The 96,420-nt window shown below is 66.0% G+C and carries 94 protein-coding genes and 3 tRNA genes (1 of these 97 only partly in view); 53 read left to right on the top strand and 44 right to left on the bottom strand.

The window, feature by feature from the left end; genetic code table 11:
* From V3596_RS09015 to V3596_RS08955, 13 genes are all read left to right on the top strand, one after another.
* Window positions 1-123 (top strand): FlhC family transcriptional regulator (locus tag V3596_RS09015; protein WP_334277377.1); only part of this gene is annotated, 123 nt, incomplete at its 5' end.
* Between the two features lie 18 nt (window positions 124-141).
* Complete coding sequence (locus V3596_RS09010; protein ID WP_334277345.1) at window positions 142-858, top strand: class I SAM-dependent methyltransferase; 717 nt, start codon at window positions 142-144, stop codon at window positions 856-858.
* 153 nt (window positions 859-1,011) lie between these two features.
* The gene (gene motA, locus V3596_RS09005) at window positions 1,012-1,869 is read left to right on the top strand and encodes a flagellar motor stator protein MotA (protein ID WP_334277344.1); all 858 of its coding nucleotides are present in this window, start codon (window positions 1,012-1,014) and stop codon (window positions 1,867-1,869) included.
* Between the two features lie 137 nt (window positions 1,870-2,006).
* Entirely contained in the window at window positions 2,007-2,960 is a 954-nt protein-coding gene (gene motB / locus V3596_RS09000) for a flagellar motor protein MotB (RefSeq protein ID WP_334277343.1), read from the top strand.
* Between the two features lie 26 nt (window positions 2,961-2,986).
* Window positions 2,987-3,379, top strand: a complete 393-nt coding sequence (gene cheY / locus V3596_RS08995) for a chemotaxis response regulator CheY (protein WP_334277342.1) — start codon at window positions 2,987-2,989, stop codon at window positions 3,377-3,379.
* 16 nt (window positions 3,380-3,395) lie between these two features.
* On the top strand, window positions 3,396-4,034 hold the full coding sequence (locus V3596_RS08990; RefSeq protein ID WP_334277341.1) for a protein phosphatase CheZ: 639 nt from the start codon (window positions 3,396-3,398) through the stop codon (window positions 4,032-4,034).
* 165 nt (window positions 4,035-4,199) lie between these two features.
* Complete coding sequence (gene flhB, locus V3596_RS08985) at window positions 4,200-5,366, top strand: flagellar biosynthesis protein FlhB (protein ID WP_334277340.1); 1,167 nt, start codon at window positions 4,200-4,202, stop codon at window positions 5,364-5,366.
* Window positions 5,363-7,468 (top strand): flagellar biosynthesis protein FlhA, encoded by a 2,106-nt coding sequence (flhA, locus tag V3596_RS08980; protein ID WP_334277339.1) that lies wholly within the window; start codon window positions 5,363-5,365, stop codon window positions 7,466-7,468. Before flhB ends, flhA begins: the two co-directional genes overlap by 4 nt.
* Window positions 7,465-9,084, top strand: coding sequence for a flagellar biosynthesis protein FlhF (gene flhF, locus V3596_RS08975; RefSeq protein WP_334277338.1), 1,620 nt, complete (start codon window positions 7,465-7,467; stop codon window positions 9,082-9,084). The genes flhA and flhF overlap by 4 nt, the downstream gene beginning before the upstream one ends.
* 11 nt (window positions 9,085-9,095) lie before the next feature.
* Complete coding sequence (locus tag V3596_RS08970) at window positions 9,096-9,908, top strand: flagellar biosynthesis protein (protein WP_334277337.1); 813 nt, start codon at window positions 9,096-9,098, stop codon at window positions 9,906-9,908.
* Between the two features lie 17 nt (window positions 9,909-9,925).
* Entirely contained in the window at window positions 9,926-10,639 is a 714-nt protein-coding gene (locus tag V3596_RS08965) for an RNA polymerase sigma factor FliA (protein WP_334277336.1), read from the top strand.
* Window positions 10,640-10,683: 44 nt separating this feature from the next.
* Window positions 10,684-12,033, top strand: coding sequence for a methyl-accepting chemotaxis protein (locus tag V3596_RS08960; protein WP_334277335.1), 1,350 nt, complete (start codon window positions 10,684-10,686; stop codon window positions 12,031-12,033).
* Between the two features lie 118 nt (window positions 12,034-12,151).
* Complete coding sequence (locus V3596_RS08955) at window positions 12,152-13,990, top strand: methyl-accepting chemotaxis protein (RefSeq protein ID WP_334277334.1); 1,839 nt, start codon at window positions 12,152-12,154, stop codon at window positions 13,988-13,990.
* Between the two features lie 20 nt (window positions 13,991-14,010).
* On the opposite strand, the gene V3596_RS08950 is transcribed toward V3596_RS08955, so the two are convergent.
* From V3596_RS08950 to V3596_RS08940, 3 genes are read right to left on the bottom strand one after another with little or no spacing between them, the layout of a single operon-like run.
* The gene (locus V3596_RS08950) at window positions 14,011-15,825 is read right to left on the bottom strand and encodes a GGDEF domain-containing protein (RefSeq protein ID WP_334277333.1); all 1,815 of its coding nucleotides are present in this window, start codon (window positions 15,823-15,825) and stop codon (window positions 14,011-14,013) included.
* 9 nt (window positions 15,826-15,834) lie between these two features.
* Entirely contained in the window at window positions 15,835-18,081 is a 2,247-nt protein-coding gene (locus V3596_RS08945) for a putative bifunctional diguanylate cyclase/phosphodiesterase (protein ID WP_334277332.1), read from the bottom strand.
* Window positions 18,078-20,510, bottom strand: coding sequence for a hybrid sensor histidine kinase/response regulator (locus V3596_RS08940; protein WP_334277331.1), 2,433 nt, complete (start codon window positions 20,508-20,510; stop codon window positions 18,078-18,080). The genes V3596_RS08945 and V3596_RS08940 overlap by 4 nt, the downstream gene beginning before the upstream one ends.
* Window positions 20,511-20,635: 125 nt before the next feature.
* Here V3596_RS08940 and V3596_RS08935 point away from each other — a divergent pair, with 125 nt between their 5' ends.
* Window positions 20,636-22,255: a sensor histidine kinase gene (locus V3596_RS08935; RefSeq protein WP_334277330.1), complete on the top strand. Its 1,620-nt coding sequence runs from the start codon at window positions 20,636-20,638 to the stop codon at window positions 22,253-22,255.
* Here the strand turns inward: V3596_RS08935 and V3596_RS08930 are convergent.
* The 14 genes from V3596_RS08930 to flgB all read right to left on the bottom strand — a co-directional run bounded on the left by V3596_RS08930 (window position 22,239) and on the right by flgB (window position 37,597).
* Window positions 22,239-22,826, bottom strand: coding sequence for an ANTAR domain-containing response regulator (locus tag V3596_RS08930; protein WP_334277329.1), 588 nt, complete (start codon window positions 22,824-22,826; stop codon window positions 22,239-22,241). The two genes, V3596_RS08935 and V3596_RS08930, sit on opposite strands and share 17 nt — an antisense overlap.
* Before the next feature lie 25 nt (window positions 22,827-22,851).
* Window positions 22,852-25,827 carry a PAS domain-containing sensor histidine kinase gene (locus V3596_RS08925; protein WP_334277328.1) on the bottom strand — a complete coding sequence of 992 codons (2,976 nt, stop codon included), beginning with the start codon at window positions 25,825-25,827 and terminating at the stop codon, window positions 22,852-22,854.
* 13 nt (window positions 25,828-25,840) lie between these two features.
* Window positions 25,841-27,040, bottom strand: coding sequence for an EAL and HDOD domain-containing protein (locus V3596_RS08920; RefSeq protein ID WP_334277327.1), 1,200 nt, complete (start codon window positions 27,038-27,040; stop codon window positions 25,841-25,843).
* A 99-nt stretch (window positions 27,041-27,139) separates the two neighbouring features.
* Window positions 27,140-28,348 carry a flagellar hook-associated protein FlgL gene (gene flgL / locus V3596_RS08915; protein WP_334277326.1) on the bottom strand — a complete coding sequence of 403 codons (1,209 nt, stop codon included), beginning with the start codon at window positions 28,346-28,348 and terminating at the stop codon, window positions 27,140-27,142.
* Window positions 28,349-28,362: 14 nt separating this feature from the next.
* Entirely contained in the window at window positions 28,363-30,360 is a 1,998-nt protein-coding gene (gene flgK, locus V3596_RS08910; RefSeq protein WP_334277325.1) for a flagellar hook-associated protein FlgK, read from the bottom strand.
* Between the two features lie 17 nt (window positions 30,361-30,377).
* Entirely contained in the window at window positions 30,378-31,268 is an 891-nt protein-coding gene (locus tag V3596_RS08905; RefSeq protein ID WP_334277324.1) for a glucosaminidase domain-containing protein, read from the bottom strand.
* 2 nt (window positions 31,269-31,270) lie between these two features.
* Entirely contained in the window at window positions 31,271-32,407 is a 1,137-nt protein-coding gene (locus V3596_RS08900) for a flagellar basal body P-ring protein FlgI (RefSeq protein ID WP_334277323.1), read from the bottom strand.
* Window positions 32,408-32,450: 43 nt separating this feature from the next.
* Window positions 32,451-33,125 carry a flagellar basal body L-ring protein FlgH gene (locus V3596_RS08895; protein WP_334277322.1) on the bottom strand — a complete coding sequence of 225 codons (675 nt, stop codon included), beginning with the start codon at window positions 33,123-33,125 and terminating at the stop codon, window positions 32,451-32,453.
* Between the two features lie 12 nt (window positions 33,126-33,137).
* Window positions 33,138-33,920 (bottom strand): flagellar basal-body rod protein FlgG, encoded by a 783-nt coding sequence (gene flgG / locus V3596_RS08890; protein ID WP_334277321.1) that lies wholly within the window; start codon window positions 33,918-33,920, stop codon window positions 33,138-33,140.
* An 11-nt stretch (window positions 33,921-33,931) separates the two neighbouring features.
* Window positions 33,932-34,657 (bottom strand): flagellar basal-body rod protein FlgF, encoded by a 726-nt coding sequence (flgF, locus tag V3596_RS08885; RefSeq protein WP_334277320.1) that lies wholly within the window; start codon window positions 34,655-34,657, stop codon window positions 33,932-33,934.
* Window positions 34,658-34,679: 22 nt separating this feature from the next.
* Window positions 34,680-36,074 (bottom strand): flagellar hook protein FlgE, encoded by a 1,395-nt coding sequence (gene flgE / locus V3596_RS08880; RefSeq protein WP_334277319.1) that lies wholly within the window; start codon window positions 36,072-36,074, stop codon window positions 34,680-34,682.
* Between the two features lie 48 nt (window positions 36,075-36,122).
* Entirely contained in the window at window positions 36,123-36,761 is a 639-nt protein-coding gene (locus V3596_RS08875) for a flagellar hook assembly protein FlgD (RefSeq protein ID WP_334277318.1), read from the bottom strand.
* A 10-nt stretch (window positions 36,762-36,771) separates the two neighbouring features.
* The gene (gene flgC / locus V3596_RS08870; RefSeq protein WP_334277317.1) at window positions 36,772-37,182 is read right to left on the bottom strand and encodes a flagellar basal body rod protein FlgC; all 411 of its coding nucleotides are present in this window, start codon (window positions 37,180-37,182) and stop codon (window positions 36,772-36,774) included.
* A gap of 13 nt (window positions 37,183-37,195) precedes the next feature.
* Window positions 37,196-37,597, bottom strand: a complete 402-nt coding sequence (gene flgB / locus V3596_RS08865; RefSeq protein WP_334277316.1) for a flagellar basal body rod protein FlgB — start codon at window positions 37,595-37,597, stop codon at window positions 37,196-37,198.
* Between the two features lie 161 nt (window positions 37,598-37,758).
* Here flgB and flgA point away from each other — a divergent pair, with 161 nt between their 5' ends.
* The 3 genes from flgA (at window position 37,759) to V3596_RS08850 (ending at window position 39,392) form a co-directional block, all read left to right on the top strand.
* Window positions 37,759-38,466 carry a flagellar basal body P-ring formation chaperone FlgA gene (flgA, locus tag V3596_RS08860; protein WP_334277315.1) on the top strand — a complete coding sequence of 236 codons (708 nt, stop codon included), beginning with the start codon at window positions 37,759-37,761 and terminating at the stop codon, window positions 38,464-38,466.
* A gap of 151 nt (window positions 38,467-38,617) precedes the next feature.
* Window positions 38,618-38,929 (top strand): flagellar biosynthesis anti-sigma factor FlgM, encoded by a 312-nt coding sequence (gene flgM / locus V3596_RS08855; protein ID WP_334277314.1) that lies wholly within the window; start codon window positions 38,618-38,620, stop codon window positions 38,927-38,929.
* Between the two features lie 52 nt (window positions 38,930-38,981).
* Window positions 38,982-39,392 carry a hypothetical protein gene (locus V3596_RS08850; RefSeq protein WP_334277313.1) on the top strand — a complete coding sequence of 137 codons (411 nt, stop codon included), beginning with the start codon at window positions 38,982-38,984 and terminating at the stop codon, window positions 39,390-39,392.
* A gap of 51 nt (window positions 39,393-39,443) precedes the next feature.
* Here V3596_RS08850 and V3596_RS08845 read toward each other — a convergent pair whose 3' ends face one another.
* Genes V3596_RS08845 through kefF form a run of 3 tightly spaced genes read right to left on the bottom strand, consistent with a single transcriptional unit; the run spans window position 39,444 to window position 42,364 of the window.
* Window positions 39,444-39,875: a DUF1841 family protein gene (locus V3596_RS08845; protein ID WP_334277312.1), complete on the bottom strand. Its 432-nt coding sequence runs from the start codon at window positions 39,873-39,875 to the stop codon at window positions 39,444-39,446.
* A gap of 34 nt (window positions 39,876-39,909) precedes the next feature.
* A complete protein-coding gene (gene kefC, locus V3596_RS08840; protein ID WP_334277311.1) occupies window positions 39,910-41,736 on the bottom strand; it encodes a glutathione-regulated potassium-efflux system protein KefC in 1,827 nt (608 codons plus the stop codon).
* Entirely contained in the window at window positions 41,726-42,364 is a 639-nt protein-coding gene (kefF, locus tag V3596_RS08835) for a glutathione-regulated potassium-efflux system oxidoreductase KefF (protein WP_334277310.1), read from the bottom strand. Before kefF ends, kefC begins: the two co-directional genes overlap by 11 nt.
* An 88-nt stretch (window positions 42,365-42,452) precedes the next feature.
* On the opposite strand from kefF, the gene V3596_RS08830 reads away from it, so the two are divergent.
* From V3596_RS08830 to V3596_RS08820, 3 genes are read left to right on the top strand one after another with little or no spacing between them, the layout of a single operon-like run.
* On the top strand, window positions 42,453-43,079 hold the full coding sequence (locus tag V3596_RS08830; protein WP_334277309.1) for a ParA family protein: 627 nt from the start codon (window positions 42,453-42,455) through the stop codon (window positions 43,077-43,079).
* A gap of 7 nt (window positions 43,080-43,086) precedes the next feature.
* Window positions 43,087-43,539 carry a MaoC family dehydratase gene (locus V3596_RS08825; protein WP_334277308.1) on the top strand — a complete coding sequence of 151 codons (453 nt, stop codon included), beginning with the start codon at window positions 43,087-43,089 and terminating at the stop codon, window positions 43,537-43,539.
* A 50-nt stretch (window positions 43,540-43,589) separates the two neighbouring features.
* Window positions 43,590-44,306: a response regulator transcription factor gene (locus tag V3596_RS08820; protein WP_334277307.1), complete on the top strand. Its 717-nt coding sequence runs from the start codon at window positions 43,590-43,592 to the stop codon at window positions 44,304-44,306.
* 15 nt (window positions 44,307-44,321) lie between these two features.
* On the opposite strand, the gene V3596_RS08815 is transcribed toward V3596_RS08820, so the two are convergent.
* The 5 genes from V3596_RS08815 to V3596_RS08795 all read right to left on the bottom strand — a co-directional run bounded on the left by V3596_RS08815 (window position 44,322) and on the right by V3596_RS08795 (window position 49,490).
* Entirely contained in the window at window positions 44,322-45,158 is an 837-nt protein-coding gene (locus V3596_RS08815) for a segregation and condensation protein A (RefSeq protein ID WP_334277376.1), read from the bottom strand.
* Between the two features lie 29 nt (window positions 45,159-45,187).
* Window positions 45,188-45,391 carry a DUF3460 family protein gene (locus V3596_RS08810; RefSeq protein WP_334277306.1) on the bottom strand — a complete coding sequence of 68 codons (204 nt, stop codon included), beginning with the start codon at window positions 45,389-45,391 and terminating at the stop codon, window positions 45,188-45,190.
* A 38-nt stretch (window positions 45,392-45,429) separates the two neighbouring features.
* Window positions 45,430-47,085, bottom strand: coding sequence for a SulP family inorganic anion transporter (locus V3596_RS08805; protein ID WP_334277305.1), 1,656 nt, complete (start codon window positions 47,083-47,085; stop codon window positions 45,430-45,432).
* A 51-nt stretch (window positions 47,086-47,136) separates the two neighbouring features.
* Complete coding sequence (gene metG, locus V3596_RS08800) at window positions 47,137-49,182, bottom strand: methionine--tRNA ligase (protein ID WP_334277304.1); 2,046 nt, start codon at window positions 49,180-49,182, stop codon at window positions 47,137-47,139.
* A 116-nt stretch (window positions 49,183-49,298) separates the two neighbouring features.
* A complete protein-coding gene (locus tag V3596_RS08795) occupies window positions 49,299-49,490 on the bottom strand; it encodes a hypothetical protein (RefSeq protein ID WP_334277303.1) in 192 nt (63 codons plus the stop codon).
* Between the two features lie 660 nt (window positions 49,491-50,150).
* Here V3596_RS08795 and minC point away from each other — a divergent pair.
* The 3 genes from minC (at window position 50,151) to minE (ending at window position 52,175) form a co-directional block, all read left to right on the top strand.
* Window positions 50,151-51,026, top strand: a complete 876-nt coding sequence (gene minC / locus V3596_RS08790; protein ID WP_334277302.1) for a septum site-determining protein MinC — start codon at window positions 50,151-50,153, stop codon at window positions 51,024-51,026.
* 61 nt (window positions 51,027-51,087) lie between these two features.
* A complete protein-coding gene (gene minD, locus V3596_RS08785; RefSeq protein ID WP_334277301.1) occupies window positions 51,088-51,900 on the top strand; it encodes a septum site-determining protein MinD in 813 nt (270 codons plus the stop codon).
* A 14-nt stretch (window positions 51,901-51,914) separates the two neighbouring features.
* Window positions 51,915-52,175 (top strand): cell division topological specificity factor MinE, encoded by a 261-nt coding sequence (gene minE / locus V3596_RS08780; RefSeq protein WP_334277300.1) that lies wholly within the window; start codon window positions 51,915-51,917, stop codon window positions 52,173-52,175.
* 27 nt (window positions 52,176-52,202) lie between these two features.
* Here minE and V3596_RS08775 read toward each other — a convergent pair whose 3' ends face one another.
* On the bottom strand, window positions 52,203-52,454 hold the full coding sequence (locus V3596_RS08775) for a VF530 family protein (RefSeq protein ID WP_334277299.1): 252 nt from the start codon (window positions 52,452-52,454) through the stop codon (window positions 52,203-52,205).
* Between the two features lie 244 nt (window positions 52,455-52,698).
* Here V3596_RS08775 and V3596_RS08770 point away from each other — a divergent pair, with 244 nt between their 5' ends.
* The gene (locus V3596_RS08770; RefSeq protein WP_334277298.1) at window positions 52,699-54,363 is read left to right on the top strand and encodes a serine hydrolase domain-containing protein; all 1,665 of its coding nucleotides are present in this window, start codon (window positions 52,699-52,701) and stop codon (window positions 54,361-54,363) included.
* 4 nt (window positions 54,364-54,367) lie between these two features.
* On the opposite strand, the gene V3596_RS08765 is transcribed toward V3596_RS08770, so the two are convergent.
* On the bottom strand, window positions 54,368-54,673 hold the full coding sequence (locus V3596_RS08765; protein ID WP_334277297.1) for a 2Fe-2S iron-sulfur cluster-binding protein: 306 nt from the start codon (window positions 54,671-54,673) through the stop codon (window positions 54,368-54,370).
* Between the two features lie 27 nt (window positions 54,674-54,700).
* Between V3596_RS08765 and V3596_RS08760 the strand changes: the two genes are divergently transcribed.
* Window positions 54,701-55,219, top strand: coding sequence for a YgjP-like metallopeptidase domain-containing protein (locus tag V3596_RS08760; protein WP_334277296.1), 519 nt, complete (start codon window positions 54,701-54,703; stop codon window positions 55,217-55,219).
* Window positions 55,216-56,166: a tRNA dihydrouridine synthase gene (locus V3596_RS08755; RefSeq protein ID WP_334277295.1), complete on the top strand. Its 951-nt coding sequence runs from the start codon at window positions 55,216-55,218 to the stop codon at window positions 56,164-56,166. Before V3596_RS08760 ends, V3596_RS08755 begins: the two co-directional genes overlap by 4 nt.
* 4 nt (window positions 56,167-56,170) lie before the next feature.
* On the opposite strand, the gene V3596_RS08750 is transcribed toward V3596_RS08755, so the two are convergent.
* The 3 genes from V3596_RS08750 to argH form a co-directional block, all read right to left on the bottom strand.
* Window positions 56,171-57,421 (bottom strand): DNA polymerase Y family protein, encoded by a 1,251-nt coding sequence (locus tag V3596_RS08750; protein ID WP_334277294.1) that lies wholly within the window; start codon window positions 57,419-57,421, stop codon window positions 56,171-56,173.
* Window positions 57,422-57,510: 89 nt separating this feature from the next.
* A complete protein-coding gene (locus V3596_RS08745) occupies window positions 57,511-57,981 on the bottom strand; it encodes a hemerythrin domain-containing protein (protein ID WP_334277293.1) in 471 nt (156 codons plus the stop codon).
* Window positions 57,978-59,381: an argininosuccinate lyase gene (argH, locus tag V3596_RS08740; RefSeq protein WP_334277292.1), complete on the bottom strand. Its 1,404-nt coding sequence runs from the start codon at window positions 59,379-59,381 to the stop codon at window positions 57,978-57,980. The genes V3596_RS08745 and argH overlap by 4 nt, the downstream gene beginning before the upstream one ends.
* Window positions 59,382-59,468: 87 nt before the next feature.
* On the opposite strand from argH, the gene V3596_RS08735 reads away from it, so the two are divergent.
* The 4 genes from V3596_RS08735 to V3596_RS08720 all read left to right on the top strand — a co-directional run bounded on the left by V3596_RS08735 (window position 59,469) and on the right by V3596_RS08720 (window position 63,894).
* Entirely contained in the window at window positions 59,469-60,551 is a 1,083-nt protein-coding gene (locus V3596_RS08735; RefSeq protein ID WP_334277291.1) for a sensor histidine kinase, read from the top strand.
* 10 nt (window positions 60,552-60,561) lie between these two features.
* The gene (locus V3596_RS08730) at window positions 60,562-61,365 is read left to right on the top strand and encodes a LytR/AlgR family response regulator transcription factor (protein ID WP_334277290.1); all 804 of its coding nucleotides are present in this window, start codon (window positions 60,562-60,564) and stop codon (window positions 61,363-61,365) included.
* Window positions 61,366-61,628: 263 nt separating this feature from the next.
* On the top strand, window positions 61,629-62,549 hold the full coding sequence (locus V3596_RS08725) for a hypothetical protein (protein ID WP_334277289.1): 921 nt from the start codon (window positions 61,629-61,631) through the stop codon (window positions 62,547-62,549).
* A gap of 37 nt (window positions 62,550-62,586) precedes the next feature.
* Window positions 62,587-63,894 (top strand): hypothetical protein, encoded by a 1,308-nt coding sequence (locus tag V3596_RS08720; RefSeq protein WP_334277288.1) that lies wholly within the window; start codon window positions 62,587-62,589, stop codon window positions 63,892-63,894.
* Between the two features lie 36 nt (window positions 63,895-63,930).
* Here V3596_RS08720 and ppc read toward each other — a convergent pair whose 3' ends face one another.
* The gene (gene ppc / locus V3596_RS08715; protein ID WP_395386423.1) at window positions 63,931-66,756 is read right to left on the bottom strand and encodes a phosphoenolpyruvate carboxylase; all 2,826 of its coding nucleotides are present in this window, start codon (window positions 66,754-66,756) and stop codon (window positions 63,931-63,933) included.
* Between the two features lie 217 nt (window positions 66,757-66,973).
* On the opposite strand from ppc, the gene hemC reads away from it, so the two are divergent.
* From hemC to V3596_RS08685, 6 genes are all read left to right on the top strand, one after another.
* Window positions 66,974-67,912, top strand: coding sequence for a hydroxymethylbilane synthase (gene hemC / locus V3596_RS08710; RefSeq protein ID WP_334277287.1), 939 nt, complete (start codon window positions 66,974-66,976; stop codon window positions 67,910-67,912).
* A 17-nt stretch (window positions 67,913-67,929) separates the two neighbouring features.
* Window positions 67,930-68,703 carry a uroporphyrinogen-III synthase gene (locus tag V3596_RS08705; protein WP_334277286.1) on the top strand — a complete coding sequence of 258 codons (774 nt, stop codon included), beginning with the start codon at window positions 67,930-67,932 and terminating at the stop codon, window positions 68,701-68,703.
* Window positions 68,704-68,706: 3 nt separating this feature from the next.
* Window positions 68,707-69,810, top strand: coding sequence for a uroporphyrinogen-III C-methyltransferase (locus tag V3596_RS08700; protein WP_334277285.1), 1,104 nt, complete (start codon window positions 68,707-68,709; stop codon window positions 69,808-69,810).
* 17 nt (window positions 69,811-69,827) lie between these two features.
* Entirely contained in the window at window positions 69,828-71,075 is a 1,248-nt protein-coding gene (locus tag V3596_RS08695) for a heme biosynthesis HemY N-terminal domain-containing protein (protein WP_334277284.1), read from the top strand.
* Between the two features lie 63 nt (window positions 71,076-71,138).
* A tRNA-Arg gene (locus V3596_RS08690) sits at window positions 71,139-71,215 on the top strand.
* A 111-nt stretch (window positions 71,216-71,326) separates the two neighbouring features.
* Window positions 71,327-71,403: transfer RNA gene (locus V3596_RS08685), tRNA-Arg, on the top strand.
* A gap of 92 nt (window positions 71,404-71,495) precedes the next feature.
* Here V3596_RS08685 and V3596_RS08680 read toward each other — a convergent pair.
* A complete protein-coding gene (locus V3596_RS08680; RefSeq protein WP_334277283.1) occupies window positions 71,496-72,614 on the bottom strand; it encodes a CaiB/BaiF CoA transferase family protein in 1,119 nt (372 codons plus the stop codon).
* 37 nt (window positions 72,615-72,651) lie between these two features.
* On the opposite strand from V3596_RS08680, the gene greB reads away from it, so the two are divergent.
* Window positions 72,652-73,209 carry a transcription elongation factor GreB gene (gene greB, locus V3596_RS08675; protein WP_334277282.1) on the top strand — a complete coding sequence of 186 codons (558 nt, stop codon included), beginning with the start codon at window positions 72,652-72,654 and terminating at the stop codon, window positions 73,207-73,209.
* Here greB and V3596_RS08670 read toward each other — a convergent pair whose 3' ends face one another.
* The 4 genes from V3596_RS08670 to V3596_RS08655 all read right to left on the bottom strand — a co-directional run bounded on the left by V3596_RS08670 (window position 73,210) and on the right by V3596_RS08655 (window position 77,381).
* On the bottom strand, window positions 73,210-75,474 hold the full coding sequence (locus V3596_RS08670) for a RelA/SpoT family protein (protein WP_334277281.1): 2,265 nt from the start codon (window positions 75,472-75,474) through the stop codon (window positions 73,210-73,212). It lies immediately after the preceding gene.
* Window positions 75,475-75,589: 115 nt separating this feature from the next.
* Complete coding sequence (gene rpoZ / locus V3596_RS08665) at window positions 75,590-75,793, bottom strand: DNA-directed RNA polymerase subunit omega (RefSeq protein WP_124452325.1); 204 nt, start codon at window positions 75,791-75,793, stop codon at window positions 75,590-75,592.
* Window positions 75,794-75,813: 20 nt separating this feature from the next.
* On the bottom strand, window positions 75,814-76,434 hold the full coding sequence (gene gmk / locus V3596_RS08660) for a guanylate kinase (protein WP_334277280.1): 621 nt from the start codon (window positions 76,432-76,434) through the stop codon (window positions 75,814-75,816).
* A gap of 35 nt (window positions 76,435-76,469) precedes the next feature.
* Complete coding sequence (locus tag V3596_RS08655; RefSeq protein ID WP_334277279.1) at window positions 76,470-77,381, bottom strand: YicC/YloC family endoribonuclease; 912 nt, start codon at window positions 77,379-77,381, stop codon at window positions 76,470-76,472.
* Between the two features lie 31 nt (window positions 77,382-77,412).
* Here V3596_RS08655 and V3596_RS08650 point away from each other — a divergent pair, with 31 nt between their 5' ends.
* Genes V3596_RS08650 through hemW form a run of 5 tightly spaced genes read left to right on the top strand, consistent with a single transcriptional unit; the run spans window position 77,413 to window position 81,904 of the window.
* Window positions 77,413-78,381, top strand: coding sequence for a serine/threonine protein kinase (locus V3596_RS08650; protein WP_282825949.1), 969 nt, complete (start codon window positions 77,413-77,415; stop codon window positions 78,379-78,381).
* The gene (locus V3596_RS08645) at window positions 78,378-79,307 is read left to right on the top strand and encodes a PP2C family protein-serine/threonine phosphatase (RefSeq protein ID WP_334277278.1); all 930 of its coding nucleotides are present in this window, start codon (window positions 78,378-78,380) and stop codon (window positions 79,305-79,307) included. Before V3596_RS08650 ends, V3596_RS08645 begins: the two co-directional genes overlap by 4 nt.
* 29 nt (window positions 79,308-79,336) lie before the next feature.
* Window positions 79,337-80,074: a ribonuclease PH gene (gene rph / locus V3596_RS08640; RefSeq protein WP_334277277.1), complete on the top strand. Its 738-nt coding sequence runs from the start codon at window positions 79,337-79,339 to the stop codon at window positions 80,072-80,074.
* A gap of 4 nt (window positions 80,075-80,078) precedes the next feature.
* A complete protein-coding gene (rdgB, locus tag V3596_RS08635) occupies window positions 80,079-80,684 on the top strand; it encodes an RdgB/HAM1 family non-canonical purine NTP pyrophosphatase (protein WP_334277276.1) in 606 nt (201 codons plus the stop codon).
* Between the two features lie 14 nt (window positions 80,685-80,698).
* Window positions 80,699-81,904, top strand: a complete 1,206-nt coding sequence (hemW, locus tag V3596_RS08630; RefSeq protein ID WP_334277275.1) for a radical SAM family heme chaperone HemW — start codon at window positions 80,699-80,701, stop codon at window positions 81,902-81,904.
* Here hemW and V3596_RS08625 read toward each other — a convergent pair.
* The gene (locus V3596_RS08625) at window positions 81,867-82,796 is read right to left on the bottom strand and encodes a LysR substrate-binding domain-containing protein (RefSeq protein WP_334277274.1); all 930 of its coding nucleotides are present in this window, start codon (window positions 82,794-82,796) and stop codon (window positions 81,867-81,869) included. The genes hemW and V3596_RS08625 overlap by 38 nt on opposite strands.
* Before the next feature lie 301 nt (window positions 82,797-83,097).
* On the opposite strand from V3596_RS08625, the gene V3596_RS08620 reads away from it, so the two are divergent.
* On the top strand, window positions 83,098-83,490 hold the full coding sequence (locus V3596_RS08620; protein ID WP_334277273.1) for a nuclear transport factor 2 family protein: 393 nt from the start codon (window positions 83,098-83,100) through the stop codon (window positions 83,488-83,490).
* 10 nt (window positions 83,491-83,500) lie between these two features.
* Here the strand turns inward: V3596_RS08620 and V3596_RS08615 are convergent, their stop codons facing one another.
* The 3 genes from V3596_RS08615 to V3596_RS08605 are packed head-to-tail and all read right to left on the bottom strand — an operon-like array spanning window position 83,501 to window position 86,203.
* Window positions 83,501-84,601: a protein-glutamate methylesterase/protein-glutamine glutaminase gene (locus V3596_RS08615; RefSeq protein WP_334277272.1), complete on the bottom strand. Its 1,101-nt coding sequence runs from the start codon at window positions 84,599-84,601 to the stop codon at window positions 83,501-83,503.
* A 29-nt stretch (window positions 84,602-84,630) separates the two neighbouring features.
* Entirely contained in the window at window positions 84,631-85,302 is a 672-nt protein-coding gene (gene cheD, locus V3596_RS08610) for a chemoreceptor glutamine deamidase CheD (RefSeq protein WP_395386410.1), read from the bottom strand.
* A gap of 46 nt (window positions 85,303-85,348) precedes the next feature.
* Window positions 85,349-86,203: a CheR family methyltransferase gene (locus V3596_RS08605; RefSeq protein WP_334277271.1), complete on the bottom strand. Its 855-nt coding sequence runs from the start codon at window positions 86,201-86,203 to the stop codon at window positions 85,349-85,351.
* Window positions 86,204-86,405: 202 nt separating this feature from the next.
* On the opposite strand from V3596_RS08605, the gene V3596_RS08600 reads away from it, so the two are divergent.
* Genes V3596_RS08600 through V3596_RS08590 form a run of 3 tightly spaced genes read left to right on the top strand, consistent with a single transcriptional unit; the run spans window position 86,406 to window position 88,340 of the window.
* Window positions 86,406-87,131, top strand: coding sequence for a GGDEF domain-containing protein (locus tag V3596_RS08600; protein WP_334277270.1), 726 nt, complete (start codon window positions 86,406-86,408; stop codon window positions 87,129-87,131).
* 2 nt (window positions 87,132-87,133) lie between these two features.
* Entirely contained in the window at window positions 87,134-87,931 is a 798-nt protein-coding gene (locus tag V3596_RS08595) for a MinD/ParA family protein (protein WP_334277269.1), read from the top strand.
* A gap of 10 nt (window positions 87,932-87,941) precedes the next feature.
* Window positions 87,942-88,340, top strand: a complete 399-nt coding sequence (locus tag V3596_RS08590) for a group II truncated hemoglobin (protein WP_334277268.1) — start codon at window positions 87,942-87,944, stop codon at window positions 88,338-88,340.
* Between the two features lie 44 nt (window positions 88,341-88,384).
* On the opposite strand, the gene V3596_RS08585 is transcribed toward V3596_RS08590, so the two are convergent.
* The 3 genes from V3596_RS08585 to radC all read right to left on the bottom strand — a co-directional run bounded on the left by V3596_RS08585 (window position 88,385) and on the right by radC (window position 90,525).
* On the bottom strand, window positions 88,385-89,032 hold the full coding sequence (locus V3596_RS08585) for a hypothetical protein (RefSeq protein WP_334277267.1): 648 nt from the start codon (window positions 89,030-89,032) through the stop codon (window positions 88,385-88,387).
* A gap of 186 nt (window positions 89,033-89,218) precedes the next feature.
* Window positions 89,219-89,854: a Smr/MutS family protein gene (locus V3596_RS08580; protein ID WP_334277266.1), complete on the bottom strand. Its 636-nt coding sequence runs from the start codon at window positions 89,852-89,854 to the stop codon at window positions 89,219-89,221.
* Window positions 89,851-90,525, bottom strand: coding sequence for a RadC family protein (gene radC / locus V3596_RS08575; RefSeq protein WP_334277265.1), 675 nt, complete (start codon window positions 90,523-90,525; stop codon window positions 89,851-89,853). The genes V3596_RS08580 and radC overlap by 4 nt, the downstream gene beginning before the upstream one ends.
* Window positions 90,526-90,608: 83 nt before the next feature.
* On the opposite strand from radC, the gene V3596_RS08570 reads away from it, so the two are divergent.
* From V3596_RS08570 to V3596_RS08550, 5 genes are all read left to right on the top strand, one after another.
* A complete protein-coding gene (locus V3596_RS08570; RefSeq protein WP_334277264.1) occupies window positions 90,609-91,052 on the top strand; it encodes an FKBP-type peptidyl-prolyl cis-trans isomerase in 444 nt (147 codons plus the stop codon).
* Window positions 91,052-92,029, top strand: coding sequence for a 4-hydroxy-3-methylbut-2-enyl diphosphate reductase (gene ispH / locus V3596_RS08565; protein WP_334277263.1), 978 nt, complete (start codon window positions 91,052-91,054; stop codon window positions 92,027-92,029). Before V3596_RS08570 ends, ispH begins: the two co-directional genes overlap by 1 nt.
* Before the next feature lie 91 nt (window positions 92,030-92,120).
* The gene (gene serS, locus V3596_RS08560; RefSeq protein ID WP_334277262.1) at window positions 92,121-93,416 is read left to right on the top strand and encodes a serine--tRNA ligase; all 1,296 of its coding nucleotides are present in this window, start codon (window positions 92,121-92,123) and stop codon (window positions 93,414-93,416) included.
* A 71-nt stretch (window positions 93,417-93,487) separates the two neighbouring features.
* Window positions 93,488-93,575 (top strand) — tRNA-Ser (locus V3596_RS08555).
* Between the two features lie 371 nt (window positions 93,576-93,946).
* The gene (locus tag V3596_RS08550) at window positions 93,947-94,189 is read left to right on the top strand and encodes a hypothetical protein (protein ID WP_334277261.1); all 243 of its coding nucleotides are present in this window, start codon (window positions 93,947-93,949) and stop codon (window positions 94,187-94,189) included.
* Here V3596_RS08550 and V3596_RS08545 read toward each other — a convergent pair whose 3' ends face one another.
* Window positions 94,190-94,639, bottom strand: a complete 450-nt coding sequence (locus V3596_RS08545; protein WP_334277260.1) for a DsrE family protein — start codon at window positions 94,637-94,639, stop codon at window positions 94,190-94,192. It lies immediately after the preceding gene.
* Between the two features lie 122 nt (window positions 94,640-94,761).
* Between V3596_RS08545 and V3596_RS08540 the strand changes: the two genes are divergently transcribed.
* The gene (locus V3596_RS08540; protein WP_334277259.1) at window positions 94,762-95,853 is read left to right on the top strand and encodes a sensor histidine kinase; all 1,092 of its coding nucleotides are present in this window, start codon (window positions 94,762-94,764) and stop codon (window positions 95,851-95,853) included.
* Window positions 95,850-96,420, top strand: partial view of a LytR/AlgR family response regulator transcription factor gene (locus V3596_RS08535; RefSeq protein WP_334277258.1) — the 5' portion only. Its footprint extends 245 nt past the window's final position; only the first 571 of its 816 coding nucleotides appear in the window; the start codon lies at window positions 95,850-95,852; the stop codon falls past the right edge of the window. Before V3596_RS08540 ends, V3596_RS08535 begins: the two co-directional genes overlap by 4 nt.

Below are 96,420 nucleotides of genomic sequence, written 5' to 3'. Positions count from 1 at the left end.
AAGTGCGCAGGGCAGTTCGTGACGCATCCGCACGAGGTGGCACGCCACTATGTGTGCGGTCTGTGCAACCCGCCGGCACGCGCGGGCAAGGGTCGCGCCAGTGGCGCCATCCAGATGCACTGACAGCGACGATTCGAAGCCTTGGCTTCCACCCTGATCTGGCCGCTGGCCGCCCTTGCAAGCTGGGCGGCCTGCTGGTTCTTGTACCGGCTGCTTCTGTCGCAGGGGCTGCTGCTGGCACTCGCTGCCGCCAGCCTGCTTGGCCTGGCACTGGCCTGGCCACATGCACGGCGCTGGCGGCGCGTGATCATCGCGGCGGGCTTTCCGCTTTCGCTGCTGGTGTCTGCCCAGGGCCTGTTGCCGGCCTGGGCCTGGCTGCTGCCGCTGGGCTTGCTGCTGTTGGCCTATCCGCAACGCAGCTGGCGCGACGCGCCGCTGTTCCCGACGCCTGTGGGTGCACTGGATGAGTTGAGCCAGCAAATCACGCTCCAAGCGGATGACAAGGTCCTGGACGCCGGCTGCGGCCTCGGCGCAGGCCTGCGGGCGTTACGCCGCGCCTACCCGCAGGCCCGGGTCGAGGGCATCGAGTGGAGCCATCTCCTGGCCTTCCTCAGTCGTCTGCGCTGCCCTTGGGCTCAGGTGCACCAGGGCGATATGTGGGCGCTGGACTGGCGTCCCTATCGGCTTGTCTATCTGTTCCAGCGGCCCGAGTCCATGGCGCAGGCCTGGGACAAGGCCCATGCCGAACTGGCACCCGGCAGCTGGCTGGCCAGCCTGGACTTTGAAGTGGCCGAGCGCCAGCCCGATGCAAGGATTGACCTTGATCACGGGCGGCGACTGTGGGTCTATCGCATCTAGTTGGACCCAAAATCAGGCAATGATGAGAGGATGGGGGCGCAGCGCGACCCTCGACACTCAAGTCATGAAGCATTGCGCCGAAATGAACGCTAAGCCGGCGCCGCATCTTCAAGGGAGCGGCGCGTCTGAAGCTCAACACAGCCTGAATCACAAATGTTCGTAATCATCGGTTGGCTGGTCGCGATGGCCTGCATCTTCGGGGTGTACATCGCCCACGGAGGCAACATCGCCGTGATCCTGCATGCACTGCCCTTCGAGATGACCACCATCTTCGGCGCAGCCATTGGCGGCATGCTGGCCACCAATCCGCCCAAGGTGATGAAGGCCACCATGAAAGGCCTCGGTACCTGCTTCAAGGGCGGCAAGTACACCAAGGCTCGCTACATGGAGCTGCTGGCGCTGCTCTACGACATCCTGCAGAAGGCCCGCAAGGAAGGCCTGATGTCGATTGAAAAGGACGTCGAAGACCCGCACAGCTCGCCGCTGTTCCAGAAGTACCCGGTGGTGGGCCATGACCATCATGTCACCGAGTTCATCACCGACTACCTGCGCATGATGGTCTCCGGCAATCTGAACGCCCATGAGATCGAATCCTTGATGGACAACGAGATTGACACCCACCACCACGAGGCCTTCATGGCGGTGCAGGCCATCCAGCGCCTGGCCGGCGGCCTGCCGGCCTTCGGCATCGTGGCCGCCGTGCTGGGTGTGGTGAACACCATGGGCTCGGTGGGTCAGCCGCCGGCCGTGCTGGGCGGCATGATCGGCTCGGCCCTGGTCGGTACCTTCCTCGGCATTCTCCTGGCCTATGCCTTTGCCGAGCCGCTGGCCGGCCTGCTGGAGTCCAAGGTCGACGAAGATGGCAAGGAGCTGCAGTGCATCAAGACCACGCTGCTGGCCTCGATGCAGGGCTATGCCCCGCAGGTTGCGATCGAGTTCGGCCGCAAGGTGCTCTATTCCACAGAGCGCCCGACCTTTGCTGAGCTCGAAGCTCACGTGAAGAAGAAATAGTGAGCCCCTCGCCTGCGGGTACGCAGTTGGCCCCCCGAGGGGGCGCGAAGCCTCGCGGGCAGTGACCCGCAATGCTTCGCAGTCGTCGTCCTTGGGGCGGCCCAGCGGACGACGGAATACGGAAGGACAGTTGAAACATGGCTGGTGACGCCAAGAAGCTCCAACCCATCATCATCAAGCGGGTGAAGAAGGGCGGCCATGCCGCCCATGGCGGCGCCTGGAAGATCGCCTATGCCGACTTCGTGACCGCCATGATGGCTTTCTTCCTGCTGATGTGGCTGCTTGGCTCCACCACCGAAGGCGACAAGAAGGGGATTGCCGACTACTTCCAGTCGCCGCTGAAGGTGGCCATGGCCGGCGGCTCGGGGTCAGGTGATGCCTCGCACGTGATCAAGGGCGGCGGCAAGGACCTGACCCGGCAGTCCGGCCAGGTCAAGGAAGGCGACGTCGAATCCAAGCGCTCTTCCTTCAATCTGCGCGCATTGAAGGAAGAGCAGCGCCGTGCCGAGCGCACGCGGCTGCAGGAGCTCAAGAGCAAGGTCGAGGAGGTGCTAAAGGATAACCCTCGGTTTTCGGCGCTGGGCGGGCAGATTCGGCTGGACATGACCAAGGAAGGTCTGCGCATCCAGATCGTCGACGAGAACAACCGGCCCATGTTCGACAGCGGCAGCGCCGTGGTGAAACCCTATATGCGTGAGCTGCTGCGAGAACTGGGCAATGTGCTGACCGAGGTGCCCAACCGGCTGACCATCGAGGGGCACACCGACGCCACGCCATTCCCGGCGGGCGACAAGGGCTACAGCAATTGGGAGCTCTCGGCCGACCGGGCCAATGCTTCGCGCCGCGAGATGGTGGCGGGCGGCCTGAGCGAAGAGCGCATGCTGCGGGTGCAGGGGCTCGCTTCCAGCAAGCTGCTGGACACCAAGGACCCCAAGGGCCCGGCCAACCGGCGGATCAGTATCATCGTGATGAACCGTGATGCAGAAGACGCGGTTTTGAAAAATCTTCCCGATATCGACGACGAAACTGCCCCGGCGCCTGGACAAGCGAGTGAAAATGATTCCTCCAGTTCGGCGCCCACGCCCAGATAGGGCACCGATGCAATGCGAGGAATGCCATGAGCACTGAAATGAGATTCTTGGTCGTTGACGACTTCTCCACCATGCGCCGCATCGTGCGTGGCCTCCTGAAGGAGATCGGCTACAACAACTGCGAAGAAGCCGAAGACGGCGTCGAAGCGCTGAACATGCTCAAGCAGTCGAAGTACGACTTCGTGGTCAGCGACATCAACATGCCGAACATGACCGGCTTCGAGCTGCTCAAGGCGATCAAGGAAGATCCGAACCTGAAGCACCTGCCGGTGTTGATGGTGACCGCCGAAGCCCGCAAGGAAGACATCGTGCTGGCCGCCCAGAGCGGCGCCGCCGGCTACATCGTCAAGCCTTTCACCAAGGCGACGCTCGAGGAAAAGGTTCAGAAGATCATGCAGAAGCTGGCCGCCGCGGCTTGAGAAAGACGAGGCCACCATGCAACAAGCCGATCAATTCGAAAAACTCGGCAGCAGTGCCGAAGCGCTGATGGTGTCTCCGGAGGTGTTCCAGCAGCTGGGCACCATCACCCGGGTGCTGCACGACACCATGCAACAGCTGGGCGTGATGCCCAAGCTGCAAACTGCGACGGATGGCCTGCCCGACGCCCGCAGCCGCCTCACCTATATCGCCACCAAGACCGCCGAAGCCGCCAACAAGGTGCTGAACTCGGTCGACCAGGCGAAGGCCGAGCATGCCCGCATCTCGGCCGCCACCACCGAGATGGCGCAAGCCATCATGGCCGACCCGGTCAAGGCCGTGGCCACGGGCGCCGTGTTCAATTTCGTCAAGCAGGTCGAGGCTTCCACCAGTCATATCGATCAGCACCTGACGGACATTATGATGGCCCAGGATTTCCATGACCTGACTGGCCAGGTGGTGGCCAAGGTCGTGACCCTGGCCAACGACCTGGAAGACAGCCTCGTGAAGCTGCTGGTGCAGGTGGTGCCGCCGGATCAGCGTGAAAAGGTCGATCCGACCATCCTGCAGGGCCCGGTCGTCAATGCCGAAGGCCGCACCGATGTGGTGACCAACCAGGGCGAGGTCGACGACCTGCTCGCCAGCCTGGGCTTCTAAGCAAGCCGCCAGGCACCAGGAAGGGCTGCAGCCGTGAGGCCGCAGCCCTTTGTCACGAATACAGGCCGGAATGACAGCCCAATTTCCCGGCCTTATCCGGCTTAAGTTCTGACCGCTCGCGTCCAACAATGACGGGACGGCGCTTCCCCAGCGCCCCATCCCCTCATGGCCGACCAAGACGCACAGGACCGCAACTTACCCGCCTCAGCCAAGAAGATCGAGAGATCTCGGGCCGAAGGCCAGCTGCCGCGTTCCCGCGACTTGCCGCATTTCGCCATGCTGCTGGCTGCGGGCGCCATGCTCTCCGCGGCCGGGCCGATGCTGAGCGACTGGACGCAGCAACTGCTGCGCGACGGCCTGCGTTTTGATGCCCAATTGCTTGCCAGCCCGACCAGCATGGGCGAGCGGCTCTCCGAGATGACCGGCCGGCTGATGATGTTCGTGCTGCCCATGGGCCTGCTGATGACCCTGGTGGCCGTGGCCAGCAACATCGCCTCCGGCGGCTGGAACATGACGTTCAAGCCGCTGACGCCGAAGTTTTCCAATCTCGATCCGCTCACCGGGTTTGGCCGGCTGTTCCAGTGGCAGGGCATGGGCCAGGCCATGAAGGCGGTGCTCCTGGCCCTGGTGCTCGCCACGATTGGCGCGCTGGTCCTGAAGAACCGCATGGCGGCCTTCGTGGGCATCATGTCGGTGCCGCTCCCGGCGGCGCTGGCCTATGCCGGCCAGCAATTGATGTCGGGCCTGGCGATGCTGGGCCTGGCGCTCGCGCTGTTCGCCATCATCGACGTGCCGCTGCAGCGCCACCTCTACCTCAAGCGCCTGAAGATGTCTCGCGAAGAGGCCAAGCAGGAAATGAAGGAGGTCGAGGGCAACGTCGAGATCAAGTCCAAGATCCGCGCCCGCATGCGCGAGATGGCCAAGCGCCGCATGCTGGCGGCCGTGCCCACGGCCGACCTGGTCGTGATGAACCCGACCCACTATGCGGTCGCCCTGAAGTACGACGAAAGCAAGATGGGTGCGCCCTTTGTCGTGGCCAAGGGCGCCGACCTCCTGGCGATGAAGATCCGCGACCTGGCCAAGGACGCAAAGGTGCCGGTGCTGCAGTCGCCGGTGCTGGCCCGCGCGCTCTATGCCCACGCCGAGGTGGACCGCGAAATCCCGGCCGCGCTGTTCGCCGCCGTGGCTCAGGTGCTGGCCTATGTCTATCAGCTGCGTGCCGCCCTGGCTGGCCGCGCAAACATGCCGGTGCAGCCGCAGCCGCCGGTGCCCGCCGAGCTCGACCCGCACAACAAGCCCGCGCGCGCACAGTCCGAGGAGGATGAGCAATGAACCCGCTGATGCAGCGACTGCAAGAAATGCTGGGCCCGCGCGCTGGCATCCTCCAGGCCCTGGGTGCGCCGATCGCCGTGCTGCTGGTGCTGTCGATGATGGTGCTGCCGCTGCCGCCCTTCGCGCTGGACCTGCTGTTCACCTTCAATATCGCGATGGCCATCATGGTGATGATGGTGGCCTCGCACATGATCCGGCCGCTGGACTTCGCCGCCTTCCCGACCGTGCTGCTCCTGACCACCTTGATGCGCCTGTCGCTCAACGTGGCTTCCACCCGTGTGGTGCTGCTGGAAGGACACACCGGCACCGGCGCCGCGGGCAAGGTGATCGAGTCCTTTGGGCACTTCCTGATCGGCGGGAACTTCGCCGTCGGCCTGATCGTCTTTGCCATCCTGGTGGTGATCAACTTCATCGTGGTCACCAAGGGTGCCGAGCGGATCGCCGAAGTCGGTGCGCGCTTCACTCTCGATGCGATGCCTGGCAAGCAGATGGCTGTGGACGCCGACCTGAACGCCGGCCTGATCGACGAGAAGGAAGCCAAACGTCGCCGTGCCGAACTGGGCGATGAAGCAGACTTCTTCGGCTCCATGGACGGTGCCAGCAAGTTCGTGCGTGGTGACGCGGTGGCCGGCATCCTGATCCTGGTGATCAATATCGTCGGCGGCTTCATCATCGGCGTGGCCCAGCATGGCCTCTCCGCCGGCCAGGCGGCCGACAGCTACATCCTGCTGGCCGTGGGTGACGCGCTGGTCGCGCAGGTGCCGGCGCTCCTGATCTCGGTCTCGGCCGCCATGGTGGTGTCGCGCGTCGGCAAGGACAAGGACATCGGCAGCCAGATCGGCAAGCAGGTCTTCGGCTCGGCCAAGGCCATGGCGATCACGTCGGGCGTGATCGGCGCGCTGGGCCTGATCCCGGGCATGCCGCATGTGGTCTTCCTGATGATCGCCTCGGGCATCGGCTACCTGGCCTGGTGGCTGCGTCGCAAGCAGCAGGATCTCGAAGCCACTGCGGCCGAGGCCGCGCGCTCGGGCGCCACGGCGGCAGCCGTTGCCGACCCCGCCAATGAAGCGAGCTGGGACGACCTGGTGCCGGTCGACGTGCTGGGCCTGGAAGTGGGCTATCGCCTGATCCAGCTGGTCGACAAGACTCGCGAAGGCGACCTGCTTTCGCGCATCAAGGGCGTGCGCCGCAAGTTTGCCCAGGAGGTCGGCTTCCTGCCGCCCTCGGTCCACATTCGTGACAACCTGGAGCTGCGCCCCAGCCAGTACCGTTTGTCCCTGCGCGGCGCCGTGGTCGGCGAGGCCGAGGCATTCCCGGGCATGTTCCTGGCGATCAACCCGGGCCATGCGACGCAGAAGCTGATCGGCACCCAGACTACCGACCCGGCCTTCGGACTGCCGGCCGTGTGGATCGAGGAGCGCCAGCGGGAAATGGCCCAAATGGCCGGATTTACGGTCGTTGATTGTTCGACCGTGATTGCCACCCATCTTTCACACTTGATGCAAGTGCATGCCGCCAAGCTGCTGGGTCGCACCGAGACCCAGGCCCTGGTGGAGCACCTGACCAAGCAAGCCCCCCAGTTGATCGAAGACGTGATTCCCAAGATGGTCGGCATCGCCACACTGCAAAGAATTCTCCAGTTGCTGCTGGAAGAGGGCGTGCACATCCGCGACATGCGTTCCATCGTCGAGGCCATCGCCGAGAACGCGCCGATGACCAACGACCCGATCGAACTGGCACGCCGCATCCGCGTCCATATCTCGCCCGCCATCGTCCAGCAGATCTACGGCCCCGTGAAGGAGCTCGACGTGATCGCGCTGGAACCCGAACTGGAACGCCTGGTCACCCAAGCCTTGAATTCCCCGCATGGCGCAGCGCTCGATCCTGGCGTGGCCGACACGCTGGCGCGCAGCGCCGCCGACACCATGTCCAGTCAGGAAGAGCGCGGCGTGCCCGCCTGCCTGTTGGTGCCCGACCTGATTCGCGCGCCAATGGCCCGGCTGCTGCGCCGTGCCGCGCCGCGCCTGAAGGTGCTGGGTCACAGCGAAATTCCTGAAACGCACACGATCCGCATCGGCTCCATCATCGGAGGCACAACATGAATGTGAAGCGCTTTACCGCCCGCACCTCGCGCGAGGCACTCTCCCTGGTCCGCCAGGCCTTTGGCGACGATGCGGTGGTCCTGTCCAACAAGCCTTGCGCCGCTGGCGTCGAGGTGCTGGCCATGGCGCCCGAAGGCATGGCGCAGATCGAGAAGGCGGCTGCCTCCGCGCCGCGCGCCGAGCCGCGCGCGCCGAGCCGCGTGCAGGCCCGCCCTGCCGATATGAGCTCCGGCCGCTCTTCGCTGCGTGCCCGTACCGAGCCGGGCTTCGCCAACAGCGCCACAGATGTCGGCGAAGACGTGCAGACCCTGGCGATGAGTACTCTGTCTTTCCAGGACTATGTGCGCGAGCGCATGCTCAAGCGCCGCCAGGCCGAACTGACCGGTCAGCCCGACCCGATCCTGCAAGCACCGCCGGCCGCCCGAGCCGCGCCCGAGCTGCCGGACGACGTCACTTCCCTGCAAGCCGCCCGCCGCCAGCGTGCCGAGGCCGCCTTGAAGGCGATGCAGCCGCGCCAGGCGCCTGCACCCGCGCCCGAACCCGCACCGCGCCGCATCACGCCGCCGGTGCTGCGCGACGAGATCCGCATCGACGCGCCGGCCGTCCCGACGCTGGCCGAGCGCGATGCCGGCCGCGGTCGTCGCGACCAGCAGGACATGATGAATGAGCTGCGCTCGATGAAGGGCCTGATCGAGGAGCGCTTCGGCGCCCTGGCTTTCATGGAGAAACTGCAGCGCCAGCCGGCCCAGGCTCAGCTGACGCAAAAGCTGCTGGAAGTCGGCTTTTCGCCGGCCCTGGTGCGCAAGCTGGTCGAAGGCATGCCTTCCGACCATCACAGCCCGGATGAAACCGCCTGGGCGGCCAATGTGCTGTCTCGCAATCTGCATACCGACGAGCATTCGCCGGCGCTGGAAGAGCAGGGCGGGGTGTTCGCCCTGATCGGCTCCACCGGCGTGGGCAAGACCACGACCACGGCCAAGATCGCCGCTGCCTTCGCTACCCGCTTCGGCGCAGCGAACCTGGGCCTGATCACGCTCGACGCCTACCGGGTTGGCGCCCACGAGCAGTTGCGCGCCTATGGCCGCATCCTCGGCGTGCCGGTGCACACGGCGCATGACCGCGCTTCGCTGGAAGACCTGCTGGAACTGCTGTCCAGCAAGAAGATGGTCCTGATCGACACGGCTGGCATGGCGCAGCGCGACACCCGCACCGCCGAGCTGCTGGACATGCTGGCGCACCGCAGCATCCGCAAGCTGCTGGTCGTCAATGCCGCCCAGCAGGGCGAAACCATCGACGACGTGGTCAGCGCCTGGCGTGCCACGCAGGCCCACGGCATCGTGCTGTCCAAGATCGACGAGGCGGTGCGCCTGGCACCGGCCCTGGACATCATGATCCGCCACAAGCTCAAGGTGATTGGCGTGACCAACGGCCAGCGCGTGCCCGAAGACTGGCATCGCCTCTCCAGCCCGGCCTTGGTGCAGCGTGCGCTGCGTGCCGTGTCGGCGCCGGCCTGGCGCATGGACGCGTCTGACGTCAACCTGATCTTCGCCGGCGGCCCCGCGCTGCCCGCCGCTGCGAATCCGAACGTCCACGCCCAACCGATGGGCAGCTTTTGAGGTCTTCGACCATGACGCGCGACCGCCAGGCTTTCAACTCCGCGCCGCTGGACCAGGCTGATGGCCTGCGCAAGCTCTTCTCCAGTTCGCGGGTGCGTTTCGTGCCGGTGCTGTCCAACCCGCATGTGGTCGGTTCCGGCGCGCTGCTGGAAGGCCTGTGCGCGGCTTTTGCCGAGCTTGGCCTGCACACACTGGTGGTCGATGCCGGCGAACTCTCGCCGCCGGCCAACGAGCTGGCCGCCATCGACTTGCCGGCCTGCGTCGAGCGCCTGTCGGATCACGTCTCCTACCTGTCAGCGCGCGGCTTGCCGATGCGCTACATCAACGCCCAGGGCTCTGCGGCGCAGTTCCTCGAGGCGGTGGCCGCCGCTTGCCCGCATGCCGACGTGGTCCTGCTGCATGCCAGCGCCGCTGAGCTGGCCCGCGTTGTGGCCACACGCGAGCTGCGCCCAGTGCTGCTGGCCGATACCGACCCGCGCTCGGTCACCCATGCCTACAGCGGCATGAAATGGCTGGCCCAGCGTGCCGGCCTGATGGTTTACAGCCTGCTGCTGGCCAGCCCGCCTCAATTGCGCCTGACCGGCCGGATCGCCCAGCAGATCAGTTCCTGCGCCGACGGCTTTCTCGGCGCGGTGCTCAGGGACTGGGCCTGCCTGGACCCGCGCCAGCCCGCCAGCGTGCCAATGTCCTCGGAAATGCGATTTCTCGCACGCGAGCTCTTGATTGCGGCGCCGCCTGGAGCGATGCTTGAGGTGTCGGCAGACGCCGCGCCATTGCGCCCCGTTGTCCGACACGCGCAGGGCGCCTCCGTGGCGACCCTCTGAAATCGCAGGAGACAACGATGTACACCGCCAAAGGTCGGCTTGAGACCTCTGCGATGCTCAAGCAGTACAGCCCCCTGGTGCGCCGCCTGGCCCATCAGATGATTGCCAAGCTGCCGGCCAATGTGGAACTCGATGACTTGATCCAGGTCGGCCTGATCGGCCTGACCGACGCGCTGTCGCGCTTTGACACCGCGCAAGGAGTGCAGTTCGAAACCTTTGCCACCCAGCGCATCCGCGGCGCCATGCTCGACGAGCTGCGCGGCGGCGACTGGATGAGCCGTGGCACCCGCCGCCAGCAGCGCGAAATCGAATCCGCAGTCCACAAGCTGGAGCAGCGTCTCGGCCGAGCGCCGCAGGAAAGCGAAATCGCCAAGGAAATGGGCCTGAGCCTGGGGGACTACCAGGAGTTGCTTGGCAAGGTGCGGGGCACCCAGCTCGTCTACCTGGAAGACATGTCGGGCGACGATGGCGACAACGACTACCTCGACCGCCATGTCGCCGACCCGGCCGCCAACCCGATGGCCATGCTGCAGGACCATCGCATGCGCGAGGCCCTGGTGCTGGCGATCACGAACCTGCCCGAGCGCGAGGGCTATGTCATGTCCATGTACTACGAACATGACATGAACCTGAAAGAGATCGCTGCGGTGCTCAAGGTCACCGAGTCGCGTGTCTGCCAGCTGCACAGCCAGGCCATTGCCCGCTTGCGGGTCAAGTTGCGCGACTGGTAACCTGCCCTGGTTGCGGCCGTCAGAGCCGCAGGGGAGACAGACGCATGTTCAGCAAGCGCAGCAGCGCGTTCACGGGCCCGTCGAGTCATTCGCCGGCCGAGCCAGCCGGCGTGAGCCCGCTGGAAACCATCAAGACGCTTTCGCGCACGGTCTCTACCGTGGGTCGGGACGCTGCCGAGGTGCGCGGCGTGATCGAAGACACCAAGAAGCATGTGCAGGCGCAGGGTGAAACCATGAGTGCGCTGGCCGGCGAGCTGGGCCAGGTCCAGCGCTCGCAGGCTGCCATCACCCAATGCACCCAACAGACCCGCGCGGCCGTCGAGCGTTCGCGCCAGGCACTGACCCGTCTGGACAGCGAGGTCGGCGGCATCGTGCAGAACCTCAAGCAAGTGGAAGACGCGGCCAGCCAGATCACCAAGATCGCCCTGCAGACGCGGCTCGTGGCCTTCAATGCCTCGGTCGAGGCCAAGCGTGCAGGTGAGGCCGGGCGCGGTTTCGGCGTGGTGGCTGACGCGGTGAAGGACCTGGCGGCGCAGGTCGAATCCTCGGCCAAGGCCATCATGAGCACGGTGACAACGCTGGACACCCGCATCGAGGCCTTCAGCCGCGAACTGCGCAGCGAAGGCAATGCCGGCCAGCAGCGTGGTGGCATTCATGCCTCGTTCGCTGAAATGGAAGGGGACGTTGCCGCCATCGATCAATCGGCCCAGGCCAGCCAGTCCACGATGCAGGCCCTGGCCGCTCGCGTCGAAAGCGCTGGCCTTGCAGTCCGCCGCGTGATGTCGGACCTGGACGTGGCCTTCGCCTGCAGCGACCGCTTCCTGAGCGTCTCGGAAACGCTGATCGAGCAGATTGCGCACAGCGGTGTCGAGGTCGAAGACTCGGCCTACATCCGCGCCGCGCAGGAGGCTGCGGGCGAGATTGCATCCTTGCTGGAGCTGGCGCTGAGCGAGGGCCGCATCCGCAGCGAGCAGCTCTTCGACACCAACTACCGGCCGATTGCGGGCAGCAATCCGGCCCAGGTACTGACCGGCTTCGTCGATCTGGCCGACCAGTTGTTTCCTGCGGTGCAGGAGCGCATGCTGCAACTCAGCGACAAGGTGGTGTTCTGCATCGCCGTGGACCGCAACGGCTACGTCGCGACCCACAACCGGGCCTACTGCCAACCCCAGCGCGCCGGCGATGTGGTCTGGAATACCGCCAACAGCCGCTACCGCCGCGTGTTCAACGACCGCACCGGCCTTGCATCGGCGCGCAACGAGAAGCCGTTCCTCCTGCAGACCTACCGGCGCGACATGGGCGGCGGCAAGTTCGTGATCATGAAAGAGGCCAGCGCACCAATCACGGTGAACGGCCGCCACTGGGGTGGCCTGCGTCTGGCCTTCAAGTTCTGAGCTGACACGCACGAACCGGGCGTGATCAATGTCCTGCCAGACGCGTCAAAGCGCTTGCCGGCACGGTGCTGCGTACCTACATTGAGCGCTGGAGACAACAGCAAAAGAAAGGTCCGACATGGACACCATCAAGAACCTCCGCGTTGGGACGCGCCTGGCACTGGCTTTCGGGCTGGTCCTGGTGCTGCTGCTGGCGATGGCCGGCGTCGGCGCAAGGCAGACCAGCGCGATCAATGCGTTTGCCGAGTACTACCCCGAGAACATCCTGCCTTCCCTGAAGGTCATCTATCGCATCGAGCAGACCGTCTCGGATGCGCGCCGCCTCGAAGGCCAGTACCTGTTGACCGACGATGTCGCCGAGCGCAAGTCGCTTGCCGAGCGGATCGAGAAGGCGCGCGCCGAGCTGGGCAAGCAGCTGAAGGTCTATGAGCCCCTGGCCGCGGATGCCGAGGACACGGGATTCATGCAAAAGGTCGGGGAGCAGGGCGCAGCCTACTTCGCGGTGCAGGCCAAGGTGCTGCAGGCCGCCGACCAGGGGGCTGCCGACCCAAGTCAAGCCACGCAGGCCAAGACACTGACCTTTGGTCCCGGGCGCGCGGCCTTCAATCCGTTGCGCGAAACGATTACCAAATGGTGGCAGTACAACGAGAAGCTGTCGGCCAACACGACCGCAGCTGCCGAAATGGCCTATCGCAAGGTGGTCTGGACCTTTGCGCTGATGGCCGGCGGTGCACTGCTGGTCGGCATTTTTGCGGCCTGGCTGATCACGCGCTCGATCACGGTGCCGGTGTCGCGGGCCATCAAGGCAGTGAAGCTGGTGGCCGGCGGCGACCTGAGCCAGCGCGTTCAGGCCGACTCTCGCGACGAGCTTGGCGAGCTGCTCAGCACGCTGGACGAAATGACGCTCAGCCTGGCGCGCATGGTGTCGGATGTGCGCATTGGCTGTGGCCAGATCAATGTGGCCGCGGCCGAGATCGCGCAAGGCAATGGCGACCTGTCGGCACGCACCGAAAACCAGGCGTCAAATCTGGAGGAGACGGCCGCCTCGGTCGAGCAGATGACGGCCCAGATCAAGGGCAATGCCGACAACGCCCGCCAGGCCGACCAGCTGGCCAACCATGCCTCCGAAGTCGCCCAGTCCAGCGGCCAGGCCGTGGGCAAGGTGGTGACCACGATGGACGAGATCTCGGCCGCCAGCCGCAAGATCAGCGACATCATCGGCGTGATCGACGGCATTGCCTTCCAGACCAACATCCTCGCGCTGAACGCGGCGGTGGAGGCGGCACGTGCCGGCGAGCAGGGCCGTGGCTTCGCCGTCGTGGCCAGCGAGGTGCGCTCACTGGCCCAGCGTTCGGCCGAAGCGGCCAAGGAGATCAAGACCCTGATCGGCGACAGCGTGGCCAAGGTCGAAAGCGGCAGCACCCTGGTCCATGGTGCGCGCGAGACCATCGAGCAACTGGTCAACGAGGTGCGCAAGGTCACCGACCTGGTGGGTGAGATCACGGTGTCCAGCCGCGAACAGTCCGATGGCGTGGCCCAGATCAACGTGGCCGTCAGCCAGCTGGACCAGGCAACGCAGCAGAACGCGGCCCTGGTGGAGCAGACTGCCGCGGCGGCAGAAAGCATGCGCCAGCAGACCGACAAGCTCGCGCAGACCGTATCAGCATTCAAGCTCAATGAGCAGGGCCTATCGGCGGCTCGCAGCCCGGCGGCGCGGCCGGCTCATTCGCCCAAGCCCATGCCCGCAGCGGCTCCCAGGCCCGCGGCCAAGGCCACGCCCGCAACCTACAAGCCATCGCCAGTGGCAAAGCCTGCTGCAGCCAAACCGGCAGCGGCATTGAAACCTGCCGTCAAGCCGGCCGCCGCAATGCCTTCGCCCGCCAAGGCGGCAGCACCGAGGCCCGCGCCAGCGCCGGTATCAGCCCCGGCAGCCGACGGCGATTGGGAAACCTTCTGAGTGGCTGAACGCAGGGAGCGCTACTCGGCCACGCATGCCCGGTTCTTGCCGGTGTGCTTGGCTTGGTAGAGGGCCTCGTCGGCGCGGTCGAGTGCGACCTCCAGGGTCTCGCCCTGGCGATAGAGCGTGACGCCGGCCGAGAAGGTCACGAAGACCTGCTGGCCTTCATGCATGAAGAGGCTGGCCGAGAGTGAACGCTGCAGGCGCGTCAGCACCTGCACGGCTTCATCGATCGGCGTGCGCGGCAGGAGCAGCACGAACTCCTCGCCGCCATAGCGGGCCACCAGGTCGCCCGGGCGCAGCAGCTCGGTGCAACGGGCCGCCAGAGCCACCAGGGCCTGGTCGCCCGCGGCATGTCCCAGCGTGTCGTTGAGCTTCTTGAAATTGTCGATGTCGAGCAAGGCCAGCGACAGGTGCGTGCCTTCGCGTTCGAACTTGGCCTGCTCGGTGCTGAAGCTGGCGATCAGGCCGCGGCGGTTTGCAATCTTGGTCAACTGGTCGGTCTGCACCTCGGCGGAAAGCCGGCGCAGCTCGTCTTCCAGCGCATCGACCTTCTTGCTCAGCTCGCTGGCGCGCGAATGCTCGTCGCTCAAGCGGCCCTGGGTCTGCTTGACCAGGGCCTGGACGGTGCGCGACTCCTCGACCATCTCGCGCACCACACCGGCCAGGCTCTCCAGCGAATCGGCCTTCTCGATCACCTCGGCATAGCGGCCGACGCTGTCCTGGAAGCGGTCGGTGTGCTGGCCCAGCTCGCCGAGTTCCTCTAGCATCTTGTGGATCAGCGTCTTGAGCGAATCGCGGGCCTTGCTGCGCTCCTCGCGTATCACCTTCTGGCGCTCACGCGTGCCGCTCAGCAGTTCGCCCACCGAGCGCACGCCGCGCGCCGACAGCCCCTGCGAGAGCTGGTTGTTCATGGCTTCGCATTGCCCCTGGGCCCAGGAGTCGTCTTCGGCCAGTTCGGCCAGGCTGGCCGTGAGCTCGCGCACCAGGCCGCCCAGTTCGCCGAACAGATGGGCGCGGTGGTCCAGCATCAGGCGGGCACGCTGGCACAGCGATTCCATCTCTCTCGCTTCGGCTTCGTTGACGCTGCCGCCTTGCAGGCGGCCATGGGCCTGGTCCAGCTCGAGCATCAGGAGCTTGGCACGCTCATCTTCGATCTTCAAGGCATGCTGAACGGTGCTGTGCAGGCTGCCGGCCACATCGGGCCAGCGGCCATCGCCGCTCGCGGGCAGCAAGGTCTCGAGGCTGCCACTGGCGCTTGTCGGCGCCGGCTCCTGCTGCATCTCGTCTTCAGTGAAGAACTGACTGGGCGTGCCGCCTTCGCTGTCATCCACTGCGGTGTCGACCGAGCCACCGCTGGCATCGCTGTCCCAGCTCGCGACCAGTTGGCGCAAGCGCGCGAGCAGGCGCTGGAAGTCGCTGCGATTGGTTTCCAGCACGCGCTGCAGCCCGTCCTTCTTGCGCGCCACGGTCCAGGATTTGCCACCGCGCTCCAGGCCTCGCACCAGGCGCTCCAGGAGGATGGCGAGCGACTCCGCCTGCGCGCCCGAACTTTCACTCTGAGCCAGCTTCTCCAGGCGGCGCAGAGCGTCGTCCCAGCGGCCTTCGCGTGTGGCGGTGCCAATCTCGAGCCGGGCCTGCGCTTCATGCACGCCCTGGGTCAGCAAGCGCGACAGCAGCCGCTCGACCTTTTCGGGCAATGCATCGCTGGCGCCCTGCGATTCGCCGGATTCAGCCGCATAGGCGCGGGCATAGTTCTCCGGCGTGGGTTCCAGCTTGTCGAGGGCCAGTTGGCGGAAGGCGGCCTTGGCTATCTGGGCCGGAGCTTGTTTCATGCGCGGGTCCTAGCGCTGGCCCGCCGGGCGAGCCAGGTCGTTGACGGGGTCGGGGGTCGGCCCCTCCAGGCTGGCCTGGCCAATCCAGGGTGCCTTGCGGGGCAGCACCGTGTTGGCCAGCCACTGCTCCAGTTCATCTGGCGGCAAGGGCTTGCTGAACAGGAAGCCCTGCATCAGCGAGCAGCCCAGCCGGTGCAGCACTTCCATCTGGCGCAGCGTTTCCACGCCTTCGGCAATCACTCGCAAGCCCAGCGAACGGGCCAGCGCAATGATGGCCGTGACCACGGCCGAGCTCTGCGGCGTGATGCCCAGGTCGCGCACGAAGCTGCGGTCGATCTTGACTTCGGAGATCGGCAGCGTCGTCAGGTAGGCGAGCGAGGAATATCCGGTGCCGAAGTCGTCGATGGAGATTTCCACGCCGACTTCGTTCAGGCGGTGCAGGGCGGGAATCACGTTCTGCAGGTCCTTCATCAGGCCTGTTTCTGTGATCTCGAGCTGGATCGCGCGGTGCGGCACGCCATAGCTGCTGACGCATTGGTGGATGTGCTCCACCAGGTCAGAGCGCTCGAACAGGCGGTTCGGCAAATTGACGGCGATGGAATCGGCAAAGCCGAAGTTCAGTTGCCAGACCTTGGCCTGTCGGGCCGCCTCGCGCAAGGCCCATTCGGACAGCGGCACGATCAGGCCGCTTTCCTCGGCCAGCGGAATGAACTCGCCCGGCGGCACCAGCTTGTCGCCGCGCTTCCAGCGCATCAGCGCTTCGGCGCCGACCATTCGGGCCGAGCGCACATCGACCTTGGGCTGGTAGTGCAGGACGATTTCGTCCCGCTCGATGGCCTTGTGCAGTGCGGACTCCAGCTCCAGCTTCTCGCGGCCGCGGCCGGCCAGCTGCGGCGTGTAGAGCGCCGAGGCATTGCGGCCCTGGTTCTTGACCGCGTACATGGCCACGTCGGAATTGCGCAGCAGGTCGGCCATGCTCATGCCGTCGCGCGGATAGATGGCAATGCCCACGCTGGCGGTGACGAAACATTCCTGGCCGGCGATGAAGAAGGGCTCGCGCATGGCCTCCAGCACGCGGTCTGCCACGCGCTCGGCATCGCGCTCGTCGACGATCTCGGGCAGCAGGGCCACGAACTCGTCCCCGCCCAGGCGACCCACGGCCTCCAGGGAGCGGTGCGAACGCGAGCCCACGGCTTCCAGCATGCCTTCCATCACCTGGTCGGAATGGCGCACGCAGCGGCGCAGGCGGCGGCCCACTTCCATCAGCAGCTCGTCGCCCGCGGCATGGCCCAGCGTGTCGTTGATGATCTTGAAACGGTCCAGGTCGATCAGCAGCAAGCCCACTTCATGGCCGCTGCGGCGAGCCTGGTCGATGGCTCGTTCGGCGCGCCAGATCAGCTGGTGGCGATTGGGCAGGCCGGTGAGGGCATCGAAGTTGGCCAGCTGGCGGATCTTGTCTTCGGCCAGGCGGCGGTCGGTCACGTCCTGCAGCACGCCGGTATAGCCGCTGGAATTGCCATGTTCGTTGAACTCGGGCTCGGCTTCGATGTGGATGACGCGCTGGCGGCCGTCCAGCAGCGTCACCGGCAGGTCTGTGACGAGCACCGAGTTGTGGGCCAGCACGTCGCGCAGCAGGCGCAGGAACTGGGTCCGCTCGTCGGTGGGCACCATGCGCATCGCGCCGATGAAATCGAGGGTCTCGGTCGGGCTCTTGCCGAACACGCGCAAGGCCTCGGCCGCGGGCATGAAGCCGCCGGAATCACGGTGCCATTCGAAGCTGCCCATGCGCGCCAGGTCTTGTGCGCGGGCCAATCTGGCCTTGCTGCGCTCCAGCTCGATGCGGGTGCGTGAGCTGCGCAGGAGATAGCGCAAGCGGCCGGCCAGAAGGCTCCACTGGTTGGACTTGACGAAGAAGTCGGTCGCGCCCACCTGGTAGGCGCGGTTGATCGAGGCCTCGTCGTCCAGGCCGGTCAGCATCAGCACCGGAATCGATTCGAAGCCGGGCAGCTCGCGCAGGCGCACGCAGGTTTCGAAGCCGTCGAGCTCGGGCATCAAGGCGTCGAGCACGATCACGTCGGGGCTCCACTCCGCCATCATGCGCAGGGCCTGTTCACCGCCGCTGGCTTCCGTGATGTCAAAGCCACGCTCGCGCAAGGCAATCGCCGTCAGGAGGAGATTGACCTCGTCATCGTCGACCAGCAGCACGCGCGGCTGCTCGGGCAGGTCGTCGTCGAGCTGGGAGCCCAGTGCAGTCATGAAGCAGTTGTCAGCAGTTGATCCAAGGCCGAACGCACCGCCTCGATTTCGGCAAGCATCGCGTCCAGCAGGCCTTCCAGGCCCTCGGTCTGGCCCGTGCGGGCCAGCGCCTCTATTTCAGCACAGCGTTGGGCCAGTGCCAGCGCGCCGAGGCTGGCAGACGAACTTTTCAGCGTATGGGCCACATGGCGGATGCCTCCCAGGTCCAGGCCGGCGGCGCGGGCCTGGGCCAGTTCGGGCAGCAATCGCTCCAGCGACTTCATGTAGGCCTGGATCACCCGCTTGAGCAACTGGTTGTTGCCGCTGGGGTCCAGCTCGCGCAGACGTGCCAGGGCCTGCGCGTCCAGCTGCGCGCTCGCGCCGGTTTCATTCGGTGGGTTGGGTGCTGTCGCCATGGCTGGATGTTCTGGTGAATCTCCCGGGACCGCCGGCAGGCGGCGCTTCAGCATGTCCAGCAGCTGGTTGCGACGCAGCGGCTTGGACAGATAGTCATCGAATCCGTGTTGCAGCAGCCGGCGTTCATCCCCATCCAGCGCATTGGCTGTCACCGCCACCACCGGCGTGCCCGGCGGCGTGCGGAACGGGAAGCGCTCGCTCGGGCCCTTGCGGAACCAGCTCAAGGCTTCCATGCCATCCATGCCAGGCATGTGGATGTCCATCAGCACCAGGTCGTAGCGCTCCTCGCACAGGGCCTGCAGGCCGAGCAGTGCATCAGCACGCACATCGACCCGGTAGCCCAGCTGAAGCAGCATCTCGCGCAAAACCTCCTGGTTGACCGCATTGTCTTCGACCACCAGGATGGCATGTGCAGGCGAATCGCCCAGCGCGCCAGGCTGGGTTGCCGTGCTTTCCGTCACGCCTGTGGCGCTCTCGGCGACATGCAGCGGCAGGCTGAAGAAGAAGCGCGAGCCATGGCCGGGCTGGCTCTCGGCGCCGATCTCGCCGCCCATCAGCTCCACCAGCTGCCGCGCCGTGGCCAGGCCCATGCCGGCGCCGCCATGCGGTCTGGACAGGCTGGAGTCGCCAGGCGTGAAGGCCTTGAAGAGCTTGGGCAGGGCATCGCCCGGGATGCCTTCGCCGCTGTCGACCACCTCGAACAGCAAGCGCTGCACGGTGCCGCCCTGCAGCCCGATATTGAGCGCCACGCGACCCTGGTGGGTGAACTTGATTGCGTTGTCCAGCAGCGCCTGCAAGACCTGCTGCAGGCGCTCGGCATCGCCATGGGCGCGCTCGGGCAACAGGGCGCTGAGCCGCAAGTCCAGCTGCAGGCCCTTGGCCTCGGCACGCGGGCGCAACTGCGCATGCAGGCGCTCCGCCAGCGCGGTGAGCTCGAATTCCTCGGCCTGCAATGCCAGCTGGCCGGCCGAGGCGCGGGCAAAGTCCAGCACGTTGTCGAGCAGCTTGTTGAGGCCTTCGGCGCTGCGGTAGGCCGTCTCCGCGTAGTGGCGCTGCAGGCCATCGAGCCGCGTGCCCAGCAGCAGCTCGGTCATGCCCAGCATGCCGTTCATCGGGGTGCGCAGCTCGTGGCTCATCGTGGTCATGAAGGCGCTCTTGGCGCGGCTGGCGGTCTCGGCGGCATCGCGGGCGCGCTGCAGCTCGCGATGGCGCTCATGCTCTTCGGTCACGTCGGCCAGGATGGCGTAGACCAGGGATTCGCTCTGGCCATGCGCCTGCAAGCGCGTGCGCAGGCGCACCCAGCGCAGGCCCCGGCTGGGATGCTGGACGCGCAGCACCAGGTCGCTCGGCTCTCCTTGGGCTTGCGCCAGCAGGCGGCGGTCGTAGAGCGCGCGGTCGTCCGGATGGATGCGTTCGCGTATCAGCTGGGGTCCCTGGCGCAGGTCCAGGCTGTTCAGGCCAAGCGTATCCAGCAACAGCGGCGAAGCGAAATGCAGGCGATCCCATTCAGGTGTGGTGACGAACAGGCATTCGCGCACTGCATCGGTGACTTCACGGAAGCGCGTGTCGCTCTCGCGCAGCGCTCGCTCCAGCTGGCGCTTGGGGCCGAGGTCGGAGAGCGTGAGCATGCCCACGGGTTTGCGCAGGCCGCTCCAGGCCAGCACGCTGCGCTGCAGAAGCAGATTGCGATTGCCCGCTGGCGTGGCCAGCGTCAATTCCTCGCGGGCACTGCGGCGGCCATGGGCGAGGGCCAGCCAGCGTGCAGGCTGGCAAAGCGCGGCCAGGGCGGGCTCCAGCGCTTGCGCGACGGTGCGGCCCAGGACCTGCGGCCGGCGCAGCCCCAGCAGGCGCTCGGCTTCGCGGTTCAGGTGCAGCACCCTGGCCTGGGCGGTGTCGATCAGCAGCTGGCCCAGAGGCAATTGATCCGCCAGCAATTGCAGGTCCGCCAGGCTCAGGCTGGCGGGCAATTGGGGCAGGGCCTCGGGGCCTTCGGATGTGTCAGACGCCGGCGGCTGCTGGTCTGGCGCGGTCATGGATGGGGGAGGAATCAAGCGATTGATGAGCCAGGATGGCCCAGTCTAGCCGGGGCGAGCCTCCTCGGGTTATCGGCAGGTGCCCGAGGGGCTTGAGAAGTGCGCGCGCTCCTACAATGCCCGCGATGAACAGCCTCAGCGATGCCAGTGCCGCGTTGCGCCGCCCACCGTGGTGGGCCTTCGGCTTGGCGCTGTCGATAGCCGTAGTCGCGGCGCTGCTCTGGCTGGTGCTCGCCGAGCCGCAGCGCTCGCAACAGGGCCAGGTCTTGCTGACCTTGCTGCTCAGCAGTGTGCTGGTGGTGCTGATGACGGCGGTGGGCTGGCATGTCGGCGTGCGCCTGACACGCCAGCGCTATGCCGAAGCCTTGCGTGAGGCACGCATCCATGCGCAGGCACTCGTTCATCTGCAACCCGATTGGCAATGGCAGACCGATGCCCAGCACCATCTCGTTCGCTGGCAGGCGCCGCTGGGCGCGCCGGCCTCTTCATGGGTGGGTGCCACGGCCACGCAGTCGCTGTGGGAACGCTTCGAGTTGCCCGAACTCGGCAGTGGCAGCTCCGGCGCCAGCCTGCGCCAGCGCCTCGACGAGCAGGCGCCGTTTGGCGAGCTGGAAGTCGCCGGCCAGATCGACGGTGGCGCGGCCGCGCAGTTCTCGGGCCGCTGGCTCTTGCGCGCCCAGGTCTGCCTCGATGCCAGTGGCCGCTTCTGCGGCTACCTCGGCACGGCACGCCAGGTGCCGGCCCAGCAACCCAGCCGGCTCGACTGGCTGCGTGCCATGCCCGGCCCGGCCTTGCTCGTTGAAGCGAATGATGCCCCGAGGCTGGTCGACCTGAATTCGGCCGCGACCGAGTGGCTGGGCCAGCGTGAGTCTGCAGTGCGCGGTGGCGCCTGGATCGACGCGCAACGCGGTCTGGACGCCCAGGCCAAGGAAGCCCTGCGCAAGGGCGAGGGCCAGGTCGGCGACTGGGTCTTCGGCTGGCGGGTGCTGAGCCCGGGCCTGCGGCTGCTCACGCTGTGGCCTCTGCCGGCGGGTTCGCTGGCCGGCCAGGCCGCGATGGAGGCAGCCGAGGCCGCGCGGGCCGATCACGAGGCCTTCAGCTACACGGTCTCGCACGACCTGCGAGCGCCGCTGCGTGTGGTCGAAGGTTTCAGCCGCATCCTGAAAGAGGACTACGGCCGCGCGCTGGACCGCATCGGCACCGACCACCTCGACCGCGTGATGGGCGCTGCCGCCCGCATGAACAGCATGATCGATTCGCTGCTGTCCCTGAGCGCCTTGTCCAGCCAGCCCCTGTCGCGCCAGCCGGTCAACCTGTCTCAGGTGGCGAGCTTCGTCTGCGAGGACCTGCGCCGCAGCGCGCCTGAGCGCGAGGTTGCGCTGACCATTGCGCCCGAAATGAGCGTGCACGGCGACCCGACTCTCTTGCGCATGGTGCTCGAGAACCTGCTGGGCAATGCCTGGAAGTACAGCGGCAAATGTGAGAAGGCCGAAGTGCGTTTCGAGACCGTGATCGACCAGGGCCAGCGCGTCTTCGTCGTGGCCGACAACGGCGCTGGCTTCGACATGCGTTTTGCGGACCGCCTGTTCGGCGTGTTCCAGCGCCTGCACAGCGCCAGCGATTTCCAGGGCACCGGCGTGGGCCTGGCCTCGGTGCGGCGCATCGTGCGCCGCCATGGGGGCGAGATCTGGGCCGAGTCCGAAGTGGGGCGCGGCGCGCGCTTCTACTTCACGCTGGCCGACTAGCCGCCAGCAGCTCCACCGCCTCGACGAGGCGCTGGGCCTGATCGTCCAGTGAACGCTGCTCGCTCTCTGCCAGGGCCTGAAGTTGCGTGCGCGCTTCCTGGCGCGAGAGCGAATAGCGGTGCATCAGGACGCCGAGGGCCGTCGCGATGATTTCCCTGCTGTCTGTCGGCGCTGCAGCCGGACGCGGCGTGTTGCTGCCGGCCTTGATGTTGGCAAACGCGGACTCGACGGCCGGCACGATCTGGTGGATGTCCAGCGGCTTGACCAGATAGGCCACGGCGCCGAGTTCCTTGACCTGGGTGAGCGTCGCTTCGTCGGCAAAGGCCGACAGGAACATGAAGGGTGTCTGCAAGGACTGGCGCAGGTACTCGGCCACGTCGAAGCCCGACATGCCTTCCATGCGGATGTCCAGCAGCGCCAGCTCGGGGCGGTGCTCGCGCGCCAGCAGGATGGCATCGTCGCCGTTGTCGGCGTCGATCACCTCGTAGCCGGCTTGCGACAGGCCATGGACCACCGTCGCCAGCACCAGCCGGTCGTCGTCCACCACCAGAATCTTGCCCTTGCTTGTCACCGTTGCGGTCCTTTTCTCTCTGGAATCATAGGGGAAGCAGGAAGCTCAGGCCCGGCGGGCGCAGCTCGACCTGGCAGACCACTTCCTCACCCTGCTGTTCCAGGCTCAGCCGGGCGCTGCGCCGCGGCAGCAAGGCGCGCACCAGGCCCAGGCCCGAGACGCCGCCGCGCAGCTGTGCGAGATCGAATCCGGGCGGCAGCGAGCCCCGGTTGCGAATCTCGATCAACACATGGTCGGCCTCGCAAACCACCGTGCAATGCAGGCCATCGGCCGGGCCATGCTTGACCGCATTGGTCAGCAGTTCATTGAGCGACAGAGCAATCGGAATCGACTCGGCCTCGGGCAGCGACCATTGATGCACCTGCTCGGCCTGCGGGCCGGTCACGGCCAGGTGGATGACCCTGCCAAACGTTCGTTGCACCGAACCGGTGATCGACTCCACCACGCGGCGCAGCCGCAAAGGCCCGGTGCTGCCGACCTGCAGCCCATAGACCTGGGCGATGGCCTGGACCTGGCCCACCGCTTCGTTGATGACGCCCGCCACCTCGGGGCGCCGCGCCGCGATCTGTTGCAGGAGCCCGGCCACGCCTTGCAGATTGTTCTTGATGCGATGGTGTACCTCGCGCACCAGCAGTTCGCGCTGCGCGATGGCTGCTTCCAGGCGCGCGGCCTCGGCGGCGCGCTGCGAGGTCACGTCGCTGGCAACCAGCAGCAACTGCTCCGGGCTGCCGTCGCTCAGATCCACGAGATGCGTGTAGCGGGCGTCCCAGATGCGCATCTCGCCGTGCAGCGAGAGCTCGTAGTCGCGCTGGGTCACCTCGCCCGAGCTGCGCGCTGCCAGCATGTCGGCGCGAATGTGGCCGCCGCGCTCGGGCCCGAACAGCTCCTCTGGCGAGCAGCCCAGCAGCTCGGCTTCGGGCCGGCCGGCCAGCGCGGCCGCGGCCTGGTTGATCTGTTCGATGCGCAGCGTGCCGGCATCGAAGAGGCCGATCGCCAGCGGCGCCGTCTCGATGATGCGGCGCAGCGAGGCCTGGGCCTGCAGCGTTTGCGCCTCGGCCTGGCGGCGCCGCTCGACATCCAGCAGCGCATAGGTGAGCTGCCGACCCTGCGTGCCTTGGCCGGTGCTCACCACATTGCCGAATACCCAGAACACCCGGCCGTCGCGCGCCTGCAATTGGCATTCGAAGTTCTCGGCCTCGCCTTCCGCCAGTTGCTCAAGCCAGCTGCTGCGGCGGAAGGGATGCATCGGGTCGCTGGTGGCCACCACGCTGATCGGTGCGCCGGCGAAATTGACCAGGTCGCCACCGAACATGCGGCGGGCCGAGCGGTTCATCCATTCGATGCCCGTGCTGCCCACGGTGACGATGCCGGCCTGCACCGAATCGAGCACCGCGCGCTCGCGCTCCAGTGCCAGTTCGCGCTCCTGCAGGAGCGCCTGCAGCTGCGTCTGCTGGGTTTTCAGGCGGCTGATGTCGCTGATCACCACAATCGTCTCGGGCTCGCTCGGTTCATGGCCGAGGGCCGGCCGCACGCGGCGCAGGCTCAGCGCCAGCCAGCGCTGCGATTCGCCCGTGGGCTGGAACTCGGCCTCGAAGGCCTCCTGCGGGTCGAGCGAGGGCAGGGCGGCCGTCAGCTCGCGGCCCAGCGTCGGCAGGCCGGCGAACAACTCGGCCACCGGCGTGCCGGCGCTGGCAGCGCGCGGCTGCAGGTCCAGCATCTGGGCAAAGCCGGGATTGCAGCGCACCAGGCGCTCGCCGCGCAGATAGGCCATGCCCAGGCCCGAGCTGTCCATGATGGTGGTCAGCTCGCGCAGCAGTTGCTCGTTGCGTGTCTGCGCCTGGTGGCGCGCCGTCACGTCCAGCGTCACCACCGACAGCGTCTGCTGACCCGAGGCCAGGGCGCCAGGCTCGACGCGGGTCAGCAGCCAGCGCTGCCCGAGCTCCGGGTGGCGAACGGCATACTCGACCTCCAGCCGCTCGCCCTTCTTCAAGGCCTGTTGCAGCTTCTCGAATTCGGGCAGCGATTCGGGCTCGACGATGTCGCGGCCCACGCCCTGCAGGCCGGCCAGCGGATGGCTGCTACCGCCGCTGCTGTCCTTGGCGGACGTGCGCGGCCGCAGCCAGCCGGCATCCTGCTGGAAGGTAGCCAGGCCGACGCCGGCGGTGTCCATCAGGGCATCGAGCTGCTGATGGGCCAGGTCGCGCTCCTGTTCGGCCGTGCGGTCCAGCAGCACGGCCATGTAGCGCTGTGCGGTGCCGGCCTGGCGCTGCACCTGCGCCTGCAGCCAGCGCGTGCGGCCGCTGGTGTCGACCAGGCTGGCCTGCGTCTGCAAGGCCTGCGTTCCCTGCAGGGCCGGCAGCATGCGGCCGCGTTGCCAGCCCAGGAGATTCTGGATGGCGGCGGGTGTTTCGTGCAGGGTGCTGGGCGAGCCCGGCATCAGCGCTGCGAAGCTGGCGTTGCAGCGCAAGAGCAGGCCGCCGGCTTCGAACAGCACCATCGGCTGCGGGCTCAGCGCCAGCCATTGATCGATTTCGTCGTAGGCGCGCTCGGCCTGCTCGCGGCTGGACTCCAGCGCAGGTTCGGCATGCTGAGGCGCCATCGGCTTGACTGCTGGCTTGCGCGCCTTGCGGGGCCGGGCCACTTCCGGCTGGGCTTGCAAGAGCCATCTCGCCGGGTCGCCGGGCTGCGGCTCCTGGCTCGCCAGGCTGACATGGGCGCAGCTGCCGTTGCGCAGCTGTACCGAGGGTGCCGCCGGCATCCGCCGGCCTTCAGCATGGGCCTGGACCGCCAGTCGCAGCCAGTCCAGCAGCTTGGTTCCGGTGGCGGTGAGCAGGCCGTGCAGTTCGTCGCCGACCTGCAGCTCCAATTGCAGGACCGCTGCCTCGTTGGCCTCCAGCACCTGCAGCGAGGCGTCCAGCAGCAGCATGGGCTCGACGGCCGCGGCCATGAGGCTGCGCAGGGCGGTCGGATCTTGAGGCAGCAGGGTCAGTTGCGAGGGCATTGGCGCCCGGTGCTCATTCGAGTTGGGAGGCCTTGGCCAGTGCGCGCATCACGCCGTCATTGATTTCCTGGGCACCGAGCATCAGCTGGTCGGCGGCACTGCGAAAGTCGAAGGCCGACTCATGCTCAATGGCCTTCACCAGCTCCAGATAGGGCTGGTACGGGCCGCTTTCATCGACCAGCGCCTGGCGCACGCGTTCAGGCATGGGGATGGCTTCGAGCAGCTTGGCGAAGGGCTGCTTGAGCATGTGGTCGAGGAAGGAGAACAGGCCGCAGATGAACATCTCGTCGCGCATGTCGGACTCGTCCATGCCCCGGGCCAGCTCTTCCATGATCAGGCCTCGGCGCAAGGCGCCGAACATGATGGGACGCATGCTGTGGTCCTTGCTCGCTGTCGCCAGCAGAAGGGCCAGCCAGCGCTTCAGGCGTGCGTAGCCGAGCAGCATGATCGCGTGCTTGAAGGAGCTGACCTCGACCGGCAGGCCGAAGGCGGCGGAGTTCATGTAGCGCAGCAGCTTGAAGGCCAGCGTCGGGTCGCGCTGCAGCGTGCGCTCGAGCTTGTCGCTGTCTTCGCCCTGGTCGAGCTGGGCCATCAGTTGCACGATGATCTGCAGGTCGCTGTGCATCTCCACCTTGGCCGGCGCGCCGGCCGGCGGCTCGTACGGGCCTTGCATCGGCCAGCCGAGCACGGCGGCGGCATTGCGCTTGAAGACCTCCAGGATGTCGGCATCGCTGCGCACGCCGGACACCAGCTTGGGAATGCCAGGCCAGGGCGGGGTGCCATCGCCGCCGCGTTCATCGTCGAGATCGAGCAGCGAATGGTTGAAGCAGGCCTGCAGCTCCGCGGTGATGGGCTGCAGGGGCCGGCCCTTCAAGACCAGCTTGCCACCGCGGGCACGCACCCCGGCCAGTGCCGCAGCATGGGCCGGGTCGCTGGCCATGAAGGCGGGCAGCTCGATCAGGAGATTCTTGGGCGCCGGTGTCTGCAGGAGCTCGGTCAGCAGGCTTTCGCTGACCGCGTTGAGCACCACGGTCTTGCCGCCTTCGGGCCAGGCTTGGGCCAGGGCCGTGATCAGTTCGGCGGCGTCCAGGCGCAAGTCCGGACGCAGGGGGAATACCGTCAGCCGGGTTGCGACAACCTGATGCTGGCGATCAATCATCGGGGCATAGCCCAGGGCCACCGAACCCCAGATTGCGAAACTGCTGCTGCTCATCGAATTTCTCAGGTAAACATTGGGCCGCAGCCGAGTTTACCTAAGGCCTCAGCGGGCGCAGCACAAGAGTGGCAGCCAAATGCAACGCCGGGTGGAACTTCAGCGGATGTAGTCGAACAGCGTCATGCGCTGTACGGTCGCATAGGTCTTCAGCGCTGCGTCGTAGCCGCTTTGCTGGTTCTGGAAATCCGAGATGCCCTGGATCATGTCCAGGTCCTCGGCCGAGGAGCGTTCGGACTGGTTGTACTGCTTGAGCGCGGCCATGCGGCCTTCCGTGCCGTCCAGGTTGTTCAGCTGTTCGCCGACCTGGCTGCGCACGTTCTGCATGTTGCTGATCAGCGAGTCGAGGTCGCGCAGCCGCCCCGAGTTGCTCTGGGTGATCTCGATATTGCTGCGCGAGCCGGTGAACAGTTCGCTGATCGCCCGATCGAGCACGTCGAAGAGCTTCAGGTCGCTGGTCGAGGGCCGGATCTCGAACTGGTCGCCGTCCACCACGCTGCCCGAGAGCGACACGGCGATGCCGTCGAAGGTGAGGCTCTGGCCAGGCAGATAGGGACCGCTGGCGACGCTGGCACCCAGCGTCACGTCCACGACGTTGTAGGTGGCGGCCGGGTGGTCGCCGGTGATCTGGACCTGGTAGCCGTGGCCGGTCAGCAGGGTGGCGTCGGTCACGCGGCCGGAATCGATCCAGCCCTTGGGTGCGGCACCGGTCGTCAGGTTGGGCATCGGCTCGGTCTCGAAGGTGCCGTTGCCGGTGCGGGCCTGCTCCCAGGTGCGGCGGCCGTCCACCGTGAGCGGGAAGTTGTCGAAGTTGCCGGTCTGCACCGAACCGGGGGTGCCGTTGAAGCGCACGCCACCGGCCTGGTCGACAAACGGCGGGCTGGCCGAGCCCTGGCCCGAAAACAGAAAGCCGCCCGCGCCATCGGGCCGGTTGGCAATGCCCAGGAGCTGCGAGCGCAGGCCCTTGAGCTTGTTCGCGAGGCCTTGGCGCTCGGCATCGGTGTAGCTGAAGTTGCCGGCGGCGAGCATGGTCTCCCGGGCCTGTTGCAAGAGCTCGGTGGCGTCCCCCAGGGCTGCTTCACTGAGCGTCATGCCGTTGCGGCTGGCTTCCAGGGCGCGCTGGTTGGCGTCCACACGGCCGATCGCCGCCATGGCGCGCTCTGCACGCGCGGCGCCGGTTGGGTCGTCGCTGGCCAGCAGCACGCGCTTGCCCGAGGTCAGCCTCTGCTGCGCGATCGACATGCTTTCCTGGCGTTGCTGCAGGTTGGCAATGCTCGCGTCAAACATGTTGGCGGTGCTGATTCTCATGATGTCTTCCTTCCTCAGCCGCCGAGCTTGAGCAGTTCGTCAAAGATGGTCTGGGCCGTCTGCAGCACCTTGGCCGCGGCCTGGTAGCCCTGCTGGTACTGCATCAGTCGCGCGGCTTCCTCGTCGATATTGACGCCGGCCTGGCCGGCGCGCGTGGCTTCAGCGCTGCTGGCCACGCTGGTCGAGACATTGCTGAGGTATTGCGCACCCTGCACCCGGGAGGCGATGTCGGTCATCGCCGTGGCGTAGGCGTCCGAGGGTGTGCTGCCGGCGCGCACGCTGCCATCGGGCTGGGGCGTGCGTCCGATGAAGGTCTCGGTCTGGATGTTCAGGAAGGCCTTGGCATTGGCGTTGTTGCTGCCCGGGAACTGCGTGATGCCCGTGGTGATCACGTCGTTCTCGCGAGGCACGCCGTTCAGGCGCAGCTCGAAGCCGAGGTCGATGCCCGATGCGGGCTCGTTGCCGATCTTGGAGCCGGGTCGCCACTTGCCGGGCAGCACCGAACCATCGGCCATGGTGATCGTGTAGTTGACGCTGGCGTCCGCAGGATCGACCGCGCCGAACAGCACCGTCATCGGCTGCTTGGTGGCGTCGTACTTGCTGTTGACGACATAGAGCGACTCGACCGTGGCCGTGCCGGTGTTGTCGACATTGGTCACCGCGGTGATCGGCGCGGCAGCCGCGATGCCATTGGTGCTGTCGAGGGCCCGCTTCATCGTCACCGCAGCCTGGGCCAGCGGTTCGACCAGGAAGCTGTCGTCGGCCGTCATCGGCAAGCCGCTGGCAGTGACCCTGAAACCGTACTGAGCTTCGATCTGCGTGGCACTGAGCGCGACGGTGACGCCGCCCGGGCGGGTCGTCATCAGATACTGGTCAGGCACGCCGCTCGGGTCGGCCTTGAACACATAGCTTTCGGGACGCAGGCGAGTGGCGTCGACAACGCTGACGGTCAGCATCGACTGGTAGGTGCCGTCCGGGTTGCGCGCATTGGTCGATGCGGGCAAGGTCACCGGGTCGGCATAGCTGAAGATCGGCGAGCCCGAGCCCGGTGGCGTCGACTGGTCCAGGCCCAGCGCCTGCTGATCGTTGACGCGCTTGGCAAAGCCCACGGCCAGCTGGCCCACGAGGTTGCGGGCGTCCTGCAAGTCCTGGTTCTGGTAGCGCAGCAGCGAGGTGATCGAACCACCGGTCAGCACGCTCTCGTCGAGCTTGCGGCTGCCGTTGGACTCGGTGATGCTCAATTGCACTCGCGTGCCGTCATAGGTGTCGGGCTGCAGGCCCAGCTCCTGGGAAATCGAACCGAGCACCAGGCGCTGGCCACCGCCGATGAAGACGCCCATGGTGCCGTCTTCTGAGGGCAGGGTGGTGACAGCGACGTACTCGCTCAGTCGCGAGATCAATTGATCGCGTTGGTCCAGCAGGTCGTTCGAGGTGTGGCCGGAGCCGGTGGTGCGGGCGATCTGGTCGTTGGCCGCACCAATCTGCTTGGCCAGCTGGTTGACCACATTGATATTGGCGCGCAGGTCGCTGACGATGCCCGACTGCAGATCGGCCAGTTGCTGGCCGGTGCTGCTGTAGCGCGAGGCCAGTTCCTGGGCGCGGCCCAGCACCACCTGGCGGGCCGAGGGGTCGCTCGGGCGGCTGGCCACGTCGACCATGGCATTGAGGAACTGGTTGGCGGCGGCGCCCAGGCCCTGGTCGCCCGGGGGAAAGAGCTTCTCCAGCTGCTGCAGATTGGTCAGCCGGGTCGAGTCCATGAAGGCCTGCGACTTGGCGGCGGCGGCGTCCTTGGTCAGGAAGGCGTTGTACGAGCGCGTGACCGTCTCGACGTTGACGCCCTTGCCGAAGAAGCCCGAGCCGGTGAACTGGCCTTCCGGCGTGGTCAGCGTGACCTGCTGGCGCGAATAGCCGGGCGTGTTCGCATTGGCGATGTTCTGGCCGATGGTGGTGAGCGCCGCCTGGTTGGCGAACATCGCCCGCATGCCCAGGGACAAGAGCGCGGAGGTTCCCATCGCCTAGCCCCTTTCCTTCAGGCCAGGGCGCGCTGCACGCGCACCGTGGTATTGATCACCCGGGCCAGCTTGCTGGCGTATTCGGGATCGGTGGCGTAGCCGGCCTTCTGCAGGCCCTGGGCAAAGCGCTCGGCACCGCCAGGACTGCTGATGCCGGTGCTGGCGCTTGCCTGCTGAGTCTGCTGGGCCTGGGCCACGACCTGAGCATAGCGCTGGTTGCTGCCGAGCAGCTGGCCGTAGTCCTTGAAGGCGGCCTCGTAGCTGTCGTAGGCGCGGAACTTTGCCACGACTTTCTGTGCCCGTCCGTCCACGAACTCTGTGGTCTTCACCTCGACCGTCTTGCCGGTCCAGTTGGCGCCGGCCTTGATGCCGAAGACGTTGAAGGAATTCGTGCCGTCCTTGGCCACGATCTCGCGCTTGCCCCAGCCCGACTCATGCGCGGCCTGCGCGATCATGAAGCTGGCCGGAATGCCGGTGGCCGCGGAGGCCGCCTTGGCGGCGCTGTCGTGCTTCTGGATGAACTCCTGCACATGGGGCGCGATGTTCTTCCTGGTCAGCGTGGGCAAGGCGGCCGGCTTGGCTGTGTCGGCCTTGTCGGTCTTGTCTGGCGTGATTCCCATCTGGCGCTGCAGCTGCCTGGTGATCGCATCGGACAGGCCGCCGGGCAGGCCGGTCATCTTGCTGGCGAACTGGGTGTCCAGCATCTCGGTACCGAGCTGCGTGGCCGAGTTCTCCATGAGGCCCGAGGACATCGTGGCGGCGCGCATGCTCTTCATCACTTCCTGCATGAAGAGCGCTTCGAACTGCTTGGCAGCCTCGCGCACCGACGACTTGGGGTCGCGCGCGGCCGCAGCGCGCAGCGCCTCGATCGAGCGGTTGTCGGTATTGGCGATGGGGCTGCTGGACATGATCAGATCACTTCAAGTTCGGCGTTCAAGGCGCCGGCACTCTTGATCGCCTGCAGGATGGCCAGCAGGTCCTGCGGGGTTGCGCCAAGCGCGTTCAAGGCATTGACCACGTCGCTCAGCTTGGTGCCGGCCGGCAGGCGCACCAGCGCGCCGGGCTCCTGCTTGATCGCGATATCGGTCTTCTCTGCCACCGTGGTCTGGCCGCTGGACAGCGGGCCCGGCTGGCTGATGATGGGCGTGGAGCTGATGGTCACCGACAAGCTGCCGTGCGCGACGGCGCAGGCGGACAGCTGTACGGCCTGGTTCATCACGACCGAGCCGGTGCGGGCATTGATGACCACGCGGGCGGCCGGTTCGGCCAGCTCCAGCGGCAGGTTTTCCACATCGGCCAGGAAGTTGACGCGGTCATCGGCGCCCATGGGTACCTTGACGCGCACCACGCGGCCGTCGAGCGCTTGCGCGACGCCGTCGCCCTTGGCCCGGTTGATCGCTCGAGCCACGGCGCGCGCGGTGGCGTAGTCGGAGGCATTCAGGTCGAGCTGGATGGTTTCGCCGCTTTGCAGCGCGCTCTGCACCGCACGTTCAACCAGCGCGCCGCTCGGGATGCGGCCAGCGCTCAAGTGATTGATCTGCACCTTGGAGCCGCCCGCCGAAGCACCGGCGCCAGCGACGATCAGGTTGCCCTGGGCAATCGCATAGACCTGGCCGTCGGCACCGCGCAGGGGCGTGGTCACCAGCGTGCCGCCGCGCAGGCTCTTGGCATTGCCGATGGAAGAGACATTGATGTCCAGCTGCTGGCCGGGCTGCGCGAACGGCGGCAGGTTGGCCGTGACCATCACTGCGGCGATATTGCGCGGCTGCATCTGCACGCCTTGCGGCAGGATGACGCCGAACTGCTGCAGCATGGCGCTGAGGCTCTGTCCGGTGAAGGGGGCCTGGGTGGTCTGGTCGCCGGTGCCGTCCAGACCCACGATCAGGCCGTAGCCGACCAGCGGGTTGCTGCGCACGCCCTGCACGGCGGCCACTTCCTTGATGCGCGCGGCATCGGCTTGCAGCGGCAAACTCAGCAGGCCAGCGAGCAAGCCCAGGCCGAGGCAGGTGTGCAGCAGATTTTGAAGGGCTTGGGCGGGGGCTTGCATGACGGCAGCAGGGAGGGGTCCTGTCTGCCGATTCTGAAGAAACTTAAGTGGGCCAAAGATTCAAGAAGAACCTGGATAGCCAGCCTATTCCGTGAGCATCGGCGGTGGCACCGCGGCCGCGCTGCTCGATCCGCACATTGGCGATCGAGGCGGACGGCACGGTATTGCCCTGGGCGATGGCGCGCGGGTCGACCTGGCCGGAGAAGCGCAGGACGTCGACGTTGTGATTCACGCCGATCTGCTTCTCGCCGGTGATCATCAGGTGCCCATTGGGCAGCACCGCCGTGACCACGGCCGTGATCGTGCCCGAGAACTCGTTGTTGTTCTGGTTGGCGCCCTTGCCGGTGGACTTGTTCGCCGACGTGGCGCCGGCCGTGGCGCGGCCGAAGGAGTTGGGTGCGATGCCGGGCAGGGCGGTGATGCCGGCCGACAGCGCGCCGTCCTTGCTCAGCTCGCTGGTCGAGCTCTGGCTGGCCGAGACGCGCTCGACGATCTGCACCGTCAGGGTGTCGCCGACCAGGCGGGCCCGGTGGTCTTCGAACAGCGGGCGGTAGCTGTTTGCCTGGTAGATCGAGCCATTGGCCGGGCCGGCTGGCGGCAGGGCCGGCATGTTCACGACCGGGGTCGACTGCAGCTCCACATGCGGCTGAGTGTAGAGGGCGCCACAGGCGCTCAGCAGGGGTGCGGTGGCAGCGAGCAGCAGCAGGCGGGTTTTCATGGCAACACTCCTTCAGATCTGCGCGAGCTTCTGCAGCATCTGGTCCGAGGTCTGCACGGCCTTGGAGTTGAGCTCGTAGGCGCGCTGTGTCTGGATCATCTGCACCAGCTCTTCGACCACGTTGACGTTCGATGTCTCGACGAATCCCTGCTGCAGCGCGCCGATGCCGTTGGCGTTTGGTGCGCCGGCATTGGGTGTGCCGGAAGAGGCGGTTTCCGAGAACAGGTTCTGGCCGCGTGGCTCCAGGCCGGCCGGATTGACGAAGGTCGCCAGCTGGATCTGCCCCACCGTCTGCGGCGTGGCCTGGCCGGGCACTGTCACGCTGACCGTGCCGTCCTGGCCGATGGACAGGCTCAGGGCATTGGCCGGCACGGTGATGCCGGGCAGCACCGTGTTGCCATTGCTGGTGACGATCTGGCCATTGGCGTCGAGCTGGAAGGCGCCGTCGCGGGTGTAGGCCGTGGTGCCGTCGGGCATCTGGATCTGGAAGAAGCCGTTGCCCTTCACGGCCAGGTCCAGGTTGTTGCCGGTCTGTTGCAGGTTGCCCTGGCTGAAATTGCGCGAGGTGGCGACCGGGCGCACGCCCAGGCCGACCTGCAGGCCGGTGGGCAACTGCGTCTGCTCGGTGCTGTTGGCACCGCTCTGGCGCAGGTTTTGATAGATCAGGTCCTCGAACACGGCATGCGAACGCTTGAAGCCGTTCGTCGCGACGTTGGCGAGGTTGTGCGAGATGGTGTCCAGCTGGGTCTGCTGGGCCTCCATGCCGGTCTTGGCAATCCAGAGTGATCGAATCATGGCGGGCTTTCTTAAGTGGTTCCGAGCAGCTTGGCCGATTGCTGGCCTTGCGTCTGGGCAATCTGCAAGAGCTTCATCTGCTGTTCGAACTGACGCGAGGCCGCGATCATGGCGACCATGGTTTCAACCGGGCTGACATTGGAGCCTTCCAGCGCACCGTCCTGCAGCCGTGCATTCGGGTCGGCCGGCAGGTCGCCGTCGGCGGCGCGAAACAGGCCGTCGGTACCCCGCGTCAGCGGGCCTTCCGAGGTGACCAGCTTCAGCCGCCCGATGGCCGTGGGCCGGCCGGTCGGGCCTTGGGCAGAGATGGTGCCGTCGCTGCCGATGATCAGCTCGCTGTTGGGTGGCACGGTGATCGGGCCGCCATCGCCCATCACCTGCAGGCCGTTGCGCTGCACCAGCAGGCCTTCTGCGTTCACGTCCAGCGCGCCAGCGCGGGTGTAGGCCTCGGTGCCGTCCGCTGCCTGCACGGCCAGCCAGGCCTTGTCCTTCATCGCCACATCCAGGTTGCGGCCGGTGGGCGTGATCGCGCCGGGGTCGGCGTTGTAGCCGATGGTGGTTTCCAGTGCATAGGCGCGGGTGCTGGCGCCGTCGCCGCGCACCGGCACCGCCCGAAACGCGGCGAGTTCGGCGCGGAAACCGTTGGTCGAGACATTGGCCAGGTTGTTGGCGAGCACGTCCTGGCGCTGCATCGAGGCCTTGGCCCCGGCCATCGACAGATAGATCATGCGGTCCATGACGTGCTCCTAGGTCTCAGGATCAGCGCAGGTTCACCAGCGTCTGCAGCACCGAGTCCAGCGTCTTGATCGACTGGGCATTGGCCTGGTAGACGCGCTGGGCGGTGACCATGTTCACCAGCTCGGCGGTCAGGTCGATGTTGGACTCTTCCAGTGCGCCGGGCTGCAAGACGCCCAGGTTGCCATCGCCAGGCACGCCGACGACAGGTTCACCCGAGGTATTGGTGCGGCCCCAGACGTTGCCGCCCTGGGGCTGCAGACCCTGGTTGTTGCGGAACGAGGCCAGCTCGACCTGGCCGGCCGGCTTGGACTCGCCGTTGGAATAGCGGGCGGTGACGATGCCGTTCTTCTCGACCACGATGCCGGTCAATTGACCCGGTGCGTAGCCGTTCTGCGTCAGGTCGGTCACGCCGAAGCTGGCACCGTTCTCGGTCGCGCCGGTGATGTCGAACTCGATGCCAACCAGGGTCGGACTCGGCGCCAGCGGGTCGTCGTAAGGGATGGGCAGCGTGGCCGCGCCAGCGGCATTGGTGCCGGCCGGGATGCGCAGGTCCAGCTTGATGCCCGGGCCTGGCACGACAGGCACGCCGCCCGTCGGTGCGAACTTGATCTGCGTGTAGGGCGTGGTCGGGTTGTTGTTGGCGTCCAGCGTGATCGCGGCGCCCGCAGAGTCGAGCTGCACCGGCGTGCCATTGGCCGTGACGTAGAGGTTCCAGACGTCGTAGCCGGTGCCCGCTTCGGGGTTGTTGGCCTTCTGGAAATACATGGTCACCGCCACCGGCTGACCCTTGGCGTCATAGGCCGTCATCGAGGTGGCGTTGTTGTAGCTACTCGGGTCGTTCAAGGTGATGCCCAGCGTGTCGACCTTGGAGGTCGGGTCGGCCGGGTCGGACAGCACATAGGGCGCGGTGGACTTGGCGCGCGAATCCAGGTTGAACTCCATGCCGATGGTGGTTGTCGGCTTGGGCTCGATGCCCTTGGTCGGCAGCGACAGCGGCTGGGCCAGGCCCGGCTGGATCTTGCCGTTGCCGTCCGCCGGATAGCCCAGCAGCTTCAGGCTGCCGTTGTTGACGATATTGCCGTCCCGGTCGACCTTGAACTGGCCGTTTCGGCTGTAGACGGTCGGGCTCTTGCCGTCGCTCAGCTGGAAGAAGCCGCCACCGTTGATGGCCAGGTCCATCGAGCTTTCGGTGATGGTGATGTTGCCCTGCGTGAACTGCTGGGCCACGGCCGCCAGCTGCGTACCGATACCGATGTTGCTGGCGCCGCCACCGCTCAGGCTGGCCGCGTACAGGTCGGCAAATTCGACGCGCGAGGACTTGGAGCCATAGGTGTTGGCATTGGCAATGTTGTTGCCGATCACCTCGAGGTTCTTGCTCGAGGCGTTCAATCCGGAGAGACCTTGCTGGAAGCCCATGGTGTGTCGTCCTTGCTGGAGAAGTGGGGGTGGCCGTGTTCCGATCGATCAGTCGATCGTCACGACCTTGCTGTAGTCAACGCTGCCAAGCGTGGCCAGTTCCAGCGTCGCCTTGGAGCCGCTGATGTTGATGGCCTCGACCTTGTCACGCGAGTAGGTGGTGGTGCTGACCACGGCGCTGCCGCTGGTGGCCGTGATGCGGAAGTTCAGGCTGGCGTTGCCTCCGGCCTTGGACATCGGCCATTCGAAGCTCTGCAGGCCCTTGCTCTGTGCGCCGAGCTCCACCGTGTCGACGACGGCGCCGGCAGGGCTCAGCACTTCGAGCTTGACGCGGTCGGCCGGGCCGGCGAGCTCGTAGGCACCGCTGGCGTTCTCGGTGCCGAACTGAAGACGGTTGCCTTCGATGGTCACGTCGCGGCCGATCAGAGAGGCGCTTTGCAGCGCCTGCGTCTGCGCGAACTGGCTGGACAGGTTCTTGATGCTGGTGTCCAGCGTGCTGATGCCCGACACGGTCTGGATCTGCGCCATCTGGCTGGTCACCTGGGCGTTGTCCATCGGGTTCATCGGATCCTGGTTCTGCATCTGCGCAACCAGCAGCTTCAGGAAGCGGTCCTGCGTGTCCTGCGCGTTCTTGCTGGCCGCGGCGGTGCCGTTGCCGGTGGTGTTGACGATTGAGCCGACGTCCATGCGCTACTCCTCAGCTCTGGCCGAGCTGCAAGGTCTTGAGCAGCAGGTTCTTGGCCGTGCTCATGACTTCGATGTTGTTCTGGTAGGAACGCGAGGCCGAGATCATGTTGACCATCTCTTCCACCGTGTTCACATTGCTGTAGGTCACATAGCCTTCGGCATCGGCCTGCGGATGCTTGGGATCGTGCACGCGGCGGCCGGGCGTCTGGTCCTCGCTGATGTTGGCGACCTTGACGCCGGCGGCGCCCGGGTCGTTGTTCAGGAGCATGGTCTGGAACACCGTCTGGCGCGCCTTGTAGGCCTGGCCATCGGGGCCGGCCACGGTGTCGGCATTGGCCAGGTTGCTGGCCACGGTGTTGAGCCGCTGGCTTTGCGCGCTGACCGCGCTGCCGGAGACGCTGAAGATCTGGAACATCGACATGGCCGTCTCCTAATCAGGAAGCGTTGTGCGACTTCATCGCGTCCAGCGCGGTACGCACGCTGCCGTTGATGAAGCGCAGGGTGGCTTCGTACTTCACAGAGTTGTCGGCGAAATTGGCGCGCTCGCGGTCCATGTCCACCGTGTTGCTGTCCAGATTGGTCTGGGCCGGCAGTGAGTACTTCTGCTGCAGCTCGTGACGGGCGCTGAACAGCGGCTTGAACGGCGCCGCAGTGCCTCCCGTCGTCTGCTGCGCGGCCGTCGCTTCGCGCAGCGCGCGGGCGAAATCGAAGTCCTTCGCCTGGTAGCCCGGGGTGTCGGCGTTGGCGATATTGCTGGCGAGCAGACGCTGGCGCTCCGACCGCAAGGTCAGCGCCTCGGTCTGGAAATTCAGCATGTCGGTCAGTCGGTTCAGCATGGCAGGCCTCCACTGGAGTCCGTTCGGGTTCTTGGGCGTCTTACAGCTGCGCTTGGACAGGATTGTGTTGGCCGGCCCCGAAAACTTGAGGCGGAAAAGAGCTTGGATTGCTGCGCATTTCCCGCCCTGTCGGCCCTGCGTCGCGCTCTAAAGTCACGGCCATGATTCAAAACGCCTTGCTCCGTCTTGCCTGCGCGCTGCTGCTTTTGCCAGCAGCGGCAGCCCTGGCCGAGCCGGGCCTGGACGCCGCCGTGCTCAAGCGCGTGCAAGAGCTGGCCGAGACGGCCGCGCGCGCTGCCGCGCCGCCGCAAGCCCGGGTGGAGGTGCTGCTGGGCCAGCTCAATCCGCGCCTGAAGCTGGCGCCCTGCGAGCAGGTGGAACCCTATATGCCCGCCGGCCACTCGGCCTGGGGCAGCAGCCGCATCGGCTTGCGCTGCCTGAAGGGCGCGACGCGCTGGAACGTCAGCCTGCCGATGCAGGTGCAGGTATTTGCCAAGGTGCTGGTGGCTGCCACGCCTCTGCCGGGCGGCACGGTCATCGCTCAAGATCAGCTGCAAATGGCCGAAGTTGATATCGCGACTCAGGGCGGCTCGGTGTTCACCGATGCCGCGCTGCTGGCTGGCCGCACCCTGGTCCGCCCCCTGGCGGCCGGCGAAGCGCCGCGCAGCAGCCATCTCAAGTCGCGCCAGTGGTTCGCTGCTGGCGAGACGGTCAAGGTCGTGGCCATGGGCGGTGGCTATGCCATCAGCGGCGAAGGTCAGGCGCTGCAGGCCGGGTTGGAAGGACAGGAGGTGCGCGTTCGCTTTGAGAACGGTCGCATCATCACGGGCCGTCCGGTCGGCGAGCGTCGGGTCGAGGTGCTGTTATGACACAAATGCATGCTGGGCAGGCCGGGCAGGTGAAATCCTGCGCGTTTGCCGTAGTTGCCCTGCACCGAAATTCCTCAAGTCCTGTCAGAGTCTGTCGATACAGCGGTGAACCGACGTGCTCGAGCCGCGGCCCGAGCTCCTGGAGATGATCATGAAAATCGCTAACAGCCCTGACAGCAAGCTGCCCCAGACCGGCGCGGAGAAGGCCATCGAGGCCCCGCGTCCGGCCAAGTCCGAGACGGTCAAGAAGGCCCCCGAAGCCAGTGCCAAGGTGGAACTGTCCAATGCGGCAGCCGCGCTCGGCACCCAGGAAATCGACGATGGCAGCTTCGACGCAGCCAAGGTGCAACGCATCTCGCAGGCGATTTCCGAAGGCAAGTTCACCATCAATGCCCAGGCAATTGCCGACAAGCTGATCTCGAACGCCCAGGAACTGGTGGGCCGCAGCCAGCCCTCGCACTGAAGTTCAGCCCCTGACTCTGGAATCGAAAGACATGGAACAGGCCGGATCAGCAATGCAACAGGCGACGCCCATCGCGGCTGCTGGCTTGGTGCCGGTCATGCCGGAAATCGAGCTGGAAGGCCCGCTGGTCGAGGTGGAAGCCTGCCTGAGCGCGCTGGGCGAGGCTCTGCTTCGCCGCGACAGCGCTGCGGTCGAGCAGCACGCCAGCCGCCTTCAGCAGGTGCTGCAGCAAGCCATTGCCAGCTTCGGTGAAGCCGCCCGCGCGGGTGGCGTGCCGCCTCAACTGCGTCACCGCCTGGTGGCCGCCGGTGGCCGCGTGGCCGCTCAGCGCGAAACGCTGGCTCGCGCCACCGCGGCGCTGGACCGGGCGATGGACGTGCTGATGCCCGCTGAGCCGGCTGGCCTGTATGGCGCCAGCGGCAAGGCCGAACGCAAGTCTTACGGCGGGTTCTTCCAGGCCTGAGATTTCCGGGCCGGAGTCAACAGAAGCCACCTTGCGGTGGCTTTTTGCTTTCTAGCTCGTGGCCTTGCGTCTCACGCAATCCAGGTACTGATGCCCGTCCGGCGGCAGGCCGCTGCGCTGCGAGGCCCAGATCATCTCGCCCAGGCAGTCCATCGCTGCGTGCTGGGCTTCGTGCATGGAGTTGCGCCTGGCGGCCAGCAGCTCGACGGCCTGGCGGATGCCGGTGGGTTGGTCGATGGACAGCTGCTCGGTGATGGTCAGATGCATGGACAGATGCAGGAAGGGGTTGGTCTTGCCTTCCTCGACCGTGTAGACGGTGTTGACCGCCAGCTCCTCGTCGGCCAGCAGGTCGAAGTACTCGGGATGCTGCTCGATCCAGCTGGCGGCCAGCGCTTCCATCGGGATCAGGGGCTGCTTGTCGCGGATCTTGCGGTAGGTGGCGCAGAAAAAGCGACGCACCTCGATTTGGGAGGGGGCAAACATGGGCTGGATTGTCGCAGGGAGGCCAGAGTCGCGTTCAGTCCTGCCCGGTCCAGCCGGGGGGCTGCTTTCTTTGCTGCTGCCGCTGTTCGCGCTCCTGCGCAAACAACTCTTCCAGCTGCTGGCGGCCTTGCTTGGCGACAGCGATCAGCGCGGCTTCGTCCTTGTGAAGGGGCCAGGTCTGCTCGATCTGAGCCAGGTTGCGCTGGCGGAAGCGCCAGGCCTGCTTGCGTGCGGCATGCGGCTCCAGGCCCATCAGCTCCAGCACCGAACGGCCGCTCATCAGGGCCGAGTCGAAGGTCTCGCGCTCGATCAGGGTCACGCCCAGGGCGCGCAGCTTGTAGAAGTGCTGGACGTTGCGAGCCCGGGCCACCACTTGCAGATGCGGCCAGTGTTCCTTGGCCAGCGTTGCGATGGCCAGGCTTTGCTCCACGTCGTCCACAGCCAGCACCAGCACGCGGGCCTGCGCGGCGCCAGCGGTGCGCAGCAGGTCCAGCCGCGAGGCATCGCCGAAGTACACCCGCCAGCCGAAGCGGCGCAGGCTCTCCACGGCTTCGGCATCATGGTCCAGCACGGTCGCCTCGAAGCCATTGGCATAGAGCAGGCGGCCGATGATCTGGCCCCAGCGGCCGAAGCCGGCAATGATGATGGGCGCCTGCTGCTGTTCGTCCATCGAAGCGCCTTGCGGCACATGCTTGCGCGCCAGGCGAGGCGCCAGCAGCCGCTCGGCCCCTTGCAGAAGCGCCGGCGTGCAGGCGAGCGACAGGGCGACCGCTGCAATCAATGCCGAAGCCTGCGTGCCGGTCAGCAAGCCAGTCTGCTGGCCGAGCTGGAACACCACGAAGCCGAACTCGCCGCCCTGGGCCAGCAGCAGGATGAAGAGCGGGCGCTCCATCACCGGGATCTTCATCGCCCTGGACATCAGCGTCAGCACGGTGGCCTTGGCGACCAGCAGGATGACGAGCAGGCCCAGCACCTCCAGCGGCTTGTCGCGCAGGACCTGCAAGTCCAGCCCCATGCCCACGGCCATGAAGAACAGGCCCAGCAAGAGGCCCTTGAAGGGCTCCAGATCGGTTTCGAGCTCGCGTCGGTAGGCACTCTCGGCCAGCAGCACGCCGGCCAGGAAGGCGCCCAGCGCCATCGACAAGCCGACCGCCTGCATCAGCGCAGCCGTGCCCAGCACGAGCAGCAGGGCGGCGGCGGTGAAGATCTCGGGAATGTCGCTGCGGGCGATCCAGCGCAGCGCCGGGCGCAGGGCCAGGCGGCCGCCCAGGATGATGGTCAACACGGCCGCGACGGCCTTCAGCGCCTGCCAGGAGCCTTCCTCCTCGGCATTGGCGCCGCTCAGCGCCAGGATGGGAATCAGGGCCAGCACCGGGATGGCTGCGATGTCCTGCAACAGTGCCACGCTCAGGACGCTCTGGCCGGCCGTCGTATTGCCGACGTTGCGCTCGGCGAGCACGGCCAGCGCCACTGCGGTTGACGACATCGCCAGGCCCAGGCTGGCCCCCAGCGCCAGACGCCAGGGCGCGCCCAGCAGCAGGGCAATGCCCATCAGCGCCGCGGTGCAGCCCAGGAGCTGCAGGGAGCCCCAGCCAAAGATGGGCCGGCGCATCGCCCACAGGCGCTTGGGTTCGAGTTCCAGGCCGACCAGGAACATCATCAGCACGACGCCGAATTCTGCGAACTCCAGCACCGTGGCCGGCTTGCTGACCAGGCTCAGGGCCGAAGGGCCCAGGAGCACGCCGGCGATCAGGTAGCCGAGGATGCTGCCGAGCTTGAGCCAGCGCGCCAGGGGCACGATGAGCACCGCCGCCGCCAGGAAGACCAGCGGCAGTCGCAGCCATTGGGCGTCATGCTCCATCGCCGCCTCCTGTCAGATCCTTCATGTCTGGCGTCGGGACGCTCCAGCAGGCGAGGTTGTCCTCGCCGCCCTCAGGTGCGCCGCACCAGGCCGGATAGTCAAGCAACTGCTGCACAAAGCCGAGTGCCTGCTGATGCAGTGCTTCGTCGCTGATCTCATGGGCGGCGTAGATCAAGGTGGGCGGCAGCGTCTGCATGCCGCAGAGCCGCGCGATCTGGGCATAGGGCAGGAGGAAATCGAGCAGTTCGTGGCCGTTGTATCCGCCGCTCGCGAAAGACTCCGGCGAGCCACCGGCCGAGAGCGTCAGCCACAAGCGCTTGCCACGCAAGGCCCGCTGGCCCACGCCGTAGGCCCAGCCGTGGCCGAAGACTTCATCGACCCAGAGCTTCATCAGCGCCGGCATGCCGTACCAGTGCAGCGGATGCAGCCAGATGATCAGCGACGCCCTGGCCAGCGCCTCCTGCTCGGCGGCGATGTCGATCGCGTAGTCCGGATAGAGGCGGTAGAGATCGCGCACTTGCAGCCGCGAGGGTTCGATGGCGGCCCGGTCAACGGCCGTCAGCAAGGCGCGGCTCACGCGCGAATGCTGCAGGTCGGGATGGGCTGCGATGAGGAGGATCTCGGCCATGGGCTGCGAGTATCTCCGCAAGTCCAGATGTGCCCGCGCGCAGCCGCTTGCTAATATGCCGCGGCCTTGATTCCTCGAAGGAGCGAGCATGCCCGTGATCCTGATCGCCAACCCCAAGGGTGGCGTTGGCAAGAGCACCATCGCCAGCAATGTGGCTGGCTACCTGGCCCGGCAGGGCCATGCGGTGATGCTCGGAGATGTGGACCGCCAGCAGAGCAGCCGCCGCTGGCTCGCGCTGCGCCCCGCCCAATTGCCGCCCATCCAGGGCTGGGGCATGGTGGATGAGCACCTGGCCAAGCCGCCCAAGGGCGTCAGCCATGTGGTGCTCGACACGCCCGCCGGTCTGCATGGCAAGCCGCTGGAGGACCTGGTCCGAATCGCCGACAAGCTCCTGATACCGCTGCAGCCCAGCCTCTTTGACATCCAGGCGACATACGACTTCGTCGCCGAGCTGCATGATCTGCGCAGGCGGCGACACGGCGCGGGCCCCAAGCTTGCCGTTGTCGGCATGCGGGCCAAGGAGGGCACGCTGTCGGTGGAGCAGTTGCAGCAGTTCTTGCAGACCCAGGAAGTCCCGGTGCTGGGCTACCTGCGTGACACGCAGAACTATGTGCAGCTGGCCGCCCGCGGCGCCAGCCTCTGGGACGTGGCGCCTAGCCGGGTCGAGCGCGACCTGGCGCAGTGGCAGCCGCTGTGTGCCTGGCTGGACTCCTGATGATGTGATGCAACGTTTCGAGACGCTGGCCGAGCTGGCCGGCCATGTGGGCCAGGAGATCGGCCTGAGCCCTTGGGTGGAGATTGACCAGGCGCGCATCCAGCGCTTTGCCGACGCGACCGATGACCAGCAGTGGATACACACCGACCCGGCCCGAGCCTCTGAAGGGCCGTTCGGTACCACCATCGCCCATGGCTTCCTGACGCTGTCGATGCTTTCGTACTTCTTCGACCAGGGCTTCGAGATCGGTGATGGCCGCATGGGCCTGAACTACGGTCTCAACAAGGTGCGCTTTCCGGCGCCGGTGCCGGTGGGCAGCCGGCTGCGCGCGCGTTTCAAGCTGCTGAGCTATGAACCGCTGGCCGGTGGTGCGCAACTGGCCGTGGAAGTGACGGTGGAACGCGAGGGCGGTGACAAACCCGTTTGTGTCGCGGAGTCGCTGACGAGGCGTTACACCTGAGTATGATCCCGGCTTCTGGCAAAAGAACATAGAAGCAAGGGAACCCAGGCATGCGCGTGCTGCTGATCGATGACCATCCGCTGATACTTTCAGCGCTGCAGCTCGTGATCGAAGGCCTGAGCGACAACGTCAGCGTCGTGGGCCTGGACAGTGCCGGCGCCGCCCGCGAGGCTCTGCGCGCTGACGACAACTTCGACCTGGTGATGCTGGACCTGCAGCTGGCGGATGCCGACGGCTTCGAAGTGCTCGAGGAGTTCCGCGCCGGTTACCCGGCCTTGCCCGTGGTCGTGATCTCGGCCTCCGACCGCGCCAGCGACGTGATCCGCGCCATCGACCTGGGTGCGATGGGCTTTGTGCCCAAGCGCATCAGCACCGACATGCTCTCGAGCGCCTTGAAGCTGGTGATGTCGGGCGGCATCTATGTGCCGCCGATGGCCATGAGCGGCAGCGAAAGCCTGCCAGCCAAGGCCGAGCAGGTGCCGGCTCGCCAGGAGCCGATGGCCACCTTCCAGACGCCCGCCAGCCTCGATGGCCTGGGCCTCACCCCGCGCCAGACCGATGTGCTGGCCCTGCTCCTGCAAGGCCTGCCGAACAAGCTGATCGCCCGCGAGCTGGGCGTCTCGGTCGACACGGTCAAGGACCATGTCGCTGCGGTGCTGAAGGCCCTGGGCGTCAACTCGCGCACCCAGGCCGTGCTGGCGGTCAGCCAGATGGCCCAGCGCCAGCCCTCCAGCAGCTTCTCGGCCTGGCGTCACAGCGAGGCCTGAGCGGCCGCACCTGCTTCAGTTCGGCGTGTAGGCCAGGCGCACGTAGATCGGCGCAAAGGCCTCGGCCTGCGTCACTTCGAGCAGGCGCTCGCGCGACAGTTCCAGCATCGCGATGAAGGTGACGACCAGCACCTGCGAGCCGCGGCTCGCGTCGAACAGGGCTTCGAACTCGACGAAACGTTCGCCCTGCAGGCGGCGCAGCAGCATGCTCATGTGCTCTCGTACCGAGAGCTGCTCGCGGCTGATCTTGTGATGCTGGTTCAGCTTGGCGCGCTTGAGCAGCTCGGCCCAGGCCTGGCGCAGGTCGTCGACATCCACGTCCGGAAAACGCGGCTGCAGCGATTGCTCGATATGCACCTGCGCCCGCAGAAAGTCGCGGCCCAGCACCGGCAATGCATCGAGCCGCGCGGCGGCCAGCTTGATGCGCTCGTACTCCAGCAGGCGGCGCACCAGCTCGGCGCGCGGGTCCTCGGGCTCGGCACCGTCGTCGGTCTTGCGCGGCGGCAGCAGCATGCGCGACTTGATCTCGATCAGCATCGCCGCCATCAGGAGGTATTCGCTCGCGAGCTCGAGATTGGTCTTGCGCAGCTGGTCGACATAGCTCAGGTACTGGCGCGTGACGTCGGCCAGTGGAATGTCGAGGATGTTGAAGTTCTGCTTGCGAATGAGGTAGAGCAGCAGGTCCAGCGGGCCTTCGAAGGCCTCGAGGAACACCTCCAGTGCATCCGGCGGGATGTAGAGGTCCTGCGGCATGGCGAACAGCGGTTCGCCATAAAGCCGCGCCACGGCAATGTTGTCGACCGGCAGCGCATCGACCGTGGCTTCAGGCGCCGCGGCCAGGGCCGTGGCGATGTCGGGCGCCTCGCTGCTCACGGCAGTGTTCAGTGCTCTTTGGTCTGGTAGACGTAGGCCTGCTGCGCCACCTTGGCCGCACGGAAGTCGGCCTGCTCGTTGCGGTCAATGGCCTTGTCCCAAAGCAGGGCGCGGCCCGCGCGTTGCTCGGCTTCCAGCGTGGGCTTCTTGGCCTTCAGTTCGTCAATGAACTGCGTGACTTCGGACTTGTAGGGCTTCCAGAACAGCGGCATGGTGGCTTGTCGGTGAACGATGCGGGAAAGTGCGGATTTTAGCTGCCCCTCGCGGCCCGCCAGTCATCCAGCGTGGTGAATAGTCCCGCTGGGCCCAGTGCCTCGGCCAGGCCGCCTCGCCGCACCAGGCTGGCAGGCTGCTCCAGCAGGCCGCAGATGACCAGGCTGCGCCCCTGGCGGGTCAGCTCCCGGCGCAATTGCTCCAGTGCGTCGAGGCCGGAGGTGTCCAGGGCAAACAGGTGCCGGGCATCAAGCACCAGTTCGCGGCAGTCGGGCGGGAGGCCCTCCGCCAGGCGTTCGAGCTTGCCCACGGCGCCAAAGAACAGGGCACCGCGCAGCGTCAGGACCCTGCTGCCAAGTGTCGCCTCGGCCTGCGGCTCGGCGCGGAAAAGGCTGCTCATCCGGTAGATGAAGAACACGCAGGCCAGTACCAGACCGACCTCGACCGCCACGGTCAGGTCAAAGACCACGGTCAACACAAAGGTTCCCAGCAGGATGGTGCGGTATTGCGGGCTGAAGCGTCGCAGCCGGGCGAACTCATGCCAGTCGCCCATGTTCCACGCGACGACGAGCAGGATGCCCGCCAGTGCGGCCAGCGGGATGTGAGTCGCCAGCGGCGCGGCCACCAGCACGATCAGGGCCAAGGTGCCGGCATGCACCATGCCGGCGACCGGGCTTGTGCCACCGGCCCGGATGTTGGTGACGGTGCGGGCGATGGTGCCGGTGGCTGGAATGCCGCCGAACAGCGGTGTAACCAGGTTGGCGATGCCTTGGGCCATCAGTTCCTGGTTGGGGTCGTGGCGGGGCTGGTCGCTCATGCCGTCGGCCACGCGCGCGCAGAGCAGCGACTCGATGGCGCCGAGCAGGGCAATGGTCAGCGTGGGCAGCACCAGGCCGCGCGCCCCGGCCCAGCTCAGCTCGGGCCAGGCCAGCGGCGGCAGGCTGCGGGGAATCTCGCCAAACCGGCTGCCGATGGTCTCGACTGGCAGTGCCAGCGCGTAGGCCGCGATGCTGGCCAGCAGCAACGCGACCAGGGTGCCGGGCAGGTGAGCGAGCAGGCGCCGGCTCCTGTCGCGCCAGCCCTGGGGGCCGACGGGCATGCTGTAGCTCTTGGGCCAGAGCGCCACCAGTGCCGCTGAGCCCAGGCCTAGCGTCAGGGCCGCGCCGTTGAATGCGCCCGCGTGGCTGGCAAGGGCCTGCAATTGCCCCGTGAAATCGGCCGGCAGATCCGGAATCCGCAGGCCCAGAATGTCCTTCAGCTGAGCAAAGCCGATCAGTACCGCAATACCGTTGGTAAAGCCGATGACGATGCTCACCGGGATGTAGCGCACCAGCGCGCCCAGCCTGAGCGCACCCAGGGCAATCAGGAGCACGCCGGCCAGCATGGTGGCGACGAGAAGATTGGCCAGCCCGTAGCGCTGCAGGATGCCGTAGACGATGACGATGAAGGCGCCGGCCGGCCCGCCGATCTGCACGCTGGAGCCGCCCAGCAGCGAGACCAGGAAACCGGCGACGATGGCCGTCACCAGGCCTTGTTCGGGTTTGACGCCAGAGCCGATGGCAAAGGCCAGGGCCAAGGGCAGGGCGACGATACCCACCGTCAGGCCGGCGCCGATATCCTTGACGAAGCGCTCGCGCGAGTAGTCGCGCAGCAGATCCAGCGAGCGCGGTCTGAAGCGGTGCAGGGTGGGCATCAGCGGTTGATTGTGGGGAGTGATCCCGGCAACAGCTTGATGCCGATCAACTTAGCGGATGCGCATGCCCGGCTGGGCGCCCGGGAAGGGCTCGAGCACGAAGATGCCTGGGTTGGCCTTCTCGTCTGCGTGGCTGGCGGCCAGCACCATGCCTTCGCTGATGCCAAACTTCATCTTGCGCGGCGCCAGGTTGGCCACCAGCACGGTCAGCTTGCCTTCCAGGTCTTCGGGCTTGTAGGCACTCTTGATGCCGGAGAAAACATTGCGCATGCGGCCTTCACCGGCATCGAGTGTCAGGCGCAGCAGCTTGTCCGAACCTTCGACATGCTCGGCCTTGACGATCCTGGCCACGCGCAGGTCGACCTTGGTGAAGTCGTCGATCTTGATCTCGGGTGCGAGGTCTTCGCCACCTGGAATGACCTTGGGTGCCGGCGGCGGCTCGAACAGCGCTTCCACGACCTTGGGGTCGACGCGCTGCATCAGGTGCTCGTACGCGCCGATCTGGTGGGCGCCCAGCGAGCGTTGCGCATCCGCAAACTGCATGGCCTCGACCCTCAGGAAGGCCTCGACCCTGGCGGCCAGCGCCGGCAGCACCGGCTTCAGGTAGATGGTGAGCAGGCGGAAGGCCTCGATGCAGACGCTGCAGACGTCGTGCAGCACCGCGTCCTTGCCTTCGAGCTTGGCCAGCTCCCAGGGCTTGTTCTGGTCCACGTATTCGTTCACGCGGTCGGCCAGCAGCATGGTTTCGCGCAACGCCTTGCCGAACTCGCGCTCCTCATACAGCTCGGCAATCACCGGCGCGTGGGCGCGCAGGCCGTCCAGCAGCGCGCGGCCTTCAACGCCCAGGTCGCCGCTCAGGTGGCCGCCGAAGCGCTTGGTCAGGAAGCCCGCGGCGCGCGAGGCGATGTTGATGTACTTGCCGACCAGGTCGGAGTTGACGCGGGCGACGAAGTCCTCCGGGTTGAAGTCGAGGTCTTCGACCCGCGCATTCAGCTTGGCAGCGATGTAGTAGCGCAGTGCTTCGGCATTCAGGCCGAGCTTGAGGTACTTGAGCGGGTCGAGGCCGGTGCCGCGGCTCTTGCTCATCTTCTCGCCGCCGTTGACGGTCATGAAGCCGTGCACGAACACGTGGTTCGGGGTCTTGCGGCCGCTGAAATGCAGCATGGCCGGCCAGAACAGCGTGTGGAAGTAGGTGATGTCCTTGCCGATGAAATGGATCTGCTCCACCGTCGGGTCGGCCATGAAGGCATCGAAGTCCGCACCGACTTTGCCGAAGTAGTTCTTCAGCGAGGCCAGGTAGCCGATGGGCGCGTCCAGCCAGACGTAGAAGTACTTGCCCGGCGCGTCCGGGATCTCGATGCCGAAGTAGGGTGCGTCGCGGCTGATGTCCCAGTCGCCCAGGCCGCCATTTCCCTCGGCGTCCTTGGTGAACCATTCCTTGATCTTGTTGAGCACTTCGCTCTGCAGGCGGTTCGGCGTCTGCGTCCATTCCTCGAGGAAGGCCACGCAGCGCGGGTCGGAGAGCTTGAAGAAGTAGTGCTCCGAGCTCTTCATGACCGGCGTCGCGCCGGTCAGCACCGAGAACGGGTGCTTCAGCTCGGTGGGTGTGTAGACCGCGCCGCAGACCTCGCAGGAATCGCCGTACTGGTCTTTCGCGCCGCACTTGGGGCACTCGCCCTTGATGAAGCGGTCGGGCAGGAACATCTGCTTTTGCGGGTCGAAGAACTGCTCGATGGTCTTCACCTCGATCAGCTCGTTCTTGCGCAGCGAGCGGTAGACCTCCTGCGACAGCTCGTGGTTCTCCGGGCCGTCGGTCGAATGCCAGTTGTCGAAGCTGATGTGAAAGCCGTCGAGATAGGCCTTGCGGCCGGCAGCGATATTGGCCACGAAGGCTTGCGGCGTGATGCCGGCCTTCTCGGCCGCGATCATGATCGGCGCGCCATGGGCATCGTCAGCACAAACGAAGTGCACCTGCTGCCCCTGCATGCGCTGGAAGCGCACCCAGATGTCGGCCTGGGTGTACTCCATGATGTGGCCAATGTGGAAATTGGCGTTCGCGTAGGGCAGGGCGGTCGTGACGAAGAGCTTGCGGGTCATGGCTGGGGAAATGCGTGCAGTGCATGGCGGAGCGCCATGGGGAGCGAGATTTTAGGCGAGCGCGACACTCGGCACGCCCTGCACGCCGCAGCGCTGCGGCAAGCGTCTCGAGGCGTTCAGCCTTGGGGCGGCTCGGCGGGGGCGCCGGCTGCGGTACCGGCCTCCTCGGCCTGGCCGGCGTCGTCGCCCGATCCGTCTTCCGGACCATCGGGCTTGCCGCTCAGCTTGCGCATGCGCTTTTCTTCGGCCTTGCGCTTCTTGGCCAACTCACGCTGGCGTTTTTCATAGGAATAGTTCGGTGTTGCCAAGCCTTGCTCCTCGCTGCGGCTGACGGAATGCCAACGCAATGCAGGCAATATAGCCTGCGCCGCGCCTCGCGCGCGTAGCGCGGGCGTGAACCAGCCGGGTGTCACAGAAACAAAACAATTGGGGATAAATCAAACATGCCGGCCCAATTTTTTTGTCTTTGGCCAATTCGAATCTGAATCACGCGAAGCCCTGCGTCGAATGGCAATCAGTTAGCGGCGAATGCTGTGCGCCAGACTCAGCTTCAAGCGCTAAGTCAATGATTCGTATGGCGCTACCCAGCTATCCACTTTTCGTGTGGATAACTTTGTGGAGAACTTGCCCCCGCCCTCGCTAAACCCTTGTGGCTGCGCGGCAGGGCTTTCACTGCCTCATTTCTGAGCACTTGCAAGCTCATCATATGAATCAACGACTTAGCTGAGCTTGCACAGCGCCTGGCCAGGATTTCGGGAAAACGAGCAGTTGCAACGCAGCATGTTCGCGTACACGCCTCGGTGGCCCTCGAATGGGGATAAGTCAAGCCCCCCGGACATTCTTTTTAGGGACTTCTGCAGGTCTCGGAGGCCTGCCGCCAGCGCGCGGCGGCGGCCCTGGGGCCAACGCCTAGAAGTGCGTCTCGGGGCGGCCTCTAAAATGCCCAGCTTTGCACACACAAGCGTTTCATGGCCGAACAGATGGCAGGTAAGGTGAGGGGCCGGTCTTCCGGTGCGGTGACGGGCTCCCAGGCTGCGGGCGGCGGCCGAGCCGCCGATTTGTTCGAGCTCAAGAGCGCCTCGGTGAGCCTGTTGGCCCTGGTGCTGCGCAGTGCCGACCTGGACGCGCTGGCGGCAGAAATGCAGCAGCGCCTGGGTGAGCAGCAGTTCGAGGACGAGGGCGTGCTGGTCGACCTGTCGCAGCTGCCCACCGACCCCTTGCAAGCGCAATCCGGCCAGCTGAGCCTGACGGAAGGTACCCAGCGCCTGGACATGGCGGGCCTGCTGGCGCTTCTGCGTCGCTACGGGATGCGGCCGGTGGCTGTGGCGGGTGCCAACGATGTTCAGCGCGAGCAGGCGCTGGCCTTGGGCCTGGTCGAGGCGCCGCTGGGTGCTACCCGCGCTGAACCGCGAGCCGCCGAGCCGCGGGTGCAGACCGTGATCAAGGAAGTGGTGAAGGAAGTGGTTCGCGAGGTCGAGGTGGTGCGTGAAGTGCCCGCCGAGACGAGCGGCCGCACCGTCATCGTCGACAAGCCCCTGCGCTCCGGCCAGCAGGTCTATGCCAAGGGCGCCGACCTCGTTGTGCTGGCCCTGGTGAACCACGGTGCCGAAGTGATTGCCGACGGCAGCATCCACGTCTACGCACCGCTGCGCGGCAAGGCGATTGCAGGTGCACGTGGCAATACCGAGGCGCGCATCTTTGCGGCCAGCCTGGAAGCCGAATTGATCGCCATCGCCGGCATCTATCGCACCACCGAGAACCCGCTGCCGCCCGAGGTGCTGGCCAAGCCGGCACAGGTGCGGCTGGAGGGCGAGAAGCTGGTGATGGAAGCATTGAAGCTCTGAGCGCCGTGTTGTTGATTCAACAGGGCGCGTTGTTTTTGTTTTTGAAGAAGGACCTGATTCGATGACCAAGATCGTCGTGGTGACCTCGGGCAAGGGCGGGGTCGGCAAGACCACCACCAGCGCCAGCTTTGCGACCGGCCTTGCACTGCGCGGCTACAAGACCGCAGTGATCGACTTCGACGTCGGCCTGCGCAACCTCGACCTGATCATGGGCGTGGAGCGCCGCGTGGTCTATGACCTGATCAACGTCATCAACGACGAGATCAAGCTGAGCCAGGCGCTGATCAAGGACAAGCAGCTCGAGAAGCTCTACATCCTCGCTGCCTCGCAAACGCGCGACAAGGACGCGCTGAAGCAGGAAGGCGTCGAGCGCGTGCTCAACGAGCTCAAGGAGATGGAGTTCGACTTCATCGTCTGCGACTCGCCGGCCGGTATCGAGACCGGCGCGCTGATGGCCATGCACTTTGCTGACGAAGCGCTGGTGGTGACCAATCCCGAGGTCTCCTCGGTGCGCGACTCCGACCGCATCCTGGGCATGCTCAATAGCAAGACCAAGCGCGCGATCGACGGCAAGGAGCCGATCAAGGAACACCTCCTGATCACGCGCTACAACCCGAACCGCGTCGAAGGTGGCCAGATGCTGTCGCTGGAGGACATCCACGAGATCCTGCGTTGCCCGCTGATCGGCGTGATCCCGGAGAGCGAGATCGTGCTGCAGGCGTCCAATCAGGGCACGCCGGCGATCCACATGAAGGGCAGCGAAGTGGCCGAGGCCTATGCCGACGTCGTCTCGCGCTTCCTGGGCGAGGAAAAGCCGATGCGCTTCATCGAAGCCGACAAGCCCGGCTTCTTCAAGCGCCTGTTCGGCCGCTGATCGGGAGTCGCGACATGGGATTCCTGACCTTTTTCCTCGGCGAGAAAAAGAACACCGCCAGCGTGGCCAAGGAGCGGCTGCAGCTGATCCTCGCGCATGAGCGCAACGGCCGCAGCGCGAGCCCCGACTATCTGCCGCAACTTCAGCGCGAGCTGGTGGCGGTGATCTCCAAGTACGTGTCGATCAATCCGTCCGACATCAAGGTGCACATGGAGCGCCAGGATGACCTCGATGTGCTCGAGGTCAAGATCGAGCTGCCTGAAGCTGCCAGATAAGGCGGCTCGCCAAGCCTCAGGCAATCGTCAAGGCGAGGAGCGGGGCGCGTTGCGTGCCCGCTCCCTCAGCATGAAGAGATAGAGGCTTTCCACCTTGGCGCGCGCCCACGGCGTCTTGCGCAGGAACTTGAGGCTCGAGGCCACGCTCGGGTCGCTCTGGAAGCAGCGGATCGCGATTCTCTGCCCGAGCTCCTCCCAACCGAAGTGCTCGACCAGCTCGGTCACGATGGCCTCCAGCGTGAGGCCGTGCAGCGGGTCTTTGTTGGGCTTGGGGTTCATTGCGGGCGATTATCGGCTGCCCCGAACCAGGCTCACCGGCGCTGCTTCATTCTGTGGCAGAGCAAGAAACTCCCCGGCGCATCAAGCACTTGGCGCCGCCGCCCGCAGGCTGTGCACGGACTTGTCCACAGATGCTGTGGAGCATCTGTAGCTCATGCCGCGTTTCGTGCAGCCTGTCGCTCGCCGGCTTGTCCTGATTGGGCAGCGCTGCGATGCTTCGCGGCTTCACATCATGGAGTACCGCATGCGCAATCCGACGCTACCTGCCGCCCTGCTGCTGGGCCTCATGCTGGGCGCCGCCCAGGCCGGCACGCCCGCCACGCCCGCTGCGATGGTGGCCTATGCCGAGAAGCTGCTGAACGAGCAGAAGCTCGGCGACGGTCCCGGCCTGACGGTGCTGGTGGCCCGCGGTGAGCAGTTGCTCTACCAAGGCGCCCGTGGCATGGCCAGCATCGAGCTGGGCGTGCCGATGAAGCCGGAGTACCTGCTGCGCATCGGCTCGGTGACCAAGCAGTTCGCTGCTGCCACGCTCTTGAAGCTGATCGACGAAGGCAAGGTCAAGCTCGACGACCCGCTGTCCAAGTTCCTGCCCGACTATCCCAATGGCGCGCAGATCACGGTGCTGCAACTGCTCAATCACACCTCTGGCGTGAAGAGCTACACCGGCATCCCCGGCTACATGAACGGGCCGATCCGGCGCGACCTGGATACCACCGCGCTGATCAAGGAATTCAAGGACCTGCCGGTCGACTTCGCACCGGGCCAGGCATGGGCCTACAACAACTCCGGCTATGTGCTGGTCGGCGCCGTGATCGAGGCTGTCTCGGGCAAGACCTGGCACCAGCAGCTGAACGACTCGCTGCTGGCGCCCAACAAGCTGGGCATGGTGCGCTACCAGGCGCCCGACCAGCTCTTCAAGGGCATGGTCGAGGGCTACACCACGAATGCACGCGGTGATGTCACGCCGGCGGGCCTGATCAGCATGACCCAGCCGCATGCGGCGGGCGCGCTGATTGCCAACGTCGAATCGCTGTGGCGCTGGAACCAGGCGCTGCATGGCGGCAAGCTGATTTCCTCTGCCAGCTATCAAAGGATGATCACCCCCGAGGGCGCAGCCAAGCCGCGCAACTACGGCTTTGGCATCACGACTGCCAAGCTGCGTGGCCAGCCGGTGCTGATGCATGGCGGCGGCATCCACGGCTTTGTTTCCACCTTGAACTATCTGCCGCAAAGCCAGGTGACCATCGCCATGGTGCGCAACACCAATGGCGCAGGCCCGAACCTCGACCTCCTGTGGCGCAAGTTGGCTGCCTTTGCCATTGGCGAGCCGTTTGCTGAACGCAAGGCCGTGGCTGTAGCCACTGAACAGCTGCAGGCCGCCGAAGGGCTCTATGCCCTGGACGACAAGCAGACCCGTACTTTGCGAGTCAAGGACGGCGTGCTGCAGAGCCAGCGCAGCGGCAGTGGCGTCGTGGTCATGGTGCCGATGGGTGAGGACCGTTTCGGCTTTCCCGATTCGGTCAGTGACATGAAGCTGGAACGTGACGCATCGGGCAAGGTCGTCGCGATGCGGGTGTTCAACGACGGCGAAGGCGAGGGCGACCGCTGGGTCCGTCGCGGCGACCTGCCTGCCGATCGTGCTGCCATCGCCTTGAGTCCGGCGCAGGTCCAGGCGCTGGTGGGTGACTACAGCTCACCGCAGTTCTCGATGAGGATCTATGTCGACGATAAGGGCGTGCTGTGGACGCAGGCTCAGAGCCAGGCACCGGCCCAACTGAAGGCTGCCTCGCCGCGACTGTTGTACCTGACCGTGGTCGATGCAACGCTGGAGTTCAGTGCGGAAGAGGGCGCGGCCCAATCGGTGACGCTGAACCAGGGCGCGACCAAGCTGGTGATGAAGCGCAAGTAAGCCCTCAGAGCGGCCGGGCCGCTGGCGCCTCGATCACCACATCGCTGCGCGGGCAGGCCACGCAGGGCAGGATCTGCCCTGCGGCCTTCTCCTCGGCCGAGAGGCCCGGCCATTCGATCCGGTACTCGATCTGCCCTTCGAGCAACTGCGCCATGCAGGCCCGGCAGGTGCCGTTGCGGCAGGAGTGCGGCAGCCGCCAGCCTGCGGCCAGGGCGCTCAAGAGCAGGGTTTGATCAGCTGCGCAGCGCCATTGCTGCTGCTGCGGGACAATCCGTACCTCGTAGTCCTTTGGCTTTGTCTCTATCGGCATGCCGCCATCATGCCCGCTCCTCGACCCATGTCTCCCGCTCTCCCCAGCAGCCCTGCGCTGAAATACCTGGCCGGCTATCCGCCCGCGCTGATCCAGCAGGTGCAAGGCCTGATCGCTGAAGGCCGCCTGGCCGAGTCTCTGGCAAGGCGCCACGGTGAGCCGCATGAAGTGCGCAGCGACAAGGCCTTGTTCGACTATTGCCAGTCGCTCAAGGAGCGGCATCTGCGCAATGCGCCGCCGCTGGACAAGGTGCATTACGACGCCAAGTTGCGCGTGCTCCAGCATGCGTTGGGCACGCATACCCGCGCGCCCAAGGTGCAGGGAAGCAAGCTCAAGATGCGCCGCGAGATCCGCATTGCCAGCCTGTTCCGCGAGGCGCCGGCCAACTTCCTCAAGATGATCGTCGTGCATGAGCTGGCGCATCTGCGCGAGCTGGAGCACAGCAGGGCCTTCTACCAGCTGTGCCAGCACATGGAGCCGGACTACGCGCAGCTGGAATTTGACCTGCGCCTTTACCTGATCACGCTGGAGCTTGCGAAGACATGATCTTGCTGGCGCCCATGGAAGGCTTGCTGGACCACACCTTGCGAGACACCTTGACGCGCGTTGGCGGCATCGACCGCTGCGTGTCGGAGTTCATCCGCATCACCGACATGCTGATGCCCAAGAAGGTCTTCACCCGCATCGTGCCCGAGCTGCTGAATGGCGGCCTCACGCCGGCTGGTGTGCCGGTGCGAGCGCAACTGCTGGGTTCCGACCCGGTCTGCATGGCGGAAAACGCTGCGCGCCTGGCCGAGCTCAAGCCCGCCGGCATCGACCTCAATTTCGGCTGCCCGGCCAAGTGCGTGAACCGTCATCGCGGCGGCGCGGTGCTGCTGGACGAGCCCGAGCTGATCTTCGAGATCGTCAGTGCCGTGCGCCGTGCGATGCCTGAGGCCATGCCGCTGTCTGTGAAGATGCGCCTGGGCTATATGGACCAGTCGCGCACGCTCGATTGCGCGCAGGCCATGGTCGAAGCGGGCGCCGAAGAGCTGGTCGTCCACGGCCGTACCAAGGCCGATGGCTACAAGCCGCCAGCCTATTGGGACCGCATCGCCGCCGTTCGCGAGGCCGTGCCCGTGAATGTGGTCGCCAACGGCGAAATCTGGAATGTCGAAGATGCGCTGAGATGCCAGGCCGAGTCGGGCTGTGCCGACCTGATGCTGGGCAGAGGCATCGTGGCTGACCCCGGCTTGGCGCTGGCCATCATGAACCCAGGGCACGCTCCGCTCAGCTGGGCGCAGCTCATGCCCCTGATCGAACAGTTCTGGGGCCTGGTGCGCCAGCATGTGGGCCACAAACACCAAGGTGGCCGGCTCAAGCAGTGGCTGCACTATCTGCGACGCCGCTATCCGGAAGCGCAGGAGGCCTACCTGCGCCTGCGGACCATCAACGACCCCGAGGTCTTGCAGGCACAGTTCTTCCGTGCAACAGCCGGCCGGGCGGTCGGGTGATGCCTCAGAGCGGCAGGTCCTCGAACAACGACAGTGATTCGGCTTCCGGCGTTTCGCTGGCCGCAGCCGGCTTGGCCTTGCGGGCAGGCCTGCCCCGCAGCGCATCTCCGGGGTGAGAGAGATTGCCGGCGCGCACGCCCAGCAGGCGCAGCCGCTTGCTGAGATCCACGCGCTTCAGGCACAGGCCGGCAGCGTGGCGAATCGCGGCGGCATCGGCAATCGGCAGATCCAGTGTCAGGTCGCGTGTCACGGTGACAAAGCCTTCGAAGCGCAGCTTGATGCCGATGGTGCGGCTCAAATAGCCCTTGCGAGACAGGTCGCCTGCCAGTTGCTCGCACAGCTGCGTGAAGATGCGGCCGAGCAGCGCGCGATCCTGCTTGGCATGCAGGTCGCGCTCGAAGGTGGTTTCGCGGCTGATCGATACGGGCTCGCTGTACGTGACGACCGGCCGCCGGTCTCGCCCATGCGAGGCTTCATGCAGCCAGGCGCCATAGCTCTTGCCGAAGTTCTCCACCAGCCAGGGCAGCGTCTTGCCCGCAATGTCTCCCACCGTCTCCACGCCCAAAGCCGCCAGCTTGGCTGCAGCCTTCGGGCCGATGCCGTTGACCTTGCGAACCGCGAGCGGCCAGATGCGCGTCTCCAGATCTTCCATGGTCAGCACGGTGACGCCGTCCGGCTTTTCGAGCTCGGAGGCGATCTTGGAGAGCAGCTTGTTGGGCGTGATGCCGATGGAGCAGGTCAGCCCCGTGGCCTTGAGGACCGAATTCTTGATCTCGCGTGCCACCGCCTTGGCGCCGCCCAGCGGGTCGTGGCCCACGGGCTCGCGGATGCCGGGCACGTCCGTGAGGTCGATATAGATTTCATCGATGCCGCGGTCCTCGATCACTGGCGCGATCTCGGCCACGGCGGCCTTGAACAGGCGCGAATAGTGCCGGTAGGAATCGAAATCGGTGGGCAGGAGGATGGCGTCCGGCGCGCGCAAGGCTGCCTTCATCAGGCCCATGGCCGAAAACACGCCGAGGTCGCGCGCTGCGTAGGTCGATGTCGTCACCACGCCGCGGCCGGTGTAGTCGCGCAGCAGGGAATATTCGCGAGTACCGTCAGCAAGCGTCCTGGGCGCATGCTCGCGCCGCCCGCCAATCACCACCGCCCGGCCCTTCAGCTCGGGGTAGCGCAAGAGCTCCACCGAGGCATAGAAGGCGTCCATGTCCAAGTGCGCAATCAGGCGCTCGGGCAGGGAAGGTGCAGCTTGCATGGCGGCATTGTGGCGCCGCTCTGCTGACGAGGTTTGTCAGCAGTTGCGGTCGCGGATCAGGCGATGCTCAGGCGATGGTCAGGCGATATTCAGGCGCAAGTGCCACCACTGCACGCGTGGCTGGCTTCGGCCTGCGGCACAGCGAGTTTGCCCGTCGTCGGGTCAAAGCCGACCTGGCTCATGTGGAAGACCAGGGCCGCGTCCATCATCTCGGCGTGGGCGGGCAGCCACTGCGCCAGTTCGCCGCCGATGATCTTCATCGGCTCCAGGTCGTTCAGCTCCAGCGCATAGCGGCGCACCTCGTGCAAGACGTTCAAGACCATCTTGTGCTGGCTGCTGTGGCAGTTCTCGGGCTCGAAGCCGGTGGCGGCCATCCAGCCTTCCTCGAGCGCGAAATGCGCCTCGGTGTGCTCGAGCAGGGCCAGGAAGGCCGGCATAGGATCAGCGCCCGAGGCCAGTGCGGCATCGAGGCCGTTGATCAGGTCGACCATCTCGTGATGGGTCTGATCGAGCTGCGGCTGATTGAGGACGAGCGATTCGCTCCAGGTCAGGAGGCTCATGCCGACAGCCTCTCGCGATGGCGTGCCACCTGCGCGCGCACTTGCACCGGCGCCGTGCCCCCAAGGATGTTGCGCGCGTTCAAGGAGCCGCGCAGCGACAGCACCTCGAACACATCGGCCTCGATGCGCGCATCGAACTTCTGCAGCTCGGCCAGCGGCAGCTGTGACAGATCCACACCAGTGCCAATGGCCGTCTTCACCGCGTGCGCCACGATCTCGTGCGCATCGCGGAAGGCCAGGCCCTTCTTGACGAGGTAGTCGGCCAGGTCGGTGGCGGTGGCATAGCCGCGCAGCGCGGCGCGCTCCATCGCTTCCGGCTTGACGGTCAGACCGCCCATCATTTCGGCAAAGATGCGCAGCGTGTCGCGCAGCGTGTCCACCGTGTCGAACAGCGGTTCCTTGTCTTCCTGGTTGTCCTTGTTGTAGGCCAGGGGCTGGCCCTTCATCAAGGTGATCAGGCCCATCAGGTGGCCGACCACCCGGCCGGTCTTGCCGCGCGCCAGTTCGGGCACGTCGGGGTTCTTCTTCTGCGGCATGATCGACGAGCCAGTGCAGAAGCGGTCTGCCAGGTCGATGAAGCCGAAGCTCTGGCTCATCCACAGGATCAGCTCTTCGCTCATGCGCGAGATGTGCACCATCACGAGCGTTGCGGCCGAGGTGAACTCGATCGCGAAGTCGCGGTCGCTCACGGCGTCCAGGCTGTTCTGGCAAACACCTTCCATGCCCAGCGTCCTTGCCACGCGCTCGCGCTCCAGCGGATAGCTGGTGCCAGCCAGCGCGGCGGCGCCCAGGGGCAGGCGGTTCACGCGGCGGCGCAGGTCGGTCATGCGCTCGGCATCGCGGGCGAACATCTCCACATAGGCCAGCAGGTGGTGGCCGAAAGCCACCGGCTGCGCCACCTGCAGATGGGTGAAGCCGGGCAGGATGACCTCGGCATTCTTCTCCGCCACGTCGACCAGGGCGACCTGCAGACCGGTCAGGAGCTTCGTCAACTCGTCGATTTCGCTGCGCAGCCACAGGCGCACATCGGTGGCGACCTGGTCGTTGCGGCTGCGGCCGGTGTGCAGCCGCTTGCCGGCAATGCCCACCAGCTCGGTCAGGCGGGCTTCGATGTTCAGGTGCACGTCTTCCAGGTCCAGCTTCCATTCAAAGGTGCCGGCCTCGATCTCGCTGCGGATCTGCGCCATGCCGCGCTGGATGGCGGCGTGGTCTTCGGCGCTCAGGATGCCTTGGGCAGTGAGCATCTCGGCGTGCGCCAGGCTGCCGGTGATGTCGGCCAGCCAGAGGCGCTTGTCGAAGTCCACGCTGGCGGTGTAGCGCTTGACCAGATCGCTCATCGGCTCGGAGAACAGCGCGGACCAGGCCTGGGACTTGTTGGCGAGTTGGTTGTCGGACGACATCGGAAGGGCGAGCGCGGGCAGGCGCTGATGGAGAATGCAGGAGCTTGCAATTCTATCGACCCCCTCAAGGGACACCACTGGAGCCTCATGCGCCAAGCCCGTGACAGCGAATGGTCAGAAAGCACCGGCCTCAGCAGCCTCCTCGGCTTCGAGCCGACGGCGCCAGAGCCCGAAACCCTGGCACCGCTGTTCGATCCCGAGCGCATGTTCGATGTCTGCCATGTCGGCCTGGTGCTGCGCGCGGTGCTGGGTGTGCAGGTGCTGCTCGGCCTGGGCCTGTCGCTGGCGGCTCGCAACTTTGCCCAGTGGGTTGAGCTGCTGGCCAGCGGAACGGTCGTGAGCCTGACCGCCGTGCTCCTGTGGCTGTTGCTGGTCTGCGCAGCCAAGCGGCCGCTGGCCCGGCTCGCCGAAGGCTGGCAATGGGCCGGCCTCAGTGTTCTTGGTGCCGGCTGCGCGCTCGCCGGCTGGCAGTTCCTCGCCCTGGCCAGCGATGAGCCGGTGTCCGTCTTCCGTCTCGTCAGCCTGGCTTTGATAGGCGCGGCCGGCTCGGTCATGCTGCTGGCCTGGCTCAAGCTGCGCGAGCGCTCGCAGCGACCGGCGGCGGCGCTGGCGCAACTGGTGGAACTGCAGTCGCGCATCCGCCCGCACTTCCTTTTCAACACCTTGAACAGCGCCATTGCGCTGGTGCAGATCGAGCCCAACAAGGCCGAGGCGATGCTGGAAGACCTGAGCGAGCTTTTTCGCGTGGCGCTGGCTGACAGCCAGGCGGCCGTCAACCTGACCGAAGAGATTGAGCTGGCGCGCCGCTACCTCGACATCGAGCAGATGCGCTTTGGCGACAGGCTGCGAGTTCGCTGGGAGCTCGAGCCGGCGGCTGGCCGCGCCAAGCTGCCGCCCTTGCTCTTGCAGCCGCTCGTCGAGAATGCTGTCCGCCATGGCGTGGAACCCAATGACACCGGTGGCGAAGTGCTGATCAGCACCGCGCTGCGCGGTGCCGAGGTCGAGATCAAGGTAGTCAACAGCGTTGGTGCGCCGGCCCGTACAGCCGGTCACGGTCTGGCGCTGCGCAATGTGCGCCAGCGCCTGCGCCTGATGCATGATGTGGCCGCCCGATTCGAGCTGGACACGGCGCCGGGCAGATTCACGGTACGCATCCTCCTGCCTCGATGAATGCACTGACATGAGCGAAGCCCTCAAGGTCCTGATCGTTGACGATGAACCGCTGGCCCGCTTGCGGCTCAGAGGCCTGGTCGAGGCCTGCTCCGAGCCCAGGGCGGAGGTGGTGGCCGAGGCTGGTTCTGCCACGCAGGCCCAGCACTGGCTGCGTGACCATGCCTGCGACCTGGTGCTGCTGGACGTGCAGATGCCTGGGCCCGATGGCCTGCATCTGGCCGACGTCTTGCGGGACCGTGCCTTGCAAGGCGTGCCCATGCCGGCGATCGTGTTCGTGACCGCTCATGGCGAACATGCCTTGCGTGCCTTCGAACTCGACGCGATGGACTACCTCACCAAGCCGGTGCGGCGCGAGCGCCTGCAGGCCGCGCTGTCGCGCGTGGCCCAGCGTCTGAGCGAGCGCGCCGCAGTCCAGGTTCGCCCGGCGCTTGAGGCTGCGGAGGGCGGCGTCATCGTGGTCAACGACCGCGGCCGGATGCTGCGCGTTCCGCTGGGCGAGGTGCTCTACCTGAAGGCCGAACTGAAGTACCTGACGCTGCGCACCGCCACGCAGAGCCTGGTGATGGACGGCAGCCTGTCGGACTATGAACAGCGCCTGGGCGAGCGCTTCCTGCGCGTGCATCGCAATGCGCTGGTGGCCAAGGCCGCGGTGCGCGAGCTGCAGAAGCATGCCATGGCGCCCGGTGAGGAAGAGGGCGGCGAAGCGGCCGAAGGCTGGGCGGTGCGGATCGCCCAGGTTGATGAATGGCTGGCCGTCTCGCGCCGCCAGGTGGCCGCGGTGCGCGAGGCGCTGGCGGCCAGCGGGTCTTGAGCTTGCGGCGTTTGGGGAGACGGGCTTGGGCCTGGCTGGCCGTGCTTGCGCTGCCCTGTGTGGTGCTGTCGCTGCTGCTTGGTCGCGGCGAATCGACCGTCAGCGTTCCCTCTGACGCTGTAGCGGGGCAGGGGCCCACCCTAGCGCATACACCTGAGCTGCCCGACTCTGTGCTGCAGACTGGGCAATCGACCCTGCGACCCAATATGGCCAGCGCGGGCAGCCCTCTCGACGACCGGACGGACTTGTGCGGCCAGCCGAGCTTGCAACTGCCGAGCTCCGTCGGCGAACTCAAGGCGCTCATCCAGCGCCTCAGCCAGAGCGAGGAAGCCGCTCTGGCGCAAGCGCAGCAGATGCAGCAGCGGGTGGCCGCGCGTCTGCGCGCCCGTCCCACGGCGCTGGAACAACTGGCCGGCCAGGTGCTTGCCAGCGATCCGGTGCCGCCATCCGAGGCGCTGCTGCGCAGTGATCCGCGAGCCTATGCCCTGCGCTATCTGCATTGCCAGGACGAAAGCTCGCGGCTTGCAAATTTCAAGCGGGCGGCTGATCCGGCTCATTGCTCGCCCTACACGGCTCAGGGCTGGGCGGCGCTGGAGCCTGACAACGGCCGCGCGTGGCTGGCGGTCTGGCGCGCGGCTCGGGAGCGGCAAGACGACGCTGCGGCGACGGCGGCCTGGAGTCGGCTGACACTGGCTTCTCGCTTCGAGATGCACACCGGGCTCATGGGCTTGCAGGTGCAGCAGATGGCCGGTGACCTGAACGAATTCGAGCGCTTCGGCCTCGCCGTGCAAGTCGATGCCTTGCCTTCCGGTTCTGCGATGGAGCAAATGCTGGGTGACAAGGCCTTGCGGGATGCCTGCTCGGGCAAGGCCCTGGAGGATGGTCAACGCCGCGAGGAGTGTCGACGCCTGGCTCGGAATCTGTCGCGAGGCGGTGCCAATCTGTCGGACAAACACATGGCCCTCAAGCTGGCCGCGTCGACGGGCCTTGCGGCGGAGGACTTGGCTGTCACCGATGTCGACTTGAAGGCCGCTCAAAGGTGGCGCGACGGCCATTTGCCCCTGTTGGGCAAGGACATCATGCAATCCTTCAGTTGCAACTCGCTGAGGCAAGACCTGACCCGCATGGCCGAGCGCGCCGAGCAAGGCGAATGGGCCGCGATACGCAATGCGATGCGGCGCTGACCCTAAGATGACAAGCCACAAGAAGGAGGGCGCTGCGATGTCGATTCGACGCCGCTGGTGGCTCGGCGCCGCAGCATTGCTGCTGACGACTGGGCTGCTGGCACTGCTGGTCTTTGATCGCCCATCCGGCGGTCTGTGGCCCGGCGTCAGCAGTGTGTCTTCAGGCTCGTCGGCGGTATCTTCAGCGAACGAGGCCGCGAGCAGCGCAATCAATCCCTGGGGCCTGGCCGCGCAAGTGGGTGCAGAGGCAGACCAGGCCGCAGCCAGCGCCGCGGCCGAGAAGGCCTGGCTGCTCGATCCGAAGCACGATGCCGCCTGGTGCGAGCAGGGCCCGCCACGTGTTGCCGAGGCTCTGCGCACGCATGGCGAAGGGGGGCGGCAAGGAAGCCCTCGCGGGCCCGCCACGGAAGCGCTGGCTCAATCGGCTGAGGAGCTGCTGCAGAGCTGGGCGGCGCAGTTGTCCGCCCGTGGCGACGCGGCTTCGCTCGCGACGCGAGATTTCCTTTTGGCCAACCTGGATACCGCGAACCTCTTGCAGGGTGGGCCGGTCGCGAGTTCGGAGCAGCGCCTGGCCAGCGCGAAGCGCTTGTTGCAATCCGGGCTCGCTGCCAGCGAAGGCTATGGGTCGCGCCTGGCGACGCAGCAAGCCTGTCGCAAGTCGGAAAGCTCGCTGTGCGTAAAGATTCTGCAGCGCTGGCTGCAGCTCGAGCCCTGGAACCTGGACGCGCAACTGTGGAGCCTGTCCCTGTTGCCGGAGTCGGCGCCCGAGGGGCAGTGGCTGCCGCTCTTGAACCAGGCGCTGGCATCGAATCAGGAGGAGCCGCATCGGCAACGCTATTACCAGACCTTGCTTCAGCTGATGTCCGAGGACGCTCCTGCGGGGCTCAGGTCCGCGGCTGCCTTGCAACTCGCGACGGCAGCCATCTACACGCTGGACGAGACCCGCTATTTCGTGCTGGTGGAGCGCTGCCGGGAAGCGAGCTCCACCGCTGCCAAGGCTGCCTGCACCGGGGTCGCCGAGCGCCTCTATTCGCAGTCTTTTGGCCCCGTGCTCGCCCGGATGGTGGCGGTGTCGATTGCGCGCAATCAGGAAACTGCGGCGGGCCTCTGGCAGGAGCGGCATGAAGAAGTGCAGGCCTTGCAGTACTGGTCGCGCGAGCACCGGGACCTGAACGACGAACAGGTCGAGAGCCTGAACCTGGGTTCCTGCGCCTTGCAGCCGGCGCTGCGTCAACGGCTGCGCAGCGTCGCGCAGCTGGATGACCTGGCAGCCATGCGCGAGAGTCTGGCTGCGCAGGGCCTGAACCCGAAGATCTACTTGGGCACGGTGCGCAGCGGGAAGTAGAGGCGTATCGGATGCGTCCTCGTCAATGGCCCGCCCTCAGCCGGTATTCCGCAGCCCCGCCGCAATCCCGTTGATCGAGAGATGGATGCCGCGCTGCACGCGCTCCATCGTCGGGTCCTCGGCACGCTTCTCCGGTGCTACCGCACGGTAGCGGCGCATCAGCTCGACCTGCAGGTGATTCAGTGGGTCGATGTAGGGGAAGCGGTGCTCGATCGAGCGGGCCAGGGCGGGGTTGGCGGCCAGGCGCTTGTTTTCGCCGGTGATCAGGGCGAGTGCCGCTTGCGTGCGTTCGAACTCGCGCTGCACGGCAGCGAAGATCTTCTTGCCCAGGCGCTTGTCTTCCACCAGCTCCACATAGCGCTGCGCGATGCCGATGTCGGTCTTGGCCAGCACCATGTCAAGGTTGGACAGCAAGGTGCTGAAGAAGGGCCATTGCTTGTGCATGCGCTTGAGCAAGGCCAGGTTTTGCGCCCGCTCCTTGGGCTCGCTGCCCAGGAAGGCCTCGACGCCGGAACCGAAGCCGCACCAGCCGGGCAGGGCGATGCGCGACTGGCCCCAGCTGAAGCCCCAGGGAATGGCGCGCAGGTCTTCGATGGCGCGCGTGGCCTTGCGTGAGGCCGGGCGCGAGCCGATGTTCAGTTCGGCGATTTCGCGAATCGGCGTGGCGGCGAAGAAGTAGTCGGCGAAGCCCGGCGTGTCGTAGACCAGGCCGCGGTAGGCCTTGAAGCTGGTGTCGCTCAGGGCTTGGGCGGCTTCGAGGAAGCTCTTCGGCGCGCTCTTGGTCGGATGCAGCAGCGTCGCTTCCAGCGTGGCAGCCACCAGCGTTTCGAGATTGCGGCGGCCGATCTCGGGGTTGGCGTACTTGGAGGCGATCACCTCGCCCTGTTCGGTCAGGCGGATCTGGCCGTTCACGGTGCCGGGAGGCTGGGCCAGGATGGCCTGGTAGCTCGGGCCGCCGCCACGGCCCACCGTGCCGCCACGACCGTGGAACAGTCGCAGGGTGATCGGCTGGGTCTTCTTCAGCTCCTCGAACAACGACACCAGCGCGATCTCGGCGCGGTACAGCTCCCAGGAGCTGGTGAACATGCCGCCGTCCTTGTTGGAGTCGGAGTAGCCGAGCATGATGTCCTGCTCGGCGCCGCTGCGCTTGATCAGCTCGGCAATGCCCGGCAGCGCATAGAACTCGCGCATGATCACCGGCGCCTCGCGCAGGTCGCCGATGGTCTCGAACAAGGGCGAGACGATCAGGTCGTTCACGGCGCCACTGTCCAGGGTGCCGCGCAGGAGTCCTGCTTCCTTCAGCAGCAGCATCACTTCGAGCAGGTCGGAGACCGACTCGGTGTGCGAAATGATGTAGTGCCGGATCGACTCGCGGCCAAAGCGCTGGCGCGCTTCGCGGGCCGCTTCGAAGATGGCCAGTTCACCGAGCGACTTCTCGCTGTACTCGCCACCGATCACCCGCAGCGGGCGCGCATCCTGCAGCAATTGAATCAGCAGCGCGCGGCGGCCGGCTTCGTCCAGCGCGCTGTAGTTGGGGCAGACCTTGGCCGTGGCCAGCAACTCGACAATGACAGCCTCGTGCTGGTCAGAGCTTTGTCGCAGGTCCAGAGTGGCGAGGTGGAAGCCGAACACCTGCACGGCGCGCATCAGGGGCTGCAGGCGCGGTGCAATCAGGGCCTCGGCGTGATGGCTTCTCAGCGAAGCCTCGATCACACGCAGGTCGGCCAGCAGCTCGTCGGGCGAAAGATAGGCGTCTTGCGGGGCCACGGCGTGGCGCAATGCCTCGGTGCCGGTCAGGTCATGCAAGGTAGCGGCCAGGCGGGCATACATGCCGGTCAGCGCACGGCGATAGGGCTCGTCCATGCGGTGCTCGTTGCGGTCCGGGCTGCGCTCGGCGAGCAGCTGCATCTGCGGCGTGACATGGGCCAGGCGAGCCGAGATCGACAACTCGGCGCCGAGTTCATGCAGCTCGGTCAGGTAGTGGCGCAACGCCACTTCGCTCTGGCGCTTCAAGGCGTGGCGCAGTGTGGTGGCCGTGACGTTCGGGTTGCCGTCGCGGTCGCCGCCGATCCAGTGGCCCATGCGCAGGAAGCTGTTCAGCTCGTGGCCCGGCAGCGCTTCTTCCAGCTCGGCGTAGAGCTTGGGAATCTGGCGCAGGAAGGTGGCCTGGTAGTAGGAGAGGGCGTTTTCGATTTCATCCGCCACCGTCAGCTTGGAGTAGCGCAGCATGCGCGTCTGCCAGAGCTGGGTGATGCGGGCGCGGATCAAGTTCTCGTTGTCGCGCTTCTCGCGTTCGGTGTGCAGGCCGTCGCGCTGACCCACCAGTTCGGCGATGGCGCGCTCGGCGTCCAGGATGCTCTTGCGCTGGACTTCGGTCGGGTGGGCGGTCAGCACCGGCGATATGAAGCCGTGCTGGAGCGTCTTGGCCACTTCGGAGGGGCGCACGCCAGCGTCGTGCAGGCGCTCCAGGCAGTAAGCCAGTGAACCGGCCTGCGTGCTGCCGGCACGCTCGTGGATTTCGCGGCGGCGCACATGGTGGCGGTCTTCCGCGATGTTCGCGAGATGCGAGAAATAGCTGAAAGCGCGGATCACGCTGACGGTCTGCTCGCCCGACAGGCCCTTGAGCAGCTTGTCGAAGATCTTGCCGGCCTGCGCGTCGCGCTTCAGGCGGAAAGCCACGGCCAGCTTGCGCACCCGCTCGACCAGCTCGTAGGCCTCGCGGCCTTCCTGTTCACGAATCACTTCGCCAAGAATGCGACCGAGGAGCCGGATGTCATCCATCAAGGGTTGGTTCTTGGCGTGGACAGCGGACGACTTCTTGGCCGGGGCGGCCGAAGACTTGGAAGCGGGCTTGGCGGGCATGGTGTTCGACGGCTGAGGTGAAGCGGAGTGAGGCAACCGGGTCTGTAACCAAGTTACCTGATTCTGACTGTAGCAGTTTCTTCCATGCTTTCGTGCGCTGCAGCATTGCGTTTCAGCGAAGCGCGCCTGTCCTGGCGTCGAAGCCCCGGGCCGCAGCCGGCGCCTGGCCTTGCTTTGGCGCAGTCGCGCAGGCGAGCCTGCCTGCTAGCATGGGCGCATGAGTGAAAATGTTGTGATCGCCACCCGGGAAAGCCGGCTGGCGCTGTGGCAGGCCGAGCATGTCAAGGCGCTGCTGGAAGATCGTGGCCTGGCCGTGAGCCTCCTGGGCATGACCACCAAGGGCGACCAGATCCTGGATCGCGCGCTGTCCAAGGTCGGCGGCAAGGGGCTGTTCGTCAAGGAACTGGAAACCGCGCTGGAAGAGGGGCGGGCCCAGCTGGCCGTGCATTCCCTGAAGGACGTGCCGATGGAGCTGCCCGAGGGCTTCGAGCTGGCTGCCATCCTGGAACGCGAAGATCCTCGCGATGCGCTGGTCTCGAACCACTACGCCAGCCTGGCAGAGCTGCCCGAGGGCGCGGTCGTTGGCACCTCCAGTCTGCGCCGCGTCGTGCAGATCAAGGCCGTGCGGCCGGACATCCGCATCGAGCCGCTGCGTGGCAACCTCGACACCCGCTTGCGCAAGCTGGATGAGGGCGGTTATGCGGCCATCGTCCTGGCCGCTGCCGGTCTCAAGCGGCTGGGCCTGGCCTCGCGCATCAAGGCGGTGTTCTCGGTCGACGAGATGATTCCCTGCGCCGGGCAGGGCGCCTTGGGGCTCGAGCTGAGGGCTGATGCTCACGCGCTGAAGGCGCAGCTCGCCGCCATGAGCCACGCGCCGACCTGGCTGGCCACGCAGGCCGAGCGGGCGGTTTCGCGCGCCATGGGTGGCAGCTGCAGCATGCCGCTGGCTGCGCACGCGCTGTGGTCGCCGGGTGTGCAGGGTCAGGTCTTGCGCCTGAGCGCCGCCTTGGGCCATCCGGAACGCCACGACCTGCCGCTCCTGAAAATTCAGCTGGAGGCCGCCGTGGCTGATGAAGCCGAGGCCCGCGCCTTGGGTCAAGCGGCAGCCGATGCCTTGCGCGCCCAGGGCGCGCAGGCCTATCTGGCCGCGGCCTGAGGCTGCGAAGGGCAGTGATGCGCCTGGTGCTCACCCGGCCTCGGCCCCAATGTACAGACTGGCTGGCGCGCCTGTCGGCGCAGGGCGTTGATGCAGTCGCTCTGCCTTTGATTGCAATCGAAGCGGGTCACGATGAATCTGCGGCCGCGCGGGCCTGGGAGCGCCTGCCGGGTTCGGCCCTGGCCATGTTCGTCAGCCCCAATGCGGTGGATCGATTCTTCGCGGCGCGCCCGGTGAGTCAAACATGGCCGGCTGGCGTGCTCGCGGCCACCGTCGGCCCCGGCAGCGCCCAGGCCTTGCTGGCTGCTGGAGTGCCGGCCGAGCTGCTGCGCCAGCCGCCGGCTGAGGCCGAGAGTTTTGATTCCGAAACCCTCTGGCCACTGCTGGCTCGTGAGCCCTGGCAGGGCCGCCGCGCGCTGATGCTGCGCGGCGAGGGCGGCCGCGACTGGCTGGCCGAGCGGCTGCGAGAACACGGCGCCGAAGTCGAGTCCTTCAACATCTATCGCCGCGCCTGCCCGAGCCTTGATACGGCTGAGCAAGGCCTGCTCGATCAGGCGCTGCTGTCGCCGCGTGAGCATGTCTGGCTCTTCAGCAGCTCCGAAGCCATCCAGAACCTGGTTGAACTAGGGGGGCAGCCTCGCGCCGACTCGTTGGCCATCGCCACCCATCCCCGCATTGCCGAGACCGCCCGCTCCCAGGGCTGGACCCATGTCGTATTGGCGCGACCCGATGCCAGCGCTGTCGCCGCGGCCTACCGTACGCTGCCGGGGGGCGCCCCTACAATCATTTGAACCGTGAGCGACGACCAAAACACCACCGCCGCCGAGCCCGCGCCAGCCCCGTCTGCGCTGCCGGCCAAGCCCATCCCCTGGCCCCAAGTGGGCTTTGCTGCCATTGCGCTTTTTGCTGTGGCCGGGCTGGCCATGGCCTGGCTCAGCCACAGCCGTCTTCTGTCATTGGAACAGGAGCTGGTGCGCCGCCAGGCCAACAGCCAGGGTGAGGCGAGCGAAGCCCGTGCCCAGTCGCGCCAGGCCCAGGATCTGAGCCGCGACACAGCAGCCAAGGTGGCCTTGCTGGATGCGCGTCTGGCTGAAGTGGCCTTGCAGCGCAGTCAGCTGGAAGAGCTGATCCAGTCGATGTCGCGTTCGCGCGATGAAAACGTGATTGGCGACATCGAAGCCTCGATCCGCGTCGCCTTGCAGCAAGCCGCCATCACAGGCAGTGCCGAGCCTCTGGTGGCTGCCTTGCGCCAGGCCGATGAGCGACTGGCCCGCAGCAAGCAGCCGCGCATGGAAGGCGTGCGCCGGGCCGTGGTGCGCGACCTGGATCGCGTGAAGTCGGTCAGCGTCATTGATGTGGCCACACTGGCCATCAAGCTCGATGAAGTGGCGCGCCTGCTGGATGAGCTGCCCCTGGTGGCCAGTGCCGACAAGGCCGATGCGCTGCAATCCGTGCGTGAGCGTCGTGCTGCCAAGCCGGCGGTAAAGCCGGCACCGGTCAAGGGCCAGGAGCCTGGCTGGCTTGATGCTGCCAATGAGCGCTGGCAGGAAGTCTGGGGTCTGGTCTGGGGTGAGGCGCGCAGCCTGATCCGGGTCACGCGCATCGAACATCCCGAAGCCATGCTGCTGGCGCCCGACCAGCGCTATTTCCTGCGTGAAAACCTGAAGCTGCGCCTGCTCAATGCGCGGCTGGCACTGCTGAGCCGCCAGTACGACACGGCGCAGGCCGATCTGCGCGATGTGCAGGCGCTGCTCGAGCGCTACTTCGATCCGCAATCGCGCAAGGTCGGCGTGGCCAACGAGCTCTTGCGCCAGGTGCAAGGCCAGGCCCGCCAGGTGGTGCTGCCGCGTCCGGACGACACGCTGGCGGCACTCACCGCTGCCGTGCCCGGCCGCTGAGAGGGTAGGGCGATCAGATGCGCAGCGTGATCTGGCTGGTGCTCTTGTTCGGCGTGGCGGTAGTTGCCGCGCTGACCCTGGGCAGCAATGACGGCCTGGCAAGTTTTTACTGGAATGGCTGGCGACTCGACCTGTCGCTGAACCTGTTCCTCCTGATCCTGGTGGCCACCTGTTTTGCGGTGGTGACCCTGATCCACACGGCCAATTCACTGACCAGCCTGCCGCGCCGTGCGCGCGAATGGCGCGTGGCCCAACGGGACCGTTCCGCGCAAGCCGCGCTGCGGGAAGCGCTGGCCGAGTTCTTCGGTGCCCGCTACGGCCGTGCACAGAAGGCTGCGCAGAAGGCATTGACCATCCAGGCGCAGACGGCCGGGTTGAATCAAGACGGCGCCTTCCTGGCCTTGAGCCACCTGCTGGCGGCGCAAAGTGCGCACCGTCTGCAAGACCGCCGCCGCCGCGACGAGCAATTGCAGCAGGCCCTGGACCTGAGTCGCGAGCAGGGCTCGGCCCGCATCGTCGAAGACGGCACCCGCCTGCTCGCAGCTGAATGGGCGCTCGATGATCGCGATGCCGCGCGGGCCCTGGGCCTCCTGGCCGAGCTGGGCCCGGGTGTCGGGCGGCGCACGCAGGCCTTGCGCTTGAAGTTGCAGGCTCAGCGCATGGCCGGCCAATCGCTGGAAGCCTTGCGCACGGCGCGCATGCTGGCCAAGCACCAGGGCTTTTCCAAGCTGGCCGCACAGGGCTTGCTGCGTTCGTTGGCCATCGAGGCACTGGAAGCTGCGCGCGATGCTGATCAGCTGCGCATGGTCTGGCAGCAGCTGGACCCGGCCGACCGGCGCGATGCCTTCGTGGCCTCGCGTGCAGCCAGTGTGGCTGTCACTTTTGGCGCACCCGAAGACGGCCGCGGCTGGCTGCGGCCTTTCTGGGAGCAGATTGCCGAGCTGGCCGCCGATGAGCGTGCTGCCCTGGCCGAGGCCTTGGTCCAGGCCTTGCCCGGTCTGGGTCCCGAATGGCTGCAACGCCTGGAGCTAGCGCAGCAGCGCTGGCCGCGCGACGCGCATCTCAGCTATGCACTCGGACATGCGCTCGCCGAACGCCAGCTCTGGGGCAAGGCTCGCCTGATCCTGGAACAGGTTTGCGATGACCGCAGCCTGCCACTGGCTGCGCGCCGCCGCAGCTGGCTGGTGCTGGCCCTGCTGGCAGCCAACGATGGCGATATGGAACGCCGCGCGCGCTGCCATGAGGCGGCGGCGATGGTTCATTGAGCATGAGTCTTGGTGTTTTTCTTGCGAAGGCCTGAAAAATCAGGTTAGAATGCAAGGCTTCGGGCGGCTGTAGCTCAGTTGGATAGAGTACTTGGCTACGAACCAAGGGGTCGTGGGTTCGAATCCTGCCAGCCGCACCAAAAAAACACCTGAGAGATCAGGAGCGAAGAATAAAAATAGATTGAAGCGCGTGCCACAAGAGTCACAAGGGCCGCGAGAGCTGGTCAAGAAGACGGCTCACAAAGAAGTTAGCGGCTGTAGCTCAGTTGGATAGAGTACTTGGCTACGAACCAAGGGGTCGTGGGTTCGAATCCTGCCAGCCGCACCAAAAAAGAAGAAAAGGCAAAGGCCAGCGAGAAATCGCTGGCCTTTTTGCTTTGTGCACCGTGCCCGGTGCCTGCTTGGCCGCATGGTTGCTTCTCAGTTGCCACGGGCTGCAGCAATGTTGCCCTCGTTCATGCCCAGCTCGCGCAGCAGCTCGGACGTGTCTTCGCCGGGCTCGGGAGACCGCCCGGGCGTGCGGGCGGCGGTGCGTGAGAAGCGCGGGGCCGGCGATGGCTGAAGATGCCCGTCCACCACAACGAAATTGCCTCGCGCCCGCTGGTGTGGATGCTGCGGTGCTTCGGCCAGCGTCAGCACGGGCGCGAAGCAGGCATCGCTGCCTTCCATCAGGGCGCTCCATTCATCGCGATTCTTTTCGCGGATGCGCGCAGCAACCCGCGCTCGCAAGGCGGGCCAGTCGTCGAAGCTGTACTGGCGCTTCGGGTTGACATCGTCCAGCCCCAGGCGCTTCAGGAGCTCGGCATAGAAGGGGGGCTCGATGGCGCCCAGCGTGATGTGGCGGCCATCGGCGCATTCAAAGCTGTCGTAGAAGGGCGAGTCGTGCAGGAAGAAATTGCGAGCCGGGTCGTCTCCCCAGAAGCCGACGCCGCGCAAGGCATGCACAAGGCCGCTGAGCACGCCCACGCCATCGACCATGGCCGCGTCCACCACCTGGCCCCGACCGGACTGGCGGGCCTCCATCAGCGCACAGACGAGCCCGAACGCCAGGAACATCGCGCCGCCGGCCATGTCGCCGATCAGTGTGGCCGGCACCGTCGGCGCCTGGCCAGCGCGCGAAGCGATGCTCAGGATGCCGGTCAACGCGAGGTAGTTGATGTCATGGCCGGCCGTTTGCGCGAGCGGGCCGGTCTGGCCCCAGCCGGTGACGCGGCCGTAGACCAGGCGCGGATGGCTGGTCTCGAACACTTCGGGTCCGAGACCCAGGCGCTCCATCACGCCGGGCCGATAGCCCTCGATCAGTGCATCTGCGCTTAGCACCAGTCGCTTGACTGCATCCAGCCCTTGGGCCGACTTCAGGTCGAGGCAGACCGAGCGCTTGCCCCGGTTCATGGCGCCGCCGCCACCCAGGGTGCGCAAGGCCGCCGGCCGCTCAACGACGATCACTTCGGCGCCCATATCGGCCAGCAGCATGCCGGCAATGGGCCCGGGGCCGATGCCGGCGAATTCGATGATGCGCAGTCCGTGCAGAGGACCCATGATTTCTCCTGTTTCAACCAAGATCACAATACAGGCCATGAGCAAGGCCTTCACCAAGGAAAACGATAGCGATGACGACGAGGACGTGGGCCTGCCCGCGCTGCCTCAAGGCACGCGCAACTACATGACGCCCGAGGGCTATGCGCGCCTGCGCAGCGAGTTCATGACGCTGCTGGATGAAGAGCGGCCCAAGATCGTCGAGATCGTCTCCTGGGCGGCCAAGAATGGCGACCGCTCGGAAAACGGCGACTACCTCTATGGCAAGAAGCGGCTGCGCGAGATCGATCGCCGCCTGCGCTTCCTCACGAAGCGCCTGGACATTGCCGAGGTCGCCGACCCGAGCCTGCATCACGGCAACGACCAGATCTATTTTGGCGCTACCGTCACCTATGCCAACGCAAGAGGCGAAGAGCGCACGATCACGATCAAGGGCATCGACGAGTCGGACAGCCTGGCTGGCGAGGTCTCGTGGGTTTCGCCCATTGCCCGCGCCCTCCTGAAGGCGCGTGAAGGCGACGAGGTTCAGTTGATGACGCCGGGCGGCATCGAGAAGCTGGAGATCATCGAGGTCAGCTACCCCAAGCCCAAGCAGTGATCAGGGTTTGATCCGCCAGACGCGCAGCACAGTGGCGCTGCGTTTGAGCGTGCGCAGGACATCGGCCAGGTGCAGCCGGTCCCGCACGGACAAGAGCAGGCTCATCTCGGCGGTCTCGCGGGTCTGCGGCTCTTCCACCATCGAGATGTGCGTGATGTCGGCCTCGGCGCTGCTCACGGCAGAAGCAACCTGGGCGAGCACGCCCTTGCCATTGTTGAGCAGCAGGCCCACGGCGGCCTCGAAAGGGCGGCTGAGTTCCTCGGCCCAGGCCACGGCGATCCAGTGCTCGGCATCGCGCTGAAACAGGCGCCGGCCGACCTGGCATTCGGCGGTGTGCACGACCAGGCCCTCGCCACGGCCCAGGTAGCCCTTGATGTCGTCGCCCGGAATCGGCCGGCAGCAGGTGGCCAGGCGCACCGAAGCGCCTTCGCTGCCGTCGATCATCACCATGCCTTGGGCTGGCGCGTCGTCTGTGGCAAAGCGGCCCAAGGTCAGCGTGACCGCGTCCGGCCGCTCGCCCTGGTCGGCCAGCATGCGGGCCAGCTTCTTGGCCACGATCGTGGCAATCTTGCGGCCCAGGCCGATCTCGGTCAGCAGCTCGTCCACGTGGCGGTTGCCCGCCCAGCGTGCCAACTGCTGCCAGAGTTGGGCGGCCCTGAGTTCTTCGTCATCGAGACTCGGCAAGGCCAGGCCTTCCGCGCGCAGCGCTTGCGCGAGCATCTTCTGGCCCAGTTCCCGAGATTCTTCCTGCTCCAGGTTCTTCAGGAAATGGCGGATCTTGGAGCGGGCCCGGCCGGTGCGCACAAAGCTGAGCCAAGCCGGGTTCGGGCGGGCGCTGTCGGCCGTGACGATCTCGATCACATCGCCGCTGTGCAGCTCGGTGCGCAACGGAACCGGCTCGCCATTGATCTGGGCGGCCACGCAATGGTCGCCCACGTCGGAATGGATGGCATAGGCGAAGTCCACCGGCGTGGCGCCGCGGGGCAGGGCCATGATCTTGGACTTGGGCGTGAACACATAGACCGCGTCCGGGAACAGGTCGATCTTGACGTGCTCGAGGAACTCGTTGGCGTCGCGGGTTTCGTCCTGGATGTCCAGGAGCGACTGCAGCCAGTGCGCGCCAAGCTGCTGGGCACTCTGGCTGTTGCTCTTGTAGAGCCAGTGCGCCGCCACGCCCTTCTCGGCCACCATGTGCATGGTCTCGGTGCGGATCTGGAACTCCACCGGCGTGCCCAGCGGACTCACCAGCGTCGTGTGCAGCGACTGGTAGCCGTTGGGTTTGGGAATGGCGATGTAGTCCTTGAAGCGGCCAGGCTGCGGCTTGTAGAGCTGGTGCAGCACGCCCAGCGCCAGGTAGCAATGCGGCAGGTCGGCCACGACGATGCGGAAGCCGAAGATGTCGCTGACCTGGGCAAAGCTCAGGTGCTTGTCGCGCATCTTCTTGTAGATCGAGTAGAGCGTCTTCTCGCGGCCGTGCACCTCAACCTTGAGCTCCGACTCGCCCACCGCCTTCATCACGTCGCGTTCGATGCGTGAGACCAGGTCGCGCCGGTTGCCGCGCGCCTTGCTGATGGCCTTGCTGAGTGCCGCATGGCGCCACGGATGGATGAACTTGAACGAAAGCTCCTGCAGCTCGCGGTAGATCTCGTTCAAACCCAGCCGGTGGGCAATCGGGGCGTAAATCTCCAGCGTCTCGCGGGCGATGCGACGCTGCTTGTTGGCCGCCATCGCCTCCATCGTGCGCATATTGTGCAGACGGTCGGCGAGCTTGATCAGGATCACGCGCACATCGCGCGCCATCGCCAGCAGCATCTTGCGGAAGGACTCGGCCTGAGATTCTTCCTTGGTCGAGAACTGCAGCTTGTCGAGCTTGGTCAGGCCATCCACCAGCTCGGCGGTCGGGGCCTCGAACTTCTCGATCAGCTCGATCTTGGTGACGCCGCAGTCCTCCATGGCGTCATGCATCAACGCGGCCTGGATCGCCTGCGAATCCAGCCGCCAGTCGGCGCAGATGCCGGCCACGGCGATGGGGTGCGTGATGTAGGGCTGGCCGCTGGCGCGCAATTGGCCCAGATGGGCCTCGTCGGCGAACTTGTAGGCCTCGCGGATGCGCTTGATCTCGGCCTTGGGCAGGTAATGCAGCTTGTGCACCAGGGCATCGAAGCTTGCCGCCTCGGCCGGCGTGGGTTCAACGGGCGCGCGCAGGGCGGTCAGCCCAGTCAAGGCGGCTGGCAGTCGTGCGGCGGCAAATGATCGAAGACCCATGCCTTGGAATTTAACCCATGAATCTCTGACGCCCGGGCGACAAGGCCATTGCTGACACTCGCAGAAACGACAACGGGCACCCGAAGGTGCCCGACCTGGCTCAAGCGTGGCGGATTTAGACCGGCACCTTGCGCAGCATCTCGATGCCGACTTCGCCGGCAGCAATTTCGCGCAGAGCGGTCACGCCCGGCTTGTTCTTGCTTTCGATCTTGGGCGTGTGGCCCTGGCTCAGCATGCGAGCGCGGTAGGTTGCGGCAAGCACCAACTGGAAGCGGTTGGGGATCTTGGTCAGGCAATCTTCAACGGTGATGCGGGCCATTTGGGTTCCAGTACAGGTATTCAGGGAAGATCAAGAGCGCGGAAGACGGCGGAGCGATTCCGGCGCTGAGCTGCGTATTTTAGCCTTTGTGCGTGGACGATGGATTTCAGGTCGAAAACAGCCGTGTCGAACACCGCATTGACGACCACGAAATCGAAGTTCTGCGCCTGTGCCACCTCGACCCGGGCGTTGGCCATGCGGGTCTCGATGACCTCGGCTTCGGTGTCGCCGCGGCGGTTCAGCCGCTGCTTCAATTCATCCCAACTGGGCGGCAGGATGAAGATCAGCACGGCGTACGGAAACAACTGCTTGATCTGCAGAGCGCCCTGGAAGTCGATCTCCAGCACCACGTCATCGCCATGGGCCATGCGGGCCTCGATGGCGGCGCGCGAAGTGCCATACAGGTTGCCATGAACCTCGGCCCACTCGAAGAACTCGCCACGAGCGGCCATGGCGCGGAATTCGTCCGAGCTGATGAACCAGTATTCGCGGCCATGCTGCTCCTGGCCGCGCGGCGCGCGCGAGGTGTGCGAGATCGAGACGTCCAGCTTTGAGTCCAGCTCCAGCAGGGCCTTCACCAGGCTGGACTTGCCCGCACCACTGGGCGCTGCAACGACGAAGAGATTGCCGGGGTATTCCATGGATCTGTGTGCTCCCTTGCTGCCGTTCTGTCTGTTTATTCGATGTTCTGCACTTGCTCGCGCAACTGCTCGATGGCGACCTTCATTTCCACCGAGATATTGGTCAGCTCGATGGCTGCCGACTTGGAGGCAAAGGTGTTGGCCTCGCGCAGCAGTTCCTGGATCAGGAAGTCCAGGCGCTTGCCCAGCTCGCCGCCCTTCTTGAGCAGGCGGGTGATCTCGTCCAGGTGGGCGCGCAAACGGGCCAGCTCTTCCGCCACGTCGATGCGGATCGCATAGGCGGTGGCTTCGTTCAGCGCCCGCTCGCGGGATGCATCTTCGGAAACCGATTGGGCCGAGCCGGTGCCGGCCAGTGCTTCCGCCCAGCGCTCAAGAAAGCGCTGTTGCTGGCGCTGCACGACTTCGGGGACCAGCGGCTCGGCCTGGGAGGCCAGTTCCCGCAGCCGGGCCACACGCTCCAGGAGCACGGCCACCAGCTTCTCACCCTCGCGTTCACGCGCTTCCAGCAGACCGGCCACGCATCGGCGCGCGGCTTCCAGCGTCGGTTCGTCCAGCTTTTCGCTCGTGCCGCCGCTCTTGCACCAGTGCAGGGCTTCCTGGACGCTCAGCGAGCGGGCCTCTGGCAACCAGGTCTGCACCGTGGACTGCAGCTGAGCCAGGCGGTTTAATTGCTCGGGCTGCGGCTGGGGCCAGGCCGTGTCGGCCTCGCGTTGCGTATTGATACGAAGCTCGACCTTGCCGCGCTTGATGCTGGCCGAGACGAGCTCGCGCAAGGCCGGTTCCAGGCCTCGCAGCTCCTCGGGCATGCGCATGCTGAGGTCGAGAAAACGCCCATTGACCGAACGCAGTTCGACGGTCACGCTGGCGGATGAATTGGCCCCAGTTTCAGGGTGTGCGGAGGGTTGCGAGCTGGCGCTGGCGTAACCCGTCATGCTGTAGACTGGCATCTAGCATTCGGTAAGCAAAGCAAACGCGATTATGTCAAAGCCGAAACCGGCACCCTTGCCGGCAGGAACGGTGGTCGGGGGCTACCAGATCATCAAGCGATTGGCCGCGGGTGGTTTTGGTGTCGTCTACCTTGCCGAAGATCCCGAGCACCACCTGGTTGCTCTCAAGGAATACCTTCCTTCTTCGCTGGCCGAGCGCTCGCCCGGCGAGCTGACGCCGCGCGTCAAGCCTGAGAAGCAGCCGCTGTACCGCCTGGGCCTCAAGAGCTTCTTCGAAGAAGGCCGTTCGCTGGCGCAGATCTCGCACCCGAGCGTCGTCTCGGTATTGAACTTCCTGCGCGAGAACGAAACCGTCTACATGGTGATGAACTACCTGCAGGGCGACACGCTGCAGGACTTCATCGTCACCGCCCGCGACATGAAGCGCGACAAGGTGTTCCGTGAGTCCACCATCCGCAGCCTGTTCGACGAGATCCTGCGCGGCTTGCGCATCGTCCACCAGCACAAGATGCTTCACCTGGACATCAAGCCGGCCAATATCTTCATCACGAATGACAACAAGGCGGTCTTGCTCGACTTCGGCGCGGCGCGCGAAGTGCTGAGCAAGGAGGGCAACTTCATCCGCCCGATGTACACACCTGGGTTCGCCGCGCCCGAGATGTACCGCCGCGACGGCGCGCTGGGCCCCTGGACCGACATCTACGCCATCGGCGCCTGCATCTACGCCTGCATGCAGGGCTATCCGCCCAACGACGCTCCGCAGCGCATCGAGAAGGACCGCCTGAGTCTCAGCCTCTCGCGCCTGCGCAATGTCTATTCCGACAACCTGATCGAAGTCACCGAATGGTGCATGTCGCTCGACCCGCTGTCGCGCCCGCAGTCGGTCTTTGCGCTGCAGAAAGAGCTGGGCCGCGAAACCGAGCGCCGCTACACCAAGCTGAGTTTCAGCGAACGCCTCAAGCTGCAACTGGAGAACCTCAAGTCCGGAGCCAAGGCGTGAGGTTCAGCGTCTACCAGGTCAGCAGACGCGGAGGGCGAGAGAAGAACGAAGACCGCATGGGCTACTGCTACACCCGAGATGCCGGGCTGTTTGCATTGGCCGATGGCATGGGCGGGCATCCGGAGGGCGAGGTGGCCTCGCAGCTCACGCTGCAGACCATGGCCTTGCAATTCCAGCGCGATGCCAAGCCCGGTTTGTCGGACCCGGCGGGCTATCTATCGGACTCCGTGCTGAATGCCCATCACCAGCTCCTGCGCTACTCGGCCGACAAGGGCCTGCCAGACACACCGCGTTCCACCGTGGTGGCCGCGGTGATCCAACGCAACAAGTGCTACTGGGCGCATTGCGGCGATTCGCGGCTGTACCTCGTGCGCGGCGGCAAGTTGGTGGCGCGCACGCGAGATCACTCCTACAGCGAGCTGCAAGACGCGCTGGGCCGCGCCACGCCGGCCGGCGAGCGCTTCAACCGCAACGTGCTCTTCACCTGCCTGGGCAGCCCGGGCAAGCCCATGGTCGACCTGCATGGCCCGATGGTGCTGGAGCCGGGCGATCGGCTTCTGCTGTGCTCGGATGGCCTCTGGGGTACGGTGTCCGACGAAATCATCACCGAGCAACTGGCTTCGCGGCAGATCACCGACTCGGTGCCCGACCTCGTGGAGCTGGCGCTGCGAAATGGCGGGCCGCGCTGCGACAATGTCACCGTGCTGGCGGTTGAGTGGGAAGGCACCGACGAAGGCGAAGACAGCCTCCAGGACGGCGAATCGCATTCCACCCAGGCGCTCGGCGACGACGATTTTGCCTCCACCATCCAGTCGGCCAACAACGCCGAGCGGCCCAATGAACTGGACGATGCCGAGATCGACCGCTCCGTGCGCGAGATCCAGGACGCGATCCAGCAACGCGCAGCCAAGCAGAAGAAAAGCTGAAGCCCGCGCTTCTCCCCGAAGGATTTCTCATGACCGAAGTTTCCAAGCCGCTGCGCTCTGAAGGCCGCGCGGCAAATTCGCTGCGCCCCGTGCGCATCACGCGCCACTACACGCGCTATGCCGAGGGTTCGGTGCTGGTCGAGTTCGGCCACACCAAGGTGCTGTGCACCGCCTCGGTGGAAGAAAAGGTGCCACCGCACAAGCGTGGCTCGGGCGAGGGCTGGGTGACGGCCGAATACGGCATGCTGCCCCGCGCCACGCACACCCGCGGCGACCGCGAAGCCGCCCGCGGCAAGCAGAGCGGCCGCACACAGGAGATCCAGCGCCTGATCGGCCGTTCGCTGCGCTGCGTGTTCGACCTCGGCGCCCTGGGTGAGCGCACCATCGCCATCGACTGCGACGTGATCCAGGCTGACGGAGGAACCCGCACGGCGGCCATCACCGGCGCCTTCGTGGCGGCGCAGGATGCCGTGAACTGGCTGATCGGCCAGGGCAAGATCAGCGCTTCGCCGATCCGCGACGGCCTGGCCGCCATCTCGGTGGGCATCGTCAATGGCACGCCGATGCTGGACCTCGAATACACCGAAGACTCGGCCTGCGATACCGACATGAATGTCGTCATGACCGCCAGCGGCGGCTTCGTCGAACTGCAGGGCACCGCCGAAGGCGTGGCCTTCACGCGCGCTGAGATGAATTCGCTGCTGGACCTGGCCGACAAGGGCATACGCGAACTGCTCGCGGCCCAGCAGGCCGCCTTGAAGGCTTGAAGCCATGAAGCTGGTTCTCGCCTCCAACAATGCCAAGAAGCTGGCCGAGCTGCAGGCCTTGTTTGCGCCTCTGGGCGTCGAGCTTCTGACGCAGGGCTCGCTGGGCATCCCCGAGGCCGAGGAGCCGTTTCATACCTTCGTCGAGAACGCGCTGACCAAGGCTCGACATGCGGCTCGTGAAAGTGGCCTGCCTGCGTTGGCTGACGACTCCGGCCTGGCGGTCGAATCGCTGGGCGGTGCGCCCGGTGTTCTGTCGGCACGCTATGCCACGCTTTTCGGTCGCATCAAGAGTGATGCCGAGAACAACGCCGTGCTGCTGGAGAAGCTGGCCGGTGTTGAAGATCGCGGCGCGCGATTCGTCTGTGCCCTGGTGGCCGTTCGCTCGGCCGACGATCCGGAACCCTTGGTCGCCATGGGTCGCTGGCAGGGTCAGATCTTGCCTGCACTGGCAGGCGAGGGCGGTTTTGGCTACGACCCCTTGATGTTCATTCCGTCGCTGGGGCGCAGCGTGGCCGAGCTCACCAGTGCCGAGAAGAACGCCCTGAGCCATCGCGCCTTGGCGGCTGCGGACCTGGCGGCGCAGATGCGCGCTGTCTGGCATCTTGGCTGAATTGAAGTTGCGCCATGGCTGAGATCATCAAGCTGATGCGCCCCGGGCAATTGACGCTGCCCGCCTTGCCGCCGCTCAGCGTCTATGTGCACCTGCCGTGGTGCCTCAAGAAGTGCCCGTATTGCGACTTCAACTCTCATGAGTGGAAGCAGGGCGGCGAGCTGCCGGCCGATGTGGCCCGCGAGTACCTGGCTGCACTGCGCGCCGACCTGGAAGCTTCGCTGCCGCTGATCTGGGGCCGGCCAGTGGTCAGCATCTTCATCGGTGGCGGTACGCCCAGCCTGTTCGCGCCTGCGCAGATCGGTGAGCTGATCTCGGACCTGCGGGCTCGTCTGCCGCTGGAGCCGGGCTGCGAGATCACGCTCGAAGCCAACCCGGGTACCTTCGAGCTCGAGCGCTTCAAGGGCTTTCGTGAGGCTGGCATCACGCGCCTGTCGATCGGCGTGCAGAGCTTTGACGACGACAAGCTCAAGCGCCTGGGTCGCGTGCACAACGCCGAGCAGGCCAAGGCCGCAATTGCCGAGGCAGCGGGCGCTTTCGAGACCTTCAACATCGACCTGATGTATGCGCTGCCCGGCCAGACGCTGGACGAGCTGAGCATCGAGCTGGATCAAGCGCTGAGCTTCAAGCCGCCGCATCTCTCGGTCTATCACCTGACCATCGAGCCGAACACGCGCTTCGCGGTCGACACGCCCGAGGACCTGCCCGACCCGGACCTGGCCAGCGAGATGCTGGACCTGATCACCGAGCGCACTGGCGCCTTGGGGCTCTCGCGCTACGAGGTCTCTGCCTATGCGCGTGATGGCCATCGCTGCCAGCACAACCTCAACTACTGGCAGTTTGGCGACTATCTCGGCATCGGCGCCGGCGCGCACAGCAAGCTCTCGTTCCCGCACCGCGTCCTGCGCCAGGTGCGCTGGCGTGAGCCGGCAACCTACATGCAGAAGGCAGCGCAAGGCCAGGCGATGTCGAACGAGAACGAAGTGGTAGCCAGCGAGCTGCCTTTCGAGTTCATGCTCAATGCCTTGCGCCTCGCTGAAGGCGTGCCACTGGTGAGCTATCTCGAGCGCACCGGCCTGCCGATGACGAGCATTGCCGCATCGCTGGAGCAGGCGCGGGCGAAAGGCCTGCTGGTCAATGACGTGTCGCGACTGGCCGCCACGCCACTGGGTTTCGATTTCCTCAGCGATCTGCAGTCGCTGTTTCTGGCTGGCCGCTGAGCGCGGCACTGGACAGCGCAATCTCCGACTTCAGCCAGTCGCAGAAGGCTCGTAGCGCCGGGTCTTCCTTCAAGCCAGGCGGGTAGACCAGGTGGTAGCCGCGCTGCTCGCCGTCCAGCCAGCAATGATGGGCGAGGCGGACCAGCCGACCATCCAGCAGTGCGTCAGCCGCCAGCAGTTCCCGGCATAGCGCGATGCCCATGCCTTGCTCCGCCGCCTGCAAGAGCAGGCCCGCGTCGTTGAAGCTCGCCATGGGCACGAGATTGCGCTGCGGCTTGCCGGCGGCCTCGAACCAGCTCGTCCACATGCCCGCGTCGCCCAGCAGCGATTCGCAAGCCAGGCTTTCGAGCGGCTTGCCGATCATCCGGTGGGCCAGTGCCGGCGCGGCGACGGGCAGGAAGGTCGATTCGAACAAGGGCTCGTTGATCAGGCCGGTCCAGGGGCCGCGACCCTGGCGCAAGGCCAGGTGATAGCCGTCGCGCTCCAGGTCGACCACGGCTTGTGAAGCATTCAGTTCCAGCGCCACTTCCGGGTGCCGCGCATGCCAGCGGCCCAGCCGCGGCATCAGCCAGCGCTGGGCGAATGACGGCAGCACGGTGACGCGCAGGCTGCGTTGCGTCTGGCCGTGCAAGGCCTGGGCAGCCTGCAGGGCCTGTTCCAGCTCGCCATAGGCGCGCTCGACACCGGCCCGCAGCGTGTGGCCCGCTGCATTCAGGACGATGCGCCGGCCCTGGCGCTCGAACAGGGCAAAGCCGAGCTGGGTCTCCAGCGCGCGGATCTGCTGACTGACCGCGCTGTGCGTCAGGTTCAGGCGCTCTGCCGCAGCGCGCAGGTTCTCTGTGCCGGCCGCCGCGCGAAAGGCGGCCAGGTATTGCAGGGGAAGCCGACTCATGAATGCCTCGATTGGAAAGTATTTCTAACCAAGTAGGCAATGATAAAGCGTTTGTGGCGCAAGTGTTGGATCAATACGATGACCAGCATTGCGAGGAGAAGACCATGAACCACTGCCCCGGCTGCAAGCCCGAAGCCCCAACGACGGCGCTGACGCCCGCCCTGATCATCGCCCTGGTGGCGCTGGTGTCGGCCCTGGTTCTGGCCAGCTCGGCCCATGCCTTCATCGACAGCAATGCGGACCTGCTGCTGCAGAACCCGGTCATCGGCAATTCACAACAAGCTCAGACGAGCGCCCAGCCATGCCAAACGCCCCCTACGCCCCCGACACCATCCTCGAACGCAGCCCTGAACAAGTCGTCCAGGCCCAGCTCGACGCCTACCGTGCCCGCGACCTGCAAGCCTGGCTTGCCACCTACGCCGAAGACGCCAGCCAGTACGAGCACCCGGGACGGCTGCTGGCGCGTGGCCATGCAGCCATGGGTGAAAGACTCGCTGTCCGCTTTACCGATCCTAGTCTGCAGGTTCGGCTGATCTCGCGCCGCGTGATCGGCAACTCGGTGATCGACCACGAGGAGATCCGTCGTCATTACGACAAGGGCCTGGGCCGGGCCGAGATGCTGGCGATCTATGAGGTACGCGACGGCCTGATCCAGGGCGCCACCTTTGTGTTCGGCGAGCCGCGCTATGACTGAAGATGCGTGATCAGACGCGATTCAAGGACATGCCCGAGGTGCTGCGCAGCCGCTCGATCAGCTTCGGCGCGATCTGCTGCAGCGGCAGCACTTCGTCGGCCGCGCCGGCCGCGATGGCCTCGCGCGGCATGCCGAATACCACGCAGGTGTTCTCGTCCTGGCAGTAGTTGTAGGAGCCGGCGTCCTTCATCACCTTCATGGCCTTGGCGCCGTCAGCGCCCATGCCGGTGAGCATGATGCCCAGCGCATTCGGGCCCACCACGCGGGCGGCGGAATGGAACAGCACCTCGACCGAAGGCTTGTGCCGGTTCACCGGCTCGCCGTCCTGCACGCGGGCGATGTAGTTGGCACCGGAGCGCTCAACGCTCAGATGGAAACCGCCCGGCGCGATGTAGCCGTGGCCGGGCAGGATGCGTTCGCCGTCGCTCGCTTCCTTCACGCGGATCTTGCACAGTCCGTCCAGGCGCGCCGCATAGCTCTTGGTGAAGCCGGGCGGCATGTGCTGGGTGATGACCACGGCCGGGCAGTCGGCAGGCAGGTTCACCAGCACGTCTTTCGTGGCTTCGGTGCCGCCGGTGGAGGCGCCGATGAAGATGATTTTCTCGGTCGACATGCGGCCGATGCTGGAAACAGTCACCGGCCTGGCCGGCGCTGCCGGTGCACCTGGCGCGGCGGCGGCCGCCGGCGCCGGCGCGACATGGCGGCGGATGTGCGCCTTGGAGGCGATGCGGATCTTGTCGGTGATGTCGTCGGCCAGCAGGCGGATGCCGTCTGCCACGCCGATCTTCGGTTTGGCCACGAAGTCGATGGCGCCCAGCTCCAGCGCCTTGAGCGTGACTTCGGCACCGCGCTCGGTCAGCGTGGACACCATCACCACGGGCATCGGCCGCAGACGCATCAGGCGCGACAGGAAATCGAGCCCGTCCATCTTGGGCATCTCGACGTCCAGCGTGATCACGTCCGGGTTGAGATTGCGGATCATCTCGCGGGCCAGCAGCGGGTCGGCGGCGGCGCCGATGCAGACCATGTCCGGCTGGCGGTTGATGATCTCGGTCAGGATGCTGCGCACCAGCGCGGAATCGTCGACGACGACGACGGTGGTCTTGGCCATTTCTATTCTCTCTTTGCCGCGGATGCGGCCTAAAACAAGTCGACGGATCCCCCGGTGGCCACGACCGGCTGGGCTTTCTGGGCGGCGGCCCGGTCTTGCTGGACCAGGGCGTCGGTATTGGTGGGTGCCAGGCGCTTCACCATGGCCTTGCCGCTGTGCGGCAGGAAGCAGACCTTGCGCGGGTACACGTCCATCACGTCTTTCGAGACGATGGGGATGCGCTCCAGCTTCAGGAAGTCGATGACGAAGTTGGTGTTGCGCTCGCCGACATTGATGGTGTTCATGCCGGCAATGACGGCGCCGCCACCGAAGATCTTGGCTTCCATGCGGCTCTTGGAGGCGCCGCGCTTCATCATTTCGTTGATCAGCAGTTCCATGGCGAAGGAGCCATAGCGGCCCGAATCGCCCGTGCCCTCGGGCAGCATGAAGTGGTTCATGCCACCGATCTGCGCATGCCGGTCCCAGAGGCAGGCGGCAATGCAGGAGCCCAGCGTCGTCATCACGAGGATGTCCTCGTTGTCGACGAAGTATTCGCCCGGGAGGATCTTCACGGCCGCGTTCTTGAAGTGCGCGTCGTAGAAGAAGAACGAGGCCTCACCCTGCTTGCGCGACTGCGCCTTGAGCTGGGCTACGCGGGCGGCGCCGGCGCTGCTGGTGATCATGCCGGATGCGGCACCGGCGGAGGGCTGTGTGGTGCTCATCGGTGGGTTTCGGCTGGTTCGTGCTTGATTATTGAGCAGGCCGGCGTCAGACGCGCTCGTAAATGGTCTTGCCGCGCAGGCGGAACAGGTCCTTGGACTCGGTGAAGTTCTCCGAATGGCCGACGAACAGCAGGCCGCCCGGCTTCATCACACGGTGAATGCGCTCCAGCACCTTGCGCTGGGTGGGGCCGTCGAAATAGATCATCACGTTGCGGCAGAACACGATGTGAAAGGGGTCACCGAGCTGCCACTGCGTGTCCATCAGGTTCAGGGGGCGAAAGTCGATCCAGCGCGCCAGCTCGGGCTTGATGCGGATCTTGCCTTCGTTGGCGCCGGTGCCCTTGAGGAAGAAATTGCGCAGCCGCACGTGGTTGAGCCCGCGCGAATCGGCGCCATAGACGCCGCGGCGTGCGGTGTTCAGGACGTTGGTGTCGATGTCGCTGCAGATGATCTGCATCGGCGCGCTGGCCCCGAGTGCCTCGTGGCAGGTCATGGCGATGGAGTAGGGCTCTTCCCCCGTGGAGGCGGCGCAACACCAGATGCGGATCGGCCGGGCATTGATGGCCTTCAGGTCGTCGGCCAGCGCGTGGAAATGGTGGTCTTCGCGGAAGAAGGACGTGAGATTGGTGGTCAGGCAGTTGACGAACTCCTGCCATTCGGCCGCACCTTGCGGGCCGCTGCTTTGCTCCAGCCATTGCAGATAGCTGGCAAAGCTGTTGTGGCCGGTGTCGCGCAGGCGGCGCGACAGACGGCTATAGACCATCGCCTGCTTGCCTTCATGCAAGCTGATGCCGGCGTGCTGGTAAATCAATTGGCGGACGCGATCAAAGTCGGCCTTGCTGAAGCTGAACTCGTGGTCGATCGACTCTGTGCTGGACGATCCGTTCGGGGCAGCGGGCATGTAGTGGGCTCTTTGACTTCTTCGGGCGCTGGCTCTGGCTGTCCAGCAGACCCTGCTGGGCGTTTGCCGTCTATTCTGCCCCCAAGCGGGTGGGGCGGGCCTGCAATCGAATGGGTGAAACTGCGGCTTGAATCACAATCCGTTTCCAGACATGCTGCCGGCTGTGGCGCTGCTAGACTGCCGCGACACGATAACAAGCGCCTTGAACAACCCCGCCACGCCACCGCTGATCGACGCCCGCCAACTGGCGCTCGACCCCGCCCTGCAACTGCTGCAGCAGGCCGGTGCCTTGCTGCCTGAGGCCGAGCCCTACAGTTCTGAATGGCTGCAAGGCGTGATCGACGCGCTTTGCGATCTCTCCAGCAAGGACGCCCTGACCGGCCTCGTGAACCGCCGCAGCTTCGAGATGGCGCTGTCGCGCGAAGTGGACCGCGTAGCCCGTTCAGGCGAGCCGGCACTTTTGCTGGTTCTTGATATCGATCACTTCAAGGCCGTGAACGACACCCATGGCCACGCGGCCGGCGATCTGGTCATCCAGGCCGTGGCCCGCGCCATCGAGAGTGTCGTGCGGCCCATGGACACCGTGGCGCGCGTGGGTGGCGAAGAGTTCGCCATCATCCTGCCCAACTGCCCGAGCAGCTTTGGCCTCACGGTCGCCGAGCGCATGCGCGAGCAGGTGGCCGAGCTCAGGCTAGATGTATCGCCAAGCCAACGCATCGGCGTGACCATCAGCGTCGGTGGTGCCTTTGCGCCGCAATGGGTGCGTTCATCCTCTCTGCTGTGGATGGAGCGGGCCGACCGCCAGCTCTACCGCGCCAAGGCCGAGGGCCGCAACCGTACCTGCCTGGAAGCACAAATGGAATCGCTGGTGAGCGCCGAGGAAAAAGGCATGTTGTTTGCTGCATCGCAGCTTCAGGACGGCGAGTGAGCATGAGCGCAATTCCTGCCGCCCCCCCACGCACCGGCCGCAGCGGCGGCGCACGCACCCTGGCCGTCACCAGCGGCAAGGGTGGCGTTGGCAAGACCTTCGTCACCGCCAACCTGGCCGCAGCCCTGGCAGCTCGCGGCGAGCGTGTGCTGGTGCTGGATGCCGATCTCGGCCTGGCGAACCTGGACGTGGTGCTCAACCTGCACCCCAAGCTCACGCTGCACGACGTATTCACCGACAAGGCAACGTTGGATCAGGCCATCCTGCCGGCGCCGGGCGGCTTCTCGGTGCTGCTGGCCGGCTCCGGCATGGTGGAGTACTCGCGGCTCACGCCGGAAGTGCGGGACCGCCTGCTGTCGATCATCGACCAGGTCAAGCCGCGCTTTGACTGGGTGCTGCTGGATACGGGTGCCGGCATCTCCGACGTGGTGCTGTTTGCCGTGTCGCTGGCCACCGACGTGATGGTCGTGGCCACGCCCGAGCCGACATCGCTGACCGACGCCTACGCCACCATCAAGGTGCTTGCCACGCAGCAGGGCCGCCGCCAGGTGGGCCTGCTGGTCAATCAGGCCTCGCGCCTGGGTGAAGGCCGCGTGATCTGCGGCCAGTTGCAGCAGGTGCTGCAGCGTTTCGTTGGCCAGCAGCCGGGTCAGGCCTTCCGCCTCGACCTGCTGGGCGAGGTGCGCAACGACCCCACGGTTCGCCAGGCTGTCTTGAAGCGCCAGTTGCTGATCGAGCAGTACCCGGGCAGCGAGGCGGCACAAGGCGTCAAGGCGCTGGCCAATCGCCTGCTGACCTGAAACTCACCTCATGAGCGAAGAGAAAGCCGGCTCGCCGGCCACTGCCTTTGACTGGGTGGGCGGTGAAGTGGCCGTTCGCCAGCTGGTCGACCGCTTCTACGACCTGATGGACCTTGAAGCCGCCTACGCAGACCTGCGCGCCGTGCACCCGCCCACGCTGGACGGCTCACGCGACAAGCTGCATTGGTTTCTGTGTGGCTGGCTGGGCGGCCCGGACCACTACATCGAGCGCTTTGGCCACCCGCGGCTGCGAGCCAGGCACATGCCGTACAAAATCGGCATCCGCGAGCGCGACCAGTGGATGAATTGCATGCGCCAGGCCATGCTCGAATGTGAGCTGGACCCGGCGCTGCGCGAAAGGCTGGACGCGGCCTTCATGAACACCGCAGACTGGATGCGCAACGTCTAGGTATCCGGGCAGGCAAGGCCCGGATACCTTGGTCAGTCGGTCAGTCAGTCGATGCGGATATTGAACTCCTGCTCGAAGCGATGCTCGCCCGGGCATTCGTAGGTGTCACGCAAGGTGTTGGCGATGGCAGCCTGCAGGGTCCGTCGGGTCTTCGGGTCCATCACACCGCTGAGCACGGTGAACTCGGTGGCGGCCACCCGGCCGCCGCGGACCGTGGCCTGCACCCTGAAGAGCGCATCGCCCGCCCAGTTCACGGCCGGCAGATCCGGCCTGCCCATCTTCGTGCATACGAGGCCTGGATCGACCTTGCCGTTGACCACCGGAATTCCGGCCGGCGGCGCCACTGTGGGGCCTGCATGAGACGAACCCTTTCCCGTCTGAAGCGTGAGTTTGCCAGCGGTGCCGGGAGGTACTTCGGTGGGCGTGACGACGGTGAAATCCGGCGTCTCGATCACCTGCTGCTGGACCACGACCTGGCGGGTGGGGTCTTGCGGCTCCACGCGTGGCACGGGTGTCGGTGGGGGAGGCGGGTCCTCCTTGATCAGGCGCGCCTCTGTGATCCTGGGCTTGCTGTCGATGATGCCCCGCATCAACCCGCTGCTCAAACCGGCAATCATCAGCGCGTGAACCACGATCACCACGCCGATGCCGGTGAAGCGCGAAGCGCCTTGCGGTGGTTGTGCCATGTTCATTTGAAGCCTCCAGTCGGTGAGTGGACGAGTGCAATGGCAAGCAAACTGCAGGGCCAGACTAAGCCTGGATGCAAGGCGGCGCAAGCCTCCCCGAGGTGGGAGTTGGAGGCGTTAGCAACTGAGGGTTTCCAGCGGGTGCCGCGCGTCCCTCGGCGCGCTCAGAATCGTCGCTGCTGCTGAATCTGCTCAGGCCAGCAGCACCATCAGCGCGCCAGCACCACCATCGCTGGCCCGGGCCTGGACAAAGGCCAGCACCTCCACCTTCTGCACCAGCCAGCGTCGCACCCGCGACTTCAAGACCGGCTCCCGCCCGGGCGAGCCATGGCCTTTGCCGTGCACCACGCGCACGCAGCGCAGGCCGCGCCGCTTCGATTCATGGATGAAATGGCCCAGCGCCTCGCGCGCCTGGTCTCGGCGCAGGCCATGCAGGTCGAGCTGCGCCTGCAGCGCCCAATGGCCGCGGCGCAGCTTGCGCACGACTTCGATACTGATCTCGGGGCGACGGAAGGACAGCGTCTCGTCGGTCTCCAGGAGCGTCTCGACATCGAAGTCGTCTGACAAGGCCTGCAGGAGCACGGCGCGCTCGTCCGCCTCGCGCTGGCGCGGCTCGGGTGAGGGCGGTTCGATTAGATGCTCGTAGCGCTTGGCATCGGGAAGCGGCGTGACCGGGCCGATGGTGAGCTCGAAGATGCGCCTCTCCTGATCGGCCAGGCGGCGCGCGGCGGCGATGCGTTCCAGCCGCTCCTCTTCCAGCCGACGTCGCAGGTTGAGTTCGCGCTGCAATTCCTTCAGGTCGGCCAGGCCCAGCACTTCGCGCTTCACAGCAGCCCCCGCTCGGCAAAGGAGACCACGGCCGCCTGGCCGACCACCATGTGGTCCAGCACCCGCACGTCCAGCAGGCCCAGGGCATTCTTGAGACCTTGGGTGAGCAGCTCATCGGCCCGCGAGGGCTCGGCCACACCCGAGGGGTGGTTGTGGGCCAGGATCACGGCCGCCGCGCCCAGCTCCAGCGCCCGCTTGGCCACTTCCCTTGGGTAGACCGCGGTTTGCGTGAGCGTGCCGCGGAACAGCGTTTCCATGGCGATCAGCCGGTGCTGGGCGTCCAGAAACAGCACGGCAAACGCCTCATGGGCCAGGTCGCCCAGCTGCAGGCGGCAGTACTGCTTGACACGGTCGGGTGCATCGAAAACCGGCCGCAGCTGCAGCTCGCTGCGCAGTGAGCGGCGGGCAATTTCCAGCACGGCCGCGATTTCGGCCCGCTTGGCCGGGCCCAGGCCCTTGACCTTGGCGAGTGCGGGCAGGTCGGCGTTCAAGAGCCCCGGCCAGCCTCCGAATTCATCCAGCAGGCCTTGCGCCATCTGCAGCACCGGGCGACCGGGCAGGCCGGTGCGCAGAAGCAGGGCCAGCAGCTCTGAGTCGGCAAGCGCGCTGGCACCGCGGGCGAGCAGCTTCTCGCGCGGTCGGGCTTCTTTGGGGAGCTGGTCCAGGGGCATTGGAGGGCTATGGGGAAGGGGTAGCAAAGGGCACAGGCCCCGGGGCCTTAAAATCCGCGCAGTCTATCGAACCCCACATCTCCGTGAATCTCATTCAAGCCGGATCCTTCCTCACCTTGCACTACCGCCTGATCGGGCCGGATGGGGGCGATCTGATCAATACCTTCGACGACAAGCCGGCCACGCTCTCCATGGGCACGGGCGAGCTGGCTCCGGCCATCGAGGCCCGCCTTGTCGGCCTGCCCGAAGGCACCCGTACCACGCTGGCGCTGGCGCCGGGCGAGGCTTTTGGCGAGCGCAACGAAGAAATGATGCAGCGCGTGAAGCTGGCGCTTTTGCATGAGCTGGGCGACCCGGACGCCGAGTACACCGTGGGCGATGTGGTGCAGTTCCCCACGCCGGACGGCCAGGGCGGCTATGCCGGCCTGGTGCGCGAAGTCGGCGAAGACTGGCTGCTGATGGACTTCAACCATCCGCTTGCCGGCCAGCCCCTGAGCTTCGAAGTCCACGTGATCGGGGTGCTGTGATGCCAGGCAAGATCGAACCCCAGGAAATCGTGCTGGCCGAGCCGCGCGGCTTCTGCGCGGGCGTGGACCGGGCCATCGAGATCGTGGAGCGTGCGCTGCTGAAGTTCGGTGCCCCGATCTATGTGCGCCACGAGATCGTGCACAACACTTATGTGGTCAACGACCTGAAGGCTCGCGGCGCCATCTTCATCGAAGACCTGGCCGAAGTGCCTCCTGGCGCCACCCTGGTGTTCAGCGCCCACGGCGTGAGCCAGGCCGTGCGCAAGGAAGCTGCCGAGCGCGGCTTCCAGGTCTTTGATGCCACCTGCCCGCTGGTCACCAAGGTGCATGTGGAAGTGGCCAAGCTGCGCAAGGAAGGCTACGAATTCATCATGATCGGCCACAAGGGGCATCCCGAGGTCGAAGGCACCATGGGCCAGTTGAGCGAAGGCATCTACCTGGTCGAAGAGGCCGAAGATGTGCCGCATGTGCGGGTCAGCAATCCCGCCAAGCTGGCTGTGGTCACGCAGACCACGCTGAGCGTGGACGACGCGGCCGAGATCCTCGACGCGGTAAAGAAGCACTTCCCGCAGGTGCGCGAGCCCAAGAAGCAGGACATCTGCTACGCCACGCAGAACCGGCAGGACGCGGTGAAGGTACTGGCGCCGCAGGTCGATGTGGTCGTCGTGGTGGGCAGCCCCACCAGCTCCAACAGCAACCGCCTGCGCGAACTGGCCGAGCGCCTGGGCACGCCGGCCTTCATGGTCGATGCGGCCGAAGACCTGAAGCCCGAGTGGCTGGAAGGCCGCAGCCGCGTAGGCCTGACCGCCGGCGCCTCGGCGCCCGATGTGCTGGTGCAAGCCGTGATCGAACGACTGCGCGCCCTGGGTGCAACCGCCGTGCGCAAGCTCGATGGCGTGGAAGAGCATGTGCGCTTCCCGCTGCCGCTGGGCCTGGGCGACAAGTCCATGGCCGAGCTCTCATCCTCCCGATCCTGATCCTGGCGACGCTTCGATAGACAGCGGCGCCCCCCTGTGGCGCCGTTTTCATGCTCTCTAGAATCCCGCGAAGAAATACCAAGGAATACCCATGCTAGACATCAGCCTGCTGCGCAAGGACCTCGACGCCGTCGTCGCCCGTCTGCAGACCCGCAAGAACCCGCAAGCCTTCCTCGACGTGGCCCGCTTCTCCGAGCTGGAGACCGATCGCCGCAACGTGCAGATGCGCACCGAAGAGCTGCAGGCGCGCCGCAACAGCCTGTCCAAGCAGATCGGCATGGCCAAGGGCAAGGGCGAAGACGCCAGCGCTCTGATGGCCGAGGTCGGTGGCATCGGCGACGAGCTCAAGGCCAGTGCCGAGCGCCTGGACGTGATCCAGATCGAGCTCAACACCATGCTGATGAGCGTGCCCAACCTGCCGCATGAAAGCGTGCCGGTTGGCAGCGACGAATCGGGCAACGTGGAAGTGCGCCGCTGGGGAACGCCACGTTCATTCGACTTCGAGTTGCGCGACCACGTGGACATTGGCGCGCCGCTGGGCCTGGACTTCGAGACCGGTGCCAAGCTTTCGGGCTCGCGCTTCAGCTTCCTCAAGGGTCCGATGGCCAAGCTGCACCGCGCGCTCGCCCAGTTCATGCTGGACGTGCAGAGCAACGAGCATGGCTACACCGAGTGCTACACGCCTTACATCGTCAACCGCGAGGTGCTCGAAGGCACGGGCCAGCTGCCCAAGTTCAAGGAAGACATGTTCTGGGTGCTGCGCGGCGGCGACGAAGAGCAGGTCGAGCAGTACCTGATCTCGACCTCGGAAATCTCTTTGACCAACACCGTGCGTGAGCAGGTGCTGGACGCAGCCACGCTGCCGATCAAGCTGACGGCCCACAGCCCCTGCTTCCGCTCGGAAGCGGGCAGTGCAGGGCGCGACACCCGCGGCATGATCCGCCAACATCAGTTCGACAAGGTCGAGATGGTGCAGGTCACGCACCCGGAGAAGAGCTACGAGGCGCTGGAAGAGATGGTCGGCCATGCCGAAGCCATCCTGCAAAAGCTCGGCCTGCCGTATCGCGTGATGGCCCTGTGCACGGGCGACATGGGATTTGGTGCCGCCAAGACCTATGACCTCGAGGTGTGGGTGCCGGCTCAGGGTGTCTATCGCGAGATCAGTTCCTGCTCGAACTGCGAGGGCTTCCAGGCCCGACGCATGCAGACGCGCTTCAAGAACGCGCAGGGCAAGAACGAGCTGGTGCACACCCTGAACGGCTCCGGCCTGGCCGTGGGCCGCGCCCTCGTTGCAGTGCTTGAAAACTACCAGAACGCCGATGGCAGCGTGACCGTGCCGGAGGTGCTGCGCCCCTATCTCGGCGGCGTGGAAATTTTGCGCGCCTGATTGCTGAGGCTCGAAAAAGTCCGCTATACTTGCGGGCTTGACTCGCTGAAGACCACGCGAGTGCCGAACCTGGAGAGGTGGCAGAGTGGTCGAATGTACCTGACTCGAAATCAGGCGTACCGCAAGGTACCGTGGGTTCGAATCCCACCCTCTCCGCCAAGAAGTAAGAAAAGCCGGGCCTCAGCGCCCGGCTTTTTCTTTTGCCCACCAATCCGTGTCGGCAGATTGAGTGCGAGCTGCGCCATCTCACCGCTATCACCTGGACCGTTTTGCTGGCACCTTCGCCCTGTTGACTGACGGCGGCGAGTCACGCGCTGCGAATCGCGGCCTTGTCGCCGTGGTCGCCCCCATTCAAGCCGAACTAGAGGTTCTGGTGCAAGGTGGTCCAGCCGTGGTTGTCCTTGGCGGGCTCGTGCATCCACCGGCCATTGGGGGTAAACCATCCCCCACCAAATGACGATGTCGGCTGTTCGCACCGGCGGGCACAGTGCGCCTCTTGCGGCAGTTGTCATGCCGTGCAGGAGCAGTCAATGCATTTCGCTGAAGTCGACGCAGGGGACTACCGGATCTACGCCGGAGCGATCGAAAAACCCCGTTCCTACGGCTACATCGCCGCCGTGGTGGTGATGCGGGTCCGGGGTGAGAAACCCCGGCGCGAGGCCTACAGGGAGGAGTCGCTGGCCGGCGGCTTTGCCTGGTCCAGCCCTGACGAGGCCTTGCGCTTCGCGGTCAACGCCGGTCGCGACGTGGTGATGTGCGGGTCGGGCGCCTGATCAAGGTCTGATGTAAGCGAAACCCTGGCGCTGCAGCTTGGCCAGGCGGACCACGCCGGAGGGCGTGAACTGCGCCTCGGCGATGAACTGCTCCTTCTTCAGGTTGCGGTTCTTCAGGGTGATTTCGCAGACCTCGAATTTCACGCCACGGCCCACCAGCTCCTGCACGGCGATCTCGTAGGGGTTGCCGTTGCGGTCCTTGGCGTCCTGCATCAGGAAGTCCACGCCCTGGGCATGCGCTACCACGGTGATCCTGGCGGTGGGGTCGGTGTCCAGGTGGTTCTTGATATTGCGCAGGCCACCGAGCGCCTGTGTTGCGGTGTCACTGAGGTGGTAGACCACCTGGTCGGGGCCGGTCCCCTGGGCATGGGCGGCGCCAAGGGGCAGCAGGGCCGGGACCGCCATGACGGCCACGCCCATCAAGCCAACAAGGAATTTGCGCTTCGTCATCGTTCGCTCCTGGTGAGATGTGCGCATTGTGCGTCGCCTCTCAAGGGTCGCAAACCGTCGTTCGTCGCCTGAGCGGGTTCCAACCCTTGGAGGGGCCGCGGGCAGTCGTTAGGCTGTCGCCCATGACGATTGGTTCTTCCCTCATTCCGCCTCAGCCCAGCCATGGCGAAGCCTGGCGAGGCTTTGTTGCCTCGCTGTCGGCCCGCCGGGTCGCCCTGGCCCTGGCCCTGGGCGCGCTGGCCGCCGTCCTGCTCGACCCGATCTTCATCACGCCACTGACGGTGCTGCTGGGGCGCACCTTGTTCGTGGCCCTGCTGGGCCTGCTGGCATTCTCGGCCGTGGGCCAATGGCCGCGCAGCCTGCCGCGCTGGCTGGCGCGCTGGTTCCTGCAGGTGGTGGCAGTGGCGCTCACCGTGCCGCTGGCCACCTTGCTGGTCTATCTGGTCTCGGTCGGTGGCGACCTGGCGGCGCTGTGGCGCAGCGAAGGCCGCGTGCTGGGTTTTCTGTGGATTGCCGGCTCGGGCCTGTTTGTGGCGCCCCTGCTGGCCATGGGCGCGCTGTATCGGCAGCGCGATACCGAAGCGCGCAACGAGGCTCTGCGCTTCGAACTGGAGCGCAGCGAGCTGGAGCGCCGGGCCCTGGACGCAAGGCTGCGGTTGCTTCAGGCCCAGGTCGAGCCGCATTTTCTCTTCAACACCCTGGCCAATATCCGTGCGCTGGTTGAAACCGGCTCGCCGCAGGCCGCTCCGGTGCTGCGCAGCCTGATCAGCTATCTGCGCGCCGCCATGCCGCGGCTGCATGACGAAACCTCCAACCTGAGCGACGAGCTTGGCCTGGTGCGGGCCTACCTGGAGCTCATGCACCTGCGCATGCCAGACCGGCTCAGCTATTCCATCGAAGTGCCTCAGGGCTTGCAGCGCCTGCGCTTCCCGCCGATGGCCTTGCTGACCCTGGTCGAGAACGCGGTGCGCCATGGCATCGACCCCAGCGAGGTGGGCGGACGCATCGAGCTGGGCGGTGAACAGCTTGAGAACGGCCGCGTGAGGATCTGGTGCAGCGACAGCGGCGTGGGCCTGACCCAGTCCATCGGCTCCGGCACCGGCCTGCGAAACTTGCGCGAGCGTCTGCAGATGTTCTATGGCGGCGGGTCGCGGCTGGACCTGACCGAGAACCAGCCACATGGCTTGCGCGCCGAAATCGAGTTCAAGCCATGAGTTCAGCCCACCAGCCTACTGCGCTCATCGCCGACGACGAACCGTTGCTGCGTGACAGCCTGGCCCGCTCCCTGGCCCAGACCTGGCCGGAGCTGCGCATCGTGGCGCAGGCCCGCAACGGGCGCGAGGCGGTGGAGCTGTTCGAGCAGCACCAGCCCGACATCGTCTTCCTCGACGTACACATGCCCGGACTGAACGGCGTGGAAGCTGCACGCCAGATCGGCCGGCGCGCGCAGGTGGTCTTTGTGACTGCCTATGAGCAATACGCCGTCCAGGCTTTCGAGCAGGGCGCGCTGGATTACCTGGTCAAGCCCTATGAGGATGCCCGGCTCGAGGACACGGTGACCCGCTTGCGTGAGCGCCTGGCGGGCCGGTCGCCTGCAGTGTCAGCCTCGCCGATGAGCAGCAGCCAGCTGGAAGCAGCGATTGAGCAATTGGCCGATGCCTTGCGCCGCCCCTCGGTGGCGTCAGCCTCGGGCGGTGGTGGCTATCTGCAGTGGCTGCGGGCCTCGGTGGGTCAGACGCTGAAGCTGATACCGGTCGACCAGGTTGATTTCCTGCGCTCGG

It is taken from the genome of Roseateles microcysteis (genome assembly GCF_036880965.1).
Taxonomy (GTDB): Bacteria; Pseudomonadota; Gammaproteobacteria; order Burkholderiales; family Burkholderiaceae_C; genus JAUASW01.
This window is presented reverse-complemented; position numbering and strand designations above follow the sequence as displayed.

Coding starts and splice junctions, on each gene's coding strand:
- V3596_RS08900 (WP_334277323.1), bottom strand. CDS start 32,407: ATGCAAGCCCCCGCCCAAGCCCTTCAAAATCTGCTGCACACCTGCCTC.
- V3596_RS08850 (WP_334277313.1), top strand. CDS start 38,982: ATGCAACAGGCGACGCCCATCGCGGCTGCTGGCTTGGTGCCGGTCATG.
- cheD (WP_395386410.1), bottom strand. CDS start 85,302: ATGAGCACCACACAGCCCTCCGCCGGTGCCGCATCCGGCATGATCACC.
- V3596_RS08585 (WP_334277267.1), bottom strand. CDS start 89,032: ATGAACATGGCACAACCACCGCAAGGCGCTTCGCGCTTCACCGGCATC.
- V3596_RS08680 (WP_334277283.1), bottom strand. CDS start 72,614: ATGGGTCCTCTGCACGGACTGCGCATCATCGAATTCGCCGGCATCGGC.
- minC (WP_334277302.1), top strand. CDS start 50,151: ATGGCCGAACAGATGGCAGGTAAGGTGAGGGGCCGGTCTTCCGGTGCG.
- V3596_RS08590 (WP_334277268.1), top strand. CDS start 87,942: ATGAGCGAAGAGAAAGCCGGCTCGCCGGCCACTGCCTTTGACTGGGTG.
- motA (WP_334277344.1), top strand. CDS start 1,012: ATGTTCGTAATCATCGGTTGGCTGGTCGCGATGGCCTGCATCTTCGGG.
- V3596_RS08940 (WP_334277331.1), bottom strand. CDS start 20,510: ATGACCGCGCCAGACCAGCAGCCGCCGGCGTCTGACACATCCGAAGGC.
- V3596_RS08805 (WP_334277305.1), bottom strand. CDS start 47,085: ATGCCCACCCTGCACCGCTTCAGACCGCGCTCGCTGGATCTGCTGCGC.
- hemW (WP_334277275.1), top strand. CDS start 80,699: ATGGCTGAGATCATCAAGCTGATGCGCCCCGGGCAATTGACGCTGCCC.
- V3596_RS08875 (WP_334277318.1), bottom strand. CDS start 36,761: ATGGACGTCGGCTCAATCGTCAACACCACCGGCAACGGCACCGCCGCG.
- V3596_RS08775 (WP_334277299.1), bottom strand. CDS start 52,454: ATGAACCCCAAGCCCAACAAAGACCCGCTGCACGGCCTCACGCTGGAG.
- V3596_RS08705 (WP_334277286.1), top strand. CDS start 67,930: ATGCGCCTGGTGCTCACCCGGCCTCGGCCCCAATGTACAGACTGGCTG.
- V3596_RS08970 (WP_334277337.1), top strand. CDS start 9,096: ATGACGCGCGACCGCCAGGCTTTCAACTCCGCGCCGCTGGACCAGGCT.
- V3596_RS08650 (WP_282825949.1), top strand. CDS start 77,413: ATGTCAAAGCCGAAACCGGCACCCTTGCCGGCAGGAACGGTGGTCGGG.
- V3596_RS08720 (WP_334277288.1), top strand. CDS start 62,587: ATGTCGATTCGACGCCGCTGGTGGCTCGGCGCCGCAGCATTGCTGCTG.
- V3596_RS08760 (WP_334277296.1), top strand. CDS start 54,701: ATGTCTCCCGCTCTCCCCAGCAGCCCTGCGCTGAAATACCTGGCCGGC.
- V3596_RS08950 (WP_334277333.1), bottom strand. CDS start 15,825: ATGAAACAAGCTCCGGCCCAGATAGCCAAGGCCGCCTTCCGCCAACTG.
- V3596_RS08620 (WP_334277273.1), top strand. CDS start 83,098: ATGCCAAACGCCCCCTACGCCCCCGACACCATCCTCGAACGCAGCCCT.
- V3596_RS08755 (WP_334277295.1), top strand. CDS start 55,216: ATGATCTTGCTGGCGCCCATGGAAGGCTTGCTGGACCACACCTTGCGA.
- cheY (WP_334277342.1), top strand. CDS start 2,987: ATGAGCACTGAAATGAGATTCTTGGTCGTTGACGACTTCTCCACCATG.
- V3596_RS08695 (WP_334277284.1), top strand. CDS start 69,828: ATGCGCAGCGTGATCTGGCTGGTGCTCTTGTTCGGCGTGGCGGTAGTT.
- argH (WP_334277292.1), bottom strand. CDS start 59,381: ATGTCGTCCGACAACCAACTCGCCAACAAGTCCCAGGCCTGGTCCGCG.
- V3596_RS08545 (WP_334277260.1), bottom strand. CDS start 94,639: ATGACGAAGCGCAAATTCCTTGTTGGCTTGATGGGCGTGGCCGTCATG.
- V3596_RS08540 (WP_334277259.1), top strand. CDS start 94,762: ATGACGATTGGTTCTTCCCTCATTCCGCCTCAGCCCAGCCATGGCGAA.
- flgM (WP_334277314.1), top strand. CDS start 38,618: ATGAAAATCGCTAACAGCCCTGACAGCAAGCTGCCCCAGACCGGCGCG.
- V3596_RS08730 (WP_334277290.1), top strand. CDS start 60,562: ATGAGCGAAGCCCTCAAGGTCCTGATCGTTGACGATGAACCGCTGGCC.
- flhF (WP_334277338.1), top strand. CDS start 7,465: ATGAATGTGAAGCGCTTTACCGCCCGCACCTCGCGCGAGGCACTCTCC.
- minD (WP_334277301.1), top strand. CDS start 51,088: ATGACCAAGATCGTCGTGGTGACCTCGGGCAAGGGCGGGGTCGGCAAG.
- flgF (WP_334277320.1), bottom strand. CDS start 34,657: ATGGACCGCATGATCTATCTGTCGATGGCCGGGGCCAAGGCCTCGATG.
- V3596_RS08550 (WP_334277261.1), top strand. CDS start 93,947: ATGCATTTCGCTGAAGTCGACGCAGGGGACTACCGGATCTACGCCGGA.
- V3596_RS08945 (WP_334277332.1), bottom strand. CDS start 18,081: ATGACTGCACTGGGCTCCCAGCTCGACGACGACCTGCCCGAGCAGCCG.
- flgB (WP_334277316.1), bottom strand. CDS start 37,597: ATGCTGAACCGACTGACCGACATGCTGAATTTCCAGACCGAGGCGCTG.
- V3596_RS08615 (WP_334277272.1), bottom strand. CDS start 84,601: ATGGCCAAGACCACCGTCGTCGTCGTCGACGATTCCGCGCTGGTGCGC.
- V3596_RS08735 (WP_334277291.1), top strand. CDS start 59,469: ATGCGCCAAGCCCGTGACAGCGAATGGTCAGAAAGCACCGGCCTCAGC.
- kefF (WP_334277310.1), bottom strand. CDS start 42,364: ATGGCCGAGATCCTCCTCATCGCAGCCCATCCCGACCTGCAGCATTCG.
- V3596_RS08825 (WP_334277308.1), top strand. CDS start 43,087: ATGCAACGTTTCGAGACGCTGGCCGAGCTGGCCGGCCATGTGGGCCAG.
- V3596_RS08820 (WP_334277307.1), top strand. CDS start 43,590: ATGCGCGTGCTGCTGATCGATGACCATCCGCTGATACTTTCAGCGCTG.
- serS (WP_334277262.1), top strand. CDS start 92,121: ATGCTAGACATCAGCCTGCTGCGCAAGGACCTCGACGCCGTCGTCGCC.
- V3596_RS08750 (WP_334277294.1), bottom strand. CDS start 57,421: ATGCAAGCTGCACCTTCCCTGCCCGAGCGCCTGATTGCGCACTTGGAC.
- V3596_RS08830 (WP_334277309.1), top strand. CDS start 42,453: ATGCCCGTGATCCTGATCGCCAACCCCAAGGGTGGCGTTGGCAAGAGC.
- V3596_RS08845 (WP_334277312.1), bottom strand. CDS start 39,875: ATGTTTGCCCCCTCCCAAATCGAGGTGCGTCGCTTTTTCTGCGCCACC.
- metG (WP_334277304.1), bottom strand. CDS start 49,182: ATGACCCGCAAGCTCTTCGTCACGACCGCCCTGCCCTACGCGAACGCC.
- V3596_RS08920 (WP_334277327.1), bottom strand. CDS start 27,040: ATGAGCAGCAGCAGTTTCGCAATCTGGGGTTCGGTGGCCCTGGGCTAT.
- V3596_RS08965 (WP_334277336.1), top strand. CDS start 9,926: ATGTACACCGCCAAAGGTCGGCTTGAGACCTCTGCGATGCTCAAGCAG.
- rdgB (WP_334277276.1), top strand. CDS start 80,079: ATGAAGCTGGTTCTCGCCTCCAACAATGCCAAGAAGCTGGCCGAGCTG.
- gmk (WP_334277280.1), bottom strand. CDS start 76,434: ATGGAATACCCCGGCAATCTCTTCGTCGTTGCAGCGCCCAGTGGTGCG.
- flgG (WP_334277321.1), bottom strand. CDS start 33,920: ATGATTCGATCACTCTGGATTGCCAAGACCGGCATGGAGGCCCAGCAG.
- V3596_RS08745 (WP_334277293.1), bottom strand. CDS start 57,981: ATGAGCCTCCTGACCTGGAGCGAATCGCTCGTCCTCAATCAGCCGCAG.
- V3596_RS08960 (WP_334277335.1), top strand. CDS start 10,684: ATGTTCAGCAAGCGCAGCAGCGCGTTCACGGGCCCGTCGAGTCATTCG.
- V3596_RS08905 (WP_334277324.1), bottom strand. CDS start 31,268: ATGTCCAGCAGCCCCATCGCCAATACCGACAACCGCTCGATCGAGGCG.
- flgL (WP_334277326.1), bottom strand. CDS start 28,348: ATGAGAATCAGCACCGCCAACATGTTTGACGCGAGCATTGCCAACCTG.
- V3596_RS08765 (WP_334277297.1), bottom strand. CDS start 54,673: ATGCCGATAGAGACAAAGCCAAAGGACTACGAGGTACGGATTGTCCCG.
- flgE (WP_334277319.1), bottom strand. CDS start 36,074: ATGGGCTTCCAGCAAGGTCTCTCCGGATTGAACGCCTCGAGCAAGAAC.
- V3596_RS08935 (WP_334277330.1), top strand. CDS start 20,636: ATGAACAGCCTCAGCGATGCCAGTGCCGCGTTGCGCCGCCCACCGTGG.
- motB (WP_334277343.1), top strand. CDS start 2,007: ATGGCTGGTGACGCCAAGAAGCTCCAACCCATCATCATCAAGCGGGTG.
- rpoZ (WP_124452325.1), bottom strand. CDS start 75,793: ATGGCCCGCATCACCGTTGAAGATTGCCTGACCAAGATCCCCAACCGC.
- flgC (WP_334277317.1), bottom strand. CDS start 37,182: ATGTCGATGTTCCAGATCTTCAGCGTCTCCGGCAGCGCGGTCAGCGCG.
- V3596_RS08895 (WP_334277322.1), bottom strand. CDS start 33,125: ATGAAAACCCGCCTGCTGCTGCTCGCTGCCACCGCACCCCTGCTGAGC.
- flhA (WP_334277339.1), top strand. CDS start 5,363: ATGAACCCGCTGATGCAGCGACTGCAAGAAATGCTGGGCCCGCGCGCT.
- minE (WP_334277300.1), top strand. CDS start 51,915: ATGGGATTCCTGACCTTTTTCCTCGGCGAGAAAAAGAACACCGCCAGC.
- kefC (WP_334277311.1), bottom strand. CDS start 41,736: ATGGAGCATGACGCCCAATGGCTGCGACTGCCGCTGGTCTTCCTGGCG.
- flgA (WP_334277315.1), top strand. CDS start 37,759: ATGATTCAAAACGCCTTGCTCCGTCTTGCCTGCGCGCTGCTGCTTTTG.
- ppc (WP_395386423.1), bottom strand. CDS start 66,756: ATGCCCGCCAAGCCCGCTTCCAAGTCTTCGGCCGCCCCGGCCAAGAAG.
- greB (WP_334277282.1), top strand. CDS start 72,652: ATGAGCAAGGCCTTCACCAAGGAAAACGATAGCGATGACGACGAGGAC.
- V3596_RS08770 (WP_334277298.1), top strand. CDS start 52,699: ATGCGCAATCCGACGCTACCTGCCGCCCTGCTGCTGGGCCTCATGCTG.
- V3596_RS08810 (WP_334277306.1), bottom strand. CDS start 45,391: ATGCCGCTGTTCTGGAAGCCCTACAAGTCCGAAGTCACGCAGTTCATT.
- V3596_RS08670 (WP_334277281.1), bottom strand. CDS start 75,474: ATGGGTCTTCGATCATTTGCCGCCGCACGACTGCCAGCCGCCTTGACT.
- hemC (WP_334277287.1), top strand. CDS start 66,974: ATGAGTGAAAATGTTGTGATCGCCACCCGGGAAAGCCGGCTGGCGCTG.
- V3596_RS08925 (WP_334277328.1), bottom strand. CDS start 25,827: ATGCCCTCGCAACTGACCCTGCTGCCTCAAGATCCGACCGCCCTGCGC.
- V3596_RS08990 (WP_334277341.1), top strand. CDS start 3,396: ATGCAACAAGCCGATCAATTCGAAAAACTCGGCAGCAGTGCCGAAGCG.
- rph (WP_334277277.1), top strand. CDS start 79,337: ATGACCGAAGTTTCCAAGCCGCTGCGCTCTGAAGGCCGCGCGGCAAAT.
- ispH (WP_334277263.1), top strand. CDS start 91,052: ATGCCAGGCAAGATCGAACCCCAGGAAATCGTGCTGGCCGAGCCGCGC.
- radC (WP_334277265.1), bottom strand. CDS start 90,525: ATGCCCCTGGACCAGCTCCCCAAAGAAGCCCGACCGCGCGAGAAGCTG.
- V3596_RS08595 (WP_334277269.1), top strand. CDS start 87,134: ATGAGCGCAATTCCTGCCGCCCCCCCACGCACCGGCCGCAGCGGCGGC.
- flhB (WP_334277340.1), top strand. CDS start 4,200: ATGGCCGACCAAGACGCACAGGACCGCAACTTACCCGCCTCAGCCAAG.
- V3596_RS08955 (WP_334277334.1), top strand. CDS start 12,152: ATGGACACCATCAAGAACCTCCGCGTTGGGACGCGCCTGGCACTGGCT.
- flgK (WP_334277325.1), bottom strand. CDS start 30,360: ATGGGAACCTCCGCGCTCTTGTCCCTGGGCATGCGGGCGATGTTCGCC.
- V3596_RS08605 (WP_334277271.1), bottom strand. CDS start 86,203: ATGCCCGCTGCCCCGAACGGATCGTCCAGCACAGAGTCGATCGACCAC.
- V3596_RS08655 (WP_334277279.1), bottom strand. CDS start 77,381: ATGCCAGTCTACAGCATGACGGGTTACGCCAGCGCCAGCTCGCAACCC.
- V3596_RS08625 (WP_334277274.1), bottom strand. CDS start 82,796: ATGAGTCGGCTTCCCCTGCAATACCTGGCCGCCTTTCGCGCGGCGGCC.